The sequence below is a fragment of the Streptomyces griseorubiginosus genome (assembly GCF_001514195.1).
GTDB lineage: Bacteria > Actinomycetota > Actinomycetes > Streptomycetales > Streptomycetaceae > Streptomyces > Streptomyces griseorubiginosus.
Window position 1 is genome coordinate 1,172 of sequence record NZ_KQ948735.1, and the last position, 115,343, is coordinate 116,514.

The 115,343-nt window shown below is 71.2% G+C and carries 91 protein-coding genes, 1 tRNA gene and 1 pseudogene (1 of these 93 cut by a window edge); 42 read left to right on the forward strand and 51 right to left on the reverse strand.

All coding sequences use genetic code 11. The features are described 5' to 3' along the window. Window positions 1-9: 9 nt before the first annotated feature. The gene (locus tag AQJ54_RS06680) at window positions 10-1,323 is read left to right on the forward strand and encodes a glycoside hydrolase family 36 protein (protein WP_062234972.1); all 1,314 of its coding nucleotides are present in this window, start codon (window positions 10-12) and stop codon (window positions 1,321-1,323) included. A gap of 112 nt (window positions 1,324-1,435) precedes the next feature. Here the strand turns inward: AQJ54_RS06680 and AQJ54_RS06685 are convergent, their stop codons facing one another. The 4 genes from AQJ54_RS06685 to AQJ54_RS06700 all read right to left on the reverse strand — a co-directional run bounded on the left by AQJ54_RS06685 (window position 1,436) and on the right by AQJ54_RS06700 (window position 6,256). Beyond that, a complete protein-coding gene (locus AQJ54_RS06685) occupies window positions 1,436-2,881 on the reverse strand; it encodes a GH1 family beta-glucosidase (RefSeq protein ID WP_062234976.1) in 1,446 nt (481 codons plus the stop codon). A 113-nt stretch (window positions 2,882-2,994) separates the two neighbouring features. After that, window positions 2,995-3,903 carry a carbohydrate ABC transporter permease gene (locus AQJ54_RS06690; RefSeq protein WP_020140908.1) on the reverse strand — a complete coding sequence of 303 codons (909 nt, stop codon included), beginning with the start codon at window positions 3,901-3,903 and terminating at the stop codon, window positions 2,995-2,997. Window positions 3,904-3,914: 11 nt separating this feature from the next. Further along, window positions 3,915-4,931: a carbohydrate ABC transporter permease gene (locus AQJ54_RS06695; protein ID WP_062234979.1), complete on the reverse strand. Its 1,017-nt coding sequence runs from the start codon at window positions 4,929-4,931 to the stop codon at window positions 3,915-3,917. Between the two features lie 5 nt (window positions 4,932-4,936). Further along, a complete protein-coding gene (locus tag AQJ54_RS06700) occupies window positions 4,937-6,256 on the reverse strand; it encodes an ABC transporter substrate-binding protein (protein ID WP_062027244.1) in 1,320 nt (439 codons plus the stop codon). Between the two features lie 365 nt (window positions 6,257-6,621). Here AQJ54_RS06700 and AQJ54_RS06705 point away from each other — a divergent pair, with 365 nt between their 5' ends. Next, a complete protein-coding gene (locus AQJ54_RS06705) occupies window positions 6,622-7,677 on the forward strand; it encodes a LacI family DNA-binding transcriptional regulator (RefSeq protein ID WP_062027246.1) in 1,056 nt (351 codons plus the stop codon). 222 nt (window positions 7,678-7,899) lie between these two features. Here AQJ54_RS06705 and AQJ54_RS06710 read toward each other — a convergent pair whose 3' ends face one another. Beyond that, the gene (locus tag AQJ54_RS06710) at window positions 7,900-8,796 is read right to left on the reverse strand and encodes an SDR family oxidoreductase (RefSeq protein WP_062234982.1); all 897 of its coding nucleotides are present in this window, start codon (window positions 8,794-8,796) and stop codon (window positions 7,900-7,902) included. 169 nt (window positions 8,797-8,965) lie between these two features. On the opposite strand from AQJ54_RS06710, the gene AQJ54_RS06715 reads away from it, so the two are divergent. Beyond that, the gene (locus AQJ54_RS06715; RefSeq protein ID WP_062027249.1) at window positions 8,966-9,841 is read left to right on the forward strand and encodes a LysR family transcriptional regulator; all 876 of its coding nucleotides are present in this window, start codon (window positions 8,966-8,968) and stop codon (window positions 9,839-9,841) included. Between the two features lie 52 nt (window positions 9,842-9,893). On the opposite strand, the gene AQJ54_RS06720 is transcribed toward AQJ54_RS06715, so the two are convergent. The 4 genes from AQJ54_RS06720 to AQJ54_RS06735 all read right to left on the reverse strand — a co-directional run bounded on the left by AQJ54_RS06720 (window position 9,894) and on the right by AQJ54_RS06735 (window position 12,771). After that, window positions 9,894-9,966: transfer RNA gene (locus tag AQJ54_RS06720), tRNA-His, on the reverse strand. A 120-nt stretch (window positions 9,967-10,086) separates the two neighbouring features. Then, a complete protein-coding gene (orn, locus tag AQJ54_RS06725; RefSeq protein ID WP_037819210.1) occupies window positions 10,087-10,689 on the reverse strand; it encodes an oligoribonuclease in 603 nt (200 codons plus the stop codon). 154 nt (window positions 10,690-10,843) lie between these two features. Continuing rightward, window positions 10,844-12,070 carry a helix-turn-helix domain-containing protein gene (locus AQJ54_RS06730; protein ID WP_062027251.1) on the reverse strand — a complete coding sequence of 409 codons (1,227 nt, stop codon included), beginning with the start codon at window positions 12,068-12,070 and terminating at the stop codon, window positions 10,844-10,846. Between the two features lie 386 nt (window positions 12,071-12,456). Next, window positions 12,457-12,771 (reverse strand): hypothetical protein, encoded by a 315-nt coding sequence (locus AQJ54_RS06735; RefSeq protein ID WP_062234988.1) that lies wholly within the window; start codon window positions 12,769-12,771, stop codon window positions 12,457-12,459. 346 nt (window positions 12,772-13,117) lie between these two features. Between AQJ54_RS06735 and AQJ54_RS06740 the strand changes: the two genes are divergently transcribed. Next, window positions 13,118-13,645, forward strand: a complete 528-nt coding sequence (locus AQJ54_RS06740; protein ID WP_030314189.1) for a universal stress protein — start codon at window positions 13,118-13,120, stop codon at window positions 13,643-13,645. A gap of 221 nt (window positions 13,646-13,866) precedes the next feature. Here AQJ54_RS06740 and glmS read toward each other — a convergent pair whose 3' ends face one another. Both glmS and AQJ54_RS06750 read right to left on the reverse strand, forming a co-directional pair. Further along, window positions 13,867-15,684, reverse strand: a complete 1,818-nt coding sequence (gene glmS / locus AQJ54_RS06745; RefSeq protein ID WP_020140898.1) for a glutamine--fructose-6-phosphate transaminase (isomerizing) — start codon at window positions 15,682-15,684, stop codon at window positions 13,867-13,869. A gap of 14 nt (window positions 15,685-15,698) precedes the next feature. After that, window positions 15,699-15,956: a hypothetical protein gene (locus tag AQJ54_RS06750; protein WP_030314191.1), complete on the reverse strand. Its 258-nt coding sequence runs from the start codon at window positions 15,954-15,956 to the stop codon at window positions 15,699-15,701. A 165-nt stretch (window positions 15,957-16,121) separates the two neighbouring features. On the opposite strand from AQJ54_RS06750, the gene AQJ54_RS06755 reads away from it, so the two are divergent. Next, the gene (locus AQJ54_RS06755; RefSeq protein WP_062027255.1) at window positions 16,122-17,684 is read left to right on the forward strand and encodes a purple acid phosphatase family protein; all 1,563 of its coding nucleotides are present in this window, start codon (window positions 16,122-16,124) and stop codon (window positions 17,682-17,684) included. Between the two features lie 137 nt (window positions 17,685-17,821). Here AQJ54_RS06755 and AQJ54_RS06760 read toward each other — a convergent pair whose 3' ends face one another. From AQJ54_RS06760 to AQJ54_RS06805, 10 genes are all read right to left on the reverse strand, one after another. Then, window positions 17,822-19,594: an IucA/IucC family protein gene (locus AQJ54_RS06760; protein ID WP_062234991.1), complete on the reverse strand. Its 1,773-nt coding sequence runs from the start codon at window positions 19,592-19,594 to the stop codon at window positions 17,822-17,824. Continuing rightward, window positions 19,591-20,124 carry a GNAT family N-acetyltransferase gene (locus AQJ54_RS06765; protein ID WP_062234993.1) on the reverse strand — a complete coding sequence of 178 codons (534 nt, stop codon included), beginning with the start codon at window positions 20,122-20,124 and terminating at the stop codon, window positions 19,591-19,593. The genes AQJ54_RS06760 and AQJ54_RS06765 overlap by 4 nt, the downstream gene beginning before the upstream one ends. Further along, a complete protein-coding gene (locus AQJ54_RS06770) occupies window positions 20,121-21,398 on the reverse strand; it encodes a lysine N(6)-hydroxylase/L-ornithine N(5)-oxygenase family protein (RefSeq protein WP_062234996.1) in 1,278 nt (425 codons plus the stop codon). Before AQJ54_RS06770 ends, AQJ54_RS06765 begins: the two co-directional genes overlap by 4 nt. Beyond that, window positions 21,382-22,824: a lysine decarboxylase DesA gene (gene desA / locus AQJ54_RS06775; protein ID WP_062234999.1), complete on the reverse strand. Its 1,443-nt coding sequence runs from the start codon at window positions 22,822-22,824 to the stop codon at window positions 21,382-21,384. The genes AQJ54_RS06770 and desA overlap by 17 nt, the downstream gene beginning before the upstream one ends. A 147-nt stretch (window positions 22,825-22,971) precedes the next feature. Further along, window positions 22,972-23,781 (reverse strand): siderophore-interacting protein, encoded by an 810-nt coding sequence (locus AQJ54_RS06780; protein WP_062235002.1) that lies wholly within the window; start codon window positions 23,779-23,781, stop codon window positions 22,972-22,974. 93 nt (window positions 23,782-23,874) lie between these two features. Next, window positions 23,875-24,921, reverse strand: coding sequence for an ABC transporter substrate-binding protein (locus tag AQJ54_RS06785; protein WP_062027267.1), 1,047 nt, complete (start codon window positions 24,919-24,921; stop codon window positions 23,875-23,877). A 131-nt stretch (window positions 24,922-25,052) separates the two neighbouring features. After that, on the reverse strand, window positions 25,053-26,213 hold the full coding sequence (locus AQJ54_RS06790) for an acyl-CoA dehydrogenase family protein (protein WP_062027268.1): 1,161 nt from the start codon (window positions 26,211-26,213) through the stop codon (window positions 25,053-25,055). Between the two features lie 7 nt (window positions 26,214-26,220). Continuing rightward, window positions 26,221-27,156, reverse strand: coding sequence for a hydroxymethylglutaryl-CoA lyase (locus tag AQJ54_RS06795; protein WP_062236955.1), 936 nt, complete (start codon window positions 27,154-27,156; stop codon window positions 26,221-26,223). Between the two features lie 8 nt (window positions 27,157-27,164). Further along, on the reverse strand, window positions 27,165-29,102 hold the full coding sequence (locus AQJ54_RS06800; protein WP_062235006.1) for an acetyl/propionyl/methylcrotonyl-CoA carboxylase subunit alpha: 1,938 nt from the start codon (window positions 29,100-29,102) through the stop codon (window positions 27,165-27,167). Window positions 29,103-29,108: 6 nt separating this feature from the next. Then, the gene (locus AQJ54_RS06805) at window positions 29,109-30,725 is read right to left on the reverse strand and encodes a carboxyl transferase domain-containing protein (protein ID WP_062027273.1); all 1,617 of its coding nucleotides are present in this window, start codon (window positions 30,723-30,725) and stop codon (window positions 29,109-29,111) included. Window positions 30,726-30,822: 97 nt separating this feature from the next. Between AQJ54_RS06805 and AQJ54_RS06810 the strand changes: the two genes are divergently transcribed. The 3 genes from AQJ54_RS06810 to AQJ54_RS06820 all read left to right on the forward strand — a co-directional run bounded on the left by AQJ54_RS06810 (window position 30,823) and on the right by AQJ54_RS06820 (window position 33,581). Further along, the gene (locus AQJ54_RS06810) at window positions 30,823-31,416 is read left to right on the forward strand and encodes an SACE_7040 family transcriptional regulator (protein WP_062027275.1); all 594 of its coding nucleotides are present in this window, start codon (window positions 30,823-30,825) and stop codon (window positions 31,414-31,416) included. A gap of 106 nt (window positions 31,417-31,522) precedes the next feature. Then, window positions 31,523-32,680: an acyl-CoA dehydrogenase family protein gene (locus AQJ54_RS06815; RefSeq protein ID WP_028810172.1), complete on the forward strand. Its 1,158-nt coding sequence runs from the start codon at window positions 31,523-31,525 to the stop codon at window positions 32,678-32,680. A gap of 34 nt (window positions 32,681-32,714) precedes the next feature. Further along, window positions 32,715-33,581: an acyl-CoA thioesterase gene (locus AQJ54_RS06820; protein WP_062235008.1), complete on the forward strand. Its 867-nt coding sequence runs from the start codon at window positions 32,715-32,717 to the stop codon at window positions 33,579-33,581. Between the two features lie 351 nt (window positions 33,582-33,932). Here AQJ54_RS06820 and AQJ54_RS06825 read toward each other — a convergent pair whose 3' ends face one another. Then, on the reverse strand, window positions 33,933-34,721 hold the full coding sequence (locus AQJ54_RS06825; protein ID WP_062236957.1) for a phosphatase: 789 nt from the start codon (window positions 34,719-34,721) through the stop codon (window positions 33,933-33,935). A gap of 70 nt (window positions 34,722-34,791) precedes the next feature. Next, a complete protein-coding gene (locus AQJ54_RS06830; RefSeq protein ID WP_211278502.1) occupies window positions 34,792-36,249 on the reverse strand; it encodes a PucR family transcriptional regulator in 1,458 nt (485 codons plus the stop codon). 121 nt (window positions 36,250-36,370) lie between these two features. Between AQJ54_RS06830 and AQJ54_RS06835 the strand changes: the two genes are divergently transcribed. Genes AQJ54_RS06835 through AQJ54_RS06845 form a run of 3 tightly spaced genes read left to right on the forward strand, consistent with a single transcriptional unit; the run spans window position 36,371 to window position 40,498 of the window. Next, entirely contained in the window at window positions 36,371-37,816 is a 1,446-nt protein-coding gene (locus tag AQJ54_RS06835; RefSeq protein ID WP_062235014.1) for a sodium:solute symporter family protein, read from the forward strand. Between the two features lie 34 nt (window positions 37,817-37,850). Beyond that, entirely contained in the window at window positions 37,851-38,819 is a 969-nt protein-coding gene (gene speB / locus AQJ54_RS06840; RefSeq protein ID WP_030314227.1) for an agmatinase, read from the forward strand. Then, window positions 38,816-40,498: a thiamine pyrophosphate-binding protein gene (locus tag AQJ54_RS06845; protein WP_062235016.1), complete on the forward strand. Its 1,683-nt coding sequence runs from the start codon at window positions 38,816-38,818 to the stop codon at window positions 40,496-40,498. The genes speB and AQJ54_RS06845 overlap by 4 nt, the downstream gene beginning before the upstream one ends. A gap of 13 nt (window positions 40,499-40,511) precedes the next feature. Here the strand turns inward: AQJ54_RS06845 and AQJ54_RS06850 are convergent, their stop codons facing one another. The 4 genes from AQJ54_RS06850 to AQJ54_RS06865 all read right to left on the reverse strand — a co-directional run bounded on the left by AQJ54_RS06850 (window position 40,512) and on the right by AQJ54_RS06865 (window position 46,993). Continuing rightward, window positions 40,512-41,318 (reverse strand): endonuclease I family protein, encoded by an 807-nt coding sequence (locus AQJ54_RS06850; RefSeq protein WP_062027284.1) that lies wholly within the window; start codon window positions 41,316-41,318, stop codon window positions 40,512-40,514. Window positions 41,319-41,509: 191 nt separating this feature from the next. Then, entirely contained in the window at window positions 41,510-42,970 is a 1,461-nt protein-coding gene (locus AQJ54_RS06855) for an FG-GAP-like repeat-containing protein (protein WP_062235019.1), read from the reverse strand. Window positions 42,971-43,075: 105 nt separating this feature from the next. Then, window positions 43,076-44,575, reverse strand: a complete 1,500-nt coding sequence (locus AQJ54_RS06860) for an FG-GAP and VCBS repeat-containing protein (RefSeq protein ID WP_062027288.1) — start codon at window positions 44,573-44,575, stop codon at window positions 43,076-43,078. Between the two features lie 168 nt (window positions 44,576-44,743). Then, window positions 44,744-46,993, reverse strand: a complete 2,250-nt coding sequence (locus AQJ54_RS06865) for an ArnT family glycosyltransferase (protein WP_062235022.1) — start codon at window positions 46,991-46,993, stop codon at window positions 44,744-44,746. A gap of 143 nt (window positions 46,994-47,136) precedes the next feature. Between AQJ54_RS06865 and AQJ54_RS06870 the strand changes: the two genes are divergently transcribed. From AQJ54_RS06870 to AQJ54_RS06890, 6 genes are all read left to right on the forward strand, one after another. After that, window positions 47,137-47,979, forward strand: a complete 843-nt coding sequence (locus AQJ54_RS06870; protein WP_062235025.1) for a serine hydrolase — start codon at window positions 47,137-47,139, stop codon at window positions 47,977-47,979. Between the two features lie 629 nt (window positions 47,980-48,608). Beyond that, window positions 48,609-49,637 (forward strand): esterase-like activity of phytase family protein, encoded by a 1,029-nt coding sequence (locus tag AQJ54_RS06875; RefSeq protein WP_062235028.1) that lies wholly within the window; start codon window positions 48,609-48,611, stop codon window positions 49,635-49,637. Between the two features lie 129 nt (window positions 49,638-49,766). Beyond that, window positions 49,767-53,471: an ABC transporter ATP-binding protein gene (locus AQJ54_RS06880; RefSeq protein ID WP_062235031.1), complete on the forward strand. Its 3,705-nt coding sequence runs from the start codon at window positions 49,767-49,769 to the stop codon at window positions 53,469-53,471. A gap of 51 nt (window positions 53,472-53,522) precedes the next feature. After that, on the forward strand, window positions 53,523-53,690 hold the full coding sequence (locus AQJ54_RS45580; protein ID WP_159055507.1) for a hypothetical protein: 168 nt from the start codon (window positions 53,523-53,525) through the stop codon (window positions 53,688-53,690). Between the two features lie 155 nt (window positions 53,691-53,845). Beyond that, entirely contained in the window at window positions 53,846-54,235 is a 390-nt protein-coding gene (locus tag AQJ54_RS06885) for a hypothetical protein (RefSeq protein WP_062235034.1), read from the forward strand. Between the two features lie 110 nt (window positions 54,236-54,345). After that, complete coding sequence (locus AQJ54_RS06890) at window positions 54,346-55,785, forward strand: S28 family serine protease (RefSeq protein WP_062235037.1); 1,440 nt, start codon at window positions 54,346-54,348, stop codon at window positions 55,783-55,785. Window positions 55,786-55,835: 50 nt separating this feature from the next. Here AQJ54_RS06890 and AQJ54_RS06895 read toward each other — a convergent pair whose 3' ends face one another. Together AQJ54_RS06895 and AQJ54_RS06900 are read right to left on the reverse strand one after the other, a co-directional pair. Then, window positions 55,836-56,480, reverse strand: a complete 645-nt coding sequence (locus AQJ54_RS06895) for an LppU/SCO3897 family protein (protein WP_062027300.1) — start codon at window positions 56,478-56,480, stop codon at window positions 55,836-55,838. A gap of 133 nt (window positions 56,481-56,613) precedes the next feature. Then, window positions 56,614-58,398, reverse strand: a complete 1,785-nt coding sequence (locus tag AQJ54_RS06900; RefSeq protein ID WP_107121022.1) for a glycoside hydrolase family 3 protein — start codon at window positions 58,396-58,398, stop codon at window positions 56,614-56,616. Window positions 58,399-58,921: 523 nt separating this feature from the next. On the opposite strand from AQJ54_RS06900, the gene AQJ54_RS06905 reads away from it, so the two are divergent. The 5 genes from AQJ54_RS06905 to AQJ54_RS06925 all read left to right on the forward strand — a co-directional run bounded on the left by AQJ54_RS06905 (window position 58,922) and on the right by AQJ54_RS06925 (window position 62,114). Continuing rightward, a complete protein-coding gene (locus AQJ54_RS06905; RefSeq protein ID WP_062235040.1) occupies window positions 58,922-59,173 on the forward strand; it encodes a hypothetical protein in 252 nt (83 codons plus the stop codon). Window positions 59,174-59,252: 79 nt separating this feature from the next. Next, complete coding sequence (aroA, locus tag AQJ54_RS06910) at window positions 59,253-60,518, forward strand: 3-phosphoshikimate 1-carboxyvinyltransferase (protein ID WP_062235043.1); 1,266 nt, start codon at window positions 59,253-59,255, stop codon at window positions 60,516-60,518. Between the two features lie 7 nt (window positions 60,519-60,525). After that, on the forward strand, window positions 60,526-61,158 hold the full coding sequence (locus AQJ54_RS06915) for a GNAT family N-acetyltransferase (RefSeq protein ID WP_062235046.1): 633 nt from the start codon (window positions 60,526-60,528) through the stop codon (window positions 61,156-61,158). A 3-nt stretch (window positions 61,159-61,161) separates the two neighbouring features. Continuing rightward, the gene (locus AQJ54_RS06920) at window positions 61,162-61,593 is read left to right on the forward strand and encodes a hypothetical protein (RefSeq protein WP_062235049.1); all 432 of its coding nucleotides are present in this window, start codon (window positions 61,162-61,164) and stop codon (window positions 61,591-61,593) included. Window positions 61,594-61,610: 17 nt separating this feature from the next. Further along, window positions 61,611-62,114 carry a GNAT family N-acetyltransferase gene (locus AQJ54_RS06925; RefSeq protein ID WP_062236964.1) on the forward strand — a complete coding sequence of 168 codons (504 nt, stop codon included), beginning with the start codon at window positions 61,611-61,613 and terminating at the stop codon, window positions 62,112-62,114. A gap of 6 nt (window positions 62,115-62,120) precedes the next feature. Here AQJ54_RS06925 and AQJ54_RS06930 read toward each other — a convergent pair whose 3' ends face one another. Next, entirely contained in the window at window positions 62,121-63,383 is a 1,263-nt protein-coding gene (locus AQJ54_RS06930) for an MFS transporter (protein WP_062235051.1), read from the reverse strand. Window positions 63,384-63,501: 118 nt separating this feature from the next. Beyond that, window positions 63,502-64,917: a MocR-like pyridoxine biosynthesis transcription factor PdxR gene (gene pdxR, locus AQJ54_RS06935; protein WP_062235053.1), complete on the reverse strand. Its 1,416-nt coding sequence runs from the start codon at window positions 64,915-64,917 to the stop codon at window positions 63,502-63,504. Between the two features lie 92 nt (window positions 64,918-65,009). On the opposite strand from pdxR, the gene AQJ54_RS06940 reads away from it, so the two are divergent. Further along, window positions 65,010-65,249, forward strand: coding sequence for a hypothetical protein (locus AQJ54_RS06940; RefSeq protein ID WP_062235056.1), 240 nt, complete (start codon window positions 65,010-65,012; stop codon window positions 65,247-65,249). On the opposite strand, the gene AQJ54_RS06945 is transcribed toward AQJ54_RS06940, so the two are convergent. The 4 genes from AQJ54_RS06945 to AQJ54_RS46345 form a co-directional block, all read right to left on the reverse strand. After that, window positions 65,233-66,033: a sugar phosphate isomerase/epimerase family protein gene (locus AQJ54_RS06945; protein ID WP_062235059.1), complete on the reverse strand. Its 801-nt coding sequence runs from the start codon at window positions 66,031-66,033 to the stop codon at window positions 65,233-65,235. The genes AQJ54_RS06940 and AQJ54_RS06945 overlap by 17 nt on opposite strands. Window positions 66,034-66,132: 99 nt before the next feature. Continuing rightward, on the reverse strand, window positions 66,133-67,065 hold the full coding sequence (locus AQJ54_RS06950) for a bifunctional helix-turn-helix transcriptional regulator/GNAT family N-acetyltransferase (protein WP_062235063.1): 933 nt from the start codon (window positions 67,063-67,065) through the stop codon (window positions 66,133-66,135). A 77-nt stretch (window positions 67,066-67,142) separates the two neighbouring features. Continuing rightward, complete coding sequence (locus AQJ54_RS06955) at window positions 67,143-67,739, reverse strand: dihydrofolate reductase family protein (RefSeq protein ID WP_062027315.1); 597 nt, start codon at window positions 67,737-67,739, stop codon at window positions 67,143-67,145. A 356-nt stretch (window positions 67,740-68,095) separates the two neighbouring features. After that, the gene (locus AQJ54_RS46345; RefSeq protein WP_211278503.1) at window positions 68,096-68,887 is read right to left on the reverse strand and encodes a DUF4253 domain-containing protein; all 792 of its coding nucleotides are present in this window, start codon (window positions 68,885-68,887) and stop codon (window positions 68,096-68,098) included. Between the two features lie 355 nt (window positions 68,888-69,242). Between AQJ54_RS46345 and AQJ54_RS06965 the strand changes: the two genes are divergently transcribed. After that, window positions 69,243-70,424, forward strand: coding sequence for a 4-hydroxybenzoate 3-monooxygenase (locus AQJ54_RS06965; protein WP_062235067.1), 1,182 nt, complete (start codon window positions 69,243-69,245; stop codon window positions 70,422-70,424). A gap of 222 nt (window positions 70,425-70,646) precedes the next feature. Further along, entirely contained in the window at window positions 70,647-72,629 is a 1,983-nt protein-coding gene (locus AQJ54_RS46610) for a methyltransferase (protein WP_063806401.1), read from the forward strand. A 192-nt stretch (window positions 72,630-72,821) separates the two neighbouring features. On the opposite strand, the gene AQJ54_RS06975 is transcribed toward AQJ54_RS46610, so the two are convergent. Next, window positions 72,822-74,831, reverse strand: coding sequence for a P-loop ATPase, Sll1717 family (locus AQJ54_RS06975; RefSeq protein WP_248845321.1), 2,010 nt, complete (start codon window positions 74,829-74,831; stop codon window positions 72,822-72,824). 11 nt (window positions 74,832-74,842) lie between these two features. On the opposite strand from AQJ54_RS06975, the gene AQJ54_RS06980 reads away from it, so the two are divergent. Continuing rightward, window positions 74,843-76,588, forward strand: a complete 1,746-nt coding sequence (locus AQJ54_RS06980) for a hypothetical protein (protein WP_062235073.1) — start codon at window positions 74,843-74,845, stop codon at window positions 76,586-76,588. Next, window positions 76,585-77,745: a serine/threonine-protein kinase gene (locus AQJ54_RS06985; RefSeq protein ID WP_062235077.1), complete on the forward strand. Its 1,161-nt coding sequence runs from the start codon at window positions 76,585-76,587 to the stop codon at window positions 77,743-77,745. Before AQJ54_RS06980 ends, AQJ54_RS06985 begins: the two co-directional genes overlap by 4 nt. Before the next feature lie 48 nt (window positions 77,746-77,793). On the opposite strand, the gene AQJ54_RS06990 is transcribed toward AQJ54_RS06985, so the two are convergent. Further along, window positions 77,794-78,840 (reverse strand): LacI family DNA-binding transcriptional regulator, encoded by a 1,047-nt coding sequence (locus AQJ54_RS06990; RefSeq protein ID WP_062235080.1) that lies wholly within the window; start codon window positions 78,838-78,840, stop codon window positions 77,794-77,796. Between the two features lie 299 nt (window positions 78,841-79,139). Here AQJ54_RS06990 and AQJ54_RS06995 point away from each other — a divergent pair, with 299 nt between their 5' ends. From AQJ54_RS06995 to AQJ54_RS07005, 3 genes are read left to right on the forward strand one after another with little or no spacing between them, the layout of a single operon-like run. After that, window positions 79,140-80,297, forward strand: a complete 1,158-nt coding sequence (locus AQJ54_RS06995; RefSeq protein WP_062235083.1) for a Gfo/Idh/MocA family protein — start codon at window positions 79,140-79,142, stop codon at window positions 80,295-80,297. Further along, window positions 80,294-81,448: a dihydrodipicolinate synthase family protein gene (locus tag AQJ54_RS07000; RefSeq protein ID WP_062235086.1), complete on the forward strand. Its 1,155-nt coding sequence runs from the start codon at window positions 80,294-80,296 to the stop codon at window positions 81,446-81,448. Before AQJ54_RS06995 ends, AQJ54_RS07000 begins: the two co-directional genes overlap by 4 nt. 32 nt (window positions 81,449-81,480) lie before the next feature. Then, window positions 81,481-82,278: a sugar phosphate isomerase/epimerase family protein gene (locus AQJ54_RS07005; protein ID WP_062236970.1), complete on the forward strand. Its 798-nt coding sequence runs from the start codon at window positions 81,481-81,483 to the stop codon at window positions 82,276-82,278. A gap of 218 nt (window positions 82,279-82,496) precedes the next feature. Here AQJ54_RS07005 and rbsD read toward each other — a convergent pair whose 3' ends face one another. From rbsD to AQJ54_RS07035, 6 genes are all read right to left on the reverse strand, one after another. Further along, entirely contained in the window at window positions 82,497-82,886 is a 390-nt protein-coding gene (rbsD, locus tag AQJ54_RS07010; RefSeq protein WP_062027323.1) for a D-ribose pyranase, read from the reverse strand. After that, window positions 82,883-83,788 (reverse strand): ribokinase, encoded by a 906-nt coding sequence (locus AQJ54_RS07015; protein WP_062235087.1) that lies wholly within the window; start codon window positions 83,786-83,788, stop codon window positions 82,883-82,885. Before AQJ54_RS07015 ends, rbsD begins: the two co-directional genes overlap by 4 nt. 65 nt (window positions 83,789-83,853) lie before the next feature. Further along, window positions 83,854-85,797: an ABC transporter permease/substrate-binding protein gene (locus AQJ54_RS07020; RefSeq protein ID WP_062235090.1), complete on the reverse strand. Its 1,944-nt coding sequence runs from the start codon at window positions 85,795-85,797 to the stop codon at window positions 83,854-83,856. After that, on the reverse strand, window positions 85,787-87,313 hold the full coding sequence (locus tag AQJ54_RS07025; RefSeq protein WP_062027331.1) for a sugar ABC transporter ATP-binding protein: 1,527 nt from the start codon (window positions 87,311-87,313) through the stop codon (window positions 85,787-85,789). Before AQJ54_RS07025 ends, AQJ54_RS07020 begins: the two co-directional genes overlap by 11 nt. After that, window positions 87,310-88,329, reverse strand: a complete 1,020-nt coding sequence (locus tag AQJ54_RS07030; RefSeq protein ID WP_062235093.1) for a LacI family DNA-binding transcriptional regulator — start codon at window positions 88,327-88,329, stop codon at window positions 87,310-87,312. The genes AQJ54_RS07025 and AQJ54_RS07030 overlap by 4 nt, the downstream gene beginning before the upstream one ends. Before the next feature lie 150 nt (window positions 88,330-88,479). Continuing rightward, a complete protein-coding gene (locus tag AQJ54_RS07035) occupies window positions 88,480-92,028 on the reverse strand; it encodes an ATP-binding protein (RefSeq protein ID WP_248845322.1) in 3,549 nt (1,182 codons plus the stop codon). 167 nt (window positions 92,029-92,195) lie between these two features. Between AQJ54_RS07035 and AQJ54_RS07040 the strand changes: the two genes are divergently transcribed. From AQJ54_RS07040 to AQJ54_RS07055, 4 genes are all read left to right on the forward strand, one after another. Next, window positions 92,196-92,897 carry a hemerythrin domain-containing protein gene (locus AQJ54_RS07040; protein WP_107121023.1) on the forward strand — a complete coding sequence of 234 codons (702 nt, stop codon included), beginning with the start codon at window positions 92,196-92,198 and terminating at the stop codon, window positions 92,895-92,897. Between the two features lie 34 nt (window positions 92,898-92,931). Beyond that, window positions 92,932-93,840, forward strand: a complete 909-nt coding sequence (locus AQJ54_RS07045; RefSeq protein WP_062027335.1) for a pyridoxamine 5'-phosphate oxidase family protein — start codon at window positions 92,932-92,934, stop codon at window positions 93,838-93,840. Between the two features lie 41 nt (window positions 93,841-93,881). Further along, window positions 93,882-96,125: an SF1B family DNA helicase RecD2 gene (recD2, locus tag AQJ54_RS07050; protein WP_062235096.1), complete on the forward strand. Its 2,244-nt coding sequence runs from the start codon at window positions 93,882-93,884 to the stop codon at window positions 96,123-96,125. A 232-nt stretch (window positions 96,126-96,357) separates the two neighbouring features. Next, window positions 96,358-97,647: a citrate synthase gene (locus tag AQJ54_RS07055; RefSeq protein WP_028810168.1), complete on the forward strand. Its 1,290-nt coding sequence runs from the start codon at window positions 96,358-96,360 to the stop codon at window positions 97,645-97,647. Between the two features lie 654 nt (window positions 97,648-98,301). Here AQJ54_RS07055 and AQJ54_RS07060 read toward each other — a convergent pair. The 4 genes and pseudogenes from AQJ54_RS07060 to AQJ54_RS07070 all read right to left on the reverse strand — a co-directional run bounded on the left by AQJ54_RS07060 (window position 98,302) and on the right by AQJ54_RS07070 (window position 102,003). Beyond that, complete coding sequence (locus tag AQJ54_RS07060) at window positions 98,302-100,524, reverse strand: heavy metal translocating P-type ATPase (RefSeq protein WP_062235100.1); 2,223 nt, start codon at window positions 100,522-100,524, stop codon at window positions 98,302-98,304. A gap of 124 nt (window positions 100,525-100,648) precedes the next feature. Further along, complete coding sequence (locus AQJ54_RS07065; protein WP_062027341.1) at window positions 100,649-100,888, reverse strand: heavy-metal-associated domain-containing protein; 240 nt, start codon at window positions 100,886-100,888, stop codon at window positions 100,649-100,651. Window positions 100,889-101,012: 124 nt separating this feature from the next. After that, window positions 101,013-101,174 (reverse strand): annotated as a pseudogene (locus AQJ54_RS46615) (PrsW family intramembrane metalloprotease); the annotation flags it as partial. Between the two features lie 163 nt (window positions 101,175-101,337). Further along, on the reverse strand, window positions 101,338-102,003 hold the full coding sequence (locus tag AQJ54_RS07070; protein ID WP_062235104.1) for a TetR/AcrR family transcriptional regulator: 666 nt from the start codon (window positions 102,001-102,003) through the stop codon (window positions 101,338-101,340). 122 nt (window positions 102,004-102,125) lie between these two features. On the opposite strand from AQJ54_RS07070, the gene AQJ54_RS07075 reads away from it, so the two are divergent. Next, the gene (locus AQJ54_RS07075; RefSeq protein WP_062235107.1) at window positions 102,126-104,381 is read left to right on the forward strand and encodes an MMPL family transporter; all 2,256 of its coding nucleotides are present in this window, start codon (window positions 102,126-102,128) and stop codon (window positions 104,379-104,381) included. After that, the gene (locus tag AQJ54_RS07080; protein WP_062235109.1) at window positions 104,350-105,393 is read left to right on the forward strand and encodes a zinc-dependent alcohol dehydrogenase family protein; all 1,044 of its coding nucleotides are present in this window, start codon (window positions 104,350-104,352) and stop codon (window positions 105,391-105,393) included. The genes AQJ54_RS07075 and AQJ54_RS07080 overlap by 32 nt, the downstream gene beginning before the upstream one ends. On the opposite strand, the gene AQJ54_RS07085 is transcribed toward AQJ54_RS07080, so the two are convergent. The 3 genes from AQJ54_RS07085 to AQJ54_RS07095 all read right to left on the reverse strand — a co-directional run bounded on the left by AQJ54_RS07085 (window position 105,374) and on the right by AQJ54_RS07095 (window position 107,537). Next, window positions 105,374-105,940: a GNAT family N-acetyltransferase gene (locus tag AQJ54_RS07085; protein WP_062236979.1), complete on the reverse strand. Its 567-nt coding sequence runs from the start codon at window positions 105,938-105,940 to the stop codon at window positions 105,374-105,376. The two genes, AQJ54_RS07080 and AQJ54_RS07085, sit on opposite strands and share 20 nt — an antisense overlap. Before the next feature lie 177 nt (window positions 105,941-106,117). Continuing rightward, window positions 106,118-106,318, reverse strand: a complete 201-nt coding sequence (locus AQJ54_RS07090; RefSeq protein ID WP_030314320.1) for a helix-turn-helix transcriptional regulator — start codon at window positions 106,316-106,318, stop codon at window positions 106,118-106,120. Between the two features lie 301 nt (window positions 106,319-106,619). Beyond that, the gene (locus tag AQJ54_RS07095) at window positions 106,620-107,537 is read right to left on the reverse strand and encodes a sugar phosphate isomerase/epimerase family protein (protein WP_062236982.1); all 918 of its coding nucleotides are present in this window, start codon (window positions 107,535-107,537) and stop codon (window positions 106,620-106,622) included. Window positions 107,538-107,668: 131 nt separating this feature from the next. Between AQJ54_RS07095 and iolC the strand changes: the two genes are divergently transcribed. Genes iolC through mmsA form a run of 5 tightly spaced genes read left to right on the forward strand, consistent with a single transcriptional unit; the run spans window position 107,669 to window position 113,810 of the window. Further along, window positions 107,669-108,619, forward strand: coding sequence for a 5-dehydro-2-deoxygluconokinase (gene iolC / locus AQJ54_RS07100; protein ID WP_062235112.1), 951 nt, complete (start codon window positions 107,669-107,671; stop codon window positions 108,617-108,619). Window positions 108,620-108,672: 53 nt separating this feature from the next. Then, entirely contained in the window at window positions 108,673-109,593 is a 921-nt protein-coding gene (locus AQJ54_RS07105; protein WP_062236984.1) for a Cgl0159 family (beta/alpha)8-fold protein, read from the forward strand. Window positions 109,594-109,603: 10 nt separating this feature from the next. Continuing rightward, window positions 109,604-110,419 carry a 5-deoxy-glucuronate isomerase gene (gene iolB, locus AQJ54_RS07110; protein WP_062235116.1) on the forward strand — a complete coding sequence of 272 codons (816 nt, stop codon included), beginning with the start codon at window positions 109,604-109,606 and terminating at the stop codon, window positions 110,417-110,419. Continuing rightward, window positions 110,416-112,293 carry a 3D-(3,5/4)-trihydroxycyclohexane-1,2-dione acylhydrolase (decyclizing) gene (gene iolD / locus AQJ54_RS07115; protein WP_062235119.1) on the forward strand — a complete coding sequence of 626 codons (1,878 nt, stop codon included), beginning with the start codon at window positions 110,416-110,418 and terminating at the stop codon, window positions 112,291-112,293. Before iolB ends, iolD begins: the two co-directional genes overlap by 4 nt. Before the next feature lie 14 nt (window positions 112,294-112,307). After that, the gene (mmsA, locus tag AQJ54_RS07120; RefSeq protein ID WP_062236987.1) at window positions 112,308-113,810 is read left to right on the forward strand and encodes a CoA-acylating methylmalonate-semialdehyde dehydrogenase; all 1,503 of its coding nucleotides are present in this window, start codon (window positions 112,308-112,310) and stop codon (window positions 113,808-113,810) included. Window positions 113,811-113,861: 51 nt separating this feature from the next. Here the strand turns inward: mmsA and AQJ54_RS07125 are convergent, their stop codons facing one another. After that, on the reverse strand, window positions 113,862-114,698 hold the full coding sequence (locus tag AQJ54_RS07125) for an SCO4651 family lipoprotein (protein WP_062235122.1): 837 nt from the start codon (window positions 114,696-114,698) through the stop codon (window positions 113,862-113,864). Window positions 114,699-114,900: 202 nt separating this feature from the next. On the opposite strand from AQJ54_RS07125, the gene AQJ54_RS07130 reads away from it, so the two are divergent. Further along, window positions 114,901-115,343, forward strand: partial view of an APC family permease gene (locus tag AQJ54_RS07130; RefSeq protein WP_062235125.1) — the 5' portion only. The gene runs 949 nt beyond the window's last position; the window shows 443 of its 1,392 coding nt (coding positions 1-443); the start codon lies at window positions 114,901-114,903; its stop codon lies beyond the right edge, outside the window.

Here is a 115,343-nt window from a genome sequence, read left to right on the forward strand (position 1 = left end):
AGAACCACCGTGCCCCACCCCTTCACCCCGGTCGCCTCCGTGCCCCTCGACCCGCGCAGGGCCCGCGTCCACGAGGAGGGCTGGCAGTCCTGGAGCCCCAGTGGCGCGTACGCCCTCGGCGACAAGCCGTACCGCCCGACGAACGACAACTGGGCGACGGTCTGCTACCGGCCGGGCGTCACCGTGCCGGAGGGCGTCTTCCAGGGCGAGGGGCTGCTGGCGCTCGACCCGGGCGACGGGTCGCCGGTACGGCTGTGGGCGGCGCCGGAACCGACCCGCGCGGTCCCGTCGATCCGCCTGACCGTGGACGGCAGCCACGCCGAGGTCACCGCCGACGGCCCGGTGAAGGAGTTCACGGGCACGGACATCCAGGCCACGCTGGCCGAGTGGGCCGCCGGACTCGGGGTCGAGGCCCCGCGCCCGGCGCCCACCGTCTGGTGCTCCTGGTACGAGTACTTCACGGAGGTCACCGAGGACGACATCCACGAGAACCTGCGTGCGATGGACACCCTCGACCTGCCGATCGACGTCGTCCAGATCGACGACGGCTACCAGAAGGCCCTCGGCGACTGGCTCACCCTCTCGGGCCGCTTCCGCTCCCGCGAGGCCATCGCCGACGCGATCCGCGCGCGGGGCCGCAGGGCCGGCATCTGGACCGCCCCCTTCCTCGTCGACCCGGCGAGCGACCTGGCCGCCGAGCACCCCGACTGGCTGGTCGAGGACCTCAGCGGCGGCTTCCTGCACGCCGGCCGCAACTGGGGCCATGACCTGTGCGTCCTGGACACGACCCACCCGGAGGCCGCGGCCTGGCTGGCGGACGTCTTCCGGACGCTGCGGTCCGAGGGCTTCGACTACTTCAAGGTCGACTTCCTCTACGCGGGCGCCCTGGAGGGCGTACGGCACACCGACGCGGACGCTCTCACCGCGTACCGCGACGGCATCCGGCTGATCCGCGAGGCCATCGGCCCGGACGCCTATCTGCTCGGCTGCGGTGCGCCGATCCTGCCCTCCGTCGGCCTGTTCGACGCGATGCGGGTCAGCCCCGACACCGCCCCGCACCGCCGCCCCGAGGCCGGTGACTTCAGCCAGCCCGGCCAGGACCCGGCCGAGTTCACCGGCGCGGGCCGCCAGTGGCAGCACGGCGTCCTGTGGGTCAACGACCCCGACTGCCTGATGGCCCGCCCGGCCGTGGAGACCCGCGAGCGCTGGGCCGCCCACGTGGCGGCGACCGGCGGCCTGATGGCCTCCAGCGACCGGCTGCTGTCGCTGGACCAGTGGGGCGTGCAGACGACCCGCCGACTGCTCGGAGGGGACGAGCGCTGATCCCCGCCTGACGGAGTGGCGGGAGGCGAGCTGCTGTCGGGGCTCGCCGAAAGCGCCGGGGCGCGGCACCCCCCTCGGCTGCCGCGCCCCGGCTCCCCCGGGTCCGTGGTGGCTAGACGGCCTGGGGCTCCTCCGCCTCCGGGAGGGTGCCCGTGCGGGCTGCTCGGCCGTACCACAGGGCACTGGACTTGGGTGTCCGTTCCAGCGTCGTGTAGTCCACGTAGATCGCGCCGAAGCGCTTCTCGTAGCCGTACGCCCACTCGAAGTTGTCCATCAGCGACCAGAGGTAGTAGCCGCGGACATCCGCCCCGTCGGTGATCGCGCGGCGGACCGCGGCGAGGTGTCCGTGCAGGTAGGCGATCCGCTCCGGGTCGTGGACGCGGCCGTCGGGGTCGGGCTTGTCGTCGTAGGCCGCGCCGTTCTCGGTGATGTAGAGGGGCAGGCCGGGGGCCTCACGGGTGTAGCGCATGATCAGGTCGTGCAGGCCCGTCGGGTCGATCGTCCAGCCCATCTCCGTACGCTCGCCCGGCGTCTGGTGGAACGTGACGTCGTCCGCGCCCGGCCACGGGGAGTGGTCGCTGCTGCCGTGGCCGTCGGCGCGCGGTCCGCTGGCCGTCGGGTCGGCGGCGGAGACCAGCGCGGGCGTGTAGTAGTTGAGGCCCAGGGCGTCGAGCGGCTGGTTGATCAGCTCCAGATCGCCGGCCTCCACGAACGACCAGTCCGTGATCGACTCCGTCGCCGCGAACAGCGTCTGCGGATACGCCCCGTGCAGGATGGGGCCGTGGAAGATCCCGCTGGCGAGGTCGTCGATCTTCTGCGCCGCGGCCAGGTCCGCCGGGTCCTGCGAGAAGGGCCTGATCGCCGCGGAGTTGAGGCTGAGCGCCACCGAGTTGCGGGCCGGCATCGACGCGCGCAGGGCCGAAGTGCCGAGGCCGTGCGCGAGGTTGAGCGTGTGCGCGGCCCTCAGCGAGGCCGCCGGGTCGGTACGGCCCGGTGCGTGCACCCCGGAGGCGTAGCCCAGGAAGGCCGCGCACCAGGGCTCGTTGACGGTGATCCACTGCTCCACCCGGTCACCGAGCGCCTCCCCCACGATCTGCGCGTACTCGGCGAAGCGGTACGCGGTGTCGCGCTCCGGCCAGCCGCCCGCGTCCTCCAGCTCCTGCGGCAGGTCCCAGTGGTAGAGCGTCACGGCCGGCTTGATGCCGTGCGCGAGCAGCTCGTCCACCAGCCGCCGGTAGAAGTCCAGCCCCCGCTGGATCGCCGGGCCCCGGCCGGTCGGCTGCACCCGGGACCAGGAGACCGAGAAGCGGTACGCCGTCAGGCCCAGGTCGGCCATGAGCGCCACGTCGTCGCGGTAGCGGTGGTAGTGGTCGACAGCGATGTCACCGTGGTCGCCGCCGGCGGTCTTGCCGGGCGTGTGGCTGAAGGTGTCCCAGATGGAGGGCGTACGGCCGTCCTCCCGCACCGCCCCCTCGATCTGGTACGAGGAGGTCGCGGCACCCCAGAGGAAGGAGGGGGGAAAGGTCACCGGAGTCTCCGGAGATGCGGAATCGGGCATGGAAGCGCTCCCATCGGACGTCGTGAGACCGACTGGTAGAGGGCGGGGAGGAAAGGAGAAGAGAGGGGGCGGGGGCCGGAGCGGCGTCGGTCCGGCCCCCGGGGAAGCCGAGGTCAGCCCTTCACGGCACCCTGCATGATGCCGCCCACGATCTGCTTGCCGAAGATCGCGAAGACGATCAGCAGCGGCAGCGTGCCCAGCAGCGCGCCCGCCATGATCAGGGACTGGTCCGGGGTGTAGCCCCGGCCGAGCTGCGCGACCGCGACCTGCACGGTCGGGTTGCCGTTCTGCGTCAGCACCAGGAACGGCCACAGGAAGTCGTTCCAGGTCTGCACGAACATCAGCATGCCGAGGACGGCCATCGCCGGCCGGGCGGCGGGGAACACGACGTGCCACACCACGCGCCAGCTGCTCGCGCCGTCCACCCGGGCCGCCTCGATGATCTCGTCCGGCAGCGCCTGGATCAGGTACTGCCGCATGAAGAACACCCCGAACGCGCTCACCAGCGACGGCAGGATCACCGCCTGGAGCTGGTCCGTCCAGTCGAGCTTGGCGACCATCATGTACAGCGGGATCACGCTCAGCTGCGGCGGCACCATCATCGTGCCGATGACGATCAGCATCATCGCGCCGCGGCCACGGAAGCGCAGCTTGGCGAAGGCGAAGCCGGCGATCGTGGACAGGAAGACGATGGTCAGCGCCGACACACCGGCCACGAACGTGGTGTTGATGAACGCCTCGCCCAGGTTGGCGTCGTTCCAGGCGATGTCGAGGTTGTGGAAGAGGTTGCCGCCGAACCAGAACGGCGGCGGGGTCTGCGCCAGCCGCTGGTTGTCGCGCGAGGCGGCGATCGCCGTCCACACCAGCGGCAGCAGCGAGCCGATGGTGAACAGGGCGAGGATGACGTACGCGATGGGTCCCGCGTGCATCTGCCCGCCCGCACGCGCCGACTTGGGCCGGCGCACCCGCTTCGGGGGCGGGGAACCCGCGTCCGCCGCGGGTTTCGTCAGGGTCGTCGTCACGGCCGGTCTCCTTAACTACTGGCGCGCAGCCGGCGCGAGATGACGTAGTTGACGATCCCGATCACGATGAGGATCAGGAACATCGTCCAGGCGATCGCGGAGGCGCGGCCCAGGTGCATGTTCACCCAGCCCTGCTCGTACAGGTACAGACCGAGCGTCTGGAACTGGTGCTCCGCGCCGCCGGACGCGCCCTTGTTGGCGTCGAACAGCAGTGGTTCGCCGAACACCTGGCTCGCCCCGATCGTCGAGACGACGACGGTGAACAGGATCGTCGGCCGCAGCGAGGGCAGGGTGACGTGCAGGAACTGCTTCCAGCGACTGGCCCCGTCGAGGGCAGCCGACTCGTACAGGTCCTGCGGGATCGCCTGCATCGCCGCCAGGTAGATCAGCGCGTTGTAGCCGGTCCAGCGCCAGATGACGATCGACGAAACGGCGATCTGCGAGGGCCACTTGTCGTTCTGCCAGTCGATGGCGTCGACCCCGACGAAGTGCAGCGCCCAGTTGATCATGCCGTAGTCGCGGCCGAAGAGCAGCACGAACACCAGCGAGGCGGCGGCGATCGAGGTCGCGTACGGCGCCAGCATCACGACCCGGTAGAAGGTCGACGCGCGCAACTTGTAGTTGAGGATGTGCGCCAGGCCCATGGCCATCGCCAGCTGCGGGACGGTGGAGATGATGCCGATGGTCAGGGTGTTCTTCGCCGCGTTCCAGAAGAAGTCGTCGTCGAAGATGCGCGTGTAGTTGCGCATGCCGGCCCACTGCATGTCGGTGGGATCGGTCAGCTCGACCGTGTGCAGCGAGGCCCAGCCCGTGTAGACCAGCGGGAACAGGCCGAAGGCGAGGAACAGCAGGAAGAACGGCGAGACGAACGCGTACGGGCTCCAGCGCATGTCCCGCTGCCAGCGGCGGGACAGCCGGGCCCGGCGGCGCTGCTCCTTGTCGTCGGGTACGGAGTCCGCGGGCGGGCGGCCCGGGGCCGCGCCCCCCTCCTCGAGGGGGAGCGCGGCGGTGTCGTGCCGGGTGGCCATACCGGTCACTTCTCCAGGTTGTTGTCGATGGTCTTGGTGGCCGTCTCCCAGGCTTCCTTGGCCGACTTGCCCTTCGTGACGAGGATGACGCCGTTGTCGGTCAGACCCTGCTGGATGATCTGGTCCTTCGGGCCGATCACCTGCGTCGGGATGGCCTTGGCGGCCTCGGCGAAGATCTTGCCGATGGGCGCGTCACCGGTCATCGTGTTCTTGGCGCCGGTGACCTGGGGCAGGTCGTAGGCGGCGGTCGAGCTCGGGAAGCTGCCCTGCACGGCGAAGAGCTTGGCCTGCTGCTCCGGCGCGGTCAGCCAGGTGATCAGCTTCTCCGCCTCCTTCACGTGCTTGCCGTTCTTGGGCACGGCCAGGAAGGTGCCGCCCCAGTTGCCGGACTTGGGCGCGGCGGCCACGTCCCACTTGCCGGCGGAGTCCGGCGACGACTTGCCCTTGAGGTAGCCGAGCATCCACGGCGGGCAGGCGATCGCGGCGAACTTGCTCTTGGCGATCGTGGTGTCCCAGGCCGGCTGGAACTGCGTCTGCGCTCCGACCAGCCCCTCCTTGGCGGCCTTCGCGGTCAGGTCGAAGGCGTTCTTGATGGCGGGGTTGGTCTTGTAGATGACCTCACCGGAGGCGTCGTAGTACTTGTCCTTCTCACTGCTGACGATCGCGTTGAGCAGACCGCCGGGCGAGTCCATGAAGGTGGTGCCGGCGGGGGCCTTCTTCTTGTAGGTCTCGCCCGCGGCGACGAGCTTGTTCCAGTCGCCCGCCCACAGCTGGCCGACCGCCTCGCGGTCGGCGGGCAGACCGGCCTGCTGGAAGAGGTCCTTGCGGTAGCAGATCGCCATCGGGCCGATGTCGGTGCCGAGGCCGATGGTCTGGCCGTCCTTGGTGGTGGCCTGCTGCCACTTCCAGTCCACCCACTTGCTCTTGTCCACCCCGGCGACCTTGGACATGTCCACCAGCTTGTCCGCGTTGGTGGAGACGACCTCGGCGATGTTGCCGACCTCGATGGCCTGGACGTCCTGGAGACCGCTGTTGGTGGTGAGGTGGTTGACGAGCGCGGGGTAGTAGTTCTCGTTCCGCTCGACCACGTTCTCCTGGATCTTGATGTTCGGGTTGAGCTTCTCGTACTCCTTGTAGAGTCCGGCCTCCTTGAAGCCCTGGGTGCCGAACAGACCGAGGGTGATGGTGGTCTTGCCGCCGCCCGACGACGAGCCGTCGTCGTCGCCGCCGTCGTCGGCACAGCCGGCCAGCAGCCCGGCGCCCAGCGATGCGACAGCCGCGAGGACTACCGCCCTGTTGCGGGCGGATCGGGTATGTGCTCGCATTGCGTCCTCCTGTTGCCCTGACGTGCCGACCCCCCGGCCAACTGCGTTGTTGGGCCCGTTCGTTCTTGCTGCGGCTCGGGCGGGGAACGTGCGGGAAATGTATGTGTCAGGTACCGTGGGAGCGCTCCCATCGGTGATGTGTTGAAGGTTCGCGGGTCCGGGCGGGGGTGTCAAGGGAGTCGACGCGGAGAGATGCGTTCAGTTATCAGCCTGTTAACTGGACCGGCCCGGCCCGCCCGGCGCTCGGGGGCGGGGCACTTCGGCCCGGACCTGGGCCGTGGGGCAGAGCCCCCGCGACCGTCACCGGAGCAGGCGGGGCTGTTAAATTCCAGGCCAGCGCAAGACAACGGCGGAAGGCGGAGCCCATGGCAAGCCACGGAGCGCGGAGCCGGAGCGGGGGCCGGCCCACCCTCGAGGAGGTCGCCGCGCGCGCCGGCGTCGGCCGGGGCACCGTTTCCCGGGTGATCAACGGTTCGCCCCGGGTCAGCGACGCCACCCGCGCCGCGGTCGAGGCGGCGGTGGCGGAGCTCGGGTACGTCCCGAACACGGCCGCGCGCGCCCTCGCGGCCAACCGCACGGACGCGATCGCGCTGGTGGTGCCCGAGCCCGAGACCCGGTTCTTCGCCGAGCCGTACTTCTCGGACATGCTCAAGGGCGTCGGCGCGGAGATCTCGGACACCGAGATGCAGCTCCTGCTGATCTTCGCGGGTAGCGACCGCGAACGCCGGCGGCTGGCCCAGTACCTCGCCGCGCACCGGGTCGACGGCGTCCTGCTGGTCTCGGTCCACGCCGACGACCCGCTCCCCGACCTGCTGTCCCAGCTGGAGATCCCCGCGGTGATCAGCGGCCCGCGCTCGGCGGGGGAGACGCTGCCCTCGGTGGACTCCGACAACTACGGAGGCGGCCGTTCCGCCGTGGAGCACCTGCTCGCCGGCGGCCGCCGCGCGATCGCCCACATCACCGGCCGCCTCGACGTGTACGGCGCCCAGCGCCGCGTCGACGGCTACCGCGACGCGCTGCTCGACGCCGGCCACGAGGTGGACGAGCGCCTGATCGAGCCCGGTGACTTCACCGAGGAGGGCGGCCGCCGCGCGATGACGAAGCTGCTGGCCCGCCGCCCCGACCTGGACGCCGTCTTCGCCGGCTCCGACGTCATGGCGGCGGGCGCCCGCCAGGTGCTGCGCGAGGAGGGCCGCAGCATCCCCTCGGACGTGGCGTTGATCGGCTACGACGACTCCGCCATAGCGCGGCACATGGACCCGCCGCTCACCAGCGTCCGCCAGCCCATCGAGGAGATGGGCCGCCGCATGATCGACCTCCTCCTCTCGGAGATCGCCGACCGCCGCCCGGCGGTGTCCCGGGGCCTGGAGCGCAGGCAGGTCGTCCTGGCCACGGAACTGGTCCACCGGACGTCGTCCTGACCCGAGCCGGGCCGCCCCGAGCCGCCTAAAGAGCTTGAACGCAAGGATCACTCGGGTCCGGACGCGGGCGGGGTCCGGAGTTCCGCCCGCGAACGGGCACGTGGGCTGGTTCGCGAACGGTGCGCGGGCTGCTTCTCCCGTACGGCATCCCCGACGGAGCCGTGCGAACGGTACGGCGGTGTCCGGGAGTTGACCGGGGTCTGGCGGCCGGTGTCGTGGTGGTCAGTTCGTTTTGAAGTAGTGGCCCGCCTTCAGGTCCGGGATCAGGGCGGGGTGTTCCGGTTGCCAGCCCAGCAGCTTGCCGGTGAGGGTGGCCGAGGCGCGCATGTCGATCGCGGCGAAGCGGCCGAGCCAGCCGAAGTGGTCCGTCGCGTTCTCGGCGACCACCTTCGCGACCGGCACGTCGAGCCCCCGCCCGATGGTCTCGGCGATCTCCCGGAACGGCACCCCCTCGTCGCCGATCGCGTGCAGCCGTACGCCCGCCGGTGCCTGCTCCAGGGCGAGCCGGAACAACCGGGCCGCGTCGAGGCGATGGACGGCCGCCCAGTGGTTGGTGCCGTCGCCCACCATGGCCGAGACGCCCTTCTCCCGGGCGACGTCGATGAACATGGGCACGAAGCCGTAGTCGCCCTCGCCGTGCACGCTCGGCGGCAGCCGCAGCACCGAGGAGCTCACCCCGCGTTCGGCCAGCGCGAGCGTCGCGGACTCCGAGGCGTGCCGGTGCTTGGCGGGGGTGTCCGGGTCGGCCGGGTCCTCCTCGGTGCCGACGCGCCCCGGCGCGGTCAGCAGCCCCGAGGTGACCACGAGAGCCTTCCCGGTGCCTGCGAGCACCTCGCCCATGGCCTCGATCGCCCGCAGATCGGCCTCACCGGAGGCGGTGAGGTTCGTGAAGTCGTGGATGAAGGCCAGGTGGGCGACGGCGTCGGCCGCCTCGGCGCCCCGGCGCAGACTGTCGAGGTCGTCCAGGTCGCCGCGGTGCACCGTGGCTCCGGCGGCTTTCACGGCCTCGGCCGACCGGTCCGAACGGGCCAGGCCGAGGACTTCGTGCCCGGCGTCGAGCAGTTCGCGGGTGACGGCGGAACCGATGAATCCGGAGGCGCCGGTGACAAATACACGCATGAGGGTCCTTCGTGGTGACGGGTGATGTTTCCAGCACCTCCAGCGTGCGGAGGAGCACCCGGGCCGGTCCAAAGCCTGTTTCGCATAGCGCAATACACATCAGGCATCACCCCAGGTGAGAGGCTCTGTGCAGGGTAGGAGGCGGTCGCGGCGGGCGTACGCTTCAGGCATGACCGACCTCGATCTGCGCCTGGTCCGGTACTTCACCGCCGTCGCCGAGCACCGGCACTTCGGCCGGGCCGCCGAAGCGCTGCACATCACCCAGCCGTCGCTGAGCCGGCAGATCCGCCGCCTGGAGCAGCAGCTGGGCGCGCGGCTGCTGGAGCGGACCCCGCAGGGCAGCGGGCTCACCGAGGCGGGGGAGGTCTTCCTGCCCCGGGCCAAGGCGCTGTTGCGGTCGGCCGGGCAGGCGGCCGCGCTGACCCGGGCGGCGGCCGAGCCGAGCCGGATCACCGTGGGCTACACGGCGGGGATCATCGTCACCCCGGCCGTGCGCGAACTGCGGGAACGGTTCCCGGACGCCGACGTCTCCAGCGTGCACGTCGACTGGGGCGACCGCCGCACGGCCCTGGCCGACCACAAGGTCGACGCGCTGGTGACCCGGCTGCCCTTCCCGACGGACGGGGCCCATGTGACGGTCCTCTACGACGAGCCCAGGGTGCTGCTGCTCCCGGTCGGCCACCGCCTCGCCGGCAAGGAGTCCGTCACGCTCGACGAGATCGCGGACGAGCCGATGATCAGGGTGGCCGACCCGGACTGGAACGCGTACTGGCGCATCGACCCCCGCCCGGACGGCAGCCCGGCACCCGACGGCCCTCTGGTCACGGCGCTGGAGGACAAGTTCGAACTCGTGGCCTCGGGACAGGCCCTGGCCATCATGGCCTCACCTCGTCCGGGCGCCCTGCGCCCCGATCTGACGGTGGTCCCGCTGGAGGGCGTCGACCCGTCCCACGTCGTCCTGGCGACCCGGGCAGGCGACCGGGGCCGACTGCTCACGGCGTTCCGCAGGGCGGCCCGGACCCGTCTTGAGCCGACCGGCTTCTGAAACGGCCTCAGCCGGTGACCCTGTCTCCAGGATCACCGGCTGAGGTGATGAGGGTGAGTGACGGGACTCGAACCCGCGGCCACCTGGACCACAACCAGGTGCTCTACCAACTGAGCTACACCCACCATGTTCGGCTGTCCGGGTTTCCCCGACCGGCCGAGAAAAAGTGTACAGGGTCCGAAGGGGTGCTCGCGCCCGCCTTAATCGCGCAGGCCGCGAGCCTTTCCTGCGCAGGCTGTGCGACGCTACTGCGCAGGCAGGACGTGCTTCGCGGCGATCGTCTTGGCGGTGTCGGAGTCCGGCCCGGGCTGCGGGACGAAGATCGCCTCGCGGTAGTAGCGCAGCTCCGCGATGGACTCGCGGATGTCGGCGAGGGCACGGTGGTTGCCGTTCTTCTCCGGGCTGTTGAAGTAGGCCCGGGGGTACCAGCGGCGGGCGAGTTCCTTGACGGAGCTGACGTCCACGATGCGGTAGTGGAGGTAGTCCTCCAGGGTGGGCATGTCCCGGAGCAGGAAACCGCGGTCGGTGCCGACGGAGTTGCCGCACAGGGGGGCCTTGCCGGGCTCCTTGACGTGCTCGCGGACGTAGGCGAGGACCTGCTCCTCGGCGTCGGCGAGCGTGGTGCCGCCGGACAGCTCGTCGAGCAGCCCGGACGCGGTGTGCATCTGACGCACCACCTCCGGCATCGTCTCCAGCGCCTGGTCCGGCGGGCGGATGACGATGTCCACACCGTCGCCGAGGATGTTCAGCTCGGAGTCGGTGACGAGGGCGGCAACCTCGATGAGCGCGTCGTCGGACAGCGAGAGGCCGGTCATCTCGCAGTCGATCCACACCATGCGATCGTTCATGCGACCACCCTAAAGCTGGCGTCCGCTTTTGGGTGGCCCGGTGTCGCTGTGAACGTTTCCCTGGGGGCCGCCGCCCCCGGACCCCCGCTTCGGCCCCGAAGGGCCTAGTCCTCGAACGCCGGACGGGCTGAAGTGCCCGCCCGGCGCCGAGAGGTCATGCTCCGCTGCGCTGCCCCGGCAGGCTCGCCCGGCCGGTCGCGTACAGCTCGCGGCCGTTCTCCGACGGCGGGCCCACGGAGGCCGGGGTGCGCCGGGTCTGGAGCGGTACCGGGCCGCCCTCCGGGTGCAGCTGCACCGGCGGACCGGGCGGGGGACCCGTGGGTCCCCCCACCGGACCGTCGCTGTCCACGGGCCGCTCGCCCTGCGGCCGGCGCGCCCGGTACGCGGCCCGGTAGGCCGCCGGGGACGAGCCCAGCTGCCGCCGGAAGTGCCCGCGCAGCGCCACCGGCGAGCGGAAGCCGCAGCGCCCCGCGACCTCGTCCACCGAGTAGTCCGAGGTCTCGAGCAGCCGCTGCGCCTGGAGCACCCGCTGGGTGATCAGCCACTGGAGAGGGGCCGAACCCGTCAGGGAGCGGAAGCGGCGGTCGAACGTACGACGGCTCATGTACGCGCGCGCGGCGAGCGTCTCCACGTCGAACTGCTCGTGGAGGTGCTCCAGCGCCCAGGCGACGACCTCGGCGAGCGGGTCGGCGCCGATCTCCTCCGGTAAAGACCTGTCGAGGTAGCGCTCCTGACCGCCCGAGCGGCGCGGCGGGACCACCAGGCGGCGGGCCAGCGCGCCGGCCGCCTCGTTGCCGTGGTCCGTCCGCACGATGTGGAGGCAGAGGTCGATACCGGCCGCGGTACCGGCCGAGGTCAGCACGTCGCCGTCGTCCACGAAGAGTTCTCGTGGGTCCACGTGCACCGACGGGTAGCGCTTGGCCAGCGTCGGCGCGTACATCCAGTGGGTGGTCGCGGGGCGGCCGTCCAGCAGGCCGGCTGCGGCCAGCACGAACGCGCCGGTGCACAGGCCCACGATGCGGGCACCCTCCTCGTGCGCCCGGCGCAGTGCGTCGAGTGCCTCCTCCGGAGGCGGTGAGGTGATCGAGCGCCAGGCCGGCACGACGACCGTGCCCGCGCGTGAGATCGCCTCCAGGCCATGTGGCGCGGTGAGTTCCAGGCCCCCTGTGGTCCGCAGCGGGCCTTCTTCGCCGCCGCACACCAAAAGGCGGTAGCGCGGCACGCCGGCGTCCTGGCGGTCAATCCCGAACACCGACAACGGTATGGAACTCTCGAAAATGGGGCCGCCGCTGAACAGCAGCACCGCGACGATCTCCTTGCGGCGTCGCCCGGAGAGCTTCCGGGCCGCGGCTTCCGGCGCGGCAGTGGAGTCGTGGCTCATCCTGCTAAGCCCCCCTCGGTGGTCGCGGCGCCCCTAACTTGTCGGGCATGTCGCTCCAGCACGTTTCCCCTCGGTCCGGCACGAGTCCCCCGCCGTAAGACGTCAAGATCGAATCTACTGTGTCCCGTGGTGCCGGGGTGACCAGTTCGTCATCCGGCAGATTGTCGACTTGGCAACTTGGCGTAAAGCATTCGATCACGAAGCGTTGCACTCAGGGGCCGTGCAGGGAAGTGCGCCTTGTGGCAGTGGCTAATCCACGTAGGGTGCGCGGGACCCCCGAGACCCTATTCGTGCAGGTGGAACGGGGGTTGGAGGGTGGTGAGGGCACGGGACACGCCCAACGTGGAAGTTGGCTGAAAAGAATCGTCCCGGTGCATGGAAACCGGTCAGCCGACCGGTGTGCTTCCGCCGGTGTGACGACCGCCTCGGTGGGCCCCGGCGCCACCCCGGTGCCGGCGGCCGCGCTGCGGCGCCCCTTCCTCCGCGTGCAGGCGGGCCGCGCCGCGTTCCGACTGGCGCAGGAGGATACGGCAGACGGCTGTCACGGCGGCGAGGCCGAGCGCGGTGCCGGCGGCTCCGGCGAGCGAGGAGCCGTACCAGAGCAGCACCACGGGGACGAGGGCGCAGCTGAAGACCGCCCAGCGGACCACGTCCGTGCCGGTGTCCCTGGAGTCCTCGGAGGGCGGTCGGTGTCCGGTCATCGCATGCTCCCTGTGGCGTCTCCCCCTGGCGTGGCTCCTGGGTTCAACGCCTGTTCGACCCGTCGGTCACTGTGTCGAGGGGCCGTCCGGTGGGTGCGGTCCGGGGGGCCGGTGGGCGACGGGCGCTTGAATCCTGTGCAAACCGCCTGTACAGCGCAGCAACCATTGCGTTACGGGCGCCCCCTCGTGCATGCTCCCTGGAACCCCACAGCGCGGGGGCGGGATCTGGGCTAAGGAGGCGTGGCGCCGTACCCTTGGGGGTATGGGCCGGGAAAGACGATTCCCGGACACAGCTCCGCCGCACAGGCCGTCCCTCCCATACAAGGATCACAACGCCGAGACAGCCATGGCCGGTCACGAATTCTCCGAACCAGCGGACCGCAAGCGGCCCGTCGCCGATCCCACGGCGGCCGAGCCCCTGGCGGCGGAAGAGCCACGCCACTCCTGCGACCCCGCCTTCAAGCACGGCGTCGTCGTCGGGTTCGACGGCTCCACATCGAGCGAGCGCGCCCTCGCGTACGCGATCGGCATGGCCCACCGCTCCGGCTCGGGCCTGATCATCGTGCATGTCGCCAACCGGCTGCCCACCACGGTGTGGGCCGGCTGCGAGCCACCGGTCTTCGTCGACGTGCCGGACCACCGCACCGAGGTGCTCGGCCTGGAGCTCGCCTGCGCGGACTACCTCGCCGAGGTGCCCTGGATCCTGGTCGAGCGCGGCGGGGACATCTGCCATGAACTCGAAGAGGTCGGGCGGGAGTACGAGGCGGACGCGATCGTCGTCGGCTCCACCCACGGCATCGTCGGGCGCATCTTCGGCTCCGTCGCCGGGCGGCTCGCCAAGCGGGCGAAGCGGCCCGTCATCGTCATTCCGTAACGCCTGGTTCGCCCTGGTGAGATGGGTGAATCCACCCGCGCGCAGAGGTGTTTGTGTCTTTGTGAAGGGCATATAGCCGTCATGGGCTGCCGGCCGGGGCGTGACGGTCACCGGCCAAGTGGCAGTCGGCGCCGGGATATTGGGCGGCCCCGGCGCGATCGAACGGACCCCCCGTGCACGGTGGCGTCACGAGGGGTCCGTCCCTTGTACGGGTCGAGCGTCTACTCGACCGTCACCGACTTCGCGAGGTTCCGCGGCTTGTCGATGTCCCGGCCCAGCGCCAACGCCGTGTGGTAGGCGAGGAGTTGGAGCGGGATGCCCATCAGGATCGGGTCCAGCTCGTCCTCGTTCTTCGGCACGACGATCGTCTCGTCGGCCTTCTCCTGGTGCTGGTGGGCCACCGCCAGGATCCTGCCGCTGCGGGCCTTGATCTCCTCCAGGGCGGCCCGGTTCTTCTCCAGCAGGTCGTCGTCGGGGACGATCGCGACCGTGGGGAGCGCGGGCTCGATCAGGGCCAGCGGGCCGTGCTTGAGCTCCGACGCCGGGTAGGCCTCCGCGTGGATGTAGGAGACCTCCTTGAGCTTCAGGGAGGCCTCACGGGCCACCGGGTAGCCCCGGACACGGCCGATGAAGAGCATCGAGCGGGCCTCGGCGTACTGCTCGGCCAGCTTCTTGATGTGCTCCTCCTGCTCCAGCATCTCGGTGATCTGCGCGGGCAGCTTGCGCAGGCCCTCGATGATCCGCTTGCCGTCGCGGACGGAGAGGTCACGGGTGCGGCCCAGGTGCAGGGCGAGCAGCGCGAAGGCCACCGTGGTGTTGGTGAAGCACTTGGTGGAGACCACGCAGACCTCCGGGCCCGCGTGCACGTACACCCCGCCGTCGGCCTCCCGGGCGATCGCCGAGCCGACCACGTTCACCACGCCGAGGACCCGCGCGCCCTTGCGCTTCAGCTCCTGGACGGCCGCGAGGACGTCGTAGGTCTCGCCGGACTGGGAGACCGCGATGTAGAGGGTGTCGGGGTCGACGACCGCGTTGCGGTAGCGGAACTCCGAGGCGGGCTCGGCGTCCGCGGGGATGCGGGCCAGCTCCTCGATCATCTGGGCGCCGATCATGCCCGCGTGGTACGAGGTGCCGCAGCCGAGGATCTTCACCCGGCGGATCTGGCGGGCCTCCCGGGCGTCCAGGTTGAGGCCGCCGAGGTGCACGGTGGAGAAGCGGTCGTCGATGCGGCCGCGCAGCACGCGGTCCACGGCGTCGGCCTGCTCGTGGATCTCCTTGTGCATGTACGTGTCGTGGCCGCCCATGTCGTAGGAGGCGGCCTCCCACTCGACGGTGGTGGGCTCGGCCGTCGTACGGGTGCCCTCGGTGGTGTAGGTGCGGAAGTCGTCGGCCTTGAGGGTGGCCATCTCGCCGTCGTCCAGCGTCACTATCTGCCGGGTGTGGGCGACCAGCGCGGCGATGTCCGAGGCGACGAACATCTCCTTCTCGCCGATGCCGAGGACGACCGGGGAGCCGTTGCGGGCCACCACGATGCGGTCGGAGAAGTCGGCGTGCATCACGGCGATGCCGTAGGTGCCCTCGATCACCCGCAGGGTGTCGCGGACCTTGTCCTCCAGCTTCTCGGCCTGGGAGCGCGCGATGAGGTGGACGAGGACCTCGGTGTCGGTCTCGGAGAGGAACTCGACGCCGTCCGCCTCCAGCTTGCGGCGCAGGTCGGAGGCGTTGTCGATGATGCCGTTGTGGACCACCGCGACCTTGAGGTCGGCCGACATGTGCGGGTGGGCGTTCACGTCGGAGGGGGCGCCGTGGGTGGCCCAGCGGGTGTGGGCGATGCCGGTGGTGCCCTTGAAGCGGGCCGGGACCTTGGCCTCCAGGTCACGCACCCGGCCCTTGGCCTTGACCATCTTCAGGCCCGCCGTCTTCGGCGAGGTGACGACTATGCCCGCCGAGTCGTACCCGCGGTACTCCAGGCGCTGCAAGCCCTCCAGGAGGAGGGGGGCGACGTCACGCTTGCCGATGTAACCGACGATTCCGCACATATAGCTTGTGTCCCCTAGCCGTAGACCATGCGGCGCAGCTGCCTCAGTGTCAGCTCCGGCGGCGCCACCGCTCGATATTTCAGGTCCGCCTCGATCCGTCCGAAGATCTCCGCGTTCACCAGGCCCTGGGCCTGGAGTTCGCGGTGGCGGCGACGGACGTACTCCTCGGTCGTCTCGTCGAAGAACGCGAGCACGTCCTGGATCACGCGCAGCGCCTCGCCCCGGCTGAGGGGCGTGGACCGCGTCAGATGATCAACAAGTTCGTCGTGCACCCGGTAGATCCTGGGGGACCGGGAGCCGTTTCGCAAGAATCCTGCCCGATATCGGGCAGGGTGCTGTTGATGTTCTTATGAACGTCTGTTCGCAAGCTGTCCATCCTCCGTCCCACACCCCGTTGCCCGCGGAGACGAGTTTCAGACGCCATGGACATTCCTCGCATGGGAGTACCGGACCAGCTCGCCGAGCGCATGAGCATGGCCGAACAGCACGAGTACCTGCGCGCCAGATTCTCGCGGCGCACCATGATCAGGGGCGGAGCCGTCACCCTGGGCGCCGTCACCGGTGGCGCGTTCGTGCCCGGCGCCGTCGCCCAGGCCGCCACGCCCACCCGGACCTTCGCCTCCGCCGCGACCGTCGACGGCTCCCTGGTCGCCCCCTTCGGCCGGCACCTCGCCTACGGCGCCGACGCCCGCACCGAGATGACGATCTCGTGGCAGGTCCCGGTCGCCGTCAAGAAGCCCTTCGTCCGCATCGGCGCCCACCCCTGGGACCTCTCCCGCAAGATCGAGGCCGAGGTGCGCACCCTGTACACCCCGGCCGGTGTCGGCGCCAGCGGCGACCACACCCAGTACTACGTGCACGCGAAGCTGAGCCACCTCAAGCCCGGCCGGACCTACTACTACGGCGTCGGCCACCAGGGCTTCGACCCGGCCGAGGCACACCTCGCGGGCACCCTGGGCACCTTCACCACCGCACCCGCGCACAAGAAGCCGTTCACCTTCACGGCCTTCGGCGACCAGGGCGTCAGCTACCACGGCCTCGCCAACGACAGCCTCATCCTCGGCCAGAACCCGGCCTTCCACCTGCACGCCGGCGACATCGCCTACGCCGACCCGGCCGGCCAGGGCAAGTCCGCCGACACCGGCTTCGACTCGCGAGTGTGGGACCAGTTCCTCGCCCAGACCGAGTCGGTCGCCAAGTCCGTTCCGTGGATGGTCAGTTACGGCAACCACGACATGGAGGCCTGGTACTCGCCCAACGGCTACGGCGGCGAGGAGGCCCGCTTCACGCTCCCCGACAACGGGCCGGACAAGAAGAACCTCCCGGGCGTCTACTCCTTCGTCCACGGCAACACCGCGATCATCTCGCTGGACCCGAACGACGTCTCCTTCGAGATCCCGGCCAACCTCGGCATCTCCGGCGGCACCCAGACCAAGTGGTTCGAGGCGCAGCTGAAGAAGTACCGCGCGTCGAAGGACATCGACTTCATCGTGGTGTTCTTCCACCACTGCGCGTACTGCACCTCCACCGCGCACGCCTCGGAGGGGGGCGTGCGCCAGGAGTGGGTGCCGCTGTTCGAGAAGTACACGGTGGACCTGGTCATCAACGGCCACAACCACCAGTACGAGCGCACCGACGTCATCAAGGGCGACAAGGTCGTCAAGAAGCTCCCGATCGGCGAGACCGCCTACCCCGAGACCGAGGGCGTCGTCTACGTCACGGCGGGCGCGGCCGGCCGCAGCCTGTACGCGTTCACCGCGCCGGACTCCTACGAGGGGCACCTGAACGAGGTCGACTCGGTCGCCTCCTTCATCAACACCAAGGACGGCAAGGTCAACGAGACCGTCGCCTGGTCCCGGGTGCGCTACCTCAACTACTCCTTCCTGCGCGTGGACGTGGAGCCCGCCCCGCGCGGCCACTACGCCAAGCTGAAGGTGTCGGGCATCGCCGAGACCGGCGACCGCATCGACCACTTCACGGTGGCGCGCAAGGCGAAGTAGCCCGCTTCGGCGGGGTGACCGGAGGAGAAGGCGTCTTCGGTCGCAGGTCTTTCGTACGTCCTTCGTGCATAAGTCGAGGGTGGTGGGCCGGGTCTGCCCGGGCCGCCACCCTCGACCGGTTTCGGCGGTGCGCGGTCCTACCGGCCCGCGATGGGGTTCGTCAGCGTGCCGACCAGCTGGAGGGCGCCCGAGGGGTCCGCCAGGTCCACCATCTGCCGGTTGTTGCGCAGCTGGAGCCGGTTGAGGCAGGAGAGGGCGAACTCGGGCGCGAACATGTCGTACTGCCGGAACTTGTCCGCCAGTTCGGGCACCGAGCGCTGGTAGTCGCGGGTGACCTCGGCGACCGTGCGCCAGAAGTCCTCCTCCTCCAGGATCCCCTCGGTGGCGAGGTTCGCGGCGAGGAAGCGGAAGAAGCAGTCGAAGACGTCCGTGAAGATCGACAGCAGCTTCTTGTCGTCCGGGACCTCGACCCGCAGCCGCTCGACCGCCGGCGGCAGCACCGCCTCGGCGTCCATGACGGCGATCTCCTCGGCGATGTCCTTGTAGACCGCCCGCTCGACCACGCCGTCCCTCAGGACCAGGATGACGTTCTCGCCGTGCGGCATGAACACCAGGTCGTAGGCGTAGAAGCTGTGCAGCAGCGGGGTGTAGTAGGCGCGCAGGTAGCGGCGCAGCCAGTCCGTCGGGGTGAGGCCCGAGCGTTCGATGAGGGCGCCCGCGAAGGACCGGCCCTCGTGGTCGACGTGGACCAGCGAGGCCATGGTGGCCAGGGACTCGCCGTCCTGGAGGGACGGCACCGGGCTCTCCCGCCACAGCGCGGCGAGCATCTTGCGGTACGGCGAGTAGCGGTCCGTGGCGGCCTCGTACTCCAGGTGCCGGTAGCCCACCGCGGCCCGCTCGCGGATGATCGACAGACCGGTGGACTTGAGCACCGGGTCGCCCTCGATGAGCCCGGCGAGCCAGTCGTTGATGGCCGGGGTCGCCTCCATGTACGCGGCCGAGAGTCCGCGCATGAAGCCCATGTTGAGGACGGACAGGGCCGTCTTCACGTAGTGCTTCTCGGGGTGCGAGCGGTTGAAGAAGGTCCGGATGGACTGCTGGGCCAGGTACTCGTCGTCGCCCTCGCCCAGGCACACCAGGAGGTCACGGGCGACCTCGGCGGCGAAGGTGACGGTGAGCTTGTTCCACCACTGCCAGGGGTGGACCGGGATGAGCAGGTAGTCGGCCGGGTCGAGGCCCTTGGCGCGCAGGACGCCGTGGAAGCGCTCGACGGTCTCCTCGCCCAGCTCCTGGCGTACGAAGGTCTCGTACTCGATGCCGACCCCGGCCGTGAACGCGGCGCGGGAGCGGTGGGCGGCGAGCCAGACCAGGCGGACGGGGCTCGCGGTCTCGGGGGCGTACGAGAGGTACTCGTGGACGCCGAAGCCGAGCCGGCCGTTGTTGGCGACGAAGCAGGGGTGGCCCTCGGTCATGCCGGTCTCGATGTCCTGGAAGGACCTCCGGGCGAGCTCGGCGACCGGAACCTGCGGCTTGGTGAGTTTGTAGCAGGTGCCGGAGAGGGTGGAGGAGATCTCCTCCAGGTAGACCGGCAGGATCTCGTCGCTGAGCCCGAGAGTGTCCTTCAGTTCGATGAAGAAGTCCAGGGCGGCGAGGGGGAGTTCGGTGCCGTCGCGGTGCCGGGTGATCGAGTCGGCGTCGACCTGCCAGTGGTCGAGGGAACGGCGGACCGCGGTGAAGTCGTAGCGGGTCTTGCCGTCGTCGCTGCGGACGACGTACTGGTCCTTGTCGGTCTCCTCGGGCTCGATCAGCCGCTCGTGCGCGAACTCGGCGAGGCCCTTGCGGATCAGCAGACGGTTGGCGGTGTCCCAGCGCTCGGGGGAGAGGTGGGCGACGGCGTCGGCGAGGCTCATGCGGCCACCCCCGTCGCGGCCACGAACTGAGTCCGGGTGCAGAAGCTCAACAGAGCGACTTTCTCCGGCTTCTGTATCTCCCGCTCGGGCACGAAGCCGACCGCCGCGTTCAGGGCGTGGACGGCCTTGTTGCCGACGTCGGGCTCCACGACGACCCGCAGGACGGCCGGGTCCTCGAAGAGGTGGGCCATGACGGCGGTGATGACGGACCGGGTGAAGCCGTGGACGGGCGTGTCGGTGGCCGGGGTGAGGAAGTGCATCCCGACGTCACCGGGCCGCGGCTCGTACAGGCCGACCAGCTCGCGGTGGGCGGGGTCGTACTTCTCCATCAGGAAGGCCGGTTCGCCGTCCGCGTCGAGCCCCAGGAGCGCGTGGTGGTGCTCGTCGGCGGCGATGTCCATGTAGGCCCGCTCGACGTCCTCCAGTTTCGCGTCCTGCATCATCCAGAACGCGGCCTTGGGATGCGTGACCCACCCGTGCAGCAACTCGGCGTCCTTCAGCGGGTCGAGGGGCCGGAACGTGAAAGTCATACGGAAAACTCCTGGAACGCGATCGTCTTCTCGACCGGGTAGTACTCGGTGCCGAGCAGCTCTCGGATGATGCAGCTGTTGCGGTAGGCACCCATGCCCAGGTCGGGGCTGGTGATGCTGTGGGTGTGGACTCCGCCGTTCTGGAGGAAGACGCCTCTGCCCGTCACGTCGATCGCGTAGGTGCGGGAGACGTCGAAGTTGCCGTGCGCGTCGTAGACCAGACGGTCCCTGACCGGGGCGAGGAACTCCGGCTCGGCGTACTTGTAGCCGGTGGCGAGGACCAGGCCCTGCGTCTCGATCTCGAAGTCCTTCTGCTGCTCCTCCTGGCGGAAGCCGAGCGTGTACGTGCCGTTCTCATGGCGGGCGCTGTGCAGCGAGGAGTTGGTGAGCAGGCGGGTGGGGACCGGGCCGCCGAGGTTCTTCTGGTAGAGCAGGTCGAAGATCTCGTTGATCAGGTCGCCGTCGATGCCCTTGAACAGGCCCTTCTGCTCGGCGGTGAGCCGGTAGCGGGTGGCCTCGGGCAGCTCGCGGTAGTAGTCGATGTACTCCGGGGAGGTCATCTCCAGCGTGAGCTTGGTGTATTCGAGAGGGAAGAAGCGCGGGGAGCGGGTGACCCAGTTCAGCCGGTACCCGTGCACGTCGATCTCGGAGAGCAGGTCGTGGTAGATCTCCGCCGCGGACTGCCCGGAGCCGACGATCGTGATCGACTCCTTCTGCTGGAGCTCCGCCTTGTGCTGCATGTAGCGGGAGTTGTGGAAGAAGTCGCCGCCCAGGCCCCGCACGGCCTCCGGGTGGTGCGGGGAGGTGCCGGTGCCGAGGACCAGGTGGCGGGCGCGGAACGCGTCGCCGGTGTCGGTGCGGACGACGTACACCTCGTCCTCGTACGTCACCTCGGTGACGGTCGTGCCGAAGCGGACGTTGCTCAGCTTGTTCGCGGCCCAGCGGCAGTAGTCGTCGTACTCCACGCGCAGCGGGTAGAAGTTCTCGCGGATGTAGAACGAGTACAGCCGCCCTTTCTCCTTCAGGTAGTTGAGGAAGGAGTACGGCGAGGTCGGGTCGGCGAGGGTGACCAGGTCCGACATGAACGGGGTCTGGAGGTGGGCGCCGTCCAGGAACATGCCGGCGTGCCACTCGAAGTCGGGCTTCGACTCCAGGAGGATCCCGTCGAGTTCGTCGATGGGCTCGGTGAGGCAGGCGAGGCCGAGGTTGAACGGGCCGAGCCCGATCCCCACGAAGTCGTAGGTCTTGGTCGGGACTTCAGGACGCGCGGTCAAGGGACTCTCCCAGGTACTGCTCGGCGTGGCCGGCGATCAGGTCGAGGACGACGGACATGTCCTCGACCGTCGTCTCGGGGTTGAGCAGGGTGAACTTCAGGTAGTGGCGGCCGCCCACCTTGGTGCCCGCGACCACCGCGTCACCGGAGGCGAACAGGGCCTTGCGGGCGTACAGGTTGGCGCGGTCGATCTCGGCCGGGTCGGTGACGGCGGCCGGGATGTAGCGGAAGACCAGGGTGGAGAGGCTGGGTTCGACCACGACGTCGAAGCGCGGGTCGGCGGCGAGCAGCCTCCAGCCCTCGGCGGCCAGGTCGCAGACCTCGTCGAAGAGCTCGCCGATGCCGTCGGCGCCCATCACGCGCAGGGTCATCCACAGCTTGAGGGCGTCGAAGCGGCGGGTGGTCTGGAGGGACTTGTCGACCTGGTTGGGGATGCGTTCCTGCACCATGCGGCGCGGGTTGAGGTACTCCGCGTGGTAGGTGGCGTGCCGGAGCGTGGCCGCGTCGCGCACCAGCACGGCGGACGAACTCACCGGCTGGAAGAAGGACTTGTGGTAGTCCACGGTGACGGAGTCGGCGCGCTCGATGCCCTCGATGCGGTCCCGGTACTTCAGGGAGGCCAGCAGTCCGCAGCCGTAGGCCGCGTCGACGTGCATCCAGGCGCCGTACTGCTCGCAGAGCTCGGCGATCTCGGGCAGCGGGTCGATGGAGCCGAAGTCGGTGGTGCCGGCGGTGGCGACGACGGCCATTGGGACGAGGCCCTCCCGCTCGCAGCGCTCCAGTTCGCGGGCGAGCGCGACGGTCTGCATCCGCTTGTCGGCGCCCACGGGGACGGAGACGACCGCGTCGGCGCCCAGGCCGAGGAGTTTGGCGGACTTCTTCACGCTGAAGTGGCTCACCTCGGAGGCGAAGATCCGCAGGTCGGCCAGGTTGTCGGCCTTGGCCTCCTCGCGGGCCAGCAGCAGGGCCTGGAGGTTGGACTGGGTGCCGCCCGAGGTGAACACGCCGTCGGCGACCGGGCCCAGACCGATGCGTGCGGTCGTCCAGTCGATCAGCTTGCGTTCAATGAGGGTGCCGCCGGCCGACTGGTCCCAGGTGTCCAGGGAGGAGTTGACGGCGGAGAGGACCGCCTCGCCGAGCACGGCCGGGATGACGACCGGGCAGTTGAGATGGGCGAGATAGCGGGGGTGGTGGAAGTAGACCGCGTCCCGGAGGTAGACGTCCTCCAGCTCGTCGAGCACCGCCGTCGTGTCCAGCAGGGGCTTGTCGAGGTCGATCGCGTCGATGCGGGGGGAGAGGGCGTCGACGCCGACGCCGGTGAACGGCTTGGTGGTGGTGGCGAGTTTGGCAGCCACCCGCTCGATTCCTTCGGTCACGGAGCGGCGATACGTCTCCGCGGTCGTGTCATTGAGCAGGTGCGAGCGCATGCTGGGGTCCTCCGGTGGGGACGATCCGTGCGGGACGGGGGCAGGAGCGGGGTGATGATCCCGGCTTCAACTTAGGTAAGCCTAACCTAACTAGTCACGAGTGAAACCCGCCCCTGCCGTGACCGCCGTCACGTCTGTCGGCAGGCGTCACTCCGCAGCGCGCAGCTGCTCCTCGGTCATGCCGAGACGCCAGTAGCCCACGAACGTGACCCGGCGCCGGTCGACCCCGCGCTCGCGCACGAAGTGCCGCCGCAGCTCCTTCACGCACCCGGACTCGCCGGCGATCCAGGCGTACGGGTGCGCGGCGGGCGGGAGTTGAGCCTCGCGGATGGCGTCGAGCGCCCTCTCCCCGACGAGCCAGGTGATCTCGGCGTCCGCCTCGGTCGCCAGATCCTGGATGTCCCCGGCGTCGTGCACTTCGAGCCAGACCCGGGCCCGCTGTCCGGCGGGAAGCGCTTCGAGGATCGCGGAGACGGCGGGCAATGCGGTCTCGTCGCCCCACAGCAGCACGAGATCGGTGTCGGCGGGCGGCCGGAACCGGATGGCCCGGTTGTCGGCGATCGCGGGCCCGAGCAACTGGACCCGGTCACCGGCGGAGGCACGTGCGGCCCACCGGGACGCGGGCCCGGCGGGCTCGTGCAGCACGAAGTCGATGTCGATCTCGTCGGGATCGCGGCGCAGGCTCCGCAGGGTGTACGACCGCATCACCGCCCGCACGTCATCGGGCTGCTCCCGCCAGGCCTGCCACCACCCGTCCCCGAGTTCCACGGGAACCCCGGGCTCGGCCCGCCCCTCGGCGGGCAGGAAGAGGGACAGGGACTGGTCGTGCCCGTCGGAGAAGAAGTACTGGAGATCCTCTCCGGCGAAGGTGACCCGGACGAGAGACGGCCCGAGCCGCCGAGTCCGTGCAACTTGCAGAGCGAAGAAGCGGAAGGGGGCGGCTACGGCCGTGGTCATGCGGGTACCTCCTGAATCGACGTCAGGTGTGCCTACTCAGGGGCGCGGGGAACTGCGCGACCAGCCCCCACGCGCCCGCAGCGAACAACGCGCCTAACTGACCTTCTTCGCGCTCTCGATCGCCTTCGCCAGGTTCTCCACCATCGCCACGCACTTGTCGTACGACGGAATCGGCTCAGGAGACCGGGAGATGACCTGCCCCGCCTTCACCGCAGGCAGCTTCTTCCAGGTCGCCTCGGTGATGTCGGCGGGCTGGATCGTCGCCGTGCGGTCGTCCATCATGATGATGTCGGCCTTGTACTTGTCGACGTTCTCCCAGCTCAGCGACTCGTACCAGCCGCCGGAGGCCTTCAGCACGGACGCCGACGGCTCCACGAAGTTCACCCCGAGCGCCTTGAAGTACTCGAGGTCGACGGAGAGGTTGGAGCCGGAGACGTAGAAGACGTCCTGCGCGGCGGACCCGGCGAGCACCTTGATGTCGGGGTGGGCCTTGGCGGCCGCCCGCAGTCGCTCCGACGCCGCTTCGAACCGCTTCTTCGCGTCGGTGACCTTGGCCGCCTTCATGTCCGCGCCGAGGGACTCGGCCAGCTCCCAGACCTTCTGGAGCGGTGCGGTGAGCTGGCGGTCGTACACGGAGATGCCGACGCTCGGCGCGAGCTTCGCGATCTTGGAGGCGGAGGCGGCCGGGACGTACCAGAGGGTTCCGGCGCTGTCGAACATCGTGGTGATGAGGACCTCGGGCGCGAAGGCCGCGTACTGCTCGACGTTGAACTGGTCCCAGACGTTGCCGAAGACCGTCAGCTTGCTGACGTCCATGTCGCCGGCCTGGACATCGGCCTTGCCGTCCTTGGTCTTGGTGGGGCCGAAGACGCCCTTGACCTCGATGCCGTAGTCGTAGAGCGCGGCCGCGACCCCGGTGAAGGCGACGATCTTCGTGGGGACCTTGTCCAGCTTCACGGTGGTGCCGCGGTCGTCCTTGAAGGACCAGGGGCCGGACTTGGCGGCCGTGGTCCCCTTGTCGCTGCCCGTCGCGCTGGAGTCGTCGTCTCCGCAGGCGGCGAGCGCGGCGCCGAGGCCGAGGGCGCCACCCGCGGCGAGGATGCCGCGGCGGGTGAGGTGGGCGACTCTTGCGTGGGACATGTGTGGCTGCTTTCGAACGGGGCGAAGCGCCCGCCGGACAAGTTCCAAGGTAGGTTAGCCTAACCTCATCAGTTGTCCAGAGGGTGGGTGCGTCGCCCCGTCCGGGCTGAGGGTGCCCTGCCGGTCCCGGTCTAACCGGCCAGCCCCAACTCCCGTGCGATCAGCATCCGCTGCACCTCGCTCGTGCCCTCGCCGATCTCCAGGATCTTGGAGTCGCGCCACATGCGGGCCACCGGGTACTCGTTCATGAAGCCGTAGCCGCCGTGGATCTGGGTGGCGTCACGGGCGTTGTCCACGGCGACCGTGGAGGAGTACAGCTTGGCGAGGGCCGCCTCCTTCTTGAAGGGCTCGCCGGCGACCAGGCGCGAGGCCGCGTCGCGCCAGGCGAGCCGGGCCGTGTGGGCCTTCATCTCCATGTCGGCGATCTTGAACTGGATGGCCTGGTTGGCGCCGATGGGCCTCCCGAACGCCTCCCGCTCCTTCGCGTACTTCACCGACTCGTCCACACAGCCCTGGGCGAGTCCGGTCCCGAGCGCCGCGATGGCGATCCGGCCCTCGTCGAGGATGCGCAGGAACTGGGCGTAGCCGCGGCCCTGTTCGCCCAGCAGGTTCGCCGCCGGCACCCGGACGTCCGCGAAGGACAGCTCACGGGTGTCGGAGGCGTTCCAGCCGACCTTCGAGTACGGCGCCGCGACCGTGAAGCCGGGGGTGCCCGAGGGGACGATGATCGAGGAGATCAGGGGCTTGCCGTCGGGCTTGCGGCCGGTGACCGCGGTGACGGTGACCAACCCCGTGATGTCGGTGCCGGAGTTGGTGATGAAGCACTTGGTGCCGTTGATGACCCACTCGTCGGTGTCGGGGTCCAGGCGGGCCGTCGTCCGGGTCGCCCCGGCGTCGCTGCCGCCGTCCGGCTCGGTGAGGCCGAAGGCGCCCAGGATCTCGCCCGAGCACAGCCGGGGCAGCCACTCGCGCTTCTGCTCCTCGGTGCCGAACAGGTGCAGCGGCATGGCCCCCAGGGAGACGCCGGCCTCCAGGGTGATCGCCACCGACGAGTCCACGCGCGCCAGTTCCTCAAGCGCGAGGCCGAGCGCCAGGTAGTCGCCGCCCATCCCGCCGTACTCCTCGGGGAACGGCAGCCCGAACAGGCCCATGCGGCCCATCTCGCGGACGATCTCGTACGGGAACTCGTGGTGCTCGTAGTACTCGCCGATCTTGGGCGCCACTACGTCGTGGGCGAACTCCTCGACGGTACGGCGGAGTTCTTCCAGCTCGGGGGAGAGGCGGTGGTCCATGGGCGGTTCACTCCTGGTGGGAGAGGGCGCGGACGGTGCGGGACGGGCTGGGTCGGCCCAGGTGTTCGGCCATCCAGGCGCTGGTGGCGACGAGACGGCCGAGGTCGACACCGGTGTCGATGCCGAGGCCCTGAAGCATCCACACGAGGTCTTCGGTGGCGAGGTTGCCGGTGGCGGACTTGGCGTAGGGGCAGCCGCCGAGGCCGCCCGCGGAGGCGTCCACCGTGGTGACGCCGTGCTGGAGGGCCGCGTAGGTGTTGGCGAGGGCCTGGCCGTAGGTGTCGTGGAAGTGCACGCCCACCTTCTCGACGGGGACGTCGAGTTCGGTCAGCAGCGCGCGGACGTGGCCCGGGGTCGCCACCCCGATGGTGTCGCCGAGGCTCAGTTCGTCGCAGCCCATGTCGAGCAGGGCCCGGCACACGCGCACGACCTGGGGGACCGGGACCGCGCCCTCCCAGGGGTCGCCGAAGCACATCGACAGGTAGCCGCGCACATGCACGCCCTCGGCCTTGGCCCGGCCGACGACCGGCTCGAACATCGCCAGCGCCTCGTCGAGCGTGCGGTTGAGGTTGGCCTTGGCGAAGGACTCGGTGGCGCTGGCGAACACGGCGACGCGGGTCGCGCCCAGCGCGAGGGCGCGGTCCAGGCCGCGTTCGTTCGGGACGAGGACCGGCAGGTCCACGGCGAGGTCGCTGACCTGCGGGAACAGCTGCTCGGCGTCGGCGAGTTGGGGCACCCACTTCGGGTGGACGAAGCTGGTCGCCTCGATGGTCGTCAGCCCGGCCTCGGCGAGGCGGCGCACGAACTCCGCCTTCACCTCGGTGGGCACGGTCGACTTCTCGTTCTGGAGGCCGTCGCGGGCGCCGACCTCGTGGATGCGGACGCGGGTGGGCAGACCGGGTTCGGGGACGGTCATGGGCAGGCCGGGCTCGGGAACGGTCATGGGCGAGGTCACCGCGCCACCTCCTCGCGGGCCTCGTGGGGTGTGATCACGGCCAGCACCTGGTCCATGGCGACCGTGGTGCCGGGCCTGACGTCCAGCTCGGCGACGGTGCCGGCGTGCGGTGCGGAGATGACGTGCTCCATCTTCATGGCCTCGACGACCAGCAGGCTCTGCCCCGCGGTCACCTCGTCCCCGACCGCCACCTTCACCACGGTCACCGTGCCGGGCATGGGCGCGGTGAGGGAGTCGGCGCCGGCGTGGGCGGCCCGGGTGAGGGACGCGGCCACCGGGTCGTGGTCCCGGACCTGCCAGGCGTCGCCGTCCCGGCCGATCCAGTCGGCGGCGCGGTGGAAGGTGTGCCGGACGCCGTCGAGGGTGACGGTGACCTGGTCGTCGGTGAGGGTGTGGGTGCCGCGGTTCCGGTGAGTGACGGGTTCGAGTCCCGTCACTCTCAGCGGGAAGCCGACGGCTTTCGTGAAGCCAGTGCCGCCCATCCGCCACCCGCTCGGCACCGAGAACGGATCGGTCCAGCCCCCTTCACGAGGCCGCAGCCCGTCGAGCCGTACGGCCGCCGCCGCCTCGTACACCTCCTCCGGTACGTCCGTGGAGACCAGGTCGTCCACCACCCGCTCCACGAGCCCGGTGTCCAACTCGCCCTTCACCACGTCCGGATGGGCGAGCAGCCGCCGCAGGAACCCCGCGTTGGTCTGCACGCCCAGCGTCACCGTGTCCGCGAGGGCCGCCCGGAGCTTCCTGAGCGCGGTCTCCCGGTCGGGGCCGTACGCGATGACCTTGGACAGCATCGGGTCGTACAGGCTGCCGACCTCGGTGCCCTCGCTGAGCCCGGAGTCGGTGCGCACGCCGTCGCCCTGGGGTTCGCGCAGCCTCACCACGGTGCCGCCGGAGGGGAGGAACCCGCGCGCGGGGTCCTCCGCGCAGATCCGGGCCTCGACGGCGTGGCCGGTCAGCCGGACGCCCTCCTGCCCGTACGGCAGCGACTCGCCCGCCGCGACCCGCAGCTGCCACTCCACCAGGTCGAGGCCGGTGACGAGCTCGGTGACCGGGTGCTCCACCTGGAGGCGGGTGTTCATCTCCATGAAGTAGTACGAGGACGGGTCGTCGCCCGGCACGATGAACTCCACGGTGCCGGCGCCCCGGTAGCCGCAGGAGCGGGCCGCCTGGACCGCCGCCTCGCCCATGGACGCGCGCGTGGCCTCGTCCAGGAGGACGCTGGGCGCCTCCTCGACGATCTTCTGGTGGCGGCGCTGGAGGGAGCACTCGCGTTCGCCGAGGTGGATCACGTTGCCGTGGCCGTCGGCGAGAACCTGGATCTCGATGTGCCGGGGCCGGTCCACCCAGCGCTCCACGAGCAGGGTGTCGTCGCCGAAGGAGGAGCGGGCCTCGCGGCGGGCGGCGGCGATCTCCTCCTCCAGGACGGTGAGGTCCCGGACCAGCCGCATGCCCTTGCCGCCGCCGCCCGCGCTGGGCTTGAGGAGCACGGGGGCGCCCAACGCGCGCGCGGCCTCGGCGAGTTCGGGGTCACGGCCGCCGGGGACGACCGGTACTCCGGCCGCCTGGACGGTCTCCTTGGCGCGGATCTTGTCGCCCATGAGCGCGATGGCGTCCGAGGGCGGCCCGATGAAGACCAGGCCCGCGTCGACGCACGCGCGCGCGAAGGCCGCGTTCTCCGCGAGGAAGCCGTAGCCGGGGTGGACGGCCTGGGCGCCGCTGCGGCCGCCCGCCTCCAGGAGCCGCTCCACGGACAGATAGCTCTCCGACGCCGGCGCCGGTCCCAGCCGTACGCCGGTGTCGGCCTCCCTCACGTGCCGGGCGTCGGCGTCCGCGTCGGAGAAGACGGCGACGGAGCGGACGCCCAGGGACCTGAGCGTGCGGATGACGCGGACCGCGATCTCGCCCCGGTTGGCGACAAGCACTGTGTCAAACATGGGTCCTCACATCCGGAAGACGCCGAACTGGGGTTCGCCCAGTGGCGCGTTGGCGCATGCGGTCAGGGCAAGTCCGAGCACCTGACGGGTGTCGAGCGGGTCGATGACCCCGTCGTCCCACAGGCGGGCGGTGGCGTAGTAGGCGTTGCCCTGGCGCTCGTACTGGGCGCGGATCGGGTCCTTGAAGGACTCCTCGTCCTCGGCGGCCCAGGCCTCTCCCCGGGCTTCCAGCTGGTCCCGCTTGACGGTCGCGAGGACGGAGGCGGCCTGCTCGCCGCCCATCACGGAGATCTTGGCGTTGGGCCACATCCACAGGAAGCGGGGGGAGTAGGCCCGGCCGCACATCGAGTAGTTCCCGGCGCCGTAGGAACCGCCGACGACCACCGTCAGCTTGGGCACGCGCGTGCAGGCGACCGCGGTCACCATCTTGGCGCCGTGCTTGGCGATGCCGCCGGCCTCGTAGTCCTTGCCGACCATGAAGCCGGAGATGTTCTGGAGGAACAGCAGCGGGATGCCGCGCTGGTCGCACAGCTCGATGAAGTGGGCGCCCTTCTGGGCGGACTCGGAGAACAGGATGCCGTTGTTGCCGATGATCCCGACCGGGTGGCCGTGGATCCGGGCGAACCCGGTGACCAGGGTCTGCCCGAACTCGGCCTTGAACTCGGCGAACCGGGAGCCGTCGGTGATGCGGGCGATGATCTCGCGGACGTCGTAGGGGGTGCGGGAGTCCACCGGCACCGCGCCGTACAGGCCGTAGGGGTCGACCTTGGGCTCCACCGCGGGCTCCACCGACCAGGGCAGCGGCCCGCGCGCGGGAAGGGTCGCGGCGATGTTCCGCACGATCCTGAGGGCGTGGGCGTCGTCCTCGGCGAGGTGGTCGGTGACGCCGGACACGCGCGCGTGCACCTCGCCGCCGCCGAGCTCCTCCGCGGTGACGACCTCGCCGGTGGCCGCCTTCACCAGGGGAGGGCCGCCGAGGAAGATCGTGCCCTGGTTGCGGACGATCACCGCCTCGTCGCTCATGGCCGGGACGTACGCCCCGCCTGCCGTGCACGACCCGAGGACCGCGGCGATCTGCGGGATGCCCGCGCCGGACATCCGGGCCTGGTTGTAGAAGATCCGCCCGAAGTGCTCGCGGTCCGGGAAGACCTCGTCCTGCATGGGCAGGAAGGCACCGCCGGAGTCCACCAGGTAGATGCAGGGGAGCCGGTTGTCGAGCGCCACCTCCTGGGCCCGCAGGTGCTTCTTCACCGTCATCGGGTAGTACGTGCCGCCCTTGACGGTGGCGTCGTTGGCGACGACCACGCACTCGCGCCCGCTCACCCGCCCGATCCCGGCGATGACCCCGGCGGCCGGGGCCTGTCCGTCGTACATCCCGTCGGCCGCGAGCGGAGCCAGCTCCAGGAAGGGCGAGCCCGGGTCCAGAAGGGTGTCGACGCGGTCCCGGGGCAGCAGCTTGCCCCGCGCGGTGTGCCGCTCGCGCGCCCGCTCCCCGCCGCCCAGCGCGGCAGCGGCGAGCTTGCCGCGCAGCTCGTCCACGAGGGCCCGGTGGGCCTCCTCGTTGGCCTTCCAGGCCGCCGACGCGGGGTCTGCCGCGCTCGTCAGCTCCGGTGCCTGATCCATGTCCGGTGGTCCCCTCACCCAGTGATCGCCTGTTAATGAGCGTTAACCATTTCCTTCAGGTTAACGACCGCTAACCTCCCTGTCTAGAATTGCTCGCATGGCCACGAGAACCGACGCCCCCACCCGCCGCGAGCAGATCCTCAAGGAGGCCGCGCGGCTCTTCGCCGAGCGCGGGTTCCACGGCGTGGGCGTGGACGAGATAGGCGCGGCGGTCGGCATCAGCGGGCCCGGCCTCTACCGGCACTTCGCGGGCAAGGACGCGATGCTGGCGGAGCTGCTGGTGGGCATCAGCGGCCAGCTCCTGACCGGCGGGAAGCGGCGGGTGGCCGAGTCGGACGGCGGCGACCCCGAGGCGCTGCTCGACTCCCTGATCGAGGGCCACATCGACTTCGCGCTCGACGACCGCCCCCTGATCACCCTGCACGACCGTGAGCTGGACCGCCTGCGCGACAGCGACCGCAAGCTGGTCCGCCAGCTCCAGCGCCAGTACGTCGAGCTGTGGGTGGAGGTCCTGCGCGAGGTCTACCCCGGCCTCCTGGAACCCGCGGCCCGCTCGGCCGTGCACTCCGTCTTCGGCCTCCTGAACTCCACCCCGCACCTGGGCCGCCCGGGTTCCCTGCCGGGCCGTGCGGCGACGGCAGCCCTGCTGCACCGGATGGCGCGGGGCGCCTTCGCGGCCGCCGGGGCGTGACGAGCGTTACGGGATCACCTCTGGACGCCCCTTCGTACTCGCCGGTACGGTTAATCTGAGCAAGCGCTTAGACATGCACTCTTTCAGTCAGGTGGAGGTGGCGGCGGTGCGCCGTACTGTGTTCAACGAGGACCACGAGGCGTTCCGGGAGACCCTGCGCGCCTTCATCGAGGCCGAGGTCGTGCCCGTCTACGACGAGTGGTTCGCGGCCGGCCAGGCGCCCCGCGACTTCTACTACAAGCTCGCCGAGCTCGGCATCTTCGGCATCCGCGTGGACGAGGAGTACGGCGGCGCCGGCATCGACTCGTACAAGTTCGAGGCCGTGATGTACGAGGAGACCGCGCGCGCGGGCGTGCAGTTCGGCGGCTCCGGTGTGCACGTCCTGCTGGGCCTGCCCTACATCAAGATGCTCGCCACCGACGAGCAGAAGAAGCGCTTCCTGCCGAAGTTCGTCTCCGCCGAGGAGATGTGGGCCCTCGCGATGACCGAGCCGGGCACCGGCTCCGACCTCGCGGGCATGAAGACCACCGCCAAGCTCTCCGAGGACGGCACGCACTACGTCCTCAACGGCGCCAAGACCTTCATCACCGGTGGTGTGCACGCCGACCGTGTGATCGTCTGCGCCCGCACCTCCGCGCCGACCGCCGAGGACCGCCGCTTCGGCATCTCCCTGTTCGCCGTGGACACCAAGTCCGAGGGCTACTCGGTCGGCCGCAAGCTCGACAAGCTCGGCCTGAAGACGTCCGACACCGCCGAGCTCGCGTTCGTCGACGTCAAGGTGCCCGTCGAGGACCTCCTCGGCGAGGAGAACAAGGGCTTCTACTACCTGGGCCACAACCTCGCCTCCGAGCGCTGGGGCATCGCCTTCGGCGCCTACGCGCAGGCCAAGGCCGCGGTCCGGTTCGCCCAGCAGTACGTGACGGAGCGCACCGTCTTCGGCAAGCCGGTCGCGTCCTTCCAGAACACCAAGTTCGAGCTGGCCGCCTGCAAGGCCGAGGTGGACGCGGCCGAGGCCGTCGTGGACCGCGCCCTGGAGGCCCTCGACGCCGGTGAGCTGACCCCCGCCGAGGCCGCCAGCGCCAAGCTGTTCGCCACCGAGGTCGCCCACCGTGTCATCGACCGCTGCCTCCAGCTGCACGGCGGCTACGGCTTCATGAACGAGTACCCGATCGCCCGCCTGTACGCGGACAACCGCGTCAACCGCATCTACGGCGGCACCAGCGAGATCATGAAGTCGATCATCGCGAAGGACATGGGTCTGTAGTCGGCGCGGAATCAGCGACCGGTACAACAGCTCCATGAGCCAGGCACTTCAGGACCTCCTCGATCTGCTCGACCTCGAGCAGATCGAGGAGAACATCTTCCGCGGCGCCTCCCGCCCCGCCGTCGTCCCCCGGGTCTTCGGCGGGCAGGTCGCCGCCCAGGCGCTGGTCGCCGCCGGGCGGACGGTCCCCGAGGACCGGCTCGCCCACTCCCTGCACGCGTACTTCCTGCGTGCGGGCGACCCCGGCGCGCCGATCGTCTACACCGTCGACCGCATGAACGACGGCCGGTCCTTCACCGCCCGCCGGGTCCTCGCGGTCCAGCACGGCCAGCCGATCTTCGCCCTCTCCGCCTCCTTTCAGCGGTACGAGGAGGGCTTCGAGCACCAGGCCGCCATGCCGGCCGCCCCCGACCCGGCCACGCTCCCCACCTCGCAGGAGCGGCTGCGCGGCTACGACCACCTGGACCCGGCGGTCGTGGAGCGGTTCCTGGAGGCCCGTGAGGCCATCGACCTGCGGTACGCCGAGGAGCCGCCGTACGGAAAGTTCGGCGAGCCGCGCGAACCGCACTCGCAGGTCTGGTTCCGCACCAACGGCAAGCTCGCCGACGACCCGCTCCTGCACGTCGTGCTCGCCACGTACGTCTCCGACATGACGCTCCTCGACTCGGTGCTCCTCGCGCACGGCCGCGGTGGCTGGGCCACCGGAGACGTCGTCGGGGCCTCGCTGGACCACGCGATGTGGTTCCACCGCCCCTTCCGGGCCGACGAATGGCTCCTGTACGACCAGGAGTCCCCGTCGGCCTCCGCCGGCCGCGGCCTCGGCCAGGCCCGCATCTGGACCCAGGACGGCCGCCTGGCCATCTCGGTGATCCAGGAGGGCGTGGTCCGGGCCCCCAGGTGAGCCGGGGGCCTGGCGCAGGCGGGGCTCGGCGGCAAGGTGAGCCGGGCCTGCCGCGGACCGCCTTGGCGCCCAGGTGAGCCGGGGGCCTACCGCAGACGGCCTCGGCGGCCAGGTGACGCGGGCCTTTCGCAGGTCGCCCTCGGCGGTCAGGGGACGCGGGTCTCCGGCGGACCGCCTTTGGCGCCCAGGTGACGCGGGCCTGTCGTAGGTCGGCCTCGGCGGCCGGGTGACGCGGGTTTCCGGCGGACCGCCTCGGCGGCCAGGTGACGTGGGCCTATCCACAGACCGCCTCGGCCCCCACGTGACCCGCGCCCAGCGCAGACCGTCTCGGCGCCCAGGTGAGCCGGAGGCCTACCGCAGGCCCGCCTCGTTCAGCAGGTACGCCGTCATCGGGTCGTAGTGGCGCGGGCTCACCACGTGGTCGTCGAGCGGGACCGTTACCTGGACCGTGCCCTCCGACTCGCCCACGAAGAGCGCCGGGTCGTTGCAGTCGGCGTAACCGACGGAGTCCACGCCGTGCTGGGCTGCGTACCCCGCCCAGCCGTGGTCGGCGACGACCAGGTCCGGCAGCGGCCGGCCCTCCCGCTCCAGGGCCGTGAGGATGGCCTTCATCGGGTCGCCGGAGTGGGTGTGCCAGAGCGTGGCGCCGTGCTCCAGGACCGCCACGTCCGCGAACTGCATGACGTACCCCTCGTCCGTCTGGAGCCCCTCCGGGATGACCACGATCTCGCAGCCGGCCGAGCGCAGCGCCGCGGCAGTGGCCCGGTGGACGTCGAGGAGGCCGCCGGGGTGGCCGGTAGCGAACAGCACCGCCTGCTGCCCGTCCGCCGCCTTGCGCAGCCGCGCCGCCATCCGCTCCAGCCCGCCGACGGTCAGCTCCGGGTCGATGGTGTCCTGGCCGTACCGGTACTCCGGGTCGTCGTTGACCCCCACCCGCTCCGCCATCACCGCGAGCACGTCCTGCTCGTCGCTCCAGCGGTCACCCAGCTCAAGACCGAGCCAGTAGTGGCGGTTGCCGTTCGCCAGCTGGCGGTAGTGCGAGAGGTTGTTCTCCCGCGGGGTGGCGACCTCGCCCGCGATACGGGTTCTCACAAGGTGGTCGACGAGCTCGGCGCGGCTGGGTGTCCCGGGTATCGGCATGCCTCCCATTCTGATGCACGCCTTCACACCACCGCCGCGCATCCCGCACGCTGGGACGCGGGTCACGCGATCACGGCCGCCGCAGCGCGAACCACAGCTCCATCCGTACGTCCGGGTCGTCCAGGTCCAGTTCCAGCAGCGCCGCGCACTTCGCGATCCGCTGCCGCACGGTGTTGCGGTGCACGTCCAGGGCGACCGCCGTACGGTCCCAGCCGCCGTGCAGGGACAGCCAGGTGCGCAGGGTCTCGGCGAGTGCCGGGGGCAGCGGCGCCAGGAGGGCCCGGGCGTGCGCCTCGGCGTCCTCCGGCGGCACCAGGTCCGCGAGCGCCGGGCGGTCCCCGTACCGCACCAGCCCGGCGCGGACGGCCCGGGCGCGGGCCAGCGCCCGACCCGCCTGGACGTCGGCACCGGCCCACTCGGCGGGAGCGGCGACGGCACTGACCCCGAGCGTCCACCCCGGCTGCGGGCCCGGCTCCCGCTCGGCGGGCAGCAGCACCCGTACGACGTCCCCGGCCACGTCGACCAGCGGCGAGCCGAGCGCGGCACCGAGGGCGGAGGCGGCCACGGGGTCGGGCGGGGCCGCGTCGGGCCGGGCGTGCACGACGACCCAGCGGCCGCCACCGAGCAGCGGGGCCACCTCCTCGGCCGCCGCGCCCAGCAGCAGCCGTACCAGAGCGGACGACCGTGCGGCCCCCGACCCGCTCTGATGCTCACCGGTGAGCAGGGACAGCAGCACGGCGGCGACGGAGGCGACGGTGTGGTCCCCGGGCTCACGGCGGTCACTGACGACCCCGAGCACGAACCCGCGCCCGGCACCGAGGGACCAGGCGGCGAGGTGGGTGCCCTCGGTGACATGGGTGGCGGAGTTCGGCGTACCGGGACCCGAGGGGCGTACGACCTGCGCGAGCTCGGCCAGCGCGGCCCGGGCGGCCGGCCCGGCGGGGCGCCCCGCGGCCGCCAGCTCCACCCCGTCCGGTCCGAACAGCACCGCCCGGCCGCCCACCCGTTGCGCCAGCTGCCGCAGCACGGACGGCACCGGGTCCGGGCGGGACGCGGCGGCGGCCAGGCTCTGCTGGGCCTCCGTCACGCGGCGGAGTTCGGCGTGCCGGGCCTGGGCCATCAGCTGCCAGACCGCGCGGGCCACGCCGGAGAAGGTGGTCCGGGGCGGCACCTCGATCAGGGGCAGTTCGTAGGTGTCGCAGGCCGCGACCAGGGCCCGGGGGACGGTTTCGTGCACGGGTGCCAGGCCGAAGCCGAGGGCCACGCCGCCCGCCGTGACGATCCGCGAGACGTAGTCGTCGAAGTAGGTGCCCGAGCCCGCCGCCTCCGGGATGTGCACCCCCGCCGTCAGCAGCAGCTCACCGCCCAGCAGATACGGGTACGGGTCCGCCATCTCCGAGGTGTGCGCCCAGTGGATCACCGTGGCGGGGTCCGAGGGCCCCGCGATCTGCCGCAGCCCCAGGTCCTCACGGGCCAGCAGCGCGGCCAGCGGGACCGGTGGGGTGGGTGGGACAGCCGGGTCCGGCATGGTGGACGTTCCCTCCATCCAGGGCTGCTCGAATGGATGAAACGTACACTTCGCAGTCCCTTTCCGGCCACCTACTGTCGACGCAGGCCGGCAGGCACAGACCGGCAGGAGGAGGGCTCTCATGGCCGTCGACTACACCGTCATCGTCGTCTATCTGGCCGGCATGCTGGCCATGGGCTGGTGGGGCATGCGCCGCGCCAGGTCCAAGAGCGACTTCCTGGTCGCCGGGCGCCGCCTCGGCCCCGCGATGTACTCCGGCACCATGGCGGCGATCGTCCTGGGCGGCGCCTCCACCATCGGCGGGGTCGGCCTCGGCTACCAGTACGGCCTCTCCGGCGCCTGGATGGTCTTCACCATCGGCCTGGGCCTGCTGGCCCTGTCCGTCTTCTTCTCCGCCCGCATCGCCCGCCTCAAGGTCTACACCGTCTCCGAGATGCTGGACCTGCGCTACGGCGGCCGGGCCGGGGTCATCTCCGGTGTGGTCATGTGGGCGTACACCCTGATGCTCGCCGTGACCTCGACCATCGCGTACGCCACGATCTTCGACGTCCTCTTCGACATGAACCGGACCGTCGCGATCGTCCTGGGCGGCTCGATCGTCGTCGCGTACTCCACGCTCGGCGGCATGTGGTCCATCACCCTCACCGACATGGTGCAGTTCGTGGTGAAGACCATCGGCGTCCTGCTCCTGCTCCTGCCCATCGCCGTCGTCAAGGCGGGCGGCTTCGGCGAGATGAAGGCCAAGCTGCCCACCGGGTACTTCGACCCGCTGGGCATCGGCGGCGAGACGATCTTCACCTATGTGCTGATCTACACCTTCGGCATGCTCATCGGTCAGGACATCTGGCAGCGCGTCTTCACCGCCCGCAGCGACACCACCGCCAAGTGGGGCGGCACGGTCGCCGGCACCTACTGCCTCGCCTACGCGCTGGCCGGCGCCGTCATCGGCACCGCCGCCAAGGTCCTCTACCCGAACCTCGCCAACGCGGACGACGCCTTCGCGACCATCGTCAAGGACGAACTCCCCGTCGGCGTACGGGGCCTGGTGCTGGCCGCGGCCCTCGCCGCGGTGATGTCGACGTCCTCCGGCGCGCTGATCGCCTGCGCGACCGTCGCCAACAACGACATCTGGTCGCGGCTGCGCGGCAGGACCGCCGAGGGCGAACACGACGAGGTCCAGGGCAACCGCGCCTTCATCCTCGTCATGGGCATCGCCGTCATCGCCACGGCCATCGCCCTCAACAACGTCGTCGAGGCGCTGACGGTGGCGTACAACCTCCTCGTCGGCGGCCTCCTCGTGCCCATCCTCGGCGGCCTGCTGTGGAAGCGCGGCACCGCCCAGGGCGCCCTCGCCTCCGTGGCCGTCGGCGGCCTCGCCGTGATCGGCCTGATGGCGGGCTACGGCATCCTCGCCAACGAGCCCGTGTACTACGGCCTGCTGGCCTCCCTGGTCGTCTACGTCGCCGTATCCCTGGCGACCCCGGCGACCGACACCGCGGTCCTCGCCGCCTGGCGGGAACGACTCGCCGGGCGCGAGGTCCCCGAACCGGTTCCGGCACCCCGGTAGACCGAACCCAGCACCACAAGGAAGGCATACGACCATGAGCTCCCCCGAGACCCCCCGCGGCCCCGTCGACTCCTCCCGCGTCCCGCGCTACGCCGGGCCCGCGACCTTCGCCCGGCTGCCACGCCTCGACGAGGTCGGCCGGGCCGACGTCGCCGTGGTCGGCGTCCCGTTCGACTCGGGTGTCTCCTACCGGCCCGGCGCCCGCTTCGGCGGCAACGCGATCCGCGAGGCCTCCCGGCTGCTGCGCCCCTACAACCCGGCGCAGGACGCCTCCCCGTTCGCCCTCGCGCAGGTGGCGGACGCCGGCGACATCGCGGTGAACCCGTTCAACATCAACGAGGCCGTCGACACCGTCGAGGCGGCGGCGGACGACCTCCTCGGCACCGGCGCCCGCCTCATGACCCTCGGCGGCGACCACACCATCGCGCTCCCGCTGCTCAGGTCCGTTGCGAAGAAGCACGGCCCGGTCGCCCTGCTGCACTTCGACGCCCACCTCGACACCTGGGACACCTACTTCGGCGCCGAGTACACGCACGGCACGCCGTTCCGGCGGGCGGTGGAGGAGGGCATCCTCGACACCTCCGCGCTCTCCCACGTCGGCACCCGCGGCCCGCTGTACGGCAAGCAGGACCTCACCGACGACGAGAAGATGGGCTTCGGCATCGTCACCTCGGCCGACATCTACCGGCGGGGCGCCGACGAGGTCGCCGACCAGCTGCGCCAGCGCATCGGGGACCGCCCGCTCTACATCTCCATCGACATCGACTGCCTGGACCCCGCCCACGCGCCCGGCACCGGAACCCCCGAGGCCGGCGGCATGACCTCCCGCGAGCTGCTGGAGATCCTGCGCGGTCTGGCATCGTGCAACCTGGTGTCGGCGGACGTCGTCGAAGTGGCCCCCGCGTACGACCACGCGGAGATCACCTCGGTGGCCGCCTCCCACACCGCCTACGAACTGACCACAATCATGTCCCGCCAGATTGCAGAGGCCCGCGCGCAGTGACTCACGACCACGACCTGGTGCTCCGTCCGACGGAGGCGCAGATTTCCGCTGCTCTCAACCCTCCTCCCGGCCGCAACGGCGGAGACCTGGTCGTGGAGACCCTGGCGGCGCTCGGCGCGACGACCGTCTTCGGCCTGCCCGGCCAGCACGCGCTCGGCATGTTCGACGCGCTGCGCCGCTCCGACCTGCGCTACATCGGCCTGCGGGTGGAGAACAACGCGGGCTTCGCGGCGGACGCCTACGGCAGGATCACCGGCGAGGCGGCCCCGCTGCTGCTCTCCACCGGCCCCGGAGCGCTGACCTCGCTCGCCGCACTCCAGGAGGCGGCCGCGGCCTCCGCCCCCGTCCTCGCGATCAGCAGCCAGATCCCGACCGCGGGCCTGGGCGGCGGCCGGCACGGCTATCTGCACGAACTCCCGGACCAGTCCGCCTCGTTCCGGGGCGTGGTCAAGTCGGTCCACACCGTCCGCACCCAGTCCCAGATCCCCTCCGCGATCGAGGCGGCCTGGAAGTCGGCGCTGACGGCTCCGCACGGCCCGGTGTGGGTGGAGATCCCGCAGGACGTGCTGCTCGCGGAGACGTCCGTCCCCGTGGTGACCGGTGGCGACGCCTTCCCCGAGGAACTGCCGCCGCGCCCCGAACTCACGGCGGTGGCAGCCGACCTGCTCTCCCGCGCCGAGCGCCCGGCGATCATCGCGGGCGGGGGAGTCGTACGGGCGGACGCGTCCGGGAAACTGCGGCAGCTGGCCGAGGCGTTGCAGGCGCCCGTCGTCACGACCCCCGGCGGCAAGGGGGCGTTCCCCTGGCGGCACCCCCTGTCGTTGCGGTCCTGGATCGAGGACCGGCACACGACGGACTTCCTGGAGGACGCCGACGTGCTCCTGGTCGTCGGCTCCGGGCTGGGTGAACTGTCGTCCAACTACCACACGTTCAAGCCGCGCGGCCGGATGATCCAGATCGAGGCGGACCTCGGCAAGCTGGAGTCCAACCACCCGGCGCTGGGCATCCACGCGGACGCACGACTGGCGTTGCAGGCGCTGCTGGAGACGGTGTCGCCGAGGGAGGACACGCAGGCGCCGGACCGGGTCCGGGAGGTGCTGGCGCGCGTCTCGGAACGCATCGCCGCGCAGGAACTCACCCTGGAACAGGACCTGTTGGCGTCCGTCCGCCAGGCCCTGCCCGCCGGCTCCCCGTCCTTCTGGGACATGACGATCCTCGCGTACTGGGCCTGGTCGGCGTTCGACGCCAAGGGCTCCAACCTGTTCCACTCCGCCCAGGGCGCCGGCGGTCTCGGCTACGGCTTCCCGGCGGCGCTGGGCGCGGCGGTGGCCGACCCCTCGCACCCGGTCCTGGCGGTCTCGGGGGACGGCGGCGCCCTGTACTCGATCGCCGAGCTGGCGACGGCCCGCCAGTACGACCTGAACGTCACCTGGCTGATCGTCGACGACGGCGGCTACGGCATCCTGCGCGAGTACATGACCGATGCCTTCGGCCAGGCCACGGCGACGGAGCTGTCCCGCCCCGACTACGTGGCACTGGCCGAGTCCTTCGGCGTCCCCGGGGTCCGTACGACCCCTGAGACCCTGTCGGACGACCTGGCGAAGGCGCTGGCCTCACCCGGGCCGTCGGTGGTCGTCCTCCCGGCGGTGCTGCGGATGTTCGCACCCACGCACCTGTAACCGGGCCGCGCTCCTACCAGATCGCCTCGACCCACTCCGGGTGGTCGATGAACGGGTTGCGGTTGTGCTGGTAGGTGTCGTAGATGACCTGGTTGCGCTTCTCCTCGAAGGCGCTGGGCGGGTCCGCCTCGTTCCACGCCTTGAGGACGGAGAGCTTGCCCATGAACGGGTCGGAGCCGTTGCCCACCTTCTCGTTGGGCTCCAGGTCGGCGAAGCCGTCGCCGCCGTCGTAACGCACCGCCATGTAGAGGATCATGCGGGCCACGTCACCCCGGTCCGCGGCGCGCGGCGCGAAGGAGTCGGAGTCGACGGTGGAGCCGCCGCCGTTGGTGACGGCGCTGCCGCCGTTGTCGAAGTCCAGGTTGCCGCGGATGCTGTTGACCTGGACGTCGGCAGGCCGCAGGTGGTGCAGGTCGGTGCCGGGGCCGGTGACCTCGCCGAAGTCGCCGTGGGACTTGGCCCACACGTGCTCGCGGTTCCAGTCGCCGACGTCCCCGCCGTTGAGGGACTTGGCGCGGGAGACACCGCTGTACAGCAGGATCACGTTGTTGCTGTTGTTCGGGTCCTGGTCGGTCACCTTGAGGGCGTTCCAGACCGCGGAGTACGAGATCTTCGTGACGTTGGCGCTGATGATGGTGTGCAGGGACGACTTGAGGCTCGTCCCCGTCTTGCCGATCGCGTTCTTGTAGTACGTCGAGTCGTACGCCGTCGTCGTGGCGGCGGCCGGGGTCGTGGTCACGACCGGAGCGGCCAGCCCGACCAGCACGGCGGCGGTGGGCAGCGCCACCGACTTCCAGCTGCGGATGCGTGTCGCCAGCATAAAGGGGGTCCCATCTACGCGGGTTGAACGGAGGCGGCAGTTGGGAGCGTGACATGTGCATGCGGCTCTGTAAATGGATTGCACGTGTCCATTGAGTGACGCGAAACGGCAAATCGGGGTGTGTCTACGCGAGTTGACACGTCGAAGCCCCCGGAGCCGACGGGCCCCGGGGGTGTCTTCCCGGAAAAGGATCAGGGGAGCAGGACGGCACCCAGCCGCGGGGAACCGGACGTCGAGACGCCCAGGGACGACGGGCCGAAGGTGACCGCGCGGCTCGTGGTCAGGCCGGCGGCGGCGCCGCGCAGGTGCCACAGGGCGCCGTCCCCGCCGTTCTCCCCGCCGTTCTCCCCGTCGGCGCCCACCGACAGGTCCGCGTGGCCGTCGCCGTCGAGGTCGGCGAGGTGCACGGCGGCACCGAAGTGGTCGTTCGTCTCGTTCGCACCGGGGACACCCGCGGTGTCCTGGCTGAAGGACTGGGCGTCGGCCGTGGTCAGCCCGGAGGGCGAGCCCCGCAGGAGCGTGACCGTGCCGGTGAGGTCGACCGAGCCGATCTTCTCGTAGTACGCCGACACGGCCGCGTCGGCGTATCCGTCGCCGTTGACGTCGTCGAGGGAGACAGACCCGCCGAAGTGGTCGTCCGTCTCGTCCGCACCCGGAACGCCCGGGGTGTCCTGGTCGATCGTCCGGCCCGGCTCGGGGTCGACGCCCGTGGCGTGGCCGAGGTGGGTGCTGACCGAACCGCCGACGTTGCCTTCTCCCGCACCCCAGTGCTCACCGGTGAGCACGTCGTCGTACCCGTCGCCGTCGATGTCGCCGACGGCCGCGGTCTCACTGTCCTCGGCCATCACGGTCCGGTAGGCGAGGCCCGAGGCGGAGCCGTGGAACACCATCGCGCTGTTGTACGCCGTGTGGTCGTCGAGGTAGAGCCCGCTGACGACGAGGTCTCCGGCGCCGTCGCCGTTCAGGTCTCCAGAGGTCAGGGATGCGGCGCCGTGCCCGGTGCCGGTGCGGATCGGTGCCGTGACCTTGTACTTCGACGCCGCGCCGGACGACTTGGTGAAGCCGCCCCTGCTGACCCAGACGTCCGCGCCTGTGCTGCCCACGGCGAGGTCGGGCTTGCCGTCGCCGTTGAAGTCGCCGACGGTGAGGGACTGACCGAAGCGGTCGTGGGCGGTGGGGGCGGGATCGGCGGCCGTACGGCCGCCGGACAGGCCGGAGGCGCTGCCCCAGACGATGATCGTGGTGCCGCCGTCGGTGTCGGTGCCGAGGTCCTCGCCCGGTGCCGAGACGACGAGGTCGGCGTATCCGTCGTTGTTGAGGTCGCCCGAGGCGAGCGCGGAGCCGAAGGAGTCACCGTGCTCGGCGCTGCCGGGAATGCCGCTGGTGTTCTGGGTGATGACCGTACGGCGGGCGGTGCTGATGCCGGACCTCGAGCCGTAGGCGACGACCACGGCACCGGCGTACGTGCGACCGCCCACGGTCGCGGAGGGCGCGGCGATCGCGAGGTCGCGGTAGCCGTCGCCGTTGAAGTCGTCGTGGTACTTGGCGGTGGCCGCGGACGCCGGAGCGGTCAGGACGAGCGGGGTGAGGCCCGCGACGAGGAGGGCTGCCAGGGCGGTGGAGGTGGAGAGGGAAGCGGGGGTGCTGCGCAAGGGAGTGTCTCCTGGGCGGCGTCGGCCGGGCCCGCGACGGTCGGACCGCGAGGGCGGTCGGCCGTTCACGGGCCCGGTGTGGGGTGCCTGAGGGAAGTGGGTGGGCTAGTCGGCGAAGAGGGCGCCGAACTGGGGGGTGCCCGCGGTGGAGACGCCCACCGCGGTGACGGAGAGGGCGCGGGAGCCGGTCGTGCCTATCTTCGTGCCGGTGGAGGGCAGGTAGGTCACCGCTCCGTCGGAGCTGTCCTCGTACGACCCGATGACCAGGTCGGCCTTGCCGTCGCCGTTGACGTCGTCGAGCTTGACGTCGGCGCCGAACAGGTCGTTCTTCTCGGAGGTGCCGGGGACGCCCGTCGTGTTCTGCTCGAAGGACTGCAGCCCCGTGGAGGTGTTGACGCCGCTCGCGGAGCCGTACAGGACGGTGACCATGCCGGCGTTCGCGACGCTGCCGAGGTCCTCCGCCGGAGAAGAGACGACCAGGTCCTGGTAGCCGTCACCGTTGACGTCGCCCAGATCCAGGTCCCAGCCGAAGCCGTCGCCCTTCTCCGAACTGCCGGGTACGTTCCCGGTGTTCTGGGTGATGCCGGTGGTCGAGGCGGGGCCGGACGCGGAGCCGTAGGTGATGCTGACCTTGCCGCCGTTCGCGGCGTCCGGGATGGCCTGGCCCTCGCTGGTGGTGGCGTCCCAGTCGGCGCCGGTGACGATGTCGCCGTAGCCGTCGCCGTTGATGTCGCCGATGCCGGTGACGATGCCGGGCTTGAGGGTCTTGATGCCCGCGACGCTCAGGCCGTTCGCGGAGCCCGCCAGGTAGTAGTTGGTGTTCCAGCCGTTCTGCGTCTGCGTCTCGAAGCCGTCGACCACCAGGTCGGTGCGGCCGTCGCCGTTGACGTCGCCGGCGGTGAGCTGCTCGGGGCCGTAGGGGAAGTCGCCGGAGCCCGGCGCGATCGGGGGCTTGACGGTGTAACGGCCACCGGGCTGACCGGTGGAGCTGCTGAAGCCGCCCTTGTAGACGTACAGGGTCGCGGAGGAGTTGCCCACGACCAGGTCGGCCTTGCCGTCGCCGTCGAAGTCGCCGGCCGCCAGGGACAGGCCCCAGTTGTCGTGCGAGGAGACCGCCGGGTCCGGTACGTCGCTCGCCTTGCCGGTGAGGCCGCTCGCCGAGCCCCACAGGATCGCGAGGGCGCCGCCGTCGGTGTCGGTGCCGACCTTCTCGTAGGGAGAGGCCACGGCGAGGTCGTCGTAGCCGTCGCCGTTGAAGTCGGCGTAGGCCGTGGCGCCGCCGAACCAGTCGCCGGTCTCCGCGCTGCCGGGCACGGTCCCGGAGTTCTGGCTGAGGACCGAGCGCTTGGCGGAGGTGATGCCGTTGCCGGCGCTGCCGTAGAGGGCGACGACCTGGCCGGCGTTGGCGTGGCCGCTGACGGAGGCGCCGGCGGCGGTGGCGAGGACGTCGCCGATGCCGTCGCCGTTGAAGTCGGCCTTGGCGACCTTGAACGAGTCGGCGGCGGTGGCCGTCGTCGCGGACACCGTGAGCAGACCGCCCGTCAGCGCGGCAGCGGCGGCCGTCGCGAGGGCGAGTCGCAGGTGCGAGTGGTACTTCTGGTGCATGCGGGATTCTCCTGCGGCATGCGGGGGACGCCTGGCCGGCATCCACGTCGATGGGGTGCGAACCGCCCGTGTTTGCCGGGAGTTGTCCTCGGGGACACGCTTGGTTGGCGATCAGGAGACCTCCGGTGGCGCCCGAGGGTTGTACGTGAGCTGGCGGTTTCTCGGTGCTCAGCCGGCATCGGAGGGGTCCAGCCGGTAGATCGTCGAGGTGCCGCCCGACTGGGCGCTCTGAGTGGAGGAGCCGCTCGTGCCGTAGTCGCTCGCCTTCACCGCCGTGCCGTTCTTCTGGACCCAGGTGGTGATCTCCTGGCTGAGCGTGCTGTTGCCGCCCATGCCGCCTCCGCCGAGCTGGATGTAGTGCAACTCGCCCTTCTTCACCAGCTCCTTGAGCCTGGCGAGGGTCATCGCCCGGTCGGTGCCGGTGAAGCCCCACATGGAGATGACCGGCTTGTGGGTGCTGAGGATCAGCTGGCCCGCGCTCTGCGAATTGGACACCGCGAGCAGCCACTTGGCGCCGTCCTGGTGCTTCTCCAGGTAGGAGATGAGCGCGCTGTCGAGGCTGCCGCCCCTGCCACCGCCCGTGCCGCCACCGCCGAAGCCGCCGCGGCTGGAGCCGGTGCCGCCGGGTGCGGTGCCGCCGCCGTTCTGGGCGCCGGGGTTCTCGCCGGCGCCGGGGAAGGGGTTGGTGCCGTTCTGTGGGCCGCCGTTCCGGGGGAGTTCGCCGGTTCCGCCGCCCGGTGTCGTCTGGCCGTCGCCGGGACCGTTGCCGCCGGGGAGCTCACCGCTCGCCTGACCGCCGCCCTGCTGGGTGCCGCCCGGCAGCTGTCCGCCGGGGCCGCCGCTGCCGCCCCGGCCGCCGCCCCCGAAGCCGCCCATGCCGCCCCCGGTCGACGGACCCGCCGTCGGGTTGGTGCCGCCCATGCCGCCGCCCATACCGCCGCTCGTGGTGGAGAAGGCCGGCGAGACCGCGTACGCCGTCGGGCCCGCCAGGGCCGCCACGATCGCCGCGGCCACGGACACGGCCAGCAGCCGGACCTTCGTGGCCGAGCCCGCCGTACGGAGGACGAACAGTCCCACGACCGCGAGGACCGTCAGCACGGCGACCGTGGGCCACAGCCAGGTGTTCCAGCCGTCGGCCCGGCGCAGCAGCACCACCGCCCAGACTCCGGTGACCCCGAGACCGGCCGGCAGCACCCAGGACCAGCGCGCGTCACCGCCGCGGAAGGCACGCCACAGCAGCACCCCGCCGCCACCGCACAGCGCCGCGATACCGGGGGCCAGGGCGGTCGTGTAGTACGGGTGCATGGTGCCCTCGGCCATCGCGAAGGTCAGGTAGTGCAGCACCAGCCAGCCGCCCCACAGGACGAGCGCGGCCCGCGTCGGGTCGGTGCGCGGGGCGCGGCCGCACAGCACCAGGCCGGCGGCGAGCGCGAGGAGGGCGAAGGGGATCAGCCAGGAGATCTGGCCGCCGAGGACGTCGTTGAACATCCGGCCGATGCCCGCGGTGCCGGCGAAGGTGCCGCCCCCGCCTCCGCCGCCCCCACCGTTGCCCTCGCCGCCGAGGACCCGGCCCAGGCCGTTGTAGCCCATGATCAGGTTCCAGGCGGAGCCGTCGGTCGAACCGCCGATGTAGGGCCGGTCGTCGGCCGGGACGAGGGAGACCGCCGTGGCCCACCAGAAGCTGGAGACCGCCAACGCCACCGCCGCGAGGGCCAGGTTGACGGCCTTCTTCCGCCAGCCGAGCCTCGACGCGTAGACGTAGACCGCGAAGACGGCGGGCAGGGCGATATAGCCCTGGAGCATCTTGGTGTTGAAGGCGAGCCCGAACAGGACGGCGGAGCCGATCAGCGGGAGCAGCCGGTCGGTGCGGACCGCGCGCAGGGCGAGGGCCGCGCCGCCCACCATGAGCAGCACCAGGATGGTGTCGGGGTTGTTGTCACGGTTGATCGCGACGGTGATCGGGGTGAGTGCGAGGACCAGCGCGGCGACGGTGGCCGCCACATGTCCGAAGTACCGCTTGACGGAGGAGTGCAGGATCCAGATCGTGCCGAGGGCGGCCGCGATCTCGGGGGCCATCATCTGCCAGGTGCCGAAGCCGAAGACCCGGCAGGACAGGCCCATGATCATGAGCGCGAACGGCGGCTTGTCGACGGTGAGGAAGTTCCCCGCGTCGAGCGACCCGAAGAACCAGGCCTTCCAGCTCTGCGTCCCGCTGTAGATCGCGGCGCTGTAGAAGCTGTTGAGGCTGTTGCCGCTCAGGTTCCAGCCGTACAGGACGCCGGCCAGGACAAGGATCGCGAGCAGCGCGGGCAGGGACCAGCGGGGGGCCTTGTCCGGGGGTGCGGCGGGTGGGGCCGACGGGGAGAGGCCGGTCGCCGTGGTCTCGGTCTCGGGGTGGGGATCGGTGGCAGATGTCACCCGGGCATCGTGCAGATGCGCCTTGGGCGACGGCTGTGACGAACCTGGCTCGATCCTGTGAAATCGCCACGGGTTGAGTAACGACTCGTACAACCATTCCTCATGCGTACAACCGTTCCCCTGCCCTCGAGAGTCAACTGGGCATGACACGGGGGATATTCAGACACACGAAATGGGTCGCGGCCGGTGCGCTGGCCGCCTGCGTCGTCGCCGCCACTCCGGCTGCCGCGGCCACCACACCGACCGTCAGCTGCACGTCCGCCAAGGCGGGCCTCGCCGACAAACTCAAGCGGGACATCACGTCCGCCGTCTCCAACCGCTCCGGCACGATCGCCGTCGGGCTCTACGACCGTACGACCAACACCACGTGCACCCTGCGCTCCTCCACGGCCTACGACTCCGCGAGTGTGGTCAAGGTGACCGTGCTCGCCACGCTGCTGTGGGACGCGAAGAAGCACAACCGGTATCTGACCGACCGTGAGACCACTCTTGCCAAGGCCATGATCACCAAGTCGGACAACGACTCCACGAGCAAGCTGTGGAAGCAGCTCGGCATGACGAAGATCAAGGGGTTCCTCTCGGCGGCGGGTATGACCCAGACCAAGCCGGGGGCGAACAACTACTGGGGCCTGACCCAGATCACCGTCACCGACGAGCAGAAGCTGCTCAAGCTGATCACCGCGAAGAACAGCGTCCTGAGCGACAACTCCCGCGCCTACATCCTGAAGTTGATGGGCCAGGTCATCTCCTCGCAGCGCTGGGGCACGCCGTACGGCCGCCCGTCGGGGGTCTCCTGGCACGTCAAGAACGGCTGGCTCCAGCGGTCCACGCACGGTTGGCGGGTCCACAGCGTGGGCACGTTCACGGGCGGCGGCCACGATTACATGATCACGGTGCTCACGCACGGCAACAGCACCATGAACTACGGCATCACCACCATCCAGGGCGTAGCCAAGGTCATCCACAAGGACCTGGCAGCAAGCTGACGTCTGGGCGGCGGCTGGTCTGCCGTCGCGGTGCGGGTGGGGGCGCGGCGGGTTGATGTCACCGGGCTTCCGGGCGTCGCTGTGTCGCCTCGGGGTGGCGTCGGTGCGGAGGTGACAACTCCGGCGCTGGGTGCCCGTGGGCGGCGGCTGGTTCATCGTCGCGGTGCGGGCGCGGCAGGTCGGCTTCCGGGCTCCGGCCTCGCCCGTCGCGGTGCTGCCTCACGGCGACGCGTGGGCGTCTGTGCGGGGGTGACATCTCCCGGCGGCGCGCAGTCCCTGGGGACTGGTCCTTCGTTGCGGTGTGGGTGCGGCAGGTCGGCCTTCGGGCTCCGGCCGCGCCCTTCGCCGTGCTGCCTCGCCGTGATGCGTGGGCGGGGGCTGGTCTGTCGTCGTGGTGTGGGTTCCGGCCGGCTGGGTGATGACTCCGGGGTTCCGGCCGGCTGGGTGATGACTCCGGGTTCCCGCCCAGCACCTTGTGTCGGCGCTCAGTCCGCGGAGAGGCGGCCGGCCTCTCACCGTCGGGCGGGTGCGGGCACACCACGGCTGGGGCCCAGCCACCGTCACCGGCCCGCCCCGCCCTTCACCGCCCCGCCTCCCAGGCGTCACGCGCCCGTCCTACCGTGGCGCGCATGCAGCTGAGAACCGTACTCGCGACCGTCACCGCCGCCCTCGCCACGGCGGCCTGTCTCACCGCGGCCGAGCCCGCGCTCGCCTCGGTCCCGGGCCGTCACGCCTGCTCCCCGTCCGTCTCCCTGGACCGTTTCTCCGACGCGCTCGACAAGACGACGTTCGACGGGACCTTCGTCGGCAACCTCTCCGCGCTCGCGCGGGACCGAAACGGCTCCCTCGCCGCCCTTTCCGACCGCTCCGCCCTCTTCGACCTGGACGCGCGGACCCTCGCACCGCAGAAGGTCGTCCCGCTCGCCGACGAGAACGGGGCCCCGCTGGACTCCGAGGGACTGGTCGTCGACAGGGACGGCACCCGGCTGGTCACCTCCGAGACCGAGCCGTCGATCCGCCGCTACGGCGCGGACGGCAGGATCTTCGACCGGCTCCCCGTCCCGGCCGAGCTCCTCGTCGCCCCGGCCGGCCGCGCCACCTCCAACCAGACCTTCGAGGGCCTGACCCTCCTGAACGGCGGCCGCACCCTGCTCGCCTCCATGGAGTACGCCCTCTCCGGCGACACGCCCGGCACCGTCCGCTTCCAGACCTGGACCCGGACCAAGGACAACCACTTCAGGCCCGCCGCCCAGTACGCGTACCGCACCGACGCCGCCTTCCTCGGCGTCCCCGAGGTCCAGGCCCTCCCCGACGGTCGCCTCCTCGTCCTGGAACGCGGCTTCACGCCGGGCGTGGGCAACACGGTCCGCCTCTACCTGGCCGACCCGCGCCACGCCACGGACACGGCGGACATCGAGAACCTCACGGGCCAGGAGGACGTACGCCTGATCAGGAAGACCCTGCTCACGGACATCGCCGACTGCCCGACCCTCGGTGCCACCGCCAAGCAGCCCCAGCCGAACCCCCTCCTGGACAACATCGAGGGCATGGTCGTGACCGGCCACGACAAGGGCCGTCTGAAGGTCCTGCTGGTCAGCGACGACAACCAGAACGCGACACAGACGACCCGTTTCTACGACCTGAGGGTCCGGGTCTGACCGGATCCGATCACCGAGTTTGTTGCGGAGGGATGAAATCCGCTTCGGTCCGCGTTGGTGTCTTCCGGCAGATCAGGACTGTGGATCAGGACTGTGGACCAGGACTTCTGAACGACGGAGGACACCCGCGTGGAACCGCAACGGGGATGGGCACGACGACTGGCCGGGTACGCCTGGCGGTACCCGAAGGACGTCGTCCTCGCCCTCGGCTCCTCCCTGGGCGGCATGGCCGTCATGGCGATCGTCCCCCTGATCACCAAGGTGATCATCGACGACGTCATCGGCGACCACACCCGGGACATGGCCCCCTGGGCCGGCGCCCTGATCGCCGCCGCCGTCCTCGTCTACGTCCTCACCTACATCCGCCGCTACTACGGCGGCCGCCTCGCCCTGGACGTCCAGCACGACCTCCGCACCGAGATGTTCGGCACGATCACCCGCCTCGACGGCCGCCGCCAGGACGAGCTGTCCACGGGCCAGGTCGTCGGCCGCGCCACCAGCGACCTCCAGCTGATCCAGGGCCTGCTCTTCATGCTGCCGATGACGATCGGCAACTTCGCGCTCTTCGTGATCTCCCTGGTCGTGATGGCCTGGCTGTCCGTCCCCCTCACCCTGGTCGCCCTCGCGGTCGCCCCGGCCCTGTGGTGGATCGCCAAGCGCTCCCGGGCCAAGCTGCACCCCGCCACCTGGTACGCCCAGGCCCAGGCCGCCGCCGTCGCGGGCGTGGTCGACGGGGCCGTCAGCGGTGTCCGGGTGGTCAAGGGCTTCGGACAGGAGGACCAGGAGACCGGGAAGCTCAGGGAGGTCGGCCGCCGCCTCTACGCGGGCCGGCTGCGCACGATCCGCTTCAACGCGAAGTACACCCCCGCCCTCCAGGCCGTCCCCGCCCTCGGCCAGGTCGCGATGCTCGCGCTCGGCGGCTGGCTCGCCGTCCGCGGGCACATCACCCTCGGCACCTTCGTCGCCTTCTCCACCTACCTCGCCCAGCTCGTCGGCCCGGTCCGGATGCTCGCGATGGTCCTCACGGTCGGCCAGCAGGCCCGCGCCGGCACCGAGCGCGTCCTGGAGCTGATCGACACCGAGCCGTACCTGAAGGACGGCACCAAGGAGCTCCCCGCCGACGCGCCGGCCACGGTCGAGTTCGACGACGTGTCCTTCGGCTACGACCATGAGCGGCCGGTGCTGCGCGGCCTCAGCTTCGAGATCCGCCCCGGCGAGACCCTCGCGGTCGTCGGCTCCTCCGGCTCGGGCAAGTCCACGGTCTCGCTCCTGCTCCCGCGCTTCTACGACGTCACCCACGGCGCGGTCCTCGTCGGCGGGCACGACGTCCGCGAGCTCACCCTGGACTCGCTGCGGGCCGCGATCGGCCTGGTCCCCGAGGACTCCTTCCTGTTCTCGGACACGGTCCGCAACAACATCGCCTACGGCCGCCCCGACGCGACCCAGGAGGAGATCGAGCAGGCCGCCCGCGCCGCCCAGGCGGACCGGTTCATCACCGAGCTCCCCGAGGGCTACGACACCAAGGTCGGCGAGCACGGCCTGACCCTCTCCGGCGGCCAGCGCCAGCGTGTCGCGCTCGCCCGGGCGATCCTCACCGACCCCCGCCTGCTCGTCCTCGACGACGCCACCTCCGCCGTGGACGCCCAGGTCGAGCACGAGATCCACGAGGCGCTCAAGCAGGTCATGGAGGGCCGCACCACCCTCCTCATCGCCCACCGCCGCTCCACCCTGAACCTCGCCGACCGCATCGCCGTCCTGGACGACGGCCGCCTCGCCGACGTCGGCACCCACGAGGAGCTGGAGCAGCGCTCCGCCCTCTACCGCCGTCTGCTCACCGACCCCGACGGCCTCGGCGGGGTCTCGCCGGGCCACGCCCAGCCGGTCGCCGTCCGGGAGGACACCTCCGTACGGGAGGAGCTGGACGCCGAGTTCGACGCCGAGCGCGGAGTCACGCCCCGGCTGTGGACCGGCGACCGCGAGCGCAAGGACACAGCCCTCGCCGGAACCCCGGCCACCCCCGAACTCCTCGCCGAGGTCGACGCGCTGCCGCCGGCCACCGACACCCCGGACATCGACGAGGCCCGCGCGGTCACGCCCGAGGAGTCGTACGGTCTGCGCCGGCTGCTGCGGGGCTTCGGGCGCCCGCTGCTGATCAGCCTCGGCCTGGTCGCCGTGGACGCCGGCATGGGCCTGCTGCTGCCCGTGATGATCCGGCACGGCATCGACGACGGTGTGTCCAGGATGGCCATGGCCGCGGTCTGGACGGCGACCGTCCTCGCCCTGCTCTCGGTGCTCGTCCAGTGGGTCGCGCAGATCGGCGAGACCCGCATGACCGGACGCACCGGGGAGCGTGTCCTCTACTCCCTCCGCCTGAAGATCTTCGCCCAGCTCCAGCGGCTCGGACTCGACTACTACGAGCGGGAGTTGACCGGCCGGATCATGACGAGGATGACGACGGACGTCGACGCCCTGTCGACCTTCCTCCAGACCGGCCTGGTCACCGCGTTCGTCTCGGTCGTCACCTTCTTCGGCATCATGGTCGCCCTGCTGGTGATCGACGTACAGCTGGCGCTGGTCGTCTTCGCGACGCTGCCGCCGCTGATCGTCGCCACGTACTTCTTCCGCAGGGCGAGCGTGAAGGCGTACGAACTCGCCCGTGAGCGCGTCTCGTTGGTCAACGCGGACCTCCAGGAGTCGGTGTCCGGGCTCCGGATCGTGCAGGCGTTCCGGCGCGAGGGCGACGGCGGCCGGCGGTTCGCGGAGCGCAGCGACAGCTACCGCCGGGCCCGCACCCGGGGCCAGTGGCTGATCTCGATCTACTTCCCCTTCGTGCAGCTGCTGTCCTCCGTCGCCGCGGCGGCCGTGCTGATCGCGGGGGCGGGCCGGGTGGACGCGGCGACGCTGACGACCGGCGCGCTGGTCGCCTACCTGCTCTACATCGACCTGTTCTTCGCCCCGGTCCAGCAGCTCTCGCAGGTCTTCGACGGCTACCAGCAGGCGACGGTCTCCCTGGACCGCATCCAGGAACTGCTCCAGGAGCCGACGTCCACGAAGGCGGCCGAGGAGCCGCTGGAGGTCCTGTCGCTGCGCGGCGAAGTCGCCTTCGAGAACGTGCACTTCGCGTACGGCGAGGACGAAGAGGCGCTGGGCGGCATCGACCTGATGATTCCCCCGGGCCAGACGGTCGCGTTCGTCGGTGAGACGGGCGCGGGCAAGTCCACGCTGGTGAAGCTGGTGGCCCGGTTCTACGACCCCACGGGCGGCCGGGTCACGGTCGACGGCACCGACCTGCGCTCCCTCGACCTCACCTCCTACCGCCACCGCCTGGGCGTGGTCCCGCAGGAGGCGTACCTCTTCCAGGGCACGATCCGGGACGCCATCGCCTACGGCCGCCCGGACGCCACTGACGCCGAGGTCGAGGCGGCGGCCCGCGCGGTCGGCGCCCACGAGATGATCGCCACGCTGGAGGGCGGCTACCTCCACGAGGTCGCCGAGCGGGGCCGCAACCTCTCGGCGGGCCAGCGGCAGCTGATCGCCCTGGCCCGGGCGGAACTGGTCGACCCGGACATCCTCCTCCTCGACGAGGCCACGGCAGCCCTCGACCTCGCCACCGAGGCCCAGGTCAACCAGGCCACCGACCGCCTCGCGGGCCGCCGCACCACCCTCGTGGTCGCCCACCGCCTCACCACGGCCGCCCGAGCCGACCGAGTCATCGTCATGGACCACGGCAGGGCCGTGGAGGACGGCACCCACGACGAACTGCTCGCCCTGGGCGGCAGGTACGCCGAGTTGTGGCGCACGTTCGTGGGGGAGGACGAGCCGGCGGCGGCGTGAGGGGGGCTACGGGGGCTGCTGGGGCGCCGGGCGGAGTCCGGCCGTCGTGGGATGCCCGGGAGGCCCGCCAGGGCCGAGCGGTGCGAGGGCGACATCGGAAGGCTCTGCCACGGCAGGGCCGTGGAGGACGGCACCCACGACGAACTGCTCGCCCTGGGCGGCAGGTACGCCGAGCTGTGGCGCACCTTCGTGGGGGAGGACGAGCCGGCGGCGGCGTGAGGGGGGCTACGGGGGCTCGGGGCCCGCTGCGGCGCCGGGCGGAGTCCGGCCGTCGTGCGATGCGGTAGGGCGGGGTCGGTGTCGGGTGTGCAACCGTCGGACATAGGTTGGGCGTCCGTACACCTGTACGCCCGACAGCTGCGGGAGGGACGGCAGTGAAGAGTGGAGCGATACGACGGCTGGCGGTGGGGCTGGCCGTGACGGTGGCGGCCGGCGTGCTCGGGGTCGCGGTACCGGGGCAGGCGCAGGCGGCGGGCTCGTCGTGCGAGGGGCGCAAGGTGCGGACGTTCCCGTTCGAGACCGGCACCGTCGAGGTCTACCGGCGGGGCGGCTACGTCTGCGCGGTCACCCTGCCCAAGCGCCCCGGCGTACGGCAGTACATGCGGGTCAGCCTGCGCGCCTACGCGCTCCAGCCGGTCGAGGACGCCGGACGCTACAAGTACCGGGCCGGCCCGGTCACCGTGCACGCCGGGCAGCGCAAGCTGTGGATCAAGGGCGCGGTCGGCCGGGGCACGTTCGACACCGAGGGCTGGATCCGGCTCTGACGCACAGATTCCTCACAGGGTTTTCCCCATCGAGGCCCCATCTCCCCTGGTGCAGACCGCACTTGCGCCGCTAGCGTCCGGCGGACATCTGTACTCACAGGGGAGGGTGCATGCGCAAGGCGCTCAGATGGCTTCTCACGCTGGTCGTGCTCATAGGCACGGTCGGCACGGCGAGCGCGGCCACCGCCGCCGAGCCGGAGGCCAAAGGCACCGGTGCCACCGCCGACATCAAGGATCAGCTTCTCGCCATTCCGGGGATGAGCCTGATCGAGGAGAAGCCGTACACCGGTTACCGCTTCTTCGTCCTGAACTACACCCAGCCGGTCGACCACCGGCACCCGTCCAAGGGCACGTTCCAGCAGCGCATCACCGTGCTGCACAAGGACGTGAGCCGGCCGACGGTCTTCTACACCGGCGGCTACAACGTCTCCACCACACCGCGCCGCAGTGAGCCGACCCAGATCGTGGACGGCAACCAGGTCTCCATGGAGTACCGCTTCTTCACGCCCTCCCGGCCCGCCCCGGCCGACTGGTCCAAGCTCGACATCTGGCAGGCCGCCAGCGACCAGCACCGCATCTTCAAGGCGCTGAAGAAGATCTACACCAGGAACTGGATCGCCACCGGCGGCTCCAAGGGCGGCATGACCGCCACCTACTTCGAGCGCTTCTACCCGCACGACATGGACGGCGTCGTCGCGTACGTGGCCCCCAACGACGTGGTGAACGACGAGGACTCGGCCTACGACCGGTTCTTCGCGAAGGTCGGCACCAAGGAGTGCCGCGACCGGCTGAACGCGGTGCAGCGCGAGGCCCTGGTCCGGCGCGAGTCCCTGGAGAAGAAGTACGCCGACTACGCGACCGCGGAAGGCCTCACCTTCACCACCATCGGCAGCCTCGACAAGGCGTACGAGGCCGTCGTACTGGACTACGTCTGGGGCTTCTGGCAGTACAACCTGCTCGCCAACTGCGGTGACGACACGCTGATCCCGCCGGACGCGAAGACCGCGACCGACGACCAGATCTGGAACTCCGTCGACACGATCTCCGGCTTCTCCGCCTACGCCGACCAGGGTCTGGAGACGTACACGCCGTACTACTACCAGGCCGCCACCCAGCTCGGCGCGCCGACGATCGAGTTCCCGCACATCGAGAAGAAGTACATCCGCTACGGCTACCAGCCGCCGCGCAACTTCGTCCCGCGCAGCATCCCGACGAAGTTCCAGCCGTACGCGATGCGGGACGTGGACACCTGGGTGCGCCACAACGCCCGGCACATGCTGTACGTCTACGGCCAGAACGACCCGTGGGGCGCGGAGCGGTTCCGCGTCGACAAGGGTGCGAAGGACGCGTACGTGTTCACCGCGCCCGGCATGAACCACGGGGCGAACGTCGCCGGACTGGTCGCCGACCAGAAGGCGTTCGCCACGGCCAGGATCCTCGACTGGGCGGGCGTGTCCGCCACGGCCGTGACCGAGGCCAAGCCGCTCGCGAAGTTCGACCGGAAGCTGGACGTACGGGACGTGGAGCGCGAGCCGACGCTGCGTCCCTGATCCGCCCGCCGCGCCCGGCCGGGTTCACAGCCCGCTGAACCCGGCCGGGCTCACAACGGCCGGGCGCAGCCCACCGGACGGGCGCCGCCGAGCTGCACGTACAGGGCCGTGGACAGCGGGCACTGGGTGCGCTCGGCGACCGCCTTCACCACCTGGTACTGCGGCTTCCGCGCGCCCGCGCCGTCGCAGGCGGTCTCGCGGACCTGCCCGTCGCCCGAGCCGTACACACAGTCCCCGACGATGGTCCGGGGCCCGCCGCCGCCCCCGGGATCGCCGGGGTGCGGCGGCTCCAGGTTGCGCATGCAGGCGTACCCCTGGTGCACCGCCCCGTCGCCGTCCTCGTCGGAGATGCGGCTCTGCTCGCTGATGTGCAGCACGAAGTCGGTGGTCGGGGGACACGGCGGCCCGTCGGCCGTGGTGCCGTCGTGCCGGGCCACGACCCGGGCCGCCGCCCGCTCGCTGGTGCAGGGCACCTCGGTGAAGCTGGCCTTGCCGAAGGAACTGCACTCGTCGACCCCGAGGAACACCGCGCCGAACCCGGAGGGCCGGGTGGCGGACGGCGGCGCGACCGGGCCGGTGGCCCGGGGCCCGTCACCGCTCTCCCCGCCGGCCGCCGGCTGCGTACACCCCGTCAGCAGGACGGCGAGCAGTGCGGTCAGCACGCACACCACCCCCGCGGAACACTTCTCACGCATCGCAATCCCCCCGCACTGCCCCCGTCGTCCAGCGTGACCGCCGCGACGGGGCCACGCCAGGCATCTGGGGTCCTTTGCGCCTTTCGGGGGTGATGTACGAGTTGCGAGGCGTACCGGATCTACGTCCCGCGAGCTATCGGCCGTACGACAGCCCGTACCCGACCGGGTACAGCACCTTCGCCGGATCGTCGGCCCGCTGCACCGGCACCGGCAGCCTCCCGCGCGGTGCCGCCTTCCCGGCGATCACCCGTGCCGCAGCCCGCAGTTCGACGTCGGTCCAGGAGTAGGTCGCCAGGTACGCCGGGACGGTGGGCAGTTGGGCCACGTCGTAGGGGTTGCGGACGGCGAGCGCCACGACCGGCTTCCCCGACGCCACGAGCTGCTCGACGAGCGTCTTCTGGGCGGCGGTGACGTTGTACGTCCCGACGATCACCGCGTCCGCGTCCCGTGCCGCCGCCAGCGCCTGGGCGACGACGGCCGCCGAGGGGGCCGTACCCGTCGACAGGGCGGTCGCCGTGAACCCCAGTTCGGCCAGGGCGGCGGCGAGGACACCGGTGGACGGGCCGGTCGTGCCGGACGGGGAGGCCGGGTCGGCGCCCAGCACGAGCAGCTTGCGGTGGGTGCGCCGGGACAGCGGCAGCAGCCGCTGCTCGTTGACCAGCAGGGTCGTGGTGCGCTCGGCGATCCGGTCGGCCGCGGAGAGATGGGCCCGGGTGCCGACGGTCCGGGTGACACCGGACCGGCTGACGTACGGCTCCTCGAACAGCCGCAGCCGGGCCTTGAGCCGCAGGATCCTGAGGAGCGACTCGTCGAGCCGCGCCTCGGTGAGCTCTCCGTCCCGTACGGCGTTCAGGACCGCGTTCCACGCCACGTCCAGGGAGGGCGGGTTGAGGAGCTGGTCGACACCGGCCTTGAGCGCGAGCACGGGGACGCGTTCGTCGCCGTACTTGGTGCGGACGCCCTCCATGCCCAGGGAGTCGGTCACGACCACGCCGTCGTAGCCGAGTTCGCCGCGCAGGATGCCGGTGAGGATCGGACGGGAGAGGGTGGCCGGGTCGCCGGAGGCGTCGAGGGCCGGGAACTGGATGTGCGCGGTCATGATCGAGTCGATGCCGGCGCGGATAGCGGCCCGGAAGGGCACGGCGTCCAGGTCCTCCCACAGTGCGCGGCTGTGGGTGATGACCGGGAAGCCGTAGTGGCTGTCGACGGCGGTGTCGCCGTGCCCCGGGAAGTGCTTGGCGGTGGCGGCGACCCGGGCGCCCTGGTACCCGGCGACCTCGGCGGCGACGAGCGCGGCGACCTGCCGGGGATCGGAGCCGAAGGAGCGGACGCCGATGACGGGGTTGGCCGGGTTGACGTTGACGTCGGCGACGGGGGAGTAGTTCTGCCGGATGCCGATCGCCCTGAGCTCCTGCCCGGCGATCCGGCCGAGGGCGCGGGCGTCCCCCCGGGAACCGCCCGCGCCCATTGCCATCGCACCGGGAAACAGGGTGGCGGGCTCGCCGACGCGGCAGACGATCCCGTGCTCCTGGTCGGTGGAGACGAGGACGGGCAGTCCGCGCGGCTGCTCCAGCGAGGCCCGCTGGATGCCGTTGGAGAGGTCGGCGATCTGGTGCGGATCATGGGTGTTGTGCGCCCAGGTGAAGTAGATGATCCCGCCCACCCGGTACTTCGCGATCATCTCGGCGGCCGTACGGACGCCGATCTCCTGGAGGTTGGCGTCGATGTCCGCCTGGTCGGGGGCGGTGGCGGAGTGGCCGTAGACCCGCATCACGAAAAGCTGACCGACCTTCTCGGGGAGGGTCATGCGGGAGATGAGGAAGCGGAGCCGGTGGTCGTCCGCGTGAGCGGTCCCGCTGAGGGCGAGGGAGGCGGCGGCGCCTGCGGTGGCGGCGAGAACGGTACGTCTGGAGGGCACGTGCGCTCCTTCCGGAGGTGATCCGCTGAAGGAAACTTCCGAGAAGCCAGCAATAACCGGGAAGTTTCTGCCAGTCAAGGGAGTGCACAGTAACCCGGCCCGGGGGTGAGGGCGCCGCCATCGGCGCTGTGGAGGGGGGCGCGCCGATGGCGGCGTGTGCTGCCGGCCGCAGTACGGAGGAGAGGGTTGGTCAGCGTTCGCAGCCAGCAGCGAGGCCGACGCCGTACCGCGGTGACTCTCCGGCAGCTTGCGCATTGGACGAGGGGGAGCGGGGACGGGTTCCCGACTGCTCCCCGATTTACGGAAGTTGGTGTGGCCGGGGTGCGTGGGGCGGTTGAGCCGATCCTGTGGGGTCGGCCGCGTGAGGGCGGCCGTGTGAAGGCGACGGCGTGAAGGCGACCGTGTGGACGCGACGGCGTGAAGGCGACCGTGTGGACGCGACGGCGTGGAGGCGACCGTGTGGAGGCGACGGCGTGAAGGCGACGGGGTGAAGGCGACCGTGCTCCCGGCGTAGGGTCGGCGCATGAGCCGGCTTCTCCCGCTCCTGGCGGTCCTCGCCGGGCTCACCGTGACTCTGGCCCTGCTCACCCTGCTGGCCCGGCACGTCCGCCGCCGCGGCACGGCGGGCGCGGGTCTGCGCGCGGCCCTGGCGGCCCATGACGAGGTGTGGCACGGCACGGCGGCGGACTCCTACTGCGAACTCCAGGTCCAGGCGCACCGCAAGGACCCGCTGCCGGACGACCGGTGGAGGCGGCGCGAGGGCGGTCGGGGCTGACGGGCCGGGGGGAACCGGCCGGGGTCCAGTTCGTGGACGTTCCGGCGTCGGAGTCCGGTGCGGGGCGATCATGAGGGGTATGCCCGTCGACACCTCCGCCCCGCGGTCCCTCGCTCTTCCCGGCTCGAAGTCCATCACCGCCCGCGCCCTCTTCCTCGCCGCCGCTGCCGACGGCGTGACCACCCTGGTCCGCCCGCTCCGCTCCGACGACACCGAAGGCTTCGCCGAGGGCCTGACGCGGCTCGGCTACCGCATCGGCCGCACCCCCGAGACCTGGCAGGTGGACGGGCGCCCGCAGGGACCCGCGGTCACCGAGGCGGACGTCTACTGCCGGGACGGCGCGACGACGGCCCGCTTCCTGCCCACCCTCGCCGCGGCCGGCCACGGCACGTACCGCTTCGACGCGTCCGAGCAGATGCGCAGGCGCCCGCTCGCCCCGCTGAGCCGGGCCCTGCGTGACCTCGGCGTGGACCTGCGGCACGAGGAGGCGGAGGGCCACCACCCGCTGACCGTGCGGGCGGCCGGGGTCGAGGGCGGCGAGGTGACACTGGACGCCGGGCAGTCCTCCCAGTACCTCACCGCGCTCCTGCTGCTGGGCCCCCTCACCCGCCGCGGCCTGCGGATCCGCGTCACGGACCTGGTGTCGGTGCCGTACGTCGAGATCACGATCGCGATGATGCGGGCGTTCGGGGTGGAGGTGGCCCGGGAGGGCGACACCTATGTGGTCCCGCCGGGCGGCTACCGCGCCACCACCTACGCCGTCGAACCGGACGCGTCCACGGCGAGCTACTTCTTCGCGGCGGCGGCGATCACCCCGGGCGCCGCGGTGACCGTGCCGGGCCTGGGCACCGGAGCCCTCCAGGGGGACCTCGCCTTCGTGGACGTACTGCGGCGGATGGGCGCGGAGGTGACCGTCGGCGCCGACGCCACCACGGTCCGGGGGACCGGCGAACTGCGCGGCCTGACCGTCAACATGCGGGACATCTCGGACACCATGCCGACCCTCGCGGCGATCGCCCCCTTCGCCTCCGGGCCCGTCCGCATCGAGGACGTGGCGAACACCCGGGTCAAGGAGTGCGACCGCCTGGAGGCCTGCGCGGAGAACCTGCGGCGGCTGGGCGTGCGGGTGTCCACGGGCCCGGACCGGATCGACATCCACCCGGGCACGGCCCCCTCACCCACGACGGAGATCACGACGTACGGCGACCACCGCATCGTCATGTCCTTCGCGGTCACCGGCCTGAGGGTGCCGGGAATCTCGTTCGACGACCCCGGATGCGTACGAAAGACTTTCCCGGGTTTCCACGAGGCGTTCGCGGAGTTGGGCAGGGGCATCGGGGGGTGAGGGGGTGGTGAGCTTCGTGCTGGAAGGACCGGTCCTGGAAGGTGCGTTGGTGCGCTTGGAGCCGCTGGACCACGGGCACGCGGCCGCGCTGTCCGTGGCTGCGGAGGAGAACAGGGGGACCTACGCCTTCACGTGGGTGCCGAGGGCCGACGAAGTCGGTGCGTACATCGACGCACAGCTGGAACGGGCGGCGTCGGGGCGGCTCGCCCCCTACGCGCAGGTGTCCGTGGCGACCGGGCGGGCGGTGGGGGCGACGGCGTACTGGGAGCCGCGGTACTGGCTCTCGGACGCGCAGCTCGACGCCGTCGAGGTCGGTTTCACCTGGCTGGGTGCCTCGGCACAGGGCACCGGCATCAACGCCGAGGCCAAGCTGCTGCTCTTCCGGCACGCCTTCGAGCAGTGGCACGTCTCCCGCGTCGACCTCAAGACGGACGCCCGCAACACCCGCTCCCGCGCCGCGATCGAAAGCGTCGGCGCCCGCTTCGAGGGCATCCTGCGCAACTGGTCCCGATCCTGGGCCCCCGGCGAGGAGGGCCACCTCCGCGACTCGGCGATCTTCTCCATCACAAAGGAGGAGTGGCCGGACCGCCGCGAGCGCCTGGAGAAGCGGGTGGCGGGGTATGCGACGGGAGGCCGCTGACCCATGAACACGGGGGCCCAGGGCCCGCACCGCCAGGCAGAGCTACGCCGATTCCGCACGGCATGCTTCGAGGCGGCCAGGAGGACCGGAGCGCGCGTCGATTCCCTGGACCTGCCCGGGGTCGTACGCAGCTTCGAAGCGGCCTCGATCACGAGCCCGACGGGCTCCGTCGTCACCCTGCACCACACCGACCGGCCGATCGTCGCCTTCACCGGCACACCGCCCGTCGCGGGCCGCCCGGTCTCCGACTTCATGGATTCGCCGCCGTACGCCGACGTCTTCAAGGCCTACGGATTCCAGGTGTTGACCCCCGCTGTCCTCAACACTCCCGTCGTAGCACTGGACTTGACGGAACTGACGCCGATCGAACCGACCGACCTCCGCTACTGGCGGCCGGACGTGCTCGGTGATGTGCTGTTCAACTGGTGGGACTGAAAGCCCTGGAGGACGCCGTGCGCCTGCGTGATGTCACCGTGGACGACGTGGACGCCTATGTGCGGATGCGCTGTGATCCCGTGATGATGGCCGATCTGGGTGGGCCGTTGCCGTGGGAGGGGATGGCGGACAAGGTGCGGCGGGACGCCGAGGAGGCGGCGGCCGATGAAGCGTGGATCAAGATGATCGTGCCGGACCCCGCCCGGCCCGACGTGGTGGCCGGGTCCCTGACCATCTGGTCGCACGACTCCGGCGACGGACCGCTCTCCGAGATCGGCTGGATGGTCCTGCCTGAGTTTCAGGGACGCGGCCTCGGCAAGCGTGCCGTCCGGACGCTGCTCGACAAGGCCTGGGACGAGGGGCGCTGGGGTGACATCCACGCCTTCCCGGCGGTCGGCAACGGCCCTTCCAATGGCATCTGCCGTTCCCTGGGCTTCCGCCACGTCGGTGAACTCGACATGCCGTTCGCGGACCGTGTCCTGCGCAGCAACCACTGGACGATCACACCACCCGCCGGGTGAGGAGGGTCAACTCCCTTCCAGGGAGCCCTCGTCGATCGGGTCGGGTGTGGGTGGGAGGGCTCGGAGCTCCGGTGTGCTCGCTCCGACGTAGCCCACCGCCGCCACACACAGCAGTCCGCCCGTGATCAGTGCCGTCGCTCCCGAACTCCAGCCCGCGACCAGGCCGCCGCGGAGGTTGCCGAGGTGCGGGCCCGCCTGGCCGACCATCGTCTCGGCGGCGGTGACCCGGCCCAGCAGGGCGTCGGGGGTGTGGGTCTGGACGATGGTCGTGCGGGACAGGACGGCGAGGGCGTCCGACGCGCCCGCCAGGGCCAGCAGGGCGAGGCCCGCCCAGGCACTGGTCGTCAGCCCGAACACCGCCAGGCTCGCCCCCCACGTCGCCGACGCGCACAGCATCACCGGACCGGGGCGCGCGAGCCGGGTGACCGGCCCGGAGAAGACCGTCGCGGCGACCCCGCCCACCGCGAGCGCGGACAGGAACAGGCCCAGCGTGCGCGGGTCACCGCCGAACCGCTCGTCGTTGACCAGCGGGAACATGCTCACCGGCATGGACAGGACGGTGGCCGCGAGATCGGTCAGCAAAGCGCCCCGCACCACCCGGTGGCCGGTCAGGAAGCGCAGCCCGTCCAGGACGCCGTGCACCCCCGGCCGGGACTTCTCGCCCTCCGGCGGCAGAGCGGGCAGCCCGTACGCGCCGTAGAAGGACATCGTGAAGCTCAGGGTGTCCAGGAGGTAGCAGACGCCGATGCCCCACCAGCCGAGCACGACCCCGGCGACGGCCGGACCGACCAGCATCATCGCCTGACCGGTGACCTGCTGGAGGGCGAGACCGGCGGCCACCTGTTCCTTCGGCAGCAGCCGCGGCACGAACACCCCCGCGGCGGGTGCGCCGAGCGCGGCGAACGACGTCTGTACGGCCACCAGCAGCAGGACGACGGCCACCGGCGCGTGCCCGGCGAAGGCCTGCACGGCCAGCAGCAGGGAGCACACCGCCGAGCCCACGGTGCCCGTGAGGTACACCCGGCGCCGGTCGGAACGGTCGACCCAGGACCCGGCGAACAGACTCACCACGACCATCGGCACGGCCTGCGCGACACCGACCGCGCCGCTCCAGACCGTGCTGTGGGTCATGTCCCAGACCTGGTACATCACGGTGACCATGGTCATGAAGGACCCGAGCGTGGACACCGTGCGCCCGAAGAGCAGCCGCCGGAAGACCGGTGAGGTGCGCAGGGGCCGCACATCGAGGAACGTACGGCTGAGGCTCATGACACGGGGAGCGGGGGAAAGGCGGGCTGATGCACCCGGGGACGGTATCGGGAGCGCCGCGATCCGGCCACCGAATTACCGACCGGCCCGCCCCCACTGAATTGCCGGCCCGCCCGCATCACCCACCTGCTCGATCGCCGATCGTCTCCCCGAGCAGCCGTACCGCTTCCGTGACCATGCCGTCGGCGAGGTTGCCGTAGCCGAGGACCAGGCCCTGCTCGCTGTGGTCGGCGGTGGCGTGGTACGCGGCGAGGTCGGCGACGCGCAGGGAGCGGGCCGTCGCGGCCCGCACCACGGCCGCCGGGTCCGTGCCCGCGGGCAGCCGCAGCAGGAGGTGCAGCCCGGCCGCGACACCGGACACCGGGGCATCGGGCAGCCGCTCGGCGAGAGCCCCCACGAGGGCGTCCCGCCGGTCGCGGTAGCGCTTGCGGCAGGCCCGCAGATGGCGGTCGTAACCGCCCGACTCCAGCAGCGCGGCGAAGGCGAGCTGGTCGAGGACGGGGGGCTGGGCCGCCGTGAGGTCGGTCCGGTGCAGGACGTCCGTCCAGCGCGACGGCGCCACGATCCAGCCGATGCCGAGGGCCGGGGAGAGCGTCTTGGACAGGGACTTGAGCAGGATCACCCGGGACGGGTCCATGCCCTGGAGTGCCGCGACCGGCCGTCGGTCGTAGCGGAACTCGGCGTCGTAGTCGTCCTCCAGCACCACCCCGTCCACCCGCCGGGCCCAGTCGAGCAGGGCGGCCCGCCGCTCCGGCACGAGCACCGTGCCGAGCGGGAACTGGTGCGCCGGGGCCGTCAGCACCGCCCGCAGCCCGGTGTGTCCGGCGAGGTCGCCGGTGCGCAGACCGCCGCCGTCCACGCGGACCGGCACCGGCTCCAGACCGGCGGCCCGGATCACCTCCCGCAGCCGCGTCCAGCCCGGCTCCTCGCAGCCGACGGCGGTGATGCCGTCCGCGCGCAGGACGTGGCAGATCCGCCGGACCGCGTCGGTCACGCTCAGACACACCGTCACGTCCCGCGCGGACGTGGAGACCCCGCGCGAGCGGCCCAGGTAGTCGGCGAGCAGCCCCCTGAGCCGGGCGTGCCCGCCGGGCGGCGGGTAACCGAACTCGGTGAACGCCGTGGTCGCCACCTGCGCGCGCACGGCCTCCGCCCACCGGCGGCGCGGGAAGGCCCGCAGGTCCGGCAGCCCCGGAGCGAGGTCGAAGCGGGCCACCGGGTCCCGGCGGGCCGTCGGGCGACCGGGGCCGGTGTCCTCGTCCCCGGCCCAGCGCACCCGGGTCGCCGAGCCGCTGCGCGCCTCCAGATATCCCTCGGCCACGAGCTGGCCGTACGCCTCCGTCACCGCCCAGCGCGAACAGCCGAGGTCGGCGGCGAGCTGCCGGCTGGGCGGCAGGGCGGTGCCGACCTCGACGCGGCCGCTGCGGATCGCCGCACGAAGGGCCCGTTTCACCCGCTCGTGCAGCGGCCCGCCGCCCGGCCGGTCGAGGTCGAGCAGGAGGTCCCCGGCGAGATTGGTCTGTGAAACCCGCATGCGGTTGGACGGTAGCAGCGAGCCGATTCTTCCTACCGTCGAAGACGTACGCAGACGAAGTCCCAGGTGGACGAGAGGCGAAGGAGTACGTGATGGCCGTACGGAAGGGCACGCTGCCGACCGAGCCCCACCCGCTGCTCAGCGGGGTGTTCACCGACTGGCACGCGAAAGCCGGCGCCCTGTCCGCGCTCCCCGGCGCACCGGTCGTCCCGGACGACCGCGATGCGCGGGGGCGGATGTGGCGCCGGCTCAGGTCCAGCCGGGTCAGGTACGACCGGGTCAGGTACCACCGGCTCAGGCCCCGCCGGGGCCGGGCTACGCCGCGTCGTTGAGGAGGCGCGCCAGGTGGTCGCGGCCTGCGCCGAGCAGGTCCTCCAGCGGGGGCGCCTGCTCGTACCAGCGCTTCTCGTACTCCCAGCACAGCCAGCCGTCCCAGCCGTGCCGGGAGAGGACCTCCACGCACTCCGCGAGCGGCAGCACGCCGGCGCCGAGCGCGACCGGGGTGGTGTCCTCGGCCGAGGCGATGTCCTTGACCTGGACGTATCCCAGGTGCGGGCCGAGGGCCGCGTAGGTCTCGGAGGGCTGCTCGCCGCCGAGCCAGGTGTGCATGACGTCCCAGAGCGCGCCGACCTGACGGTGGCCGACCGGGCCGAGGATCCGGATCGCGTCGGCGGCCGTGCGGTGCGAGTCATGGGTCTCGAGGAGGATCCGTACGTCGAGGTCGCCGGCGTACTCCGCGGCCGTACCGAGGCGCCGGGCGGCCGTGGCGTCGGCCTCCTCGGCGGACTGGTCGGAGGCGGCGCCGGGGAAGACCCGCACGAAGCCGGCGCCGAGGTCGCGGGCGAGGTCGAGGAGGCGGTGGATCTCCTCGACCACGGGCTCGTCGTCCCCGGGCGCGGCCACGCGCGCGTACCCGGCGAGGCCCAGCACCTCGACCCCCGCCGCCTTGAACTCGGCCACCGCGTCGGACCGTTCGGCGAGCCCGATACCCGGGTGCACCGGCTCCTCCGGGTGCGCGCGCAGTTCTACGCCGTGATAGCCGTACGTGGTCGCGAGCCGCAGCACGTCGGCGAGGGGGAGGCCGGGGACACCGAGGGTGGAGAACGCCAGTTTCATGCCCCTACTCTCACCCCCTGAAGAGGCCGAGGTCCAGCCCGGCCGGGTGGCCCGCCGGCGCGGCAGCGCAGGCCGGCCTGCGCAGGCCCCGGAGTCCCCTCATTCGACCTCCCCTGCCAACCTCAGCCGCCAGTCCTGGCCGTTCAGGTCCTGGCCGAAGGAGCGGTGGGGTTTCTCGGCGGTCAGGACGAAGCCGTGGCGTTGGTAGAGGCGGCGGGCGGACGTGAGGACGTCGTTGGTCCACAGGACGAGGTCCCGGTAGCCGGCGCCGCGGGCGAAGTCCACGACGGCCGACACCAGCCGGTCGCCGATGCCCAGTCCCCGCGCGTCGGGCTCGACGAGGAGCAGCCGCAGTCGCGCGGTCGCGGGCGTGTCGTCCCGTACGCACATCACGCACCCCACCGGCCGCCCGTCCAGCTCGGCGATCCACACCCGCTCAAGATGCGGATCGTGGTCCTCGGCGAAGTCGGCGACGATCCTGGCGACCAGACCCTCGTAGGAGGCGTCGAAACCGTACTCGGCGGCGTACACGGCCGCGTTGCGCGCCACGATCCAGCCGAGGTCCCCCGGGCCGGGCTCCCGCAGCAGGACGTCCTCGCGGCGCGGCGGACGGCCGTCGGACAGCAGGGTGCGGACGGTCCGCATCGCCTCGGACAGCCGGGGCCGGTCCGCGGCCGGCACGGTGGCGAGGAGCGCGCCCACGGATTCGTCGGCCCGTTCGGCGAGCAGTGCCGCCGTCTCCCGGCCGCGCGGGGTGAGCGTCACCCGCACCCGGCGCGGGTCCTGGCGGGAAGCCGTCCGCTCGATCAGCCCGTCCCTCTCGAACTTGTTCAGGATCCGGCTCAAGTACCCCGCGTCCAGCGAGAGTTCGCCGCGCAGATCGGCCGCGTCGGTGCGCGGCGAGTGCGCGAGCTCGTACAGGACGCGGGACTCGGTGAGGGTGTAGGGGGCGTACAGCTGGCGGCTGTAGTCGAGGGCGCCGATGACGTTCGTGTAGAAGCGGTTGAAGGCGCGGACGTCCTGGACGGTCATGGCCGGTCGACCCCCGGATCTTTGACTCAGTCAGAGATAGTGTCGGACCGAGCGTATGACGTCCGCGCCATGCGCCGCTAGCCCTCGGTGGCGGGCCGGTACACGCACAGCTGCACGCCGGTCTTCCCGGCGGCCGTGGACACCAGCTCGAAAGGCCGCTTCCCCCCGTCCTCTGGGAAGATCGACTTGCCGCCGCCGAGCAGCACCGGCATCACGATGAGCTGGAGCTCGTCGACGAGGCCCTCGCTGATGAGGGTCCGCACGAGGGTGGGACTGCCCATCATCGCCAGCTCGCCGCCCTCGGTCTCCCGCAGTGCGCGGATCCGCGCCACGGCGTCGGAACCCGGGATGCGCTCGGTGTTGTTCCAGGTCAGCTCGTCATCGCCGAGGGTGTCCGTCACGACGTACTTCTTCAGGGAGTTCAGCCGGTCGGCGAACGGGTCCCCGGCCCGCTCGGGCCACGCCCCCGCCATGGTCAGATACGTCCGCCGCCCGTACAGCAGCGCCTCCGCGCGCTCCATCCCCTCGCTGAACGCGGTGCCGAGCAGTTCCTCGTCGAAGTAGGGGTGCGACCAGCCCCCGTGCGCGAAACCGCCGTCGGTGTCCTCCTGCGGACCACCGGGCGCCTGCACGACCCCGTCCAGACTGATGAACTCACTGACGACGACACGCATGCCACTCACTCCAGTTCCTTGTCGTTTCCCGCTCGGGTGACTACGGCAGTACAGACCGGGGCGGGGTGGAGAAGTCATCGGTACGGTCTCATCGAAACGGACGGAACCTGGGCGAGCTGAGCCGGGCCGAGCCAAGCGGGGACCGAGCCGGGCCGAGCCAAGCGGAACCGAGCCGGGCCGGGCCAAGCGGAACCGGAGCCGGGCCGGGCCAAGCGGAACCGGAGCCGGGCCGGGCCAAGCGGAACCGAGCCGGCCGGTGCTGGACCCCGAGACAACGCACCCCATGCCGGGCCCCGAGGCAGCGCCCCCTTATGCCGGGCCCCTGAGGCGCCGCGCGCTCCACGCCGCTCCCCGCCTCAGTCCCACCAGAACCGCCACTCCGTCCGTCCCACCAGCCCGCGCGCGTACTCCGGGAAGGGCGTCGGCGGGTCGTCCACGATGTTGTCCGCGGTGGACAGCACATGCTCCAGGGCGAGCCGCTCCGCGTGGTCCGGGTCGAGGGGCGGCCGGGCGACGGACACCAGAACCTCTCCGCCGTACGCGGCGACGACCCGAACCCCGAACCGCTCCTCCCAGCTCCGCAGCAGGGCGGTCAGCAGCGGAACGGGCCCCCCGTAGACCCAGCCCACCAGCGCCGGGACATCGGCGGAGCGGCGGGCGGGGACCAGCACCAGGTCGAGGCCTGGGGCGTACGGCCCGGCGCGCAGGTCGACGGCGGTTCGAGCCGCGGCCTCCTCGGGTCCCGGACCGGTGCTGCTCTCCGGCCCCGCGGGCGCGAGCCCCGGCCAGGTGTCGAACGGCGGCCCCGGATCGTGCGGCCAAGGAGCGACGCCCTCCGGAGTGCCCTCCGGCAGTTCCAGGGAGGGCGGCGCGGTCCACCACGGCAGTCGCTCCTCCCGGTACGCGGCGAAGTCGGCTGCGAGGACCTCTTCGAGGCGTACGGCGTCGGCGGCGGCCGGCGACTCGGGCCTGCCGTGATCACCCGACCAGCACAGGTGCGGCTGCAGGCCGGTGACCGGAGCCTGTTGGAGCAGATCGGCCCACAACTCCTCCAGCTTGTCGGGCAGTTCGTCGGAGATCCAGATCTCCGAGGATCCTCGCCGCCCGAACCGTCCCGAAGTCAGCCCGGCGGGCAGATGAAAGACCATGCCCGGACGATAGGGCCACCCACTGACAACGACCCGCGGCCCGTGCCCTCCGACGCCCCCGCGGCCGATCGGAACCGGTGGGTGAGCTGTGGTGAGCCGTCGTGCGCCGGTGGAACAGGTGGCCGGAACGTTTTCGGTACGCGCGCGCCCGCATTCCTCGAACGAGTGAAACGACGTCCACGTGGCGCGACGGCGGTGGCGGAACCGTCCCAGGTCATGAGCGGTCGGCCACGTCAACTCCGCGCCGTGTCCGCTCATTTGGACCAATGCCGTGTATCCACCTGTTCTCCACAACTTGCTTGAATCCTCCCGGATCTTCAAAGAGGCGGGGAGCAAGGTGGAAAAACGGTCCTCCATGGGTGGGGCGACAGTGCTGATCGTCGGCGCCGGACCCGCCGGGCTCGTGCTCGGGAACCTGCTGCTGGCAGCCGGAGTCGACTGTCTGATCGTGGAGCGGAGCAGCCGCACGCACGTCGAGCGGCGCGCCCGGGCGGGGTTCCTGGCGGAAGCCACGGTCCGTGTCCTCGTGGACAACGGCCTCGGCACCGGACTCCTGGCCCGCGGCACCCGGCACGACACCTGCGTCTTCCGCAGCGAGCAGGGAGAGTTCGCCCTCCGCTACGGCGCCCTCGGCCGGGAGGAGGCCCACACCGTCTACCCCCAGCAGCACCTCGTGGCCGACCTGGTCGCCGAGTTCCTGCGCCGCGGCGGCGACCTGCGCTTCGGGACCCCGGTGAGCGAGGTGGGCGGACTGGACGGCGAACGGCCCTGGCTCCTCGCGCACCGGGAGGACGGAACGCCGTACCGGCTGACGGGCCGCTACGTCGCGGGGTGCGACGGCCGCCACGGGGTGTGCCGCCGCCGGGTTCCGGCCGACGCGGCCCGCCCGCACCGGCGACGGCACGGCGTCTCCTGGCTCGCCCTGCTCGTCGGGACACCCCCCGCGCTGCCCGCGGTCACCTACGCCGTCCACGACCGGGGCTTCGCCGGTCACATGGCCCGCACCCCCTCCGTCACCCGGTACTACCTCCAGTGCGAGCCCGGCACCGACCCGGCCTCCTGGAGCGAGGCGGCCCTCTGGGAGGAGCTCGACCTGCGCATGCGGGCGGAACGGTTCGGCCCGCTGCGCCGCGGACCCGTCCTGGAGCGGGCCGTGGTCGACCTGGAGTCCGACGTGCTGGACCCGATGCAGTACGGGCGGCTGTTCCTCGCCGGCGACGCGGCGGGCCTGATCAGCCCCTCGGCGGCCAAGGGCGCCAACCTCGCGGTCATGGCGGCCGAGACCCTGGCCCGGGGGTTCACCGCCGCCGTCCACGAGGGCGACGAGGAGCCGCTGGCCCGCTACTCGGCCACCTGTCTGCCCAGGATCTGGCGGGCTCAGGAGTTCTCCCACTGGATGATCGGCCTCCTGCACGCCCCTGCCGGGGACGACGAGGAGTCCCGTTTCCTCCGCGCCCTGCGCGACTCCCGCCTGGAGAACCTGCGCACGTCCAGGGCGCATCAGCACGCCTTCGCCGACAACTACGTCGGCGTGTAGGGCACTTGCCTGTTGGCCTGCTGGCCTGCTGGCCCGCTGCCCCGCTGCCCCGCTGGCCCCCTGGCGGGTGAGGCACTTCGCGACCGCCCCGGCTCCTCGCCCACGCCGAGCCCCGCACCCTCGCCCACGCCGAGCCCCACACCCACCGCCCGACAGCACCTCACCCTCCCCTTCATCCACCCCCGCATCACCCACACTCACACCCACACCCAGAGGACACCCATGCCCTTCGCGTCGGCACCGGAGCGCTCGCTCCCCCCGGCGGACCTCGACCGCATCGAGCAGGCGGCCGCGTTCGTCCGCAGCAACGACACGGCGAGCGCCCTCGACGTCCTGCTGCCGGACCTGACCGCCGAGGAGCGGCAGGCGCTCGCCGGGACGCTGCGGCTGGCCCACACCGCCCTGCTCGTCTTTCCCCGGACGCTCGCCGGCCTGGCCGAGGAACTCGCCGAACGAGGTCTGCACGCCGCAGAGTTGACCCCGAGCGTGGTCGTCCGCGGCCGGCTCGCCCGGCGTCACGGCCGACCTGCCGGTGCCCTGCCGGTCGGCATCCTCAGGGCGTCGGTGCCCGACACCCCCGGCGGGCGCGGCGAGATCGAGGTCTTCGCCCTGGAGGTGCCGGACGGCTCGGACCTCGTGGCCCTCGCGGCGGCCGAACGCGCGTCCGGCGACGAGGCCCACATCGCGTTCGAGGTCGTGGCGCCCACGCCGGTGGTCCTGCACGGTCTGACGGCGCTGCTGCTCGACCGGGCCGGCGCCCACGCCGACAGCGGCGGTCACAACCCGCACGAGAACTCCACCGTGCTCTACTTCCGCGCGGGCGAGCACCGTATCGAGCTCTACGTCCCCGGCCGGCACCCGGACCTCCTCGCCACCCACCTGCGCCGCTCGACACCCCGGCGACCACCCGCCGTCGGCGACGCGCCGAAGTCACCGGGCGCGGTTGGTGAAGCGCCGCAGTCACCCGTCGCCCTCGGGCACGCGCCGAAGGCACCGGGCGTCCTTGGCCACGCGCCAAAGTCACCGGGCATCCTCGGCGACGCGCCGCAGTCACCCGGCGTCCTCGGGCACGCGCCGAAGGCACCGGGCGTCCTTGGCCACGCGCCGCGGACATCGGGCGTCCTTGGCCACGCGCCAAAGTCACTGGGCATCCTCGGCGACGCGCCGCAGTCACCCGCCGCCCTCGGCCACACCCCCGCTGCCGGGGACCGCCCCCGGGACCGACTGCTGCACCTGATGACGGGTGCCTGGACCACCCAGGCGATCGCCGTGGCCGCCGAACTCCGGCTCGCCGACCATCTGGACGCCCACCCCGGCGCCGGCCTGGCCCTCCTCGCCGAACTGACCGGCTGCCACGCCGACAGCCTCGGCCGGCTGCTGCGCCACCTCGCCGGTCTGGGCCTGGTGGCGGCGGACCCCGACGGCTCCTACCACCTCACGGAGCTGGGCGAGCCGCTGCGCGCCGGGGCCGCCGACTCCTTCCAGCCGCTCGCCCTGCTCTACGGCGGCCCGTTCTACCGCTCCTTCGGCGAGCTCGCGCACTCTGTGCGCACCGGGGAGGAGGCGTTCGCGAAGGTCTTCGGCGAACACCACTTCCCGCACTTCGCCCGCCACCCCGAACTGGCCGACCTGTTCGACCGGGCCATGGCGGCGAGCGCGCCCATGTTCGCCCCCGTGGCCGGCCTGGTGGACCTCTCCGCCCACCGGGTCGTGGTGGACGTCGCCGGCGGCAACGGCGAACTCCTCGGACGGCTGCTGCGCGCGGCCCCGCACCTCCGCGGTGTCCTGCTGGAGCGGCCGCACGCCGTCGAGGCCGCGGAGAAGGCCTTCGCGGAGGCGGGCCTGGCCGACCGCTGCCGGTTCATGGCGGGGGACTTCACGTCCGAGGTCCCCGACGGCGGCGACCTGTACGTGCTGTCCCGGGTCCTCCACGACTGGGACGACGAGCGCTGCCTGACGATCCTGCGCCGGTGCGCGCAGGCCATGGCCCCGGGCAGCGAACTCCTGCTGATCGAGCGGCTGTTGCCGACGGACGCCCGGCTCTCCCTCGCCGTCGCCTGGGACCTGCACATGCTGTGCAACGTCGGAGGCCGCGAGCGCACGGAGGACCACTACCGCCGACTGCTGGACGAGGCGGGCTTCGACTGCGAGTCGTGCCACGAACTCCCTTTGCAGGCGACACTGCTCCGCTTCCGTCGGCGCTGACTCCGACGCAAGATGCAGCCGTGGAGCCGGCCGCTCGCCCTTCGCCGGTCGAGCGGCGTGGTCACGGAGGCCCACCGGATCTCCGTCACCAGGCCGGGAAGAATCAAGATACTGACAACGGGGGTGCTCATGGCATCCGCTCAGTCAGGGCGAGGCTGCCAGATACCAAGACGCCCATTGACGTCAGCCAGATCAGGGCGCGGAGTCCGATCCGCCACCACCGCCGACGGCACCACCTGCAGCCCGGATCAGAACGCGCGCCTCGTCCTCGAGGCGTCGGGTGATGGGTTCGTCTCCCATGCGCTGTTCCCTGAGCTGTACGGCCAGTCGCCCGAAGTAGTCGGCAGCGTTGAGGACATGCTGCGTCACGTCGACCGATGCCCCGCTCCGGAGCTCCTCACGGACCTGCGAGGTGTGGGCAAGAACATGACCGATCTGTGCGCGCACCCACTCCTGTCGGTCGTCCTCCAGACCGGCTCGTATCAGCTGGCGAATCAGTCGTTCGCAAGCCCGAGTGACATCGTCCAGTAACCGCGCCTCACGGCTGACACCCAGTGAGACGTCGCGCCCCTGCACGACCTGCAACTGGAAGTTGCCACCGCCGATCCGGTTCGGGCTGTAGGCGGTCACATCCACGGGACCGAGTCCCCCCAGGGCGGGACGGAAGCACGGATGGACGTGGAACTCGTCCTCGCCGGCTTGTGGAGGCGTCTGCGAGCCGTCGGAGTACACGACTGCATGGCCTCTCTTGACCCCCAGGAAACCGATGTTGAAGAGGACATCCAGCACTCCCTGGGGGGTGAGACCGTCGGCGTAGTCGGCGAACTCCTGCTGAAGTCGTTCACGGTGGGGCTCGAACCGAGTTTCGAGTGCCGGGCGCATCGTCACGTAGCCGTGATTGTCGAACAGCAGGAACAGCTGGCTGAGGAAGGGATGTGTCACCGAGTACTCCCTCGCCAGGTCGGTGAGTTTCCAGCGCGAGAACTGTTCCGTGGCGGTGAGTACGTCCTCCTCGGTGATGTGCTCGCCGCCGCGCCGGTCGGCGGCATCCCGGCACGCGTTGAGGAACTGGATCATGTCCCTGGGGCGTGGAAGAGCGCGCCGGAACAGGTATTCAGCGGTCGGCTCCCCGGACACCGTGGGTGGGAACACATCTCCCCACAACTGCTCTGGAGTGAGGGCCGTGGCCTTGAGAGAGGTCGCCGCCCTGCTGAGAGCAAGGTGTGCCAGTTCCTCCTGGCTCCAGGAAATGCGCAGTTCGTCGCTGTGGAACTTGTCGGCATCACCGAAGTGGAGCGTGTCGTAGATGTCCGCCCGGAGAAAGAGCGTGCAGCGGATGGCGCCACCGTATTGGCCGGTGACCTGCTTGCTCGCCAGCAGCAGTCCCGTGACGAGGGCATGGCTGTCCGGGTCTATCGTCCAGATCTGTTCGAGCTGGTCGACGAGGAGGAGCAGGGGCGGATGGGACGCGGCGCATCCCAGGTCGACGAAGGCAGCTGACACACCGTTCTCCAGTACCTCCAACTGTCTGCTCGCGCGGGCACCCTCCGAGGCGCCGTTGAGACCGAGGCCTGCCTCGAAGCCGAACGCCTTGAGCGAGAGGTTCGCCGACTGCAGGCCTCGGGCCCCGCGGCGAAGCCTGTCGTAGAGGCGCTCGTCGCCCGTCTCGTCGTTCGCTTCCAGAAAGTCGCGCAGGGCTTTCACGGAGGATCGTGCCCGCCACCCGTGCGCCGTGCGCGCGTGCTCGCACAGGTACCGCGCAGCGTGCACGGCGAAGACGTACCGCCAGATCAGGGACTTGGCGGTGTCACCTGACACGCCCTGGAGTTCGAACCGCCGTATCTCGTCCCCGGCGGCGTCGTCCGGCGTGATCAGAACCGCCGTACCGGGATGGCCGTCGGTAGCTCCCAGATGCCGGCAGATCGCGCTCTTGCCGGCCCCCTTGCGGCCGATGATCAGCGACTTGCGGCCCGACAGTGCCTCCCGGTAGGCGTAGGTGTGCAGGAAGACCCCGCCCAGAAGGCCGTCCGCAAGGTCGTGCTCCGCGTCGTCTCGGCCGAAGAACAGACGGCTCACCGGACTTGTCCCCTGCAGCATGACGTCCTCCCCCTCGACGATGCATGAACCGCCAACTTGCCAGGAAGGATAGGGGGATTGATGGTGAACTGTCTTGAGAACTGCTTCTTGCCGAACGCGGGACATCGGGGGGTGCCATGAGCGAAGAGCAGGATCTCGACGAGTTGCTGGAGCCGCTGCGTACGGATATCACCACACTGCACGTCGAGTTGAAGCTGCTGCGGCAAAGACAGGACGGGATGAGCCAGGCTGTGGCCGACGTCGGCTACGCGGTCCACGAGGTGAAGGAGAAGGTGACGGCGAGCCGCGAGGTGCTGGACGACTTCGTGGAGCGGTACGGCAGGGATCAGGTCGTGGCCAACGCCCAGGCAGAACTGACACAGTTGACCGTCGAGTGGAAGGCCGACTTTGCTCAGCGTCGGCGGGTCCGGAGCCTGGCGCGCGGCCTCACGCACACTCTGACGGCTCAGGCGGTGGCTGACGGGCTGATCGATCACGACACGATCGATGCCTGTGTCAGGAAGCAGTTCCTCGACGAACCGACGTACTGGCTCGCTCCGGCGATCATGGCGGTCGCAGCCCGGCACAACAGGGAGACGGCAAGAGCCTCGCGGGCGACCGCTCACGCGGTGTGGCTCGATTCCGCGAAAGCCAAACTCTTTTTCGCCCTGACCTGTTCGCGGCTGGGGGAGCTGAGCGAGGCGGCGGGCTGGATGGACCGCTACCTCAACTCGATCGACCACGACGACCTCGGTCCCGAGTTCGGGGTGGTGCTTGAGGCCATAGCCAACGCGGAACTCGGATACGACGCCTACACGTATGCCCGTGAGGCCATGGCGCGCTGGTTCCGTGCGGACGGCTCCGCGTTCCAGTCCCCTCCCGCGCTGTCGACGGGTCCACATCTGGCTCCGTGGGCGGGGCGCCTGATGGAGTTCGGCGAGGACACCTCCGGTGACCGCTTCGCTGCCCTGCGGAAGCTGACAGGAATGGAGTGGCCCGCCTTGGAGAGCGGGTGGCGGACTGCCACCGCTCTCCAAGGCACGCTGGCCTACCTGCAGGCCTTCCCGACGGTCGACGACTCTCCCACCCGCTCGGGGCATTACGCGGACAGTGCACTCGATCACCTGATCGACCATCTCGAACCGGACGAAGCCGAACTCCAGGAGCGCATGGCACGGTTGCGCGTGCTCATCAAACACCGAGGAGACCTGGAAGCCGCCTCGGCGGAGATCGACGAGTCCGCGAGGGAGACGGAGCGCCTCGACTTCGTCACTCTGATGGAGCGTGCCGTGTTCCAGCCCGAACTGCTCCAACTCGGCGCATCCGCGCGGGGACTCGCCCTGGACTGCGTCTGGGAGAGCGTGCGCGCCTCGACCCTGTCCATGGCCCGCACGTCCCGCTCGTTGCTGCCTCCGGTGGTGGTGCTTTCGTTCGAGGGCTGGACGTGCGAGTACCCCACCGATCCGGCCCAGACGTTCGACGCGCGCCGGGCGGCGGACGAACTCGCCCGCCATGTGGAGGAACGGACCCGTGAACAGGTCGATTCGATCGTGCCGGCCTGGACGCTCACCGTGGCCTCGGTGATGCTCGCGGCGGGGTGCTTCGCGGCCAACCTGTGGTGGGTCGGGGAGAGCACCTCCTTGCTGCTCATGGCGTTGGCCGTGCTGTCCTGCACCGCGGCGCTGGGCGGCGTGGCACACGTACCGTTCCGCAAGCACAGCCGACGAACTGCCGGTGAGAAGCTGCGGGTTCACGCGTCGTACCTGGTCATGCAGGCTGCGGGGGAGCTGGAAGACCTGTTGGTCGACTGGCGGTACGGACTGGGGTGCGCGGAGGCGCTGGGTGAGTGGCATCCCGGCCAGCCTCGGGAGGTGGAGGCGTGAGCGGCGGCCGAGTCCTCGGAGACGGCCGATACGTTCTGGACCGTCGTCTCGGCAAGGGCGGCATGGGCCACGTCTGGCTCGCCCTGGACCGAACACTCGACAAGCCCGTCGCGATCAAGCTCCTCGACATGGACCGCATCCGGCAGCGGAGCCGCAGGCCCGCCCTGACCGACGAGATGCACGCGCGGTTCGAGAAGGAGTGGCAGTCGATGGCGCGTATCGACAGTCCGTACGTCGTAGCCATCCGGGACCGTGGCGAGGACGGTGGACACGTCTACCTGGTGATGGACTACGTCGACGGAAACTCATTGGACATGTACATGGGTCAGGGCGACTCCCTGACTCTGGAGCAGACCGTGCGTTGGTCCGTGCAGATCTGCGAGGGGCTGGCGGACGCGAGCGAGGTCGACGTGGTGCACAGGGACATCAAGCCCGCCAACATCATGATCAACGAGAGGGGGAATGCCAAGATCGTCGACTTCGGCCTGGCCCGCCTCCTGGACATGTCGGAGACCCGCGGTGCCGGGGCCACCTGGCAGTACGCGGCCCCCGAACGCTGGGACAAGAAGCCCGGCGATCACCTCAGTGACCTGTACTCCCTGGGCTGTGTGATGTACGAGATGCTCACCGGGAACCCGCCGTTCAGCAGCCGGGACGGTGACACCCTGGCCGTCGGCTTCATGCACCTGCGCGACAGGCCGGTGCCGCCGCTCAAGGTGCGCCGAGGAATCCCGGAGACCCTGAGCGAACTCGTCATGCACCTGCTGGCCAAGAAGCCCGAGCAGAGGCCGCAGCACGCACGCGCCGTGATCCGCCGGATCCGGCAGGTCGAGCACACACCCGACGGCGGCGCCGACGGCTCCGGATCGCTCGTGCCGGCGGACAGGTTCCACGTGAACACGGACTACGTCGAACGCATCCAGGAGTTGGAGCGGCGCATCCGTACGCTGCGGATCCAGTACGCGGAGAGTCATCCCTCCCTCGTCGAGGCACGCTTCGAGCTCGCGGAGCTGACAGGCCGGTCGGGGGATTCCCGGGGCGCGGCGGACCGCTTCGAGAGTCTGGGTGAAGACTGCAAGCGCTACTTCGGCCCGAGCGATCCCCGGGCCTTCGACGCATTCGACGCCATGGCCCGATGGATCGCGTCTCCGTCCTGACCGGACAGCCGTGGCGGAGAACGGCCGGATTCACGCCGCGCGGGACGGTCAGCCTCTGGGCGCCCCACTAGACCCCCGCACCATCAACTCCCCCCGAACCGTCGCAATCCCCCCGGGCGGCGGCTCCTCCCGCCCCATCGCGATCCGGCCCGCCCGCGCCCCCGCCTCCGCGAGCGGCAACCGCACCGTCGTCAGAGCAGGCACCGCGTCGATGCTGAACGGCAGGTCGTCGAACCCGGCGACGGAGACGTCGTCCGGGATCCGCAGCCCGGAGTCCCGCAGCGCCGCGCACGCCCCCAGCGCGACGGAGTCGTTCGCCGCCACCACGGCCGTCAGCGAGGGGTCCCGACGCAGCAGCTCCAGCGTGGCCTCGTACCCGGACCGCCGGTCGTAGCGGCCGTGGACCGTCCAGCGGGGGTCCTCCTCGATCCCGTGCGCCGCGAGGGCCGCCCGGTGCCCCTCCAGCCGGTGCCGGGTCGTCGTCCGCTCCTCGGGCCCGGCGATGTAGCCGAGCCTGCGGTGCCCGAGCCCGATGAGGTGCTCGGTGAGTTCCTTGCCGCCGCCCCGGTTGTCGAAGGTGAGCGCGATCGCGCCGGTCTCCGGCGACGGCGGCCGCCCGCACAGCACGATCCGCGTGCCCGCGTCCGCCAGTTTCCGCAGCTTCGCCGCCATCGCGGCCTGGTGCGGCGCGTCCTCGACCGCACCGCCGGTGAGCACCACGGCCGCCGCCCGCTGCCGCTGGAGCAGGGTCAGGTAGGTCAGCTCCCGCTCCGGGGACCCGCCTGTGTTGCAGACCACACCCAGCCGTTCACCGCCCGCGCGTCCGCCCGGGCCGCCGATCTCGGACTGGATGGCCCCGGCCATGATCCCGAAGAAGGGGTCGGCGATGTCGTTCACGAGGATTCCGACGAGGTCCGAGGTGGCGGCGGCGAGCGCGCTCGCCGGACCGTTCAGCACGTAGTCCAGCTCGTCCACGGCCCGCAGCACCCGCTCGCGCGTGGACGCGGCCACGGGATAGTTGCCGTTCAGCACGCGCGACACCGTCGCGGGGGAGACCTGGGCGCGGGCCGCCACGTCCGCCAGGGTCACCGTCATCTCGTCGTCCTCCGGTCGCGCGCCTCCGCGGGGCCCGGCGTGGTGCCCGGACCCGCCTCGGCGCATCTCAGTCGTACTCCGTCGTACACGCGGGCCCTCGGAGCCCGGTTCCGAGCCGACCTTAAGCCCCCTGACCCCGGTTGTTCGCCCCCTCGAACAACTCACTCCTCCTGCGGTCTTGTCCAGACCGCTGCCGAGAGGCTAGCTTCTACTTGGATAGAAAGCGCTTGCTGCAACGCTCACCCGGAGGAGTGTGCGCGGCGCGGACAACCGCGTACGACTCCTACGAAGGGAATGACGTGACACGCAAGACGGTGCGTATCGCCATGAACGGTGTGACGGGGCGCATGGGCTACCGCCAGCACCTGGTCCGCTCCATCCTCGCGATCCGTGAGCAGGGCGGCCTGGACCTCGGCGACGGCACGGTGCTGTGGCCCGAGCCGATCCTCGTCGGCCGCCGCGAGCACGCCCTGAAGGCCCTCGCCGAGCAGCACGGCCTGCGCCTGGACAACATCTCCACCGATGTGGACGCGGTCCTCGCCGACCCGACCGTCGACATCTACTTTGACGCCCAGGTCACCTCCGCGCGCGAGGAGTCGATCAAGAAGGCGATCGCCGCCGGCAAGCACGTCTACACCGAGAAGCCCACCGCCACCGGTCTGGAGGGCGCCCTGGAGCTGGCCCGCCTCGCGAACGCGGCCGGCATCAAGCACGGCGTCGTCCAGGACAAGCTGTTCCTGCCGGGCCTGCTCAAGCTCAAGCGCCTCATCGACGGCGGCTTCTTCGGCCGGATCCTCTCCATCCGCGGCGAGTTCGGCTACTGGGTCTTCGAGGGCGACTGGCAGCAGGCCCAGCGCCCGAGCTGGAACTACCGGGCCGAGGACGGCGGCGGCATCGTCGTCGACATGTTCCCGCACTGGGAGTACGTGCTCCACGAGCTGTTCGGCCGCGTGAAGTCCGTCCAGGCCCTCACCGCCACCCACATCCCGCAGCGCTGGGACGAGAACGACAAGCCCTACGACGCCACCGCCGACGACGCCGCCTACGGCATCTTCGAGCTGGACGGCGGCGCGATCGCCCAGATCAACTCCTCCTGGGCCGTCCGCGTCAACCGCGACGAGCTCGTGGAGTTCCAGGTCGACGGCACGGAGGGCTCGGCGGTCGCGGGGCTGCGCAACTGCCGTGTCCAGCACCGCAGCGCCACTCCCAAGCCGGTCTGGAACCCCGACATCCCCGCCACCGAGGTCTTCCGCGACCAGTGGCAGGAGGTCCCGGACAACGCCGAGTTCGACAACGGCTTCAAGGCCCAGTGGGAGCTCTTCCTCAAGCACGTCTACGCCGACGCCCCCTACCAGTGGGACCTCCTCGCCGGCGCCCGCGGTGTCCAGCTCGCCGAACTGGGCCTGAAGTCCTCGGCCGAGGGCCTCCGTCTCGACGTACCGGAGATCTCGCTGTGACGATCCAACTCCCCACCGGCAGCGGGGAACTCAAGGCGTACGAGCCCCGCACGGAGCCGTTCGCCGCCACCCCGGGCACCCCCTTCACCTCCCGTACGGTCTTCTCGGCGGCGCATGTCGTCGCCGACCCGTTCGCGGACGTGTCGCCGGACTCCCCGGCCGCCGTCGACTGGGAGGCCACCCTCGCCTTCCGCCGCCACCTGTGGTCGCACGGGCTCGGCGTCGCCGAGGCCATGGACACCGCCCAGCGCGGGATGGGCCTGGACTGGGCGGGCGCAGCCGAGCTGATCCGGCGCAGCGCCGCCGAGGCCAAGGCGGTCGGCGGGCTCATCGCCTGCGGCGTCGGCACCGACCAGCTCACCGGCCCCGCGACCCTCGCCGAGGTCCGGGCCGCCTACGAGGAGCAGCTCGCCCTCGTCGAGCAGTCCGGCGCCCAGGCCATCCTGATGGCCTCCCGGGCCCTCGCGGCGGAGGCCAAGGGCCCCGAGGACTACCTGGAGGTCTACGGCCACCTCCTGCGCCAGGCGTCCGAGCCGGTGATCCTGCACTGGCTGGGTCCCATGTTCGACCCGGCCCTGGAGGGCTACTGGGGCTCGTCCGACCTGGACGCGGCGACCGACACCTTCCTGGAGGTCATCGCGGCCCACCCGGACAAGGTCGACGGCATCAAGGTCTCCCTTCTGGAGGCGCAGCGCGAGATCGACATCCGCCGCCGCCTCCCGCAGGGCGTGCGCTGCTACACCGGCGACGACTTCAACTACCCCGAGCTGATCGCGGGCGACGACCAGGGCTTCTCCCACGCGCTGCTCGGCATCTTCGACCCGCTGGGCCCGCTCGCGGCCCAGGCGGTGCGGGTGCTGGACACCGGGGACGCCAAGGGCTTCCGCGAACTCCTCGACCCCACGGTCGAGTTGTCCCGGCACCTCTTCCAGGCGCCGACCCGCTTCTACAAGACGGGCGTGGTGTTCCTGGCCTGGCTGGCCGGCCACCAGTCGCACTTCACGATGGTCGGCGGCCTCCAGTCGGCCCGCTCCCTGCCGCACTTCGCGCGCGCCTACGAACTCGCCGACGGCCTGGGCCTGTTCCCGGACCCGAAGCTCGCCGAGGAGCGCATGAAGAACCTGCTGTCCCTGTACGGAGTGAACCAGTGACCGGCGACCTGTCCCGCTTCTCCATCAACCAGATGACGGTCAAGCAGCTGTCCCTGCCGGAACTGGTCTCCGCCTGCGGCGACTTGGGCATCGGCAACCTCGGCCTGTGGCGCGAGCCCGTGCAGTCGTACGGCGTCGAGGAGACGGCCAAGCTGGTCCGTGACGCGGGCCTGACCGTGACCACGCTGTGCCGGGGCGGCTTCTTCACGGCGATCGACCCGGACGAGCGGGCCGCCGCCCTGGACGACAACCGGCGCGCGGTCGACGAGGCCGCCGCCCTCGGCACCGACACCCTCGTCCTGGTCTCCGGCGGCCTCCCGGCCGGCTCCAAGGACCTGCACGGCGCCCGTGAGCGCATCGCGGACGCCCTGGCGGTCCTCGGACCCTACGCCGAGGAGCACGGGGTGAAACTGGCCATCGAGCCGCTGCACCCCATGTACGCCGCCGACCGCTGTGTGGTCTCCACGCTCACCCAGGCCCTCGACCTCGCGGAGCGCTTCCCCGCCCACCAGGTCGGCGTCACGGTGGACACGTACCACATCTGGTGGGACGACAACGCGCCCGCGCAGATCGCCCGCGCCGGCGCCGGCGGCCGTATCCACACCTTCCAGCTCGCCGACTGGACGACCCCGCTGCCCGAGGGCGTCCTCAACGGCCGCGGGCAGATCGGCGACGGCGCGATCGACATGCGCGAGTGGCAGCGGTACGTCGAGGCGGCCGGTTACACGGGCGCCATCGAGGTCGAACTGTTCAACGACGCCCTGTGGGCCCGGGACGGCCGCGAGGTCCTCGCGGAGACCGCCGAGAGGTTCGTCTCCCACACCCTGTGAGGCCGCGGGCCGAGGCGCTGAGAAAAAATACGGGATCCCGTACAACCCTTCTCCCACCTCGCCTGTCGTACTCGGTGTCAGGACACCCGGGGGGAGATCTGGGGGGATCGCGGGGTTCTGACGGGGGAGGGGAAACCCGAAGGGGCCCGGTCTGCTGACCGGGCCCCTTCAAATTTCCGCGCCGGAAGCGATGCGGGCGGGCAGGCGAAGCAGGCGGGCTAGAAGAACACCCCGCACCGCAGCAGCACGTTCGCGTACGGCCGTGCCTCGCCCGTGCGGACGACCAGGCGGGCGCCCGCCGACAGCTCCTTCAGCTTCTCGTGCGAGACCAGCGCGAGGTCGGGGAACTCCGTCTGGAGCAGCGCGGCCGCCGCCGGGTTCGCCTCGCGCACCTCCTCCGCCGCCGTCGCGCCCTCCACGACCAGCTCGGCGAGCAGCCCGTCCAGCACCACGGCGAAGGACGGCACCCCGGCCCGGAAGGCCAGGTCCACCACCCGCGGGCCGTCCGGGATCGGCATCCCGGCGTCACACACCAGCACCCCGTCCCCGTGGCCCAGTTCGGCCAGCGCGCCGGAGAGATGGCGGTTCAGTATCCCGGCCCTCTTCACAATGCCTCGACCTCCCGCGCGGTCGGGAAGGAGTCCTGCGCGCCCTGCCGGGTCACGGCGACCGCCCCGACCCGGGACGCGTAGGCAGCGGCGTCCGCCAGGGACGCCCCGGCACCGAGCCGGAACGCCAGCGCCGCCGTGAAGGCGTCCCCGGCCCCGGTCGTGTCCACCGCGTCCACCTTCACCGACGCCACCCGGGTCACGTCCGTCGGCGAGGAGGCCACCAGCGAGCCCTCCGCGCCCAGGGTCACCACCACCGAGCGCGGGCCCTTGGCGAGCAGCAGCCCCGCCCAGTCCTCGGGCCGGTCGCTCACGCACGCCTCGCCCAGGATCACCTTCGCCTCGTGCTCGTTGACGATCAGCGGATCACAGGCGGCCAGCACCTCGGCGGGCAACGGCCGCGGCGGCGACGGGTTCAGCACGAACCGGCTGCCAGGCGCCAGATTCCGTACGACCTCCACGACCGTCTCCAGCGGGATCTCCAGCTGGGTCGACACCACCCGGGAGGCGTGGAACAGACTGGTCGCCGCCCGCACGTCGCCCGGCGTCAGCCGTCCGTTGGCGCCCGGCGACACCACGATGCTGTTGTCCCCGGACGGGTCGACGGTGATCAGCGCGACCCCCGTCGGCGCCCCGCCGACCAGCACCCCCACGGTGTCGACCCCGGCCGCCCGCTGCGACTCCAGCAGCAGCCGGCCGTGCCCGTCGTCGCCGACCCGGGCCAGCAACGCCGTACGCGCCCCCAACCGGGCGGCCGCGACCGCCTGGTTGGCGCCCTTGCCTCCCGGGTGCACGGCCAGGTCCGAGCCGAGCACCGTCTCGCCGGCCCCCGGCCGCCGCTCTACGCCGATCACCAGGTCGGCGTTGGCCGACCCTACGACCAGTAGGTCGTAGTCGTACATGAAGTGACTCCCCTAGTCGGGACGCGGGGCGGGCGGTCGCTCGACCGCCCGCCGGTACGCCGTCGTCAGCCCGTGAAACCGGCCACGTTCTCCTTGGTGACCACCTTCACCGGCACCTTGATCATCTCCTCGACCTTCTTGCCGTCGATGGCCTTCAGCGCGTTGTCCACCGCGATTTTGCCGAGCTGCGAGGGCTGTTGTGCCACGGACGCGTACAACGTGCCGTCCTTGACCGCGTTCAGGCCGTCCGGGGTGCCGTCGAAGCCGACCACCGAGACCGACTTCCCGGCCTTGGAGCCGAGCGCCTTGATCGCGCCGAGCGCCATCTCGTCGTTGGCGGCGATGACGCCCTGGACGTCCGGGTGGGCCTGGAGCAGGTTCGACATCACGTCGAGGCCCTTGGTGCGGTCGAAGTCGGCCGGCTGCTGGGCGACGACCTGGATGCCCGGGTAGGCCTTGAGGCCCTTGGTGAAGCCCTCCGCGCGCTCCCGGGCCGCCGACGTGCCTGCCTGGCCCTGGAGGATGACGATCTTGCCCTTGCCGCCGAGCTTCTCGCCGATGGTCTTGGCGGCGAGTTCACCGCCGGTCACGTTGTCGGAGGCCACCAGAGCGTCCGTCCTGGCGTTGTTGACACCGCGGTCCACCGCGATGACCGGGATCTTCGCCTTGTCGGCGGCCTTCACCGAGTTGCTCGCCGCGTCCGAGTCCACCGGGTTGACGATGATCGCGCCCAGGCCCGAACTGGTGAAGTTCTGGAGCTGGTTGGCCTGCTGGGAGGCGTCGTTCTGGGCGTCCGTGACGGTCAGGTCCACGCCCAGCTTCTTCGCCTCGGCCTGGGCGCCCGAGCGGATCTGCACGAAGAAGGGGTTGTTGAGGGTCGACAGCGACAGACCCACCTTCGGGTTCGCCGTCGAGGACGAGTCGTTGTGCAGGAAGGAGGTCGCGCCGACGATCGCCACGGTGACCACGGCCGCGAGACCGTACGTCGCCGCCTGGCGCCCCTTGCCGCCCGGCCCACCGGCACCCGCGGCCACCGGGGTCGCCCCGGCCTTGCGGCGCACGGTGTCGAGCAGCACCGCCAGCGCGATGACGACACCGATGACGACCTGCTGCCAGAACGCGGAGACGTTGAGGAGGTTGAGGCCGTTCCTGAGCACCGCGAGGATCAGGGCGCCGATCAGCGTCCCGGACGCCTTGCCGGTGCCGCCCGCGAGCGAGGCACCGCCGATGACGACCGCGGCGATCGCGTCCAGCTCGTAGCCGTCGGCGGCCTGCGGCTGCGCCGAGGAGAGCCGGGCGGCCAGCACGACACCCGCGACGGCGGCGAAGACACCGGACAGCGCGTAGATGGCGAGCTTCTGCTTCTGCACCCTGAGGCCGGAGAGGCGGGCCGCCTCCTCGTTGCCGCCGATCGCGTACATGGAGCGGCCGATGTACGTCCGTCCCAGCACGAAGGCCGCGATCAGCCCCATGAGGACCATGACGAGCACCGGCACCGGCAGCCAGCCGCCGAGCGTGTCACCGAGGTGCGAGACCGAGTCGGGGAACGCGATCGGGGAGCCCTCGGAGATCACCAGCGACAGACCGCGCGCCACCGACAGCATCGCCAGCGTGGCGATGAACGGCGGGAGCTTGCCGTACGCGATGAGGAAGCCGTTGACGAGTCCGGCCGCGATGCCGGTGACGACGGCGAGCACCACCGCCACGAAGACCGGCACGCCGTGCGAGGTGGCGCTCCAGGCGAGGACGGTGGCCGACAGGGCCGCCACCGAGCCGACCGACAGGTCGATGCCCGCCGAGACGATCACGAAGGTCACACCGAAGGCGAGGATGGCGGTCACGGCCGCCTGCACGCCGACGTTGAGCAGGTTGTCGGTGGTCAGGAAGTCGCCCGACAGCGCCGACATGGCGATGACGAGGACGATCAGCGCGGTGAGCGCGCCGTTGTCGAGCAGGAGACGGCGCAGACCACCCGCGCTCGCTCCGCTCCTGAGCGTGTCAGTGGCCACGAGGGGCCTCCTTCTCGGTGTTGACGGTGTTCGTGCTGACGGCGAGGGCCATCACGGAGTCCTGCGTGGCCTGGTCGGCGTCGAGTTCGCCGGCGATCCGGCCCTGGGCCATCACCAGCACCCGGTCGCTCATGCCGAGCACCTCGGGCAGATCGCTGGAGATCATGAGGACGGCGGCCCCTTGCGCCGTCAGCTCGTTGACGAGCTGGTAGATCTCGACCTTGGCGCCGACGTCGATCCCGCGCGTCGGCTCGTCGAGGATCAGCACCCTGGTGTCGGCGAGCAGCCACTTGCCGATGACGACCTTCTGCTGGTTGCCGCCGGAGAGCGTGCGCACCTGCTGGTGCAGGCCCGCCATCCGCACCCCGAGCTGCTCGGCGATCCGGGCGGCGGCCGCCCGCTGGCCCTTGAGGTCGACGAGCCCGCCGCGGGTCGCGGACCGCATGGTCACCAGGCCCAGGTTCTCCTCGACCGACTGGTCCAGGACCAGCCCCTGCCCCTTGCGGTCCTCGGGGACGAGCCCGATCCCGGCCGCCATGGCCGCGCCCACGTCATGGCCCCGGAGGGCGGCTCCGGCGACCTGCACGGTCCCCTTGTCGTAGGGGTCCGCGCCGAACACGGCCCGCACGACCTCGGTACGGCCCGCTCCGACCAGCCCGGCGATGCCGACCACCTCGCCCGCGTGCACCTCGAAGCTGACGTCGTGGAAGACGCCGTCGCGGGTGAGGCCCTCGACCTTCAGCAGGGCCGGCCCGGTGTCGCCGCGCTCCCGCGGGTACTGCTGTTCGATCGACCGCCCCACCATCAGGCGCACCAGCTCGTCCTCGGGGGTGGTGGCGGGCACCTGCCCGACCGACTTCCCGTCCCGGATGACGGTGACGCGGTCGCCGAGGGCCGCGATCTCCTCCAGGTGGTGGGTGATGAACACGATCCCCACGCCGTCCTCGCGCAGGCTGCGCACGATCGCGAAGAGCTTGTCGACCTCCTCGGAGGTGAGCACGGCGGTCGGCTCGTCCATGATCAGGACGCGCGCGTCCAGGCTCAGCGCCTTGGCGATCTCGACCATCTGGAGCCGGGCGATGCCCAGTTCACGCACCCGCGCGCGGGGCGAGACATTGACCCCGACGCGCTTGAGCAGCACCTCGGCGTCCGCCTCCATGGTCTTGCGGTCGATCATCCCGAGGCGGCGCGGCTGGCGGCCCAGGAAGATGTTCTCGGCGACCGTGAGGTCGGGGACGAGGTTGAACTCCTGGTAGATGGTGGCGATGCCCAGCCGCTCGGCGTCCTGCGCCCCGCGGATGTGCACCTCCTCGCCGTCCACCAGGACCCGGCCCCCGTCGGGGTGGTAGGCGCCCGAGAGCATCTTGATCAGCGTGCTCTTGCCGGCGCCGTTCTCGCCGAGCAGCACATGCACCTCGCCCCGGCGCAGGTCGAAGTCGACGCCGTCGAGCGCGACCACGCCGGGGAAGGTCTTGCGGATGCCCTCGATGCGCAGCAACTCGTCCTTGTCGCTCACGACGTGCTCCTTTGCACAGGGGTGGGGTTCTCGCCGCACGATCGGCGCACGACGAGACGGGCGGGGAGGGTGACCGACTCGGGCGGCCGCCCCTCGATGCGGTCGACGAGGGCGCGTACGGCAGCCCGTCCCAGCTCGCCCGTGGGCTGGGCGATCGCGGTGATCGGCGGATCGGTGTGCACGAACCACGGGATGTCGTCGAACGCGGCCAGGGCGAGGTCCTCGGGCACCCGCAGCCCCCGCGCGCGTACGGCGTCCAGGGCGCCCAGCGCCATCAGGTTGTCGGCCGCGAAGACGACCTCGGGCGGTTCGGGCAGGTCGAGGAAGCCCTCGGTGACCCGGCGCCCGCTCTCGGCCTGGAAGTCGCCCTGCCCTATGTAGGTCTCGGGCAGTTCGAGGCCGTACGCCTCCAGGGCCTCCCGGAAGGCCACCACGCGCTCCTGGCCGGTGGTGGTCGCGGCGGGCCCGGCGATGATGGCGAGCCTGCGGTGCCCCAGTGCGTGCAGATGCGCGACCAGCTCGCGCACCGCGGCCCGTCCGTCGGCCCGCACCACCGGCACGGCCACGCCCGGGATCCACCGGTCCACGAACACCATCGGCGTGCCCGCGCGCACGGCGTCCAGCATCAGCGGGGAGCCGCCGTCGGTGGGGGAGACCAGGAGTCCGTCGATACGCCGGTCGATGAGGGACCGTACGTGGTGGTCCTGGAGGTCGGGCCGCTCGTCGGCGTTCCCGATGATCACGCTGTAGCCCAGCGCCCGGGCCTCCTCCTCGACGGAGCGGGCCAGCTCGCCGAAGTAGGGGTTCAGCACGTCGCTGATGACGAGGCCCAGGGTGTGGGTCTGGTCGGTGCGCAGGGAGCGGGCGACGGCGTTGGGGCGGTAGCCCAGCGTCTTGACGGCGGCCAGCACACGCGTGCGTGCGTCCGCGCTGACCGACGGATGGTCGTTGAGGACCCGCGACACCGTGGCGACGGAGACCCCCGCCTCGGCAGCGACGTCCTTGATGCTCGCCATCGCCGCTCCACCTCCTTGTGGAATCGATTACACGACCTCGTGTACGAGGATTGGAATCGATTACACCGGGGTTGGCAAGCCCCTGAGACGGGATCGTGATGTTCGGTCACGGTGGGCTTCCGCCGCTCAGCCGCCGGTGACCGCTGCTTCTCAGCCTCGGCTGAGACCCGCAAGCGCCTCGTCGGCGGCGGTCATGTGGTGCGGTGAGCCCCACACCCGCGCGACCCGCCCGGCCAGCGCGTAGGCCCCGGCCGCGAGCCCCCGCTCCCCGGCCAGCCGGTACAGGTCCCCGAGGGCGTGCGCGAGGGGCCGGGTGGCGTAGGCCCCGCCCGCGACGCCGGCGAACTGCTCCTTCAGCGGCAGCAGCGCCCCGATCAGCGACCGAGCCGTGTCCCGGTCGTCCAGCAGCACCGCGAGCTCGGCCCGGTAGTCCAGCTCCATGCCGTACAGGTGGTCGGTCACCGGCCGGGCGGGGAACGGCACGGCCGCCGCCTCGTCCAGGCGCCCCAGCCGGGCCAGGACGAGGGCGTGCGCCACCGCGACCGGGGTGCCGACCGACTCGTACACCTCGCGGACCGCCGGTTCGAGCTCGGCCTCCCGGCGCTGGGCGAGCCGGATGGTCCACAGGCCGAGCGTCCGCGGGGCGGTGGCGTGGTGCGCCCCGACCCGCTGGAACAGCCCGTCCGCCTCGGTGTACCGGGCCTCCGCCTCCTCGAACCGTCCGGCGACCGCCGCCAGCATGGCCGACGTGGCCGTGTTGATGCCCCGCGCCCACCGCATCCGGTAGCGGTGCGCCAGCTCCAGGCCGGCTTCGGTGTGCCGGCGCACCGCGTCCGGATCGTTGCGGGTGGCGGCGGTCAGGGCGTCGAGGTGCTCGCACACCCAGCGGTGCGCGGGCAGGTCGTGGTCGCGGGCCAGGACGCGCAGCTCGTCGACGAGCGGGGTGCGCACGGCACCCTGCGTCTCGTGCGGCAGCAGCCCGGCCGACGTCATCAACGCCGAGGCCAGCAGCCGCGGTTCGCCGTCGGAGCGCGCCAGCTCCAGCTGGGTGCGGGCCGCGTCCCGGGCCCGCCGGGCGTCCTCGCCCGCCACCGCGTCCGCCAGCACCTGGAGCACGCGCGCGCGGGTCGGACCGTCCAGCGTCCCGTCCTCGGCGAGCCGCTCCAGGTGGGCCAGCGAGGTCCGGTCCAGGAAGCCCTCCAGGCGGCTGCGCCAGGGCGAGGGCTCGGTCCAGGCTCCGTAGACGGCCGCGGCCAGGTCGTCCCGGCCGGCCCGCACGGCCAGGTCCACCGCCTGCCGCCGGGTGAGCCGGGCGGCTCCCGTGGCACCGGCCCGCACCTGCGCGCCCAGCAGCCGCACCAGCAGCGCGACCGTGCCGTCGGGACGGTCCTCGGGTCCCGCGGTCACCGCGGTGTGCGCCTCCAGCGCCTGTCGGACCAGTCCTACGGCCACGTCGTGGGCGTACCGCCGCTCGGCGAGCTCGGCCGCCCGCAGCGCGTAGTCGACGGCCAGCGGGGCGTTCGCCGTCCGGCCCGAGCGGGCGAAGTGGTGGGCCAGGGCCGCCAGGTCGTCGGGGCGGTGCGTACGCAGCCGCTGCGCGATGCGGTCGTGCAGCCGGGCCCGGCGGATCCCCGACAGGTCGGTGTACACGGTGTCGCGGACCAGCGCGTGCACGAAACGGACCCGTCCCGGCGCCGGGTCGGTCAGCAGGTCCGCGGCCACGGCGGCGTCCAGACCCGCCAGCACGGTCTCCTCGTCCGCCTCGGCCGCGTCCACCAGCAGCGCCACGTCGGACTCGTGGCCGGCGACCGCCGCCAGCCGTACGGCGGCACGCGCGTCGGCGGACAGCAGGGCGAGACGCCTGCGCAGCACGTCCCGGACACCCTGGGGGACCTCCGACACGGCCACCAGGGCACCCTCGTCGGCCAGCAGGCGCGCGCTCTCCCGGACGTAGAACGGGTTGCCGCCGGTGCGTGCGGCGAGCGTCGCCACCGTGGCCTCGTCGACGGGGCCGCCGCAGACCGCGTCGACCACGGTGGCCACGTCCCGCGGCGACAGACCGGCCAGGGCGATGCGGTGCGGCAGCCGGGGAGCGAGCTGGGCGAGTGTCTTGGCCAGCGGCTCGCCCACCTCGGCCGGGCGGTAGCAGGCGACGGTCAGCAACGGCACACCGGTGACCGCGGCCGCGGCCTCCAGCAGGGCGAGGGTCTGCCCGTCGGCCCGGTGCAGATCCTCCAGCAGCACGGCGACGGGCCCCTTCCCGGCCGCCTCGCGCAACCACCCGGCGAAGGCCCGATGCAACCGGAACCGCCCGGCGGTCACCTCGTCCCGGGTCGCGGCGGCCGGGCCGTCGGGGTCGCGCAACAGGGCTGCCACGGTGGCGTCGTCGCGGGGTGGGGTGGTGGGTTCGTGCGGCAAGGTCGCCTTGTTCCGAGTGGGGCCGGCCGTGCCCTCCGGATCGCGCAACAGGGCCGCCACCGTGACCCCGTCCGGGGGTATGGCCGTGGTGCCGTCCGGGTCGTGCAGTAGGGCCGCCACCTCGGCGGGCCGTGCCGGGGGTGCCAGTCGGGCGAGGGTTCCGAGTGCCTCCGCCCAGGCCCAGGCCGGCGGCGCCCCCTCGTGCTCCGGGCACCGCCCGAGGACCACCGTCCACCCTTCCTCCCGCAAGCGCCCGGCGAACCGGCCGAGCAGAGCGGACTTGCCGGCCCCGGCCTCCCCGGTGACCAGCACGAGCCCTCCGCCCCGCCGGGCGGCCCTGGCGGCGGAGCCCAGCGCACGGAGTTCGTCGACGCGGCCCACGAAGAGGTCTTGCCCGACAGGTCGTTGCGACGTCCCCGGAGCCAACTCGGCCGAAACACCGCCGGGTTCGGACACGACACGGGTCGACTCACGCGCACCCCAGGCCCGTTCCGCTCCGGCAGGCCCCCGCTCGGGAACGGCCGCCCGCAGCACCTCCACCCGCTGGGTCAGGATCGCCCGCTCCAACTCGGCCAGCGCCGGGGACAGATCGCAGCCGAGCTCGTCGCGGAGGGTCCTGCGGGCCCGGCGCAGTGCCGTGAGGGCGTCACCGCGGCGGTCGGCGGCCCAGTGGGCCAGAGCCAGGAGTCGCCAGCCCTCCTCCCGCAGCGGCCGTTCCCGCACCATGGCCTCGGCGGCCGGCGTCACCTCGGCGACGTGCCCGGTGAACAGACCTGCGGCGACGGCCAGTTCCCGGGCCTCGGCGCGCAACGAGCCCAGCCGGGCCACCTCGGGCACCGCCCAGACCTCGTCCCCGTGCTCCTGGAACGCGGGCCCCTGCCACCACCCCAGCGCCTCCGTCAACGACTCCCTGACCTGCGCCGCCGGTGCGCGCCGGGCCCGCTCGACCCGGGCCCCGAACAGCCAGGCGTCCACCGCGTCCTCGGGCAGCCGCAGGGCGTACCCCGGAGGCGAGGAGACCAGGACCGTGGCAGGGGCCCGCGGCGGCCGCTCCGGTTCGATCAGCCGCCGCAGGTTCGAGACGTACGTCTGGAGGGACACGGTCGCCCGGGCCGGAGGCCTCCCGCGCCACAGCTGGTCCGCCATCCGGTCCACGGAGACCACCGCGCCCCGAGCCGCGACCAGCAACGCGAGCACGGCACGCTGTCGCGGGGTGCCCAGTTCCACCGGTGCACCCGCGACCTCGGCGCCCAACGGCCCCAGCACTCTGATACGCAACACGCCGCCGGAATCTATCCGAGCCGTGCCCGCATCCCCTCAACACGCGGTAAACGCCCTGGCCAGCGCGGTCCACGGGCCGTCGCCAAGCGCACGCCAAGTCATCGCCAAGCGGACACCGGCAGCGTGGGCGCCCGTCGTCCGTCCACCCGAACATCGAAGGACACCGCGTGCCCCGCAGCAGTACCTCGTCCGGTCTCCCCACCGCCGGCCGCCCCTACACCCACGAAATGGTCGTCGTCCACCGTGTCTTCCGCCGGGAGTCGGCTCTGCTGCCCCGTCTCGTCCGGGCCGTACCCGACGGCGCCTCGACGCGGTCCGCGCAGATCTCGGCCCACCTGACCGACTACGTCTCGGGGCTGCACCACCACCACGCCCTGGAGGACGAGTTGATATGGCCGCTGCTACGGTCCCGGGCCGGTGACGCCGAGGAGCTGGTCGCCCGCATGGAGGAGCAGCACGGCCGTATCGACAGCACCCTGGAGGCCGTGGCGCGGTGGGCGCCCCAGTGGCAGCGCTCGGCCGACAGCGTGGCCGGACAGGAACTCGCCCTGGCCCTCGAAGAACACCGTCTCGCCCTCCTCGACCACCTCGACGACGAGGAACGCCTGGTCCTCCCCCTGGTCGCCGAGCACCTGACGGTCGACGAGTGGGACCTGGTCGGTCGCCGCGGACTGGAGAACCTCCCCAAGGACAAGGTCATGATCGCCATCGGCGCGATCCTGGAGGACGCCACCGAGGACGAGCGGGCCTACTTCCTCGGCAAGGCCCCGCTGCTCGGACGGCTGGCCTGGAAGCTGATGGGGCGGCGGCAGTACGCCACGGCCTGCCGTGCCCTGCGGGCCCCGCTGCAAGGGGAGGCGGGCCGATGACCCTGCGGAACCCGCCGGCCGGGGAGGCCGGCCGATGACCCTGCTCGACTCCGCACCGACGGCCGTCCTCGACGCCTACCGGACCTGCGAGTTCGTGACGCTGGGCCGGGACGGGACACCCCTGGCCTGGCCGACGGCGGTGCGCCGCCGCGAGGACGGCACCCTGGTGCTGACCACGTCCCTCGCCTTCGCGCAGAAGGCGCTGAACATCCGCCGCGACGGCCGGGTCGCCCTGCTCTTCTCCGACCCCACCGGCAGCGGTCTCACCGACGCCCCACAGCTCTTCGTCGGCGGCCGGGCCGAGTGCCCCGACGACATCAGGACCGGCCCGCAGGACCTGGAGGACTACTGGCGGTCCCTGTTCGAACGCCAGCCGCACAGCCGCGCGTATCTCGCCCGGCCCATGCGGCGGTTGATGGACTGGTACTACCTGCGGCTCGTCATCACCGTCACCCCGGAGCAGTTGGTCGTACGGTCGCCGGCCCCACCACCGCCTCCGGCGCTGCCCGCCCCTTCGGCACCGCTGCCGGGAGCTGTCCAACTCGACCGCTACGACACCGCGGTCCTGGCCGCCCGCGACGCCTCGGGCGCCCCCGTCCTGGCCCGGACCCGTCCGGTGCCGACGGCCGGTGGCTTCGTGGTGCGGCCGCCCGACGACTGCGCCGTGACCGCGGGCCCCGCCTCGCTGCTGGTGCACCGGCACGACGAGCGGCTCAACGCCCTGCGCAACGCGGTGGTCCGGGGACACCTGACCCGGACCGCCGACGGCTGGCTGCTGGCCCCCGACAAGGTTCTGGAGCCGATGGGTTCGGGACGGCCCACGGATGCGATCCGGGTCCTGCGCCGCACCCAGCGCGCCACCGACCGGTACCTGCAACGCCGGGGCCTGACCCGGCCCCCGGTGCAGTGGGACCGCTTCCGCGCGGTGGCCGCCCGCACCTGACCGGGCTCCCGGCTGTCGTACCCCGCCTGTAGCGTCGGATCATGTCCAATCTGTCGGTCGTCGAAGGGGTCCTCGAGCGGATCACGTACGCCAACGAGGAGAACGGCTACACGGTCGCCCGGGTCGACACCGGCCGGGGCGGCGGTGACCTGCTCACCGTCGTCGGCGCGCTGCTCGGCGCCCAGGTCGGGGAGTCGCTGCGGATGGAGGGCCGCTGGGGCTCCCATCCGCAGTACGGCAAGCAGTTCACCGTCGAGAACTACACGACCGTGCTGCCGGCCACCGTCCAGGGCATCCGCCGCTACCTCGGCTCGGGACTGGTCAAGGGCATCGGCCCGGTCTTCGCCGACCGCATCACCCAGCACTTCGGCATGGACACCCTGAAGATCATCGAGGAGGAGCCGAAGCGGCTGATCGAGGTCCCCGGGCTCGGCCCCAAGCGCACCAGGAAGATCGCCGACGCCTGGGAGGAGCAGAAGGCGATCAAGGAGGTCATGCTCTTCCTCCAGACCGTCGAGGTGTCCACCTCCATCGCGGTGCGCATCTACAAGAAGTACGGCGACGCCTCGATCTCCGTCGTGAAGAACCAGCCCTACCGGCTCGCCGCCGACGTCTGGGGCATCGGCTTCCTCACCGCCGACAAGATCGCCCAGTCCGTCGGGATCCCGCACGACAGCCCGGAGCGCGTCAAGGCGGGCCTCCAGTACGCCCTTTCGCAGTCCGCCGACCAGGGGCACTGCTATCTCCCCGAGGAACAGCTGATCGCCGACGCCGTGAAGCTGCTCCAGGTCGACACCGGCCTGGTCATCGAGTGCCTGGCCGAACTCGCCGAGCCGGACGAGGAGTCGGGCGAGCCCGGGGTCGTACGCGAGAAGGTCCCCGGCTCCGACGGCCATGAGGTGACCGCCGTGTACCTGGTCCCCTTCCACCGTGCCGAACTCTCCCTCTCCGCCCAGCTGTTGCGCCTCCTGCGCACCGAGCAGGACCGCATGCCGGCCTTCCACGAGGTGGACTGGGACAAGGCGCTGGGCTGGCTGAAGGGCCGTACCGGCGTGGAGCTGGCGCCGGAGCAGGAGGCCGCGGTGAAGCTGGCGCTCACCCAGAAGGTGGCCGTGCTCACCGGCGGCCCCGGCTGCGGCAAGTCCTTCACCGTGCGCTCGATCGTGGAGCTGGCCCGGGCCAAGAAGGCGAAGATCGTCCTCGCCGCGCCGACCGGCCGTGCCGCCAAGCGCCTCGCCGAACTCACCGGCGCCGAGGCCTCCACCGTCCACCGCCTCCTGGAGCTGAAGCCCGGCGGCGACGCGGCCTACGACAAGGACCGCCCCCTCGACGCCGACCTGGTGGTCGTCGACGAGGCCTCCATGCTGGACCTGCTGCTCGCCAACAAGCTGGTCAAGGCGGTGGCACCGGGCGCCCACCTGCTGTTCGTCGGGGACGTCGACCAGTTGCCCAGTGTCGGTGCCGGGGAGGTGCTGCGCGACCTGCTCGCCGAGGGCGGCCCGGTCCCCGCGGTGCGCCTCACCCGCGTGTTCCGCCAGGCCCAGCAGTCCGGGGTCGTCACCAACGCGCACCGGATCAACGCCGGACAGCACCCCGTCACCGACGGCATGAAGGACTTCTTCCTCTTCGTCGAGGACGACACCGAGGAGGTCGGCCGGCTCACCGTGGACGTGGCGGCCCGTCGGATTCCGGCCAAATTCGGTCTCGACCCGCGCCGGGACGTCCAGGTGCTCGCCCCCATGCACCGCGGCCCCGCGGGCGCCGGCACCCTCAACGGCCTGCTCCAGCAGGCCATCACCCCCGGCCGCCCCGACCTCGCCGAGAAGCGGTTCGGCGGCCGGGTCTTCCGGGTCGGCGACAAGGTCACCCAGATTCGCAACAATTACGAGAAGGGCACCAACGGTGTCTTCAACGGCACCGTGGGCGTGGTCACCTCGCTCGATCCGGTCGACCAGCGCCTGACGGTGCTGACGGACGAGGACGAGGAGGTGCCGTACGAGTTCGACGAGCTGGACGAACTGGCCCACGCCTACGCGGTGACCATCCACCGGTCCCAGGGCAGTGAGTACCCGGCGGTGGTGATCCCGGTCACCACCAGCGCCTGGATGATGCTCCAGCGCAATCTGCTGTACACGGCGGTCACCCGGGCGAAGAAGCTGGTCGTCCTCGTCGGCTCCCGCAAGGCGATCGGCCAGGCGGTCCGCACGGTCTCGGCGGGACGCCGCTGCACCGCGCTCGACTTCCGGCTCTCGGGTCGCACGACGAGGGTTGACGAACGCCGCTGAAGGCGGTCAATTGTGAGCCATCACAAAAAATGATCGATCAAATGAGTCATGTGGGTCACAGAGCTCTTCCGGAAGGGGGTAGGGGAGGGGCAGGATGGGCAAGTTGGCGGCACTCAGTGCCGCCGATACGCCCAACGGCCGACCCCGAGTGCACTCTCCTGCGCCAAATGGGGGATGGTAGAGACAGTCAGGGCAACCTCGAAGAAGAGGCACAACGTCGGTGAGGGATGACGTGAGCGACAACTCTGTAGTAGTGCGGTACGGCGATGGCGAGTACACCTACCCGGTGATCGACAGCACCGTCGGCGACAAGGGCTTCGACATCGGAAAGCTCCGCGCCCAGACCGGTCTGGTCACCCTGGACAGCGGCTACGGCAACACCGCCGCCTATAAATCCGCCATCACCTACCTCGACGGTGAGGCCGGCATCCTCCGGTACCGCGGCTACCCGATCGAGCAGCTGGCCGAGCGCTCCACGTTCCTGGAGGTCGCCTACCTGCTGATCAACGGCGAGCTCCCGACGGTCGACGAGCTCTCCACGTTCAAGAACGAGATCACGCAGCACACCCTGCTGCACGAGGACGTCAAGAACTTCTACCGCGGCTTCCCGCGCGACGCCCACCCGATGGCCATGCTGTCCTCGGTCGTCTCCGCGCTGTCCACGTTCTACCAGGACAGCCACAACCCCTTCGACGAGAAGCAGCGCAACCTCTCGACGATCCGCCTGCTCGCCAAGCTTCCGACGATCGCGGCGTACGCGTACAAGAAGTCGATCGGCCACCCGTTCGTCTACCCGCGCAACGACCTCGGCTACGTCGAGAACTTCCTGCGGATGACCTTCTCCGTCCCCGCGCAGGAGTACGACCTTGACCCGGTCGTCGTCTCCGCCCTGGACAAGCTCCTCATCCTGCACGCCGACCACGAGCAGAACTGTTCGACCTCCACGGTCCGCCTCGTCGGCTCGTCGCAGGCCAACATGTTCGCGTCGATCTCGGCCGGCATCAACGCCCTGTGGGGCCCGCTGCACGGCGGCGCCAACCAGTCCGTCCTGGAGATGCTGGAGGGCATCCAGGCCTCCGGCGGTGACGTCGACTCCTTCATCCGCAAGGTGAAGAACAAGGAGGACGGCGTCCGCCTGATGGGCTTCGGCCACCGGGTCTACAAGAACTTCGACCCGCGCGCGAAGATCATCAAGGCCGCCGCGCACGACGTCCTCTCGGCCCTCGGCAAGTCCGACGAGCTGCTGGACATCGCGCTCAAGCTGGAGGAGCACGCGCTCTCCGACGACTACTTCGTCTCGCGCAGCCTCTACCCGAACGTCGACTTCTACACCGGTCTGATCTACCGCGCCATGGGCTTCCCGACCGAGATGTTCACGGTCCTCTTCGCCCTCGGCCGCCTCCCGGGCTGGATCGCCCAGTGGCACGAGATGATCAAGGAGCCGGGCTCCCGCATCGGCCGCCCGCGCCAGATCTACACGGGTGTGGTGGAGCGCGACTTCGTCCCGGTCGAGCAGCGCTGAAGGGGAGTGGCCTTCCCGGTGCCGGGTGACTGAGCCGACCCAGGGGCGCGGGGAACTGCGCGACCCGCCCCCACCGGCCTGCACCCGTACTCAACCGGCAAGACCACGAACCCCCCGCTGAATCCGCGAAGCGAAAGGCGCCCTGGCGCCGGTCCCCCCACGGGCCGGCGTCCAGGGCGCCTTCCCATGTCCCGGTGCGGATTCCCCCCACGGGATCCGGCCGGGCGCCTGAGAGACCAGCGCCTGAATCGCTGTCTTTCCGGTACTGCTGGTACTGCCGTTGAGCAGAACGAGCACAACTGCTCGTACTACTCCAGTGTGCGATCTGCCGGGACAACGCACGGTCGGGAGGGCCGCTCAAAGCTTCCCTATGCGCGTGCCCCGGCAACGCATCTCCGAGGAAGTCCCCCAAGACATCCTCAGATGTCAGTCAGCGCCCCCCAAGACGCTGCCCGACATCGCCAACTTAGACCTTCGAAGCCCTTCGATGGTTACGTTCGCATCACTGTGATCTGCGTCTCTTGCAAATGTCCGTTAGATACGCAAGAGCCCGGATACTGCGAACGGGACCCAGCGTAAGGACGTTGCGCGAGTCTTGTGAAGAGCTTATGTGAGCGTGGCCCGGGACTCCAGAGGGGTCCGTCAAAGGAATCCTCAACGAAACGTACGGAGCCGCAGGCTGTTGGTCACCACGAAGACCGAGGAGAACGCCATCGCCGCCCCCGCGATCATCGGGTTCAGCAGGCCCGCCGCGGCCAGCGGCAGCGCGGCCACGTTGTAGCCGAAGGCCCACACGAGATTCCCCTTGATCGTGGACAGGGTGCGCCGGGAGAGCCGGATCGCGTCCGCGGCCACCCGCAGGTCCCCGCGCACCAGCGTCAGGTCCCCCGCCTCGATCGCCGCGTCGGTCCCGGTGCCCATCGCGAGCCCCAGGTCTGCGGCGGCGAGCGCGGCCGCGTCGTTGACGCCGTCACCGACCATCGCCACGACCCGGCCCTCGCGCTGGAGCCGTCGTACGGCATCGACCTTGTCCTCGGGCAGCACCTCGGCGACCACCTCGCCGATCCCGACGGCCCGGGCCACCGCCTCGGCCACCGTCCGGTTGTCCCCGGTCAGCAGCACCGGCGTCAGCCCGAGCGCCCGCAGTGACCGCACCGCCTCGGCGCTGGTCTCCTTGACGGTGTCGGCGACGGCCAGCACACCGCGCGCCACCCCGTCCCACCCGACGACGACAGCCGTACGACCGTCCCGCTCGGCCTCCCCCTTGGCGCGGGCCAGCTCGGCGGGCAGCACGTCGAAAAGCCGGCCCACGGAGACCTCGTGGCCCTCCACGCGGCCGCGTACGCCCTTGCCGGGGACGTTCTCGAAGCTCTCGGCCTCCGGCAGCGGCCCGACCCGCTCCTCGGCTCCCAGGGCCACCGCGCGCGCCACGGGATGCTCGGATGCGTGCTCCAGGGCTCCCGCGAGCCGCAGCACCTGCTTCTCGTCGGCGCCGTCGGCGACGTGGACCTCCTGGAGGCTCATCCGCCCTGTGGTGACCGTGCCGGTCTTGTCCAGGACGACGGTGTCGACGCGGCGCGTGGACTCCAGGACCTCGGGCCCCTTGATGAGGATGCCGAGCTGCGCGCCGCGCCCGGTGCCGACCATGAGCGCGGTCGGCGTGGCCAGACCCAGCGCGCACGGGCACGCGATGATCAGTACGGCGACGGCCGCGGTGAACGCGGCGGCGGTGTCCCCGGTGGCGCCGAGCCAGGCCCCGAAGGTGGCGACGGCGATGCCGATGACGACCGGCACGAAGACCGCGGCGACCCGGTCGGCCAGCCGCTGCACCTGCGCCTTGCCGTTCTGCGCGTCCTCCACCAGCCGCGCCATCCGGGCGAGCCGTGTCTCCTCCCCGACCCGCGTCGCCATGACGACGATCCGCCCGCCGGCGTTGACGGTCGCACCCGTGACCGCGTCCCCGACGCCCACGTCCACCGGCACCGACTCACCGGTCAGCATCGAGGCGTCCACCGCGGAGGCGCCCTCGACGACGGTGCCGTCGGTCGCGATCTTCTCCCCGGGCCGTACGACGAAACGGTCCCCGACACCCAGCCGGTCCGCCGGGATCCGCACCTCGCGGCCGTCCCGCAGCACGCAGACGTCCTTGGCGCCCAGCTCCATCAGCGCCCTGAGCGCGGCTCCCGCACGGCGCTTGGCGCGGGCCTCCAGATACCTGCCGAGCAGGATGAGGGCGGTGACCCCGGCCGCCACCTCGAGATAGATCGTCGAGGCGCCGTCCATGCCGCCCACGGTGAGCGCGAACCGCTCCCGCATGCCCGGCATCCCCGCGTCCCCGAGGAACAGCGCCCACAGCGACCATCCGAAGGCGGCGAGCGTCCCGACCGAGACAAGGGTGTCCATGGTGGCCGCAGCATGCCGCACGTTCGTCCAGGCGGCCTTGTGGAAGGGCCAGCCGCCCCACACCACGACGGGGGAGGCGAGGGTGAGCGCGAGCCACTGCCAGTAGTCGAACTGGAGTGCGGGGATCATGGAGAGCGCGACGACGGGGAGAGCGAGCGCGAGGGAGACGAACAGCCGCTGCCGAAGTCCGTCGAGCTCGGCGTCTCCCTGTGTTTCCTCCGTGGCGGGCGGCGCGGGCTCCTCTGCCGTGTACCCGGTCTTCACGACGGTCGCGATGAGATCGGCGACCTCGACCCCGGCGGGATAACTGACCCGGGCCTTCTCGGTCGCGTAGTTGACGGTGGCGCTGACCCCGTCCATCCGATTGAGCTTCTTCTCGACCCGAGCCGCACAGGAGGCACAGGTCATCCCACCGATGACCAACTCGACATGGGAGGCCGGTGTGATAGCCGCGGGCTCGGTGACGCTGGACATGTACTGCGACTCCCTCTAGGGGCGCGGGCCGTATCGACATGCGGCTCCGCCGCGCGGGCGCAACGAGCCACGATGGCGCCGCAGACGCCTACGGACCATCGTGGCACCCTCTGTCGCGACGCTCTCAGGCCCGCCCGACAAGCTCGAACCCGGCCTCGTCCACAGCGGCCCGAACGGCCTCCTCGTCGAGCGGCGCAGCCGACACCACTGTCACCTCCCCGCTGGAAGCGACCGCCTTCACGGAGCTGACCCCGTCGATCTCGGAGATCTCCCCGGAGACGGCCCCTTCGCAGTGTCCGCAGCTCATCCCGCTCACCTTGTAGACGGCGGTCACGGAGCCAGCGGTGTCGGTCTGAGTGGTCATGTCGTTCTCCTGATGACTCATGAGAGGTGGTGCACTGTCTAGGGTGCACTACCCTATACCCCTAGGGGGTATTTCTCCAAGAAGGGTCCCGCCGGGCCAGGGGCAGGCAGGCACTCCTGCACGAACTGAGCAGCGCCCCGCCGGCGATCGCCGTCCACGGTCCGTGCCCGAAGGGAGCGAGTACCCCGCGCGGCATCTCCGTCTCCATGAGGGCCCGCAGATCGATGCCCCGGGCGGTGACCGCGGCGTCAAAGGCGTACCCGGCGCTCCCCAGGCGTGCTGCTCCGCGTCGAGTGCGTCACGAGCGCCGTCCACGCCCACAGCGCGAGCCGGCCCCGCGGGCAGTGCCGCCACAGTCCCGAAGGGGCCCGTAGATGCTGCCCGCACTCGGCTGGGCGGGCTGCGGAGTCGCGGGGTCGGTCGGGCTACGGAGTCGAGGGCCGGCCGGGCTACGGAGTCGCCGTGCTGCCCGATCGGCCGAGGCGGTCGCCCACCAGCGGGTCCAGGTAGCGCACCAGCACGTTCTTCACCTCGCGGATGTACGCCTCGCGCTCGGCGCCCTCGTGGGCGAGGACCAGTTCCAGGCCCGCCTTGTACAGGCCGAGGACCATGTGGGCGGTGCGGGTGACGTCAGCCTGGGGGGCCTCGGGCAGGAGGGAGGTCATCAGCGTCTCCAGCCGGTTGACGAGGCCCGTGTGCAGCGCGTCGTGGTCCTCGGCCATCCGGCCGGGGATGTCGGGGCCGTGCATCAGCGCGAAGAACACCGGGTGGTCGCAGTTGAAGGCCATGAACCGGTCCACGGCCGCGCCGACCACCTCCTCCAGCGGGGTCGCCGGGTCGACCGGGGCGAGCGCCTCGCCGTACGCCGTCTGCATCTCGTGCACGAGCCGCCCGCCCAGCTCGATCGCGATCGCTTCCTTGTTCGGGAAGAACTGGTAGAGCGTGCCGGGGGAGACACCGGCCTCGCGGGCGATGGCGTTGGTGCTGGCCGCGGTGTAGCCCGTGGTCGTGAAGACGGTGGCCGCCGCCTCCAGGAGCTGGGCGATCCGGCGTTCACCACGGGCCTGGCGGCGGCGCGGCTGTTCCTTCGCCTCGGTCTCGGCGTTCTCGGGCACGCGTTATCCCCAGCTCTCCGCACACGGTTGACAAAAACGAGCGCTCGCTCGCATTCTGGAAACGCGAGCGATCTCTCGTGTTTTCCATTTTACGGTTTCCACGGTGAAGGGGACACCGCACCATGACCGAAGTCAACAGCCCACCCCGGGTGGGCCGCTGGACCCGCCTCGTCACCGCCCGCCCCAGGTTGTCCCTGCTCGCGGCCCTGGTGCTCACCGTCCTCGCCGTGCTGGCCGGCAGCGGGGTCGCCGACCGGCTGGGCGCCGGCGGCTGGGAGGACCCGGCGGCGGAGTCCACGTACGCCACGAAGGCGCTGGAGCGCGAGTTCCCGGACTCCCAGCCCAACCTCCTGCTGCTCGTCGACGCGGGCAGCGCCTCGGTGGACGACCCGGCGGTGACCGCGGAGGCGAACCGCCTCACCGCCCGCCTGGCCGCCGAGCGGGGCGTCACCGGCGTCGGCTCCTACTGGTCCGCCAAGTCACCGGCGCTGCGTGCGGAGGACGGCCACGAGGCGCTGATCGCCGCCCGCATCACCGGCGACGAGAAGCAGATGGGCCGGACCCTCGACCGCATCGCCCCTTCCCTGCGCGGGACGCACGGGCCGGTGAAGGTCGAGATCGGCGGCATCGTCGCGGTGCGGCACGAAATGCAGACGATCATCCAGGAGGACCTCACCCGGGCCGAGATGATCGCCCTGCCGATCACGCTCCTGCTGCTCGTGATGGTCTTCGGCAGCGCGATCGCCGCCCTGCTGCCGCTCGGCATCGGCATCGTCGCGATCCTCGGGACCAACGCCGTGCTGCGCGGACTGACCGAGTTCACCGACGTCTCCGTCTTCGCGATGAACCTCACCACGGCCCTCGGACTCGGCCTGGCCATCGACTACGCGCTGTTCATCGTCCGCCGCTTCCGCGAGGAACTGACCGCGGGCGCCGACCCGTCGACGGCGGTCGCCACCACCCTGCGCACAGCGGGACGCACCGTCCTGTTCTCCGCCCTGACCGTCGCGGTCTCCCTGGCGGCGATGCTCCTCTTCCCGCAGTACTTCCTGCGCTCGTTCGCCTACGCCGGCATGGCCGTGGTCCTGCTCGCCGCGGCCGCCGCCCTGATCCTCCTCCCGGCCGCCCTGCTTCTGCTGGGCCCCCGGGTCAACTCCCTGGACCTGCGGCAGCTGTTCCGGCGCGGGCGGTCGTCCTCGAAGCCCCCGGGTACCGCCTGGGCCCGCGGGGCGGCCCTCGTGATGCGCCGCGCCCCGTTCTTCGCCCTCGCCACCACCGCCGTCCTGGTCCTGCTCGGGCTCCCCTTCCTGGGGGTGAAGTTCGGCACCGCCGACGACCGTCAGCTGCCCGCGTCCGCCGAGTCCCACGTCGTCCAGCAGCACCTGCGCGACGGCTTCCCCGGGAGCCCGGGCGGGGGCCTCGAAGTCCTCGCGGAAGGCAAGGCCGGCCCGGCGCAGTACACCGCCTACAAGCACCGCGTCGCAGCCCTCCCCGAAGTCCTCCGGGTCGACGGCCCGCTCGTCAAGGGCGACTCGGCCTACTTCACGGTCCAGCCCAGAGGCGAGGCCGTGGACGCCGGCGTACAGCACCTGGTCCGTGAGCTGCGCGCCACCAAGGCCCCGTTCGACACCAAGGTCACCGGAACCGCGGCCGTCCTGGTCGACTCCAAGCACGCGATAGGCGAGCGACTGCCCTGGGCGGCGGCCTTCATCGTGATCGTCACCCTGCTCCTGGTCTTCCTGCTGACCGGCAGCATCCTCATCCCGATCCAGGCGGTCCTCCTCAACGCCCTCAGTCTGACGGCGATGTTCGGCGCGGTGGTCTGGGTCTTCCAGGACGGCCACCTCTCCGGCCTCCTCGGCTTCACCAGCCCCGGCTCGATAGAGACGACCCTCCCCGTCCTGATGTTCTGCGTCGCCTTCGGCCTCTCCATGGACTACGGCGTCTTCCTCCTCTCCCGCATCAAGGAGGAGCACGACCGGACCGGCGACCACGAGGAGGCGATCCGCCACGGCCTCCAACGCACGGGAGGCCTGATCACAGCGGCAGCGGTCATCCTGGCCGTGGTCATGGTCGCCATAGGCACCTCCAGGGTCACCAACACCAAGATGCTGGGCCTGGGCATAGCCCTGGCGGTCCTGATGGACGCGATGATCGTCCGCAGCCTGCTGGTCCCGGCGGTGATGAAGCTGACCGGGAAGGCAACATGGTGGGCCCCAAAGGCTCTGCGCAGACTGCACGACCGGTTCGGTTTGAGCGAGGGGGAAGTAAAACTCCCCAGGGGCGCGGGGAACGGCGCGACCAGCCACGACGCACCCGCAGACGAAAACGGCGAGGGGATGGCAGATGCGAGCGGTGGTCTTCGATCAATACGGTGAACCCGCACAGGTACGTGAGGTCCCCGACCCCCACCCCCCGGAGCACGGAGTCGTCGTCCGCGTAGAAGCCACCGGCCTCTGCCGAAGCGACTGGCACGGCTGGCAGGGCCACGACCCCGACATCACCCTCCCGCACGTCCCGGGCCACGAACTCGCCGGCACGGTGGAGGCGGTCGGCACCCGCGTGAGCGCCTGGCACCCCGGCGACCGCGTCACCGTCCCCTTCGTCTGCGCCTGCGGCACCTGCCCGACCTGCAAGGCCGGCGACCACCAGATCTGCGAGCGTCAGACCCAGCCCGGCTTCACCCACTGGGGCTCGTTCGCCCAGTACGTGGCGCTGGACCACGCGGACGTGAACCTGGTGGCCGTGCCGCAGGACATGGCCTTCAGCACGGCCGCGTCCCTCGGCTGCCGTTTCGCCACGGCGTTCAGGGCGGTGGTGCAGCAGGGCAGGCTCGCCGCGGGGGAGTGGGTGGCGGTGCACGGCTGCGGCGGAGTGGGCCTGTCCGCGGTGATGATCGCGGCGGCGTCGGGAGCCCGGGTGGTGGCCGTGGACGTGTCTCCCGGGGCCCTCGCGCTGGCAAGGAAGTTCGGCGCGACGGAGTGCGTGGACGCGAGTGGCGCGAAGGACACCGCGGCGGTGGTCCGGGAGCTGACCGGCGGCGGCGCGCACCTGTCGCTGGACGCCCTCGGCTCCCCGGTCACCTGCGCCGCGTCCGTCAACTCCCTGCGCCGCCGCGGCCGGCACGTCCAGGTCGGACTGCTGCCCTCGCCGGACGGCACGACCCCGGTCCCCATGGCCCGCGCGATCGCCCTGGAGCTGGAACTCCTCGGCAGTCACGGCATGGCCGCCCACACCTACCCGGCGATGCTGGAACTGGTCCGGGCGGGCGTGCTGCGACCCGATCTGCTGGTCACCTCCACGATCACCCTGGACGCCACCCCGGAGGCCCTCGCGGCGATGGGCACGTCTCCGGGAGCGGGGGTGACGGTCATCGAGCCGTGGAGTTGAGGGCGGCCCAGTCGCGGTCGAGGAGGCCCATGACGACCCAGTCCACCCACTGGCCGTCCCGTAGATCGGCCTCCCGCCGCACCCCCTCGACCACGAACCCGACCTTCTCGTAGACCCGCAGGGCACGGGCGTTGTGGCCGTAGGCCTCCAACTCGATGCGGTGCAGGCCGAGATACCCGAAGCCGTGGCCGACGACGAGCCGGGTGGCCTCGGTGCCGAGGCCTCGGCCGCGTCCCCGGGGGCCGATGAGGGTGCGGAAGGTGCAGCTGCGGGCGTGGGCGTCCCACTCGTACAGGACGACCTCGCCGACGAGTTCGCCGGTCGCCCTGTCGGTGACGGCGAGGTCGAGGCGGTCGGTCTGCTCGGACCGGGAGCCGTACCAGGACCGGAGCCGTTCCAGGCTGAGGTCGCCGGAAGGGGTCCCGGTGAAGTGAAGGACCTCGGGGTCCTCGATGATCTCCGCCATGCCCTCGGCATCCGCCGCCGTGAACGGCCTCAGCACCGTCCGCTCGCCGGTCAGCAGGGGTTTGAGGGAGAAGTCGCTCATGGCCCGACTGTGCCAGACACCCAGCACCCCGAGCCCGGCATTTTCCGCCCCCGGGGCCCGACCGCCCGCCGACGCACGCACGTAGGCCGACCGGGTCGCGGGGGCCCACTCGAACTCCCGGGCCAGGTGCCCGCAGGGTCGCGGCAGGCACCCCGAGTCATCGGGCGGGCCCGGCCGTCAGTTCTCTCTGCGCCCCCGGTTGCCGGGCCTGGACGCGACCCACGCGCGCACGGTGTCCGCGTACCAGAAGGGCTTGCCGCCCTCGACGTGGTCGGGTGGCGGCAGCAGCCCGTGTTTGCGGTACGAGCGCACGGTGTCCGGCTGCACCCGGATGTGCGCCGCGATCTCCTTGTACGACCAGAGCCTTCGGTCGGTCATGTGGGGGCACCTCCTCGCGCGCACCGCGGCGGCGGCCGGGAACGGCCGTCGGGGGTACCGGGCGCTGCGCTGGCGATCACAGAAGCCTGTGCCCCGTGAACGACATGCGGTGACCCTGGGTCAGGGCCTGTGTGCCGGGTGTGACATGAAGCCCGCGTACACGCGACATGTGTGACACGGAAGGGGCGTTTGTGACAGAGGTGCCGCAAAGGCGTACGCGGGCGGGAGGGCGCGGCGCGTTGACTCGGGGGGCGATGTCTCCACGCCCCCCGTAGATGAACGACTCCGCCCCGCCGAACGACTACGCCCCGCAGGACCGCAGAAACGCCCGCGTCCGCTGAGCGATCGGCAGCGGCTTGTCCGGCTCGCACGGGTACATGTCCTGCTCGACGATCGCGAACAGATCCACGTCCAGCTTCTGCGCCGCCTCCAGGACGGGTCCGAGCGCCGGCACACCCGAGGGCGGCTCGCACATCACGCCCTGGGCCACGGCCGGCCCGAACGGCGTCCCCTTGGCCCGCACGTCCGCCAGGATCTCCGGGTCCACCTGCTTGAGGTGCAGGTACCCGATCCGCGACCCGTACGTCTCGATCAGCTTGACGCTGTCGCCGCCGCAGTACGCGTAGTGCCCGGTGTCCAGGCACAGCGACACCAGGTCGGAGTCCGTGGCGTCCAGGAACCGGACCACGTTCTCCTCGCTGTCGACGTGGGTGTCGGCGTGCGGATGGACGACGATCTGAAGGCCGTACTCCTCCTTCACTCGCTGCCCCAGCCGCTCGGTCAGCGAGCTGAGGTTCTTCCACTGCTCGGCCGTCAGCGACGAAGGCTCCAGCACCTCACCCGTCTTGTCGTCCCGCCAGAACGACGGGATCACGACGAGGTGGTTCGCGCCCATCGCCTGCGCCAGCACCGCGTTGTCCGCGACGTGGGCCCAGGTCTTCTCCCACACGGCCTCACCGTGGTGCAGGCCGGTGAAGACGGTGCCGGCGGACACTTTCAGGCCACGCCGGGAGACCTCCTCGGTGAGGACGGCGGGATCGGTCGGCAGGTACCCGTACGGCCCCAGCTCGATCCATTCGTAGCCGGAGTCGGCGACCTCGTCGAGGAAGCGCTGCCAGGGGACCTGCTGGGGGTCGTCGGGGAACCACACACCCCACGAGTCGGGAGCCGACCCGATCCGGATGCGGGACAGTGAGGGCTGCGGTGCGGGCGCTGTCATGCCGGTCAGCTTCGGTTCGCACAGCAAGCGCTGTCAAGGTCTCGTCCGAATGTCTGGACAAAACATTGACAGGGCTCGGCGTACGGGGCTACAAACGCCGGGAGAGCCGACGCAGGTACGAAGGGAAGCCGATGGGGTACGACCTGATCACCATGGGGCGGATCGGTGTGGACCTGTATCCACTCCAGACCGGTGTCCCGCTGCCGCAGGTGACGTCCTTCGGCAAGTTCCTGGGCGGCTCGGCGTCCAACGTCGCGGTCGCCGCCGCCCGCCTGGGCCGGCGCACCGCGGTGATCACCCGCACCGGCGACGACCCCTTCGGCACCTATCTGCACGAGGCCCTCCAGGGCTTCGGCGTGGACGACCGCTGGGTCACCCCGGTGTCCGGCCTGCCGACCCCGGTCACCTTCTGCGAGGTCTTCCCGCCGGACGACTTCCCGCTGTACTTCTACCGGCAGCCCAAGGCCCCGGACCTGGAGATCGACGCCCACGAGCTGGACCTCGACGCGATCCGCGAGGCCCGCGTCTTCTGGGTCACCGGCACCGGCCTGAGCGAGGAACCCAGCCGTACGGCGACCCTGGCCGCCCTCGCCCACCGGGCCAAGGCCGGCGTCACCGTCTTCGACCTCGACTGGCGTCCGATGTTCTGGACGCACCCGGACGAGGCCCGCCCCTTCTACGAAGAGGCCCTGCGCCACACCACCGTCGCCGTCGGCAACCTCGACGAGGTCGAGGTCGCCACCGGAGTGCGCAAGCCCCGAGAGGCGGCCCAGGCCCTCCTGGACGCCGGTGTCGAGCTCGCCGTCGTCAAGCAGGGTCCCAAGGGTGTCCTGGCCGTCGACAGCAAGGGCAACGAGGCCGAGGTCCCGCCCCTGCCCGTGAACGTCCTCAACGGTCTCGGCGCCGGTGACGCCTTCGGCGGCTCCCTCGTCCACGGCCTCCTCGAAGGCTGGGACCTGGAGAAGGTCATGCGGCACGCCAACGCGGCCGGCGCCATCGTCGCCTCCCGCCTCGAGTGCAGCTCGGCGATGCCGACCGTCACCGAGATCGAGGACGCGGTCGCGGCGGGAGCGGTCAAGTGAGCGGGCGCAAGCGCGGCCAGGCCGACGACACGTACGACACCGGCTGCCTCGGCATGACCGTCACCCCCGGCACCCCCGGCACCACCCCCGCCCCGCCCGTCGACATCAACGAACTCGTGCGCCTGCGTGCCGAACGTCCCGAGGCGATCGCCGAGGCGGCGGCCCGCCGTACCCGCAGGCCGTTGCTGAACGACAGCGGCCGCCTGATGATCGTCGCCGCCGACCACCCGGCCCGCGGCGCGCTCGGCGTCGGCGGCAACCGCATGGCCATGGCCAACCGCGCCGACCTGCTGGAGCGCCTGGTCCTGGCGCTCGGCCGCCCCGGCGTCGACGGGGTGCTCGCGACCGCCGACATACTCGACGACCTGCTCCTGCTCGGTGCCCTGGACGGCAAGGTCGTCATGGGCTCCATGAACCGCGGCGGCCTCCAGGGCGCCCGCTTCGAGCTCGACGACCGCTTCACCGGCCACCGCGCCGAGGACATCGAGCGGCTCGGCTTCGACGCGGGCAAGCTGCTCCTGCGGATCGACTACGACGACCCGGGCTCCCTCACCACGATGGAGTCCACCGCCCGCGCCATCGACGACATGGCCGCGCGCCGACTCCCGCTCTTCGTCGAGCCGTTCATCAGCTCCCGCACCACCGAGGGCAAGGTCAGGAACGACCTCTCCGCCGAGGCCGTCACCAAGTCGATCGCCATCGCCTCGGGCCTGGGCGGCAGTTCGGCCTACACCTGGCTCAAGGTCCCGGTCTGCGACAACCCCGACGACATGAGCGAGGTCATGGCCGCCTCCACGCTGCCCGCAGTGCTGCTGGGCGGCGAGGTCGGCGACGACCAGGACGGCGCGTACGAGAAGTGGCGCGGCGCCCTCCAACTGCCCACCGTGCGCGGCCTCGTGGTCGGCCGCTCCCTGCTGTACCCGGCGGACGGCGACGTGGCCGCCGCCGTGGACACCGCCGTAGGACTGCTGTGAGGGCCGCCGCATGACACACGCCGAGCTGTACGTCCCCAAGGGCGGCTCCACCAACGCCCAGTACGCGGTGGACATCGACCCCAAGCGGGCCGGCTGGACGCATTGCAGCCTGCGGATCGTCGAACTGGAGCCCGGGGGCACGCACACCTTCACCTCCGGTGACAGCGAGTGGATCGTCCTTCCGCTGGAAGGCGGCTGTACCGTCCACGTGGGTACCGAAGAGTTCCAACTCCTGGGCCGGGAGAGCGTGTTCGCCGGAGTCTCGGACTTCGCGTACGTGCCCCGGGACGCCCAGGCATCGATCGCCTCCGGCGCGGGAGGCCGCTTCGCCCTGGCAGGAGCGAAGTGCGAGCGACGACTCCCCGCCCGCTACGGCCCCGCGCCGGAGGTCCCCGTCGAAGAGCGCGGCAGCGGCACGCAGTTGCGGCACGTGCGCAACTTCGCCTCCGCCGACGCCTTCGACTGCGACAAGCTCATCGCCGTCGAGGTGGTCACCCCCGGCGGCAACTGGTCCTCGTACCCGCCGCACAAGCACGACGAGAACCGGCCCGGCGTGGAAGCCGAGCTGGAGGAGATCTACTACTTCGAGATCGACGGCCCGAACGGTTTCGGCTATCAGCGCGTATCCCCCTCCCGTGAGGGCGGTGCCGACGTCCTCGCAGAGGTCCGCTCCGGCGACGCCGTCCTCGTCCCCGACGGATGGCACGGCCCGTCCATCGCCCAGCCCGGCCACGACATGTACTACCTGAATGTCATGGCGGGCCCGGGTCAGACGCGGGAGTGGCGGATCTGCTTCCACCCGGACCACTCGGAGGGCTACCGATGACCACCCGTCTGACCGTCGCACAAGCGCTGGTCCGCTTCCTGGCCGCCCAGTACACCGAACGCGACGGCGTCCGGCAGCGGTTGATATCCGCCACCTGGGGCATCTTCGGCCACGGCAACGTGGCCGGGCTCGGCCAGGCGCTCGTCGAGTACGGCGCCGACATGCCCTTTCACCAGGGCCGCAACGAGCAGTCCATGGTCCACGCGGCCGTCGGCTACGCACGTCAGTCCAACCGCCTGTCCACCCACGCGGTGACGACGTCCATCGGCCCGGGCGCGACCAACCTGGTGACGGGCGCGGCCCTCGCGACCATCAACCACCTCCCGGTCCTGCTGCTGCCCGGCGACATCTTCGCCACCCGGGTCGCCGACCCGGTCCTCCAGCAGCTCGAAGTGCCGTACGCGGGCGACATCAGCGTCAACGACAGCCTGCGCCCGGTCTCGAAGTACTTCGACCGCGTCACCCGCCCCGAAGCCCTGATCCCGGCCGCCCTCCAGGCGATGCGGGTCCTCACCGACCCCGTCGAGACCGGCGCGGTCACCCTCGCCCTCCCGCAGGACGTCCAGGCCGAGGCGTACGACTGGCCGGACGAGTTCTTCGCCGAGCGCACCTGGACCGTACGGCGCCCGGGTGCCGACCCGGCCGAACTCGCCGAGGCCGTCAGCGCGATCAGGGCGGCCCAGCGCCCCCTGGTCATCGCCGGCGGCGGAGTCCACCACAGCCGCGCCGAGGAGGCCCTGGCCGAGTTCGCGGCCGCCACCGGCATCCCGGTCGCCTCCACCCAGGCCGGCAAGGGCTCGCTGCGCCACGACCACCCCCAGGACGTCGGCGCCGTCGGCCACACCGGCACCGCCACCGCCAACGAACTGGCCCGCCAGGCCGACCTGGTGATCGGCGTCGGCACCCGGTACACCGACTTCACCACGGCCTCCGGCACCCTCTTCGAACAGCAGGGCGTCCGCTTCCTCAACCTCAACATCGCGCCCTACGACGGCCACAAGCTCGCAGGCCGGCCCCTGGTCGCCGACGCCCGCAGCGGTCTGACGGAGCTCACCGAGGCCCTCCAGCTGCACACCCACCGCGTCAGCGGCACGTACATCGACGAGTACAGCCTCGACAAGGAGCGCTGGGAGCAGCGCGTCGACGCCTGCTTCGAGGCCGACGAGCCCGACATCCGGCCGACCCAGGCGCAGGTCCTCGGCGCCCTGGACGCCCTCGCCGACGAGTCCGACGTGCTCGTCAACGCGGCCGGCTCCCTCCCCGGCGACCTGCACAAGCTGTGGCGCGCCCGGTCGAGGGACCAGTACCACCTGGAGTACGGCTACTCCTGCATGGGCTACGAGATCCCGGCCGCGATCGGTGTGAAGATGGCCGCTCCCGAGCGGAACGTCTGGGCGCTGGTCGGCGACGGGACGTACCTGATGATGCCGACGGAGATCGTCACGGCCGTACAGGAGGGCATCGCGATCAAGCTGCTCCTGATCCAGAACCACGGCTACGCCTCCATCGGCGGTCTGTCCGAGACGGTCGGCGGCGAGCGCTTCGGCACGGCCTACCGCTACCAGTCGGACGACGGCACCTACACGGGCGCCCCGCTGCCCGTGGACCTGGCCGCCAACGCGGCCAGCCTCGGTATGCGCGTGCTGCGTGCGAAGACCGTACGAGACCTCCGCGCAGCCCTCGCCGAGGCGCGGGCCGCGGACACTCCCACATGTGTCTACGTCGAGACGGAAACGGCAGACACAGTGTCGGGCCCGCCACCGGCGCAGGCCTGGTGGGATGTACCTGTGGCCGAGACCGCGACGCGACCGTCCGCGGTGAAGGCCCGTGAGCTGTACGAACGGCACGTCTCTACCCGACGCCGCCATCTGTGAAGGAGTACTCGGTCATGACGAAGATCGTCAACCACTGGATCGGCGGCAAGACCGTCGAGGGCGCGTCGGGCACCTACGGGCCGGTCACCGACCCGGCGACCGGCGCGGTCACCACCAAGGTCGCGTTCGCCACCGTCGACGAGGTCGACGCCGCCGTAGCGGCCGCGAAGGACGCGTTCCAGACCTGGGGCACCTCGTCCCTCGCCAAGCGCACCTCCATCCTGTTCAAGTTCCGGGCGCTGCTTGAGGAGAACCGGGACGCGATCGCCGAGCTGATCACCGCCGAGCACGGCAAGGTGCACTCCGACGCGCTCGGCGAGGTCGCGCGCGGCCTGGAGATCGTGGACCTGGCCTGCGGGATCACCGTGCAGCTGAAGGGCGAGCTGTCCACCGAGGTCGCCAGCCGCGTGGACGTGGCGTCCATCCGCCAGCCGCTCGGTGTCGTCGCCGGCATCACGCCGTTCAACTTCCCGGCGATGGTCCCGATGTGGATGTTCCCGATCGCCATCGCGACCGGCAACACCTTCGTGCTGAAGCCGTCCGAGAAGGACCCGTCGGCCTCCGTCAAGATCGCCGAGCTGCTCGCCGAGGCCGGTCTGCCCGACGGCGTCTTCAACGTCGTGCACGGCGACAAGGTGGCCGTCGACCGCCTCCTGGAGCACCCGGACGTCAAGGCCGTCTCCTTCGTCGGCTCGACCCCGATCGCCCGCTACATTCACACCACCGCCTCCGCCAACGGCAAGCGGGTGCAGGCCCTGGGCGGCGCCAAGAACCACATGCTGGTCCTCCCGGACGCCGACCTGGACGCGGCGGCCGACGCAGCCGTCTCCGCGGCCTACGGCTCGGCGGGCGAGCGCTGCATGGCGATCTCCGCGGTCGTGGCCGTCGGCTCCATCGGCGACACGCTGGTCGAGAAGATCCGCGAGCGCGCCGAGAAGATCAAGATCGGCCCCGGCAACGACCCGACCTCCGAGATGGGCCCGCTCATCACGAAGGTGCACCGCGACAAGGTGGCGTCCTACGTCACCGGCGCCGCGGCCGAGGGCGCCGAGGTCGTCCTGGACGGCACCGGCTTCACGGTCGACGGCTTCGAGGACGGCCACTGGATCGGCATCTCGCTGCTCGACAAGGTCCCGACCACCGCCAAGGCCTACCAGGACGAGATCTTCGGCCCGGTCCTGACCGTGCTGCGCGTCGACAGCTACGACGACGGCATCGCGCTCATCAACGCCTCGCCGTTCGGCAACGGCACCGCGATCTTCACCCGGGACGGCGGCGCCGCCCGCCGCTTCCAGCTGGAGGTCGAGGCCGGCATGGTCGGCGTCAACGTCCCGATCCCGGTCCCCGTCGGCTACCACTCCTTCGGCGGCTGGAAGGACAGCCTCTTCGGCGACCACCACATCTACGGCAACGACGGCACGCACTTCTACACCCGCGGCAAGGTCGTCACCACCCGCTGGCCCGACCCGGCCGACGCCCCCACGGGCGTGGACCTGGGCTTCCCGCGCAACCACTGAGGCACGTCCGGGCGCCGGGCACGCACGCGCGTGCCCGGCGCCGGGCCCTGCTCACTGCTTGCCGGTGGCGTCCTTGACGACCTCGGTCAGGTCACCGGTCTCGGCGGCCGGCGGGGCCTTCACGACGGCCGTCCTCCCGAACTTCTCGAAGTCCATGGTCACGGTCATCGCGCCGATCTCCTGCTTCAGCCGCACCGGCAGGTTGTCGCCCCCGACCCAGACGTCCATGGTCATCGAGGAGGCTCCCCCGGTGATCGCGCCGGAGAGGGTGTCCTTCTCGCCGTAGGCGTCCTTGAACTTGCCCAGCTGGGCCTGGTCGAGCCGCGCCCGGTAGTGCGTCGTGCTCCGCCCGTCGACGGTCTCCTTGCCGAGGTCCTCGACGTTCTTCGCGTACTTGAGGCCCTTCATGGAGGCCGCCGGGCTGCCGCCGCCGGCCCCGTTGAACGCCTTTGCGCCCTTCTCGCCGAAGACGGCCGACGCGTCGATCCTCATCCACTCCTTGCCCTTGAGCGGGCCGGAGGGCTGCGGGTCGACGTCGTAGTAGTAGGCGCCGTCCACGAACAGCATGCGCGTGGTCGGGGCGTGCTGGAGCTGCTGCATCTGGGCGGCCTTCGTGTCCATCTCGACGTCGAAGGCGTAGCCGCCGCCCCAGGAGTAGGTGCCCTCCATGCTGATCGGAGCGGCACCCGTGGTCGCGGTGGACACCTTCACCTCGGCGGAGCCCAGGTCCTCCGTCCGGTCCGTGGCCCGCGCGAGCGCCGCCATGATCGCGTCCGTCCTGTCGGCGACGTCGACCGCCTTCTTCACGCCCTCCGAGCCGCAGGCCGAGACCGCGACCATTGCCGCCGCCGTGAACCCCACCCAGGCAGCGGTGTACTTGAGCTTCATGTGCCCCCCTGTGAACGATCAGTGAGCTGCGACTTTAGCGGTACGTTTTTTCACCCTGCCACTGCGATTCCCGCACCCCGGAAAACGCGGAATCCGTACCGCGAAACTGTCATATTCGCCAATCGAGAAGCTCTCGATCTACGGATTTCGCAGCAAGTCACCTATTGACGTGCTGGTTTTCGTCGGGGTTCCATGCAGCACCATGACCGACACCCTCCGCCCCGCCGACACCGTCGGCGCCCAGGCGCCGGAGCACGGCCACGCCACGCTCAACCGCTCCATCGGCGTGGTCGGCGGCACCCTCCTCACCCTGTCGTGCGTCACCCCGGCGTCCACCCTCTTCGTGGTCGTCCCCGACCTCTTCGGCACGCTCGGCACCGCCACCGCCCTGACGATCGCCATCGGCTCCCTCCTCTGCATCGCCGTGGCGTTCTGCTACTCGGAGCTCGGCACCCTCATCCCGAGCGCCGGCGGCGAGTACGCCATGGTCTCCACGCTGGCCGGACGCCTCGCGGGCTGGCTCGTCTTCGTGCTGTCCCTCCTGGTCGTGATGATCGTCCCGCCGGTGATCGCGATGGGCACGGCCGACTACCTGGCCCCGGTGATCCACCTGGACCCGTCCGTCGCGGGCGCCGGAGTCATGCT

Coding starts and splice junctions, on each gene's coding strand:
- AQJ54_RS06685 (WP_062234976.1), bottom strand. CDS start 2,881: ATGCCCGATTCCGCATCTCCGGAGACTCCGGTGACCTTTCCCCCCTCC.
- AQJ54_RS06695 (WP_062234979.1), bottom strand. CDS start 4,931: ATGGCCACCCGGCACGACACCGCCGCGCTCCCCCTCGAGGAGGGGGGC.
- AQJ54_RS06700 (WP_062027244.1), bottom strand. CDS start 6,256: ATGCGAGCACATACCCGATCCGCCCGCAACAGGGCGGTAGTCCTCGCG.
- AQJ54_RS06705 (WP_062027246.1), top strand. CDS start 6,622: ATGGCAAGCCACGGAGCGCGGAGCCGGAGCGGGGGCCGGCCCACCCTC.
- AQJ54_RS06710 (WP_062234982.1), bottom strand. CDS start 8,796: ATGCGTGTATTTGTCACCGGCGCCTCCGGATTCATCGGTTCCGCCGTC.
- AQJ54_RS06715 (WP_062027249.1), top strand. CDS start 8,966: ATGACCGACCTCGATCTGCGCCTGGTCCGGTACTTCACCGCCGTCGCC.
- orn (WP_037819210.1), bottom strand. CDS start 10,689: ATGAACGATCGCATGGTGTGGATCGACTGCGAGATGACCGGCCTCTCG.
- AQJ54_RS06730 (WP_062027251.1), bottom strand. CDS start 12,070: ATGAGCCACGACTCCACTGCCGCGCCGGAAGCCGCGGCCCGGAAGCTC.
- AQJ54_RS06735 (WP_062234988.1), bottom strand. CDS start 12,771: ATGACCGGACACCGACCGCCCTCCGAGGACTCCAGGGACACCGGCACG.
- AQJ54_RS06740 (WP_030314189.1), top strand. CDS start 13,118: ATGGCCGGTCACGAATTCTCCGAACCAGCGGACCGCAAGCGGCCCGTC.
- glmS (WP_020140898.1), bottom strand. CDS start 15,684: ATGTGCGGAATCGTCGGTTACATCGGCAAGCGTGACGTCGCCCCCCTC.
- AQJ54_RS06755 (WP_062027255.1), top strand. CDS start 16,122: ATGGGAGTACCGGACCAGCTCGCCGAGCGCATGAGCATGGCCGAACAG.
- AQJ54_RS06760 (WP_062234991.1), bottom strand. CDS start 19,594: ATGAGCCTCGCCGACGCCGTCGCCCACCTCTCCCCCGAGCGCTGGGAC.
- AQJ54_RS06765 (WP_062234993.1), bottom strand. CDS start 20,124: ATGACTTTCACGTTCCGGCCCCTCGACCCGCTGAAGGACGCCGAGTTG.
- desA (WP_062234999.1), bottom strand. CDS start 22,824: ATGCGCTCGCACCTGCTCAATGACACGACCGCGGAGACGTATCGCCGC.
- AQJ54_RS06780 (WP_062235002.1), bottom strand. CDS start 23,781: ATGACCACGGCCGTAGCCGCCCCCTTCCGCTTCTTCGCTCTGCAAGTT.
- AQJ54_RS06785 (WP_062027267.1), bottom strand. CDS start 24,921: ATGTCCCACGCAAGAGTCGCCCACCTCACCCGCCGCGGCATCCTCGCC.
- AQJ54_RS06790 (WP_062027268.1), bottom strand. CDS start 26,213: ATGGACCACCGCCTCTCCCCCGAGCTGGAAGAACTCCGCCGTACCGTC.
- AQJ54_RS06795 (WP_062236955.1), bottom strand. CDS start 27,156: ATGACCGTTCCCGAGCCCGGCCTGCCCATGACCGTCCCCGAACCCGGT.
- AQJ54_RS06800 (WP_062235006.1), bottom strand. CDS start 29,102: ATGTTTGACACAGTGCTTGTCGCCAACCGGGGCGAGATCGCGGTCCGC.
- AQJ54_RS06805 (WP_062027273.1), bottom strand. CDS start 30,725: ATGGATCAGGCACCGGAGCTGACGAGCGCGGCAGACCCCGCGTCGGCG.
- AQJ54_RS06810 (WP_062027275.1), top strand. CDS start 30,823: ATGGCCACGAGAACCGACGCCCCCACCCGCCGCGAGCAGATCCTCAAG.
- AQJ54_RS06820 (WP_062235008.1), top strand. CDS start 32,715: ATGAGCCAGGCACTTCAGGACCTCCTCGATCTGCTCGACCTCGAGCAG.
- AQJ54_RS06825 (WP_062236957.1), bottom strand. CDS start 34,721: ATGCCGATACCCGGGACACCCAGCCGCGCCGAGCTCGTCGACCACCTT.
- AQJ54_RS06830 (WP_211278502.1), bottom strand. CDS start 36,249: ATGCCGGACCCGGCTGTCCCACCCACCCCACCGGTCCCGCTGGCCGCG.
- AQJ54_RS06835 (WP_062235014.1), top strand. CDS start 36,371: ATGGCCGTCGACTACACCGTCATCGTCGTCTATCTGGCCGGCATGCTG.
- speB (WP_030314227.1), top strand. CDS start 37,851: ATGAGCTCCCCCGAGACCCCCCGCGGCCCCGTCGACTCCTCCCGCGTC.
- AQJ54_RS06850 (WP_062027284.1), bottom strand. CDS start 41,318: ATGCTGGCGACACGCATCCGCAGCTGGAAGTCGGTGGCGCTGCCCACC.
- AQJ54_RS06860 (WP_062027288.1), bottom strand. CDS start 44,575: ATGCACCAGAAGTACCACTCGCACCTGCGACTCGCCCTCGCGACGGCC.
- AQJ54_RS06870 (WP_062235025.1), top strand. CDS start 47,137: ATGACACGGGGGATATTCAGACACACGAAATGGGTCGCGGCCGGTGCG.
- AQJ54_RS06875 (WP_062235028.1), top strand. CDS start 48,609: ATGCAGCTGAGAACCGTACTCGCGACCGTCACCGCCGCCCTCGCCACG.
- AQJ54_RS45580 (WP_159055507.1), top strand. CDS start 53,523: ATGCCCGGGAGGCCCGCCAGGGCCGAGCGGTGCGAGGGCGACATCGGA.
- AQJ54_RS06890 (WP_062235037.1), top strand. CDS start 54,346: ATGCGCAAGGCGCTCAGATGGCTTCTCACGCTGGTCGTGCTCATAGGC.
- AQJ54_RS06895 (WP_062027300.1), bottom strand. CDS start 56,480: ATGCGTGAGAAGTGTTCCGCGGGGGTGGTGTGCGTGCTGACCGCACTG.
- AQJ54_RS06905 (WP_062235040.1), top strand. CDS start 58,922: ATGAGCCGGCTTCTCCCGCTCCTGGCGGTCCTCGCCGGGCTCACCGTG.
- aroA (WP_062235043.1), top strand. CDS start 59,253: ATGCCCGTCGACACCTCCGCCCCGCGGTCCCTCGCTCTTCCCGGCTCG.
- AQJ54_RS06920 (WP_062235049.1), top strand. CDS start 61,162: ATGAACACGGGGGCCCAGGGCCCGCACCGCCAGGCAGAGCTACGCCGA.
- AQJ54_RS06930 (WP_062235051.1), bottom strand. CDS start 63,383: ATGAGCCTCAGCCGTACGTTCCTCGATGTGCGGCCCCTGCGCACCTCA.
- pdxR (WP_062235053.1), bottom strand. CDS start 64,917: ATGCGGGTTTCACAGACCAATCTCGCCGGGGACCTCCTGCTCGACCTC.
- AQJ54_RS06940 (WP_062235056.1), top strand. CDS start 65,010: ATGGCCGTACGGAAGGGCACGCTGCCGACCGAGCCCCACCCGCTGCTC.
- AQJ54_RS06945 (WP_062235059.1), bottom strand. CDS start 66,033: ATGAAACTGGCGTTCTCCACCCTCGGTGTCCCCGGCCTCCCCCTCGCC.
- AQJ54_RS06950 (WP_062235063.1), bottom strand. CDS start 67,065: ATGACCGTCCAGGACGTCCGCGCCTTCAACCGCTTCTACACGAACGTC.
- AQJ54_RS06955 (WP_062027315.1), bottom strand. CDS start 67,739: ATGCGTGTCGTCGTCAGTGAGTTCATCAGTCTGGACGGGGTCGTGCAG.
- AQJ54_RS46345 (WP_211278503.1), bottom strand. CDS start 68,887: ATGGTCTTTCATCTGCCCGCCGGGCTGACTTCGGGACGGTTCGGGCGG.
- AQJ54_RS06965 (WP_062235067.1), top strand. CDS start 69,243: ATGGGTGGGGCGACAGTGCTGATCGTCGGCGCCGGACCCGCCGGGCTC.
- AQJ54_RS46610 (WP_063806401.1), top strand. CDS start 70,647: ATGCCCTTCGCGTCGGCACCGGAGCGCTCGCTCCCCCCGGCGGACCTC.
- AQJ54_RS06975 (WP_248845321.1), bottom strand. CDS start 74,831: ATGTCCCGCGTTCGGCAAGAAGCAGTTCTCAAGACAGTTCACCATCAA.
- AQJ54_RS06980 (WP_062235073.1), top strand. CDS start 74,843: ATGAGCGAAGAGCAGGATCTCGACGAGTTGCTGGAGCCGCTGCGTACG.
- AQJ54_RS06990 (WP_062235080.1), bottom strand. CDS start 78,840: ATGACGGTGACCCTGGCGGACGTGGCGGCCCGCGCCCAGGTCTCCCCC.
- AQJ54_RS07005 (WP_062236970.1), top strand. CDS start 81,481: ATGACGGTCAAGCAGCTGTCCCTGCCGGAACTGGTCTCCGCCTGCGGC.
- AQJ54_RS07015 (WP_062235087.1), bottom strand. CDS start 83,788: ATGTACGACTACGACCTACTGGTCGTAGGGTCGGCCAACGCCGACCTG.
- AQJ54_RS07030 (WP_062235093.1), bottom strand. CDS start 88,329: ATGGCGAGCATCAAGGACGTCGCTGCCGAGGCGGGGGTCTCCGTCGCC.
- AQJ54_RS07045 (WP_062027335.1), top strand. CDS start 92,932: ATGACCCTGCTCGACTCCGCACCGACGGCCGTCCTCGACGCCTACCGG.
- recD2 (WP_062235096.1), top strand. CDS start 93,882: ATGTCCAATCTGTCGGTCGTCGAAGGGGTCCTCGAGCGGATCACGTAC.
- AQJ54_RS07060 (WP_062235100.1), bottom strand. CDS start 100,524: ATGTCCAGCGTCACCGAGCCCGCGGCTATCACACCGGCCTCCCATGTC.
- AQJ54_RS07065 (WP_062027341.1), bottom strand. CDS start 100,888: ATGACCACTCAGACCGACACCGCTGGCTCCGTGACCGCCGTCTACAAG.
- AQJ54_RS07075 (WP_062235107.1), top strand. CDS start 102,126: ATGACCGAAGTCAACAGCCCACCCCGGGTGGGCCGCTGGACCCGCCTC.
- AQJ54_RS07080 (WP_062235109.1), top strand. CDS start 104,350: ATGCGAGCGGTGGTCTTCGATCAATACGGTGAACCCGCACAGGTACGT.
- AQJ54_RS07085 (WP_062236979.1), bottom strand. CDS start 105,940: ATGAGCGACTTCTCCCTCAAACCCCTGCTGACCGGCGAGCGGACGGTG.
- AQJ54_RS07090 (WP_030314320.1), bottom strand. CDS start 106,318: ATGACCGACCGAAGGCTCTGGTCGTACAAGGAGATCGCGGCGCACATC.
- AQJ54_RS07095 (WP_062236982.1), bottom strand. CDS start 107,537: ATGACAGCGCCCGCACCGCAGCCCTCACTGTCCCGCATCCGGATCGGG.
- iolC (WP_062235112.1), top strand. CDS start 107,669: ATGGGGTACGACCTGATCACCATGGGGCGGATCGGTGTGGACCTGTAT.
- AQJ54_RS07105 (WP_062236984.1), top strand. CDS start 108,673: ATGACCGTCACCCCCGGCACCCCCGGCACCACCCCCGCCCCGCCCGTC.
- iolB (WP_062235116.1), top strand. CDS start 109,604: ATGACACACGCCGAGCTGTACGTCCCCAAGGGCGGCTCCACCAACGCC.
- iolD (WP_062235119.1), top strand. CDS start 110,416: ATGACCACCCGTCTGACCGTCGCACAAGCGCTGGTCCGCTTCCTGGCC.
- mmsA (WP_062236987.1), top strand. CDS start 112,308: ATGACGAAGATCGTCAACCACTGGATCGGCGGCAAGACCGTCGAGGGC.
- AQJ54_RS07125 (WP_062235122.1), bottom strand. CDS start 114,698: ATGAAGCTCAAGTACACCGCTGCCTGGGTGGGGTTCACGGCGGCGGCA.